89 protein-coding genes, 2 tRNA genes and 1 pseudogene (1 of these 92 running past the window's edge) are annotated in these 115,343 nt (G+C 48.8%); 49 read left to right on the top strand and 43 right to left on the bottom strand.

Features of this window, described 5'->3' with window-relative positions; all coding sequences use genetic code 11:
• The first annotated feature begins 224 nt into the window (after nt 1-224).
• The 22 genes from ACW6QF_RS06905 (at nt 225) to ACW6QF_RS07010 (ending at nt 31,276) form a co-directional block, all read left to right on the top strand.
• Nucleotides 225-941, top strand: a complete 717-nt coding sequence (locus ACW6QF_RS06905) for a hypothetical protein (RefSeq protein WP_456087271.1) — start codon at nt 225-227, stop codon at nt 939-941.
• Nucleotides 938-3,688 (top strand): TonB-dependent receptor, encoded by a 2,751-nt coding sequence (locus ACW6QF_RS06910; RefSeq protein WP_456087272.1) that lies wholly within the window; start codon nt 938-940, stop codon nt 3,686-3,688. The genes ACW6QF_RS06905 and ACW6QF_RS06910 overlap by 4 nt, the downstream gene beginning before the upstream one ends.
• Before the next feature lie 3 nt (nt 3,689-3,691).
• A complete protein-coding gene (locus ACW6QF_RS06915; RefSeq protein ID WP_456087273.1) occupies nt 3,692-4,855 on the top strand; it encodes a DUF4249 domain-containing protein in 1,164 nt (387 codons plus the stop codon).
• A gap of 12 nt (nt 4,856-4,867) precedes the next feature.
• Complete coding sequence (locus tag ACW6QF_RS06920) at nt 4,868-6,553, top strand: hypothetical protein (protein ID WP_456087274.1); 1,686 nt, start codon at nt 4,868-4,870, stop codon at nt 6,551-6,553.
• A gap of 85 nt (nt 6,554-6,638) precedes the next feature.
• Nucleotides 6,639-7,805 (top strand): Gfo/Idh/MocA family protein, encoded by a 1,167-nt coding sequence (locus tag ACW6QF_RS06925; RefSeq protein ID WP_456087275.1) that lies wholly within the window; start codon nt 6,639-6,641, stop codon nt 7,803-7,805.
• A gap of 31 nt (nt 7,806-7,836) precedes the next feature.
• Nucleotides 7,837-10,935, top strand: coding sequence for a glycoside hydrolase family 2 TIM barrel-domain containing protein (locus ACW6QF_RS06930; protein WP_456087276.1), 3,099 nt, complete (start codon nt 7,837-7,839; stop codon nt 10,933-10,935).
• 214 nt (nt 10,936-11,149) lie between these two features.
• Complete coding sequence (locus ACW6QF_RS06935) at nt 11,150-12,733, top strand: SUMF1/EgtB/PvdO family nonheme iron enzyme (RefSeq protein WP_456087277.1); 1,584 nt, start codon at nt 11,150-11,152, stop codon at nt 12,731-12,733.
• 34 nt (nt 12,734-12,767) lie between these two features.
• Nucleotides 12,768-14,159: a Gfo/Idh/MocA family oxidoreductase gene (locus ACW6QF_RS06940; protein WP_298552966.1), complete on the top strand. Its 1,392-nt coding sequence runs from the start codon at nt 12,768-12,770 to the stop codon at nt 14,157-14,159.
• 3 nt (nt 14,160-14,162) lie between these two features.
• On the top strand, nt 14,163-15,104 hold the full coding sequence (locus ACW6QF_RS06945) for a sugar phosphate isomerase/epimerase family protein (RefSeq protein ID WP_298552965.1): 942 nt from the start codon (nt 14,163-14,165) through the stop codon (nt 15,102-15,104).
• Nucleotides 15,105-15,128: 24 nt separating this feature from the next.
• Complete coding sequence (locus ACW6QF_RS06950; RefSeq protein ID WP_456087330.1) at nt 15,129-15,818, top strand: helix-turn-helix transcriptional regulator; 690 nt, start codon at nt 15,129-15,131, stop codon at nt 15,816-15,818.
• Nucleotides 15,819-15,829: 11 nt separating this feature from the next.
• Nucleotides 15,830-16,408 carry a response regulator transcription factor gene (locus tag ACW6QF_RS06955; protein WP_456087278.1) on the top strand — a complete coding sequence of 193 codons (579 nt, stop codon included), beginning with the start codon at nt 15,830-15,832 and terminating at the stop codon, nt 16,406-16,408.
• Nucleotides 16,409-16,492: 84 nt separating this feature from the next.
• A complete protein-coding gene (locus tag ACW6QF_RS06960) occupies nt 16,493-18,817 on the top strand; it encodes a TonB-dependent receptor (RefSeq protein WP_456087279.1) in 2,325 nt (774 codons plus the stop codon).
• 3 nt (nt 18,818-18,820) lie between these two features.
• Nucleotides 18,821-20,902: a TonB-dependent receptor gene (locus ACW6QF_RS06965; RefSeq protein ID WP_298552962.1), complete on the top strand. Its 2,082-nt coding sequence runs from the start codon at nt 18,821-18,823 to the stop codon at nt 20,900-20,902.
• Between the two features lie 246 nt (nt 20,903-21,148).
• Nucleotides 21,149-22,354 carry an MFS transporter gene (locus ACW6QF_RS06970; protein ID WP_456087280.1) on the top strand — a complete coding sequence of 402 codons (1,206 nt, stop codon included), beginning with the start codon at nt 21,149-21,151 and terminating at the stop codon, nt 22,352-22,354.
• Nucleotides 22,351-23,718 (top strand): oxygen-independent coproporphyrinogen III oxidase, encoded by a 1,368-nt coding sequence (hemN, locus tag ACW6QF_RS06975; protein WP_298552959.1) that lies wholly within the window; start codon nt 22,351-22,353, stop codon nt 23,716-23,718. The genes ACW6QF_RS06970 and hemN overlap by 4 nt, the downstream gene beginning before the upstream one ends.
• Before the next feature lie 4 nt (nt 23,719-23,722).
• Nucleotides 23,723-25,099 carry a protoporphyrinogen oxidase gene (hemG, locus tag ACW6QF_RS06980; protein ID WP_298552958.1) on the top strand — a complete coding sequence of 459 codons (1,377 nt, stop codon included), beginning with the start codon at nt 23,723-23,725 and terminating at the stop codon, nt 25,097-25,099.
• A 29-nt stretch (nt 25,100-25,128) separates the two neighbouring features.
• A complete protein-coding gene (locus ACW6QF_RS06985; protein WP_298552957.1) occupies nt 25,129-25,518 on the top strand; it encodes a putative signal transducing protein in 390 nt (129 codons plus the stop codon).
• 13 nt (nt 25,519-25,531) lie between these two features.
• On the top strand, nt 25,532-25,714 hold the full coding sequence (locus ACW6QF_RS06990) for a hypothetical protein (protein ID WP_456087281.1): 183 nt from the start codon (nt 25,532-25,534) through the stop codon (nt 25,712-25,714).
• Nucleotides 25,715-25,887: 173 nt separating this feature from the next.
• Nucleotides 25,888-27,222: an NADP-specific glutamate dehydrogenase gene (locus ACW6QF_RS06995; protein ID WP_298552956.1), complete on the top strand. Its 1,335-nt coding sequence runs from the start codon at nt 25,888-25,890 to the stop codon at nt 27,220-27,222.
• Nucleotides 27,223-27,456: 234 nt separating this feature from the next.
• The gene (locus tag ACW6QF_RS07000) at nt 27,457-28,887 is read left to right on the top strand and encodes a RapZ C-terminal domain-containing protein (protein WP_456087282.1); all 1,431 of its coding nucleotides are present in this window, start codon (nt 27,457-27,459) and stop codon (nt 28,885-28,887) included.
• Nucleotides 28,884-29,624 (top strand): nucleotidyltransferase family protein, encoded by a 741-nt coding sequence (locus ACW6QF_RS07005; RefSeq protein ID WP_456087283.1) that lies wholly within the window; start codon nt 28,884-28,886, stop codon nt 29,622-29,624. Before ACW6QF_RS07000 ends, ACW6QF_RS07005 begins: the two co-directional genes overlap by 4 nt.
• A 656-nt stretch (nt 29,625-30,280) precedes the next feature.
• Nucleotides 30,281-31,276 (top strand): metallophosphoesterase family protein, encoded by a 996-nt coding sequence (locus ACW6QF_RS07010; RefSeq protein WP_456087284.1) that lies wholly within the window; start codon nt 30,281-30,283, stop codon nt 31,274-31,276.
• Nucleotides 31,277-31,469: 193 nt separating this feature from the next.
• Here the strand turns inward: ACW6QF_RS07010 and ACW6QF_RS07015 are convergent, their stop codons facing one another.
• Complete coding sequence (locus tag ACW6QF_RS07015; protein ID WP_456087285.1) at nt 31,470-34,451, bottom strand: PEP/pyruvate-binding domain-containing protein; 2,982 nt, start codon at nt 34,449-34,451, stop codon at nt 31,470-31,472.
• Between the two features lie 372 nt (nt 34,452-34,823).
• Here ACW6QF_RS07015 and gdhA point away from each other — a divergent pair, with 372 nt between their 5' ends.
• Entirely contained in the window at nt 34,824-36,158 is a 1,335-nt protein-coding gene (gdhA, locus tag ACW6QF_RS07020) for an NADP-specific glutamate dehydrogenase (RefSeq protein WP_298552950.1), read from the top strand.
• Between the two features lie 81 nt (nt 36,159-36,239).
• Here gdhA and ruvC read toward each other — a convergent pair whose 3' ends face one another.
• Both ruvC and ACW6QF_RS07030 read right to left on the bottom strand, forming a co-directional pair.
• Nucleotides 36,240-36,797 carry a crossover junction endodeoxyribonuclease RuvC gene (gene ruvC, locus ACW6QF_RS07025; protein ID WP_298552949.1) on the bottom strand — a complete coding sequence of 186 codons (558 nt, stop codon included), beginning with the start codon at nt 36,795-36,797 and terminating at the stop codon, nt 36,240-36,242.
• Nucleotides 36,794-37,108 carry a DUF4286 family protein gene (locus ACW6QF_RS07030; RefSeq protein WP_298552948.1) on the bottom strand — a complete coding sequence of 105 codons (315 nt, stop codon included), beginning with the start codon at nt 37,106-37,108 and terminating at the stop codon, nt 36,794-36,796. Before ACW6QF_RS07030 ends, ruvC begins: the two co-directional genes overlap by 4 nt.
• 84 nt (nt 37,109-37,192) lie before the next feature.
• Between ACW6QF_RS07030 and ACW6QF_RS07035 the strand changes: the two genes are divergently transcribed.
• Nucleotides 37,193-37,266: transfer RNA gene (locus tag ACW6QF_RS07035), tRNA-Ala, on the top strand.
• Nucleotides 37,267-37,332: 66 nt separating this feature from the next.
• Here ACW6QF_RS07035 and ACW6QF_RS07040 read toward each other — a convergent pair.
• The 4 genes from ACW6QF_RS07040 to ACW6QF_RS07055 form a co-directional block, all read right to left on the bottom strand.
• Entirely contained in the window at nt 37,333-38,907 is a 1,575-nt protein-coding gene (locus ACW6QF_RS07040; RefSeq protein WP_456087286.1) for a sulfatase family protein, read from the bottom strand.
• A gap of 257 nt (nt 38,908-39,164) precedes the next feature.
• A complete protein-coding gene (locus tag ACW6QF_RS07045; RefSeq protein WP_298552946.1) occupies nt 39,165-40,517 on the bottom strand; it encodes a Gfo/Idh/MocA family protein in 1,353 nt (450 codons plus the stop codon).
• Between the two features lie 170 nt (nt 40,518-40,687).
• Nucleotides 40,688-41,479: a porin family protein gene (locus ACW6QF_RS07050; protein WP_456087287.1), complete on the bottom strand. Its 792-nt coding sequence runs from the start codon at nt 41,477-41,479 to the stop codon at nt 40,688-40,690.
• A gap of 13 nt (nt 41,480-41,492) precedes the next feature.
• Entirely contained in the window at nt 41,493-42,605 is a 1,113-nt protein-coding gene (locus ACW6QF_RS07055; RefSeq protein WP_456087288.1) for a PCMD domain-containing protein, read from the bottom strand.
• A 175-nt stretch (nt 42,606-42,780) separates the two neighbouring features.
• Here ACW6QF_RS07055 and ACW6QF_RS07060 point away from each other — a divergent pair, with 175 nt between their 5' ends.
• Together ACW6QF_RS07060 and ACW6QF_RS07065 are read left to right on the top strand one after the other, a co-directional pair.
• Nucleotides 42,781-44,094, top strand: coding sequence for a Gfo/Idh/MocA family protein (locus ACW6QF_RS07060; RefSeq protein ID WP_298552942.1), 1,314 nt, complete (start codon nt 42,781-42,783; stop codon nt 44,092-44,094).
• A gap of 317 nt (nt 44,095-44,411) precedes the next feature.
• On the top strand, nt 44,412-45,248 hold the full coding sequence (locus tag ACW6QF_RS07065; RefSeq protein ID WP_298552941.1) for an aldo/keto reductase: 837 nt from the start codon (nt 44,412-44,414) through the stop codon (nt 45,246-45,248).
• A gap of 57 nt (nt 45,249-45,305) precedes the next feature.
• Here the strand turns inward: ACW6QF_RS07065 and ACW6QF_RS07070 are convergent, their stop codons facing one another.
• Nucleotides 45,306-46,826, bottom strand: a complete 1,521-nt coding sequence (locus ACW6QF_RS07070; protein WP_456087289.1) for a DUF4301 family protein — start codon at nt 46,824-46,826, stop codon at nt 45,306-45,308.
• A 174-nt stretch (nt 46,827-47,000) separates the two neighbouring features.
• Here ACW6QF_RS07070 and ACW6QF_RS07075 point away from each other — a divergent pair, with 174 nt between their 5' ends.
• The 3 genes and pseudogenes from ACW6QF_RS07075 (at nt 47,001) to ACW6QF_RS07085 (ending at nt 50,869) form a co-directional block, all read left to right on the top strand.
• Nucleotides 47,001-49,217 (top strand): RelA/SpoT family protein, encoded by a 2,217-nt coding sequence (locus ACW6QF_RS07075; RefSeq protein WP_298552939.1) that lies wholly within the window; start codon nt 47,001-47,003, stop codon nt 49,215-49,217.
• Between the two features lie 4 nt (nt 49,218-49,221).
• Nucleotides 49,222-49,344, top strand: a pseudogene (locus ACW6QF_RS07080) (AraC family transcriptional regulator); the annotation flags it as partial.
• 181 nt (nt 49,345-49,525) lie between these two features.
• A complete protein-coding gene (locus ACW6QF_RS07085; RefSeq protein WP_456087290.1) occupies nt 49,526-50,869 on the top strand; it encodes an ATP-binding protein in 1,344 nt (447 codons plus the stop codon).
• A gap of 231 nt (nt 50,870-51,100) precedes the next feature.
• Here the strand turns inward: ACW6QF_RS07085 and ACW6QF_RS07090 are convergent, their stop codons facing one another.
• Both ACW6QF_RS07090 and ACW6QF_RS07095 read right to left on the bottom strand, forming a co-directional pair.
• Nucleotides 51,101-51,538 (bottom strand): DUF6078 family protein, encoded by a 438-nt coding sequence (locus ACW6QF_RS07090; protein WP_456087291.1) that lies wholly within the window; start codon nt 51,536-51,538, stop codon nt 51,101-51,103.
• A 61-nt stretch (nt 51,539-51,599) separates the two neighbouring features.
• A complete protein-coding gene (locus tag ACW6QF_RS07095; protein ID WP_298552936.1) occupies nt 51,600-53,030 on the bottom strand; it encodes a CCA tRNA nucleotidyltransferase in 1,431 nt (476 codons plus the stop codon).
• Nucleotides 53,031-53,471: 441 nt separating this feature from the next.
• Between ACW6QF_RS07095 and ACW6QF_RS07100 the strand changes: the two genes are divergently transcribed.
• Nucleotides 53,472-54,302, top strand: coding sequence for a hypothetical protein (locus ACW6QF_RS07100; protein ID WP_456087292.1), 831 nt, complete (start codon nt 53,472-53,474; stop codon nt 54,300-54,302).
• A gap of 160 nt (nt 54,303-54,462) precedes the next feature.
• On the opposite strand, the gene ACW6QF_RS07105 is transcribed toward ACW6QF_RS07100, so the two are convergent.
• Nucleotides 54,463-56,970: a DUF6383 domain-containing protein gene (locus ACW6QF_RS07105; protein WP_456087293.1), complete on the bottom strand. Its 2,508-nt coding sequence runs from the start codon at nt 56,968-56,970 to the stop codon at nt 54,463-54,465.
• Between the two features lie 366 nt (nt 56,971-57,336).
• Nucleotides 57,337-58,119, bottom strand: coding sequence for a mechanosensitive ion channel family protein (locus ACW6QF_RS07110; RefSeq protein ID WP_456087331.1), 783 nt, complete (start codon nt 58,117-58,119; stop codon nt 57,337-57,339).
• A gap of 220 nt (nt 58,120-58,339) precedes the next feature.
• On the opposite strand from ACW6QF_RS07110, the gene ACW6QF_RS07115 reads away from it, so the two are divergent.
• Nucleotides 58,340-59,164, top strand: coding sequence for a tetratricopeptide repeat protein (locus tag ACW6QF_RS07115; protein ID WP_298549869.1), 825 nt, complete (start codon nt 58,340-58,342; stop codon nt 59,162-59,164).
• A 43-nt stretch (nt 59,165-59,207) separates the two neighbouring features.
• Nucleotides 59,208-60,281 (top strand): acyltransferase, encoded by a 1,074-nt coding sequence (locus ACW6QF_RS07120; protein ID WP_456087294.1) that lies wholly within the window; start codon nt 59,208-59,210, stop codon nt 60,279-60,281.
• 87 nt (nt 60,282-60,368) lie between these two features.
• Here ACW6QF_RS07120 and leuB read toward each other — a convergent pair whose 3' ends face one another.
• From leuB to ilvD, 11 genes are all read right to left on the bottom strand, one after another.
• A complete protein-coding gene (leuB, locus tag ACW6QF_RS07125; protein WP_456087295.1) occupies nt 60,369-61,430 on the bottom strand; it encodes a 3-isopropylmalate dehydrogenase in 1,062 nt (353 codons plus the stop codon).
• 66 nt (nt 61,431-61,496) lie between these two features.
• A complete protein-coding gene (locus ACW6QF_RS07130) occupies nt 61,497-63,005 on the bottom strand; it encodes an alpha-isopropylmalate synthase regulatory domain-containing protein (protein ID WP_456087296.1) in 1,509 nt (502 codons plus the stop codon).
• Nucleotides 63,006-63,108: 103 nt separating this feature from the next.
• Complete coding sequence (leuD, locus tag ACW6QF_RS07135; RefSeq protein ID WP_298549865.1) at nt 63,109-63,705, bottom strand: 3-isopropylmalate dehydratase small subunit; 597 nt, start codon at nt 63,703-63,705, stop codon at nt 63,109-63,111.
• Between the two features lie 73 nt (nt 63,706-63,778).
• A complete protein-coding gene (gene leuC, locus ACW6QF_RS07140; protein ID WP_456087297.1) occupies nt 63,779-65,173 on the bottom strand; it encodes a 3-isopropylmalate dehydratase large subunit in 1,395 nt (464 codons plus the stop codon).
• A gap of 21 nt (nt 65,174-65,194) precedes the next feature.
• Nucleotides 65,195-66,694 (bottom strand): 2-isopropylmalate synthase, encoded by a 1,500-nt coding sequence (locus ACW6QF_RS07145; protein WP_298549863.1) that lies wholly within the window; start codon nt 66,692-66,694, stop codon nt 65,195-65,197.
• Between the two features lie 344 nt (nt 66,695-67,038).
• Nucleotides 67,039-68,223, bottom strand: coding sequence for a metallophosphoesterase (locus ACW6QF_RS07150; RefSeq protein WP_456087298.1), 1,185 nt, complete (start codon nt 68,221-68,223; stop codon nt 67,039-67,041).
• A gap of 210 nt (nt 68,224-68,433) precedes the next feature.
• Nucleotides 68,434-69,477, bottom strand: a complete 1,044-nt coding sequence (ilvC, locus tag ACW6QF_RS07155) for a ketol-acid reductoisomerase (RefSeq protein WP_008149840.1) — start codon at nt 69,475-69,477, stop codon at nt 68,434-68,436.
• 52 nt (nt 69,478-69,529) lie between these two features.
• Nucleotides 69,530-70,261 (bottom strand): acyl-[acyl-carrier-protein] thioesterase, encoded by a 732-nt coding sequence (locus tag ACW6QF_RS07160; protein ID WP_456087299.1) that lies wholly within the window; start codon nt 70,259-70,261, stop codon nt 69,530-69,532.
• A gap of 43 nt (nt 70,262-70,304) precedes the next feature.
• On the bottom strand, nt 70,305-70,868 hold the full coding sequence (ilvN, locus tag ACW6QF_RS07165) for an acetolactate synthase small subunit (RefSeq protein WP_298549860.1): 564 nt from the start codon (nt 70,866-70,868) through the stop codon (nt 70,305-70,307).
• 12 nt (nt 70,869-70,880) lie between these two features.
• The gene (gene ilvB / locus ACW6QF_RS07170) at nt 70,881-72,581 is read right to left on the bottom strand and encodes a biosynthetic-type acetolactate synthase large subunit (protein ID WP_298549859.1); all 1,701 of its coding nucleotides are present in this window, start codon (nt 72,579-72,581) and stop codon (nt 70,881-70,883) included.
• Between the two features lie 23 nt (nt 72,582-72,604).
• Nucleotides 72,605-74,440, bottom strand: coding sequence for a dihydroxy-acid dehydratase (gene ilvD, locus ACW6QF_RS07175; RefSeq protein ID WP_456087332.1), 1,836 nt, complete (start codon nt 74,438-74,440; stop codon nt 72,605-72,607).
• Nucleotides 74,441-75,065: 625 nt separating this feature from the next.
• Here ilvD and ACW6QF_RS07180 point away from each other — a divergent pair.
• The 3 genes from ACW6QF_RS07180 (at nt 75,066) to aroC (ending at nt 77,961) form a co-directional block, all read left to right on the top strand.
• Nucleotides 75,066-76,241 carry a MalY/PatB family protein gene (locus ACW6QF_RS07180; RefSeq protein WP_456087300.1) on the top strand — a complete coding sequence of 392 codons (1,176 nt, stop codon included), beginning with the start codon at nt 75,066-75,068 and terminating at the stop codon, nt 76,239-76,241.
• A gap of 74 nt (nt 76,242-76,315) precedes the next feature.
• Nucleotides 76,316-76,894, top strand: coding sequence for an FKBP-type peptidyl-prolyl cis-trans isomerase (locus tag ACW6QF_RS07185; protein ID WP_298549857.1), 579 nt, complete (start codon nt 76,316-76,318; stop codon nt 76,892-76,894).
• Nucleotides 76,891-77,961 carry a chorismate synthase gene (aroC, locus tag ACW6QF_RS07190; RefSeq protein ID WP_456087333.1) on the top strand — a complete coding sequence of 357 codons (1,071 nt, stop codon included), beginning with the start codon at nt 76,891-76,893 and terminating at the stop codon, nt 77,959-77,961. Before ACW6QF_RS07185 ends, aroC begins: the two co-directional genes overlap by 4 nt.
• Before the next feature lie 47 nt (nt 77,962-78,008).
• Here aroC and rlmH read toward each other — a convergent pair whose 3' ends face one another.
• On the bottom strand, nt 78,009-78,482 hold the full coding sequence (rlmH, locus tag ACW6QF_RS07195) for a 23S rRNA (pseudouridine(1915)-N(3))-methyltransferase RlmH (protein ID WP_456087301.1): 474 nt from the start codon (nt 78,480-78,482) through the stop codon (nt 78,009-78,011).
• A gap of 90 nt (nt 78,483-78,572) precedes the next feature.
• On the opposite strand from rlmH, the gene ACW6QF_RS07200 reads away from it, so the two are divergent.
• From ACW6QF_RS07200 to ACW6QF_RS07210, 3 genes are all read left to right on the top strand, one after another.
• Nucleotides 78,573-78,944 carry a DUF4783 domain-containing protein gene (locus ACW6QF_RS07200; protein ID WP_298549855.1) on the top strand — a complete coding sequence of 124 codons (372 nt, stop codon included), beginning with the start codon at nt 78,573-78,575 and terminating at the stop codon, nt 78,942-78,944.
• An 86-nt stretch (nt 78,945-79,030) separates the two neighbouring features.
• Nucleotides 79,031-79,888 carry a carboxylating nicotinate-nucleotide diphosphorylase gene (gene nadC / locus ACW6QF_RS07205; protein ID WP_005634846.1) on the top strand — a complete coding sequence of 286 codons (858 nt, stop codon included), beginning with the start codon at nt 79,031-79,033 and terminating at the stop codon, nt 79,886-79,888.
• Between the two features lie 81 nt (nt 79,889-79,969).
• Entirely contained in the window at nt 79,970-80,227 is a 258-nt protein-coding gene (locus ACW6QF_RS07210) for a DUF6722 family protein (protein ID WP_456087302.1), read from the top strand.
• Between the two features lie 159 nt (nt 80,228-80,386).
• On the opposite strand, the gene ACW6QF_RS07215 is transcribed toward ACW6QF_RS07210, so the two are convergent.
• Together ACW6QF_RS07215 and ACW6QF_RS07220 are read right to left on the bottom strand one after the other, a co-directional pair.
• The gene (locus tag ACW6QF_RS07215) at nt 80,387-80,962 is read right to left on the bottom strand and encodes an acyltransferase (RefSeq protein ID WP_298549851.1); all 576 of its coding nucleotides are present in this window, start codon (nt 80,960-80,962) and stop codon (nt 80,387-80,389) included.
• A complete protein-coding gene (locus tag ACW6QF_RS07220) occupies nt 80,963-81,664 on the bottom strand; it encodes an SAM-dependent methyltransferase (protein ID WP_456087303.1) in 702 nt (233 codons plus the stop codon).
• 134 nt (nt 81,665-81,798) lie between these two features.
• Here ACW6QF_RS07220 and ACW6QF_RS07225 point away from each other — a divergent pair, with 134 nt between their 5' ends.
• Nucleotides 81,799-83,205, top strand: a complete 1,407-nt coding sequence (locus ACW6QF_RS07225; RefSeq protein WP_456087304.1) for a methyltransferase RsmF C-terminal domain-like protein — start codon at nt 81,799-81,801, stop codon at nt 83,203-83,205.
• A gap of 31 nt (nt 83,206-83,236) precedes the next feature.
• Here ACW6QF_RS07225 and ACW6QF_RS07230 read toward each other — a convergent pair whose 3' ends face one another.
• Nucleotides 83,237-85,606, bottom strand: a complete 2,370-nt coding sequence (locus ACW6QF_RS07230; RefSeq protein WP_456087305.1) for an ABC transporter permease — start codon at nt 85,604-85,606, stop codon at nt 83,237-83,239.
• 324 nt (nt 85,607-85,930) lie between these two features.
• Between ACW6QF_RS07230 and ACW6QF_RS07235 the strand changes: the two genes are divergently transcribed.
• Nucleotides 85,931-86,722 (top strand): DUF4469 domain-containing protein, encoded by a 792-nt coding sequence (locus tag ACW6QF_RS07235; RefSeq protein WP_456087306.1) that lies wholly within the window; start codon nt 85,931-85,933, stop codon nt 86,720-86,722.
• A 153-nt stretch (nt 86,723-86,875) separates the two neighbouring features.
• Nucleotides 86,876-87,313, top strand: coding sequence for an META domain-containing protein (locus tag ACW6QF_RS07240; RefSeq protein WP_456087307.1), 438 nt, complete (start codon nt 86,876-86,878; stop codon nt 87,311-87,313).
• 11 nt (nt 87,314-87,324) lie between these two features.
• Here ACW6QF_RS07240 and ACW6QF_RS07245 read toward each other — a convergent pair whose 3' ends face one another.
• From ACW6QF_RS07245 to ACW6QF_RS07260, 4 genes are all read right to left on the bottom strand, one after another.
• Nucleotides 87,325-89,691, bottom strand: coding sequence for an ABC transporter permease (locus ACW6QF_RS07245; protein ID WP_456087308.1), 2,367 nt, complete (start codon nt 89,689-89,691; stop codon nt 87,325-87,327).
• A gap of 29 nt (nt 89,692-89,720) precedes the next feature.
• Entirely contained in the window at nt 89,721-90,725 is a 1,005-nt protein-coding gene (locus tag ACW6QF_RS07250) for a DUF4837 family protein (RefSeq protein WP_456087309.1), read from the bottom strand.
• 189 nt (nt 90,726-90,914) lie between these two features.
• Nucleotides 90,915-91,586 (bottom strand): hypothetical protein, encoded by a 672-nt coding sequence (locus ACW6QF_RS07255; RefSeq protein ID WP_456087310.1) that lies wholly within the window; start codon nt 91,584-91,586, stop codon nt 90,915-90,917.
• Nucleotides 91,587-91,591: 5 nt separating this feature from the next.
• Nucleotides 91,592-93,661, bottom strand: a complete 2,070-nt coding sequence (locus ACW6QF_RS07260; RefSeq protein ID WP_456087311.1) for an RNA degradosome polyphosphate kinase — start codon at nt 93,659-93,661, stop codon at nt 91,592-91,594.
• 58 nt (nt 93,662-93,719) lie between these two features.
• On the opposite strand from ACW6QF_RS07260, the gene ACW6QF_RS07265 reads away from it, so the two are divergent.
• Nucleotides 93,720-94,214, top strand: coding sequence for a metallophosphoesterase family protein (locus ACW6QF_RS07265; protein WP_456087312.1), 495 nt, complete (start codon nt 93,720-93,722; stop codon nt 94,212-94,214).
• A gap of 30 nt (nt 94,215-94,244) precedes the next feature.
• Here the strand turns inward: ACW6QF_RS07265 and ACW6QF_RS07270 are convergent, their stop codons facing one another.
• The 3 genes from ACW6QF_RS07270 to ACW6QF_RS07280 all read right to left on the bottom strand — a co-directional run bounded on the left by ACW6QF_RS07270 (nt 94,245) and on the right by ACW6QF_RS07280 (nt 98,454).
• Nucleotides 94,245-95,366: a hypothetical protein gene (locus ACW6QF_RS07270; protein ID WP_456087313.1), complete on the bottom strand. Its 1,122-nt coding sequence runs from the start codon at nt 95,364-95,366 to the stop codon at nt 94,245-94,247.
• A 61-nt stretch (nt 95,367-95,427) separates the two neighbouring features.
• Nucleotides 95,428-96,273 (bottom strand): lipoyl synthase, encoded by an 846-nt coding sequence (gene lipA / locus ACW6QF_RS07275; RefSeq protein ID WP_298549830.1) that lies wholly within the window; start codon nt 96,271-96,273, stop codon nt 95,428-95,430.
• Nucleotides 96,274-96,279: 6 nt separating this feature from the next.
• Nucleotides 96,280-98,454, bottom strand: coding sequence for a S9 family peptidase (locus ACW6QF_RS07280; protein WP_456087314.1), 2,175 nt, complete (start codon nt 98,452-98,454; stop codon nt 96,280-96,282).
• 192 nt (nt 98,455-98,646) lie between these two features.
• Here ACW6QF_RS07280 and ACW6QF_RS07285 point away from each other — a divergent pair, with 192 nt between their 5' ends.
• Complete coding sequence (locus ACW6QF_RS07285; protein WP_456087315.1) at nt 98,647-99,603, top strand: TIGR01212 family radical SAM protein; 957 nt, start codon at nt 98,647-98,649, stop codon at nt 99,601-99,603.
• Here the strand turns inward: ACW6QF_RS07285 and ACW6QF_RS07290 are convergent.
• Complete coding sequence (locus ACW6QF_RS07290; RefSeq protein ID WP_456087316.1) at nt 99,563-100,060, bottom strand: DUF4251 domain-containing protein; 498 nt, start codon at nt 100,058-100,060, stop codon at nt 99,563-99,565. The two genes, ACW6QF_RS07285 and ACW6QF_RS07290, sit on opposite strands and share 41 nt — an antisense overlap.
• A 385-nt stretch (nt 100,061-100,445) precedes the next feature.
• On the opposite strand from ACW6QF_RS07290, the gene ACW6QF_RS07295 reads away from it, so the two are divergent.
• The gene (locus tag ACW6QF_RS07295; protein WP_456087317.1) at nt 100,446-103,127 is read left to right on the top strand and encodes a calcium-translocating P-type ATPase, PMCA-type; all 2,682 of its coding nucleotides are present in this window, start codon (nt 100,446-100,448) and stop codon (nt 103,125-103,127) included.
• A gap of 225 nt (nt 103,128-103,352) precedes the next feature.
• On the opposite strand, the gene ACW6QF_RS07300 is transcribed toward ACW6QF_RS07295, so the two are convergent.
• Nucleotides 103,353-103,541 carry a hypothetical protein gene (locus tag ACW6QF_RS07300; RefSeq protein ID WP_456087318.1) on the bottom strand — a complete coding sequence of 63 codons (189 nt, stop codon included), beginning with the start codon at nt 103,539-103,541 and terminating at the stop codon, nt 103,353-103,355.
• 53 nt (nt 103,542-103,594) lie between these two features.
• On the opposite strand from ACW6QF_RS07300, the gene ACW6QF_RS07305 reads away from it, so the two are divergent.
• Genes ACW6QF_RS07305 through ACW6QF_RS07325 form a run of 5 tightly spaced genes read left to right on the top strand, consistent with a single transcriptional unit; the run spans nt 103,595 to nt 107,459 of the window.
• Nucleotides 103,595-103,894 carry an STAS domain-containing protein gene (locus ACW6QF_RS07305; protein ID WP_456087319.1) on the top strand — a complete coding sequence of 100 codons (300 nt, stop codon included), beginning with the start codon at nt 103,595-103,597 and terminating at the stop codon, nt 103,892-103,894.
• A gap of 21 nt (nt 103,895-103,915) precedes the next feature.
• Nucleotides 103,916-104,326, top strand: a complete 411-nt coding sequence (locus tag ACW6QF_RS07310) for an ATP-binding protein (RefSeq protein ID WP_298547184.1) — start codon at nt 103,916-103,918, stop codon at nt 104,324-104,326.
• A gap of 1 nt (nt 104,327) precedes the next feature.
• Nucleotides 104,328-105,449, top strand: a complete 1,122-nt coding sequence (locus tag ACW6QF_RS07315; protein WP_298547181.1) for a sensor histidine kinase — start codon at nt 104,328-104,330, stop codon at nt 105,447-105,449.
• Entirely contained in the window at nt 105,442-106,275 is an 834-nt protein-coding gene (locus ACW6QF_RS07320) for a sensor histidine kinase (RefSeq protein WP_456087320.1), read from the top strand. Before ACW6QF_RS07315 ends, ACW6QF_RS07320 begins: the two co-directional genes overlap by 8 nt.
• Before the next feature lie 20 nt (nt 106,276-106,295).
• Nucleotides 106,296-107,459 carry a PP2C family protein-serine/threonine phosphatase gene (locus ACW6QF_RS07325; RefSeq protein WP_298547176.1) on the top strand — a complete coding sequence of 388 codons (1,164 nt, stop codon included), beginning with the start codon at nt 106,296-106,298 and terminating at the stop codon, nt 107,457-107,459.
• Between the two features lie 102 nt (nt 107,460-107,561).
• Here the strand turns inward: ACW6QF_RS07325 and ACW6QF_RS07330 are convergent, their stop codons facing one another.
• The 7 genes from ACW6QF_RS07330 to ACW6QF_RS07360 form a co-directional block, all read right to left on the bottom strand.
• Nucleotides 107,562-108,392 carry a hypothetical protein gene (locus ACW6QF_RS07330; RefSeq protein WP_456087321.1) on the bottom strand — a complete coding sequence of 277 codons (831 nt, stop codon included), beginning with the start codon at nt 108,390-108,392 and terminating at the stop codon, nt 107,562-107,564.
• Nucleotides 108,393-108,425: 33 nt separating this feature from the next.
• Nucleotides 108,426-111,338: an ATP-binding cassette domain-containing protein gene (locus ACW6QF_RS07335; protein ID WP_456087322.1), complete on the bottom strand. Its 2,913-nt coding sequence runs from the start codon at nt 111,336-111,338 to the stop codon at nt 108,426-108,428.
• 317 nt (nt 111,339-111,655) lie between these two features.
• A tRNA-Thr gene (locus ACW6QF_RS07340) sits at nt 111,656-111,728 on the bottom strand.
• Between the two features lie 39 nt (nt 111,729-111,767).
• The gene (locus tag ACW6QF_RS07345) at nt 111,768-112,229 is read right to left on the bottom strand and encodes a hypothetical protein (RefSeq protein ID WP_456087323.1); all 462 of its coding nucleotides are present in this window, start codon (nt 112,227-112,229) and stop codon (nt 111,768-111,770) included.
• A gap of 68 nt (nt 112,230-112,297) precedes the next feature.
• Complete coding sequence (locus ACW6QF_RS07350) at nt 112,298-113,329, bottom strand: DUF6340 family protein (protein WP_298547169.1); 1,032 nt, start codon at nt 113,327-113,329, stop codon at nt 112,298-112,300.
• Between the two features lie 90 nt (nt 113,330-113,419).
• The gene (locus ACW6QF_RS07355; protein WP_298547167.1) at nt 113,420-114,271 is read right to left on the bottom strand and encodes a sugar phosphate isomerase/epimerase family protein; all 852 of its coding nucleotides are present in this window, start codon (nt 114,269-114,271) and stop codon (nt 113,420-113,422) included.
• A gap of 97 nt (nt 114,272-114,368) precedes the next feature.
• Nucleotides 114,369-115,343 carry the 3' portion of a tetratricopeptide repeat-containing sensor histidine kinase gene (locus tag ACW6QF_RS07360; RefSeq protein WP_456087324.1) on the bottom strand. 1,005 nt of this gene lie beyond the right edge of the window, so 975 of the gene's 1,980 nt are visible here — the last part of the coding sequence; its start codon lies beyond the right edge, outside the window — the gene reads right to left on this strand; it ends in the stop codon at nt 114,369-114,371.

Consider the following 115,343-nt stretch of genomic DNA (forward strand, 5'->3'; position numbering starts at 1 on the left):
CATGCACATCTACATCTTTTTTAACTCCATTTTATGACAATGAATATTTATTCCCTCAAATAAGCTGGCATAGTCCATAGATAAAGGCGGTTAGCATATTTTGCTGCCCCGAAAATGACGAAGAACCAATTCTTTAATCCTTTAATTCTTTAATTCATTTATTACATTATGTAATATTATTCGTATCTTTGGTGCTGTTATCCTTTATCAAATATAATCTATTTATGAAAACAGGAACTTCAATCATTCTACTATTATACCTATCCATCGGAATGCTGCACGGACAACAAACCGATACCAACAAGGGATTGCCTGGCAAGTTAGTGCAGGATTACTTTTCCGTAGTACAGGAATATGCCCTCGTTTATAACGGGAAGGAATATTCACGCTATGAAAAACAGACAACTAATCATCCGTACCTGGTAAACGCCGGATTCGAGGAAGGGACAATAAGCTTTGGGGGCACCGTCTATCCACGGCTTCTCATGAAGTTGGACTTATTCCGGGACGAACTCGTTTTGCAATCGCCGAACAAGCTCTATCCCGTTGTTGCCGAAAAAGAGCGAATCGATTACATCCTACTAAACGGTTACCGCGTCATCAACCCGTCGACAAGAGGATGGCAAGACTTGATCGGCAACGAATATATAGTGTTACTGTCCGATAATATCTATCCGGTCATCAAAAAATATGTTGTCACCTACGAGGAAAAAGTAAACGGGCTTTCCATCGAAGCCTCTTTCCGGATAAAAGAACGGTTCTATGTCGTCAAGGAAAACAGATTTTACCCGGTTAAAAACAAACGGGCGCTACTCAACCTTTTCCCTGACAAGAAGAAGGAGTTAAGCCGATACGCACGGGAACAGAAGCTGAACTTCAAGAAGCAGCCGGAACAGGCTTTCGTTACGATTGTCAAACAATATGAAGCATTAAACAGATGAGGACAAGACAAATAGGATATATTATAATCATGTTGATCATCTGCCATTCTCCGTTGTTTTCCCAACAGAATGTCAGTATCCATGCCGAAAAACAACCGGCGGCAGAAGTGTTCCGCCAGATAGCCGCCCAAAGCGGATTGACAGTCTACTACAATCCGGCGGATGTCGATTCGTTGATCGTCACGCTCGCCTGTACGGATCTGCTACCGGCCGAAGCCATGCAGCAAGCATTGGAAGGCAGCCATTTGCAAGTATTCGCGTTTGCCGACAAATATTTATTTGTCCTGAAAGACAAAAAGCTGATAACCTCCCTTCCCGATAATTTTTTTGGAAGTGACAGGAAAGGAGAAGAACAATCTAATTTTGCCGCTGTCCTGAATAAACAAAAAGAACAGAAAGCGACTTCGGAAAACAAAGTCTATACCATCGGCGACGCTTCTGCTCCCGGTTCCGGTAAAATCAAGCTAAGCGGCCACATGACCGACTTCCGTACCGGTGAACCGGTCGTCGGCGCTGTCGTCTATATCGAGAACCCGACCATCGCGGCGACAACTGACGCATTCGGTTTTTACACGCTGCTTTTACCGGCCGGACGCCATAATTTGCAAATCAAAGGGATAGGGCTGAAAGACACCCAACGGCAAGTGATACTCAATTCAGACGGGCTGCTCGACATTGAATTGGAAGAGCAGGTCTATTCGCTGAAAGAGGTGACCATCACTTCCGACAGGATAGCGAATGTCCGCAGCAACACTTTAGGAGTAGAGCGAGTCAATCTCAAGGATATAAAGAACGTGCCGACTGTATTCGGTGAAAAAGACGTGATACGGATCGTCATGATGCTGCCGGGCGTCAAAGCGGTAGGCGAAGCCTCCAGCGGATTCAATGTACGGGGAGGATCGACCGACCAGAACCTGATCCTGTTCAACGACGGCACGATCTACAATCCGACACATTTGTTCGGACTGTTCTCCGCCTTCAATGCCGACTTGGTCAAAGACATCGAACTGTATAAAAGCAGCATTCCGGCTAAATACGGAGGCCGTATCTCATCCGTCCTCGATATCAACGGAAGGGAAGGCAATAAAAAGAAATTCACGGGATCGGCAAGTCTCGGACTTCTGACCAGCAGTGTCACGCTGGAAGGGCCGATCGGAAAGAAAACCTCTTTCATCGCCGGAGGCAGGACGACCTATTCGGACTGGCTGCTCAACCTGTTGCCGGAGAAAAGCGGTTACAAAGACGGGAAGGCCGGGTTTTACGATTTAAACCTGATAGTGGATCATAAGTTTTCCGACAAAGACAACTTGTATGCCAGCGGATATTACAGTCACGATCATTTCCACTTCGATTCAAACGAACGATATGGCTATACCAATGCCAACGGCTCCTTAAAGTGGCGGCATGTCTTCCCGAACCGGATGACCGGGACTTTCACGGGTGGGTACGACCATTATGATTATCTGACAAAAACGGAAGAGAACCCGGCAGAGGCCTACAGGCTGCGTTTCGGTATCAACCAAATTTTCGGGAAGTTGGATTTCACCCATTACCTGAATGAAAAGCACACGATTGATTTCGGAGGCGGAACGACTTACTATCGGTTGAATCCGGGAGAGAACGTACCCAACCATCCGGAATCACTGGTCGCGCCGGATAAATTGCAGAAAGAGCAGGCGATGGAGACCTATCTTTATCTGGCAGACAGATGGGAGATAAACGACCGGTTGTCGGTTAGCGCCGGCTTGCGCTACATGATGTTCAATTCGATGGGACCGCGCACCTATTCCCTCTACGATCCCACTCTCCTGCCCGGCGAAGGGACAGAGACGGAGACTAAGACCGTCAACGGTTTTCGTGCCTTCAAGACCTATCACGCACCGGAAATCAGATTGTCCGCCCGCTATGCTTTCGGTAGCGACTTTTCCGTCAAAGCCGGATTCAACACATTGCAACAAAATATACACAAGCTGTCGAACACCACCATCATGTCGCCTACCGACACTTGGAAACTGAGCGACGCGAACATCAAACCGCAAAAAGGGATGCAGGTGGCAGCCGGATTATATAAGAACTTTATGGGAAACAGCATCGAGACTTCGATCGAGGCGTATTACAAAACCATGAAGGACTATCTGGACTACCGGAGTGGTGCGCAACTGACCATGAACCACCATATCGAAACCGATGTGATCAGTACGCAAGGCAAAGCCTACGGCGTGGAGTTGATGGTGAAAAAGACACAGGGCAAACTGAACGGCTGGGTCAGTTATTCATATTCGCGAACCCAGTTGAGGCAACATGATGCCCGCATATCCGATCCGATCAACGACGGGAACTGGTATCCGGCAGATTACGACAAGCCGCACGAAGTGAAACTTGCCGGTAATTACAAATTCACGCAACGGTACAGTTTCTCTTTAAACTGCGACTACAGCACGGGACGTCCGGTGACATTGCCGGTTTCCAAATTCAATTATGCGGGAGGAGAATTTGTTTACTACTCCGGGCGCAACCAATACAGGATACCGGATTTCTTCAGGATGGATGTCGCGTTCAATATCGAACCGAGCCATAAGTTGACCCTGCTTACACACAGTACGTTCTCCATCGGAGTTTACAACGTAACCGGAAGAAAAAATGCTTACTCCGTTTACTATATATCCGAAGACGGGAAATTACAAGGTTACAAGATGGCGATATTCGGTGCTCCCATTCCTTATTTGTCTTACAACATAAAATTCTGAATCATGAAAAAGTTATCTATAAAACTGCATCTTGTTTTCTACTGCACGATGATCGGCCTGGCGACGGGTTGCATCACCCCCTACGAACCCGACGTGGAATGGATCAACGACCTTTTGGTTGTGGAAGGCGCCATTATCGCTCCTTACGGAACCACGATCCACATCAACCGGACAGACGAAGGGAGCAGTAGTTTCTATGACCCGAGCCTAACCGGCAAAAAAGCAATAGTCACCCTTATTTCCGATAAAGGCACGACAATTGCAACCGCAAAAAATACAACCGGAGGGACCTACACGATAACAGACTCTATTTCGTTCAAACCAGGAGAAAAATATGCCATTCACTTCCTGTTGGACGGCAAAGAATATCAGTCCGATTTTGTGGAACCGCAGATCACACCGGAAATCGATGAAGTCAATTTCCAATATAAAGAACAGGAAGAAGTCAACATCAGGGTTTCGACCCACAACGACAATCCGAATGCTTCACGCTATTACCGCTGGACGTATAAAGAAGACTGGGAAATCGTTTCCGACTATTTCGCCCAATATACTTGGAGCGAAGAAACCGGAGTTGTGAAATTAAACCAATTCACGTCCAACAATACACATTATTGCTGGGGCAGCAACTCCTCCAACCGGATCATACTGGGAAAGTCGGACAACATGACCGAAAACAGGTTAAGAAATCATTCCATTCTGAAGTTGGGACCGGGAGATAACCGTTTTTCCTACCTATACAGCATCTTGGTCACCCAACAAACACTCGACAAAAAAGCATACGAATATTTTGACAACCTCCGGAAAAATGTGGAACAGACCGGAGGACTATTTGCGCCCCAACCCACTGAAATCAGAGGGAACATCTCTTGCTTGGACGATCCGGAAGAAATCATCATCGGGCATATATACGCAACGACGGAAACCTCTTACCGCTGCTACATAAAGGCAGAAGAGATTCCCGGCATGAGCGACATATACGATTGCAGGGATCAGCCTGTTTTTTGGGAAGAAATGTTAAGTATGGCATATCACCAAGGACTCGCGATTCTTAAATTAGGAGAAGATCCCGGAACCTACGTTTGTATAAATCGGCGATGCGTAGACTGTACCGCCCGCGGAGGGAGCAAGAACAAACCGGATTTCTGGCCGAAAAACCATCAATAAACACAGTATCTTATGAAAACAATGATATCCACCAAACAAATACTGCTGCTGGTCCTGCTCTTGCTGATCGGGACAGGCAACGGATATGCTTCGTATCAAGAACGGGCCTATCTTCAAACCGATAAACAATTTTACATTGCCGGTGAATTACTTTGGCTAAAATTATATACGACTAATATCGAGGGGGAATTAAGTTCTTTCAGCAAAGTCGGGTATGTCGAACTGTTGAATGACTCCATCCCCGAAGTACAGGTCCGTTTGGATCTGACAGACGGGACGGGAAGTGGCTGGATGGAACTGCCCGTCACCCTACCCACCGGCTACTACCGGCTGGTCGCTTACACCCGGTACATGCAAAACGAAGGAGAAGATATATTCTTTGAAAAAAAGATTTCTGTCGTAAATCCTTATCAGCCTCAAGAAACACGGGCCGGAGCTGAAAAGCATTCTTTCAAGCAGCCTAACCGGATAAAATCGAACCCTATCATAACGGTATCGACAGACAAGGCTTCATATCAGGCAAGGGATAAAGGGGTTATCCGTATCCAAGGATTACCCGCCGACTCCATCTCCCTTTCTGTTTCTGTTGCCGGCACAGACCCGATACAGATAACGGCTCCATCGATCCGGGAATGGAAAGAAAGCCTTTTTTCTAAAGGCACGGCAAGTTTCACCGCAAAAATTATTCCGGAACATGAAGGTCCCATCTACGAAGGACAGCTCATAGACCGGAGTAATAATCAGCCGGCTACGGAATACGGTATCGTCGGACTGCTTTCTTTTCCGGGAGAAAATATCCAAGTATTCAACGGGAAAACCGATAAAAACGGACATATCACTTTTTATACGGGCTTGACACATGGGAAAAAGGAGATCGCTACGGTTGCGTTGAATACATCCGGGAAGTCATACCGGATCGATTTGCAATCGCCATTCGCCCGGCACCGGCCCAAAACATTCCCGCCTGTCTATCTCGATTCCACTTGGCATCAATATCTTTTGCAAAGAAGTATGGGAGTGCAAGTCATGCAGGTCTACACCGGCGATTCCATCAACCGGATAGAAAGTGCCAGTCCCTACATGTTCTCCAAGCCCTACAAATCTTACATCCTGGATGAATATACCCGTTTCCCTTTTATTGAAGAGATACTGACGGAATTCATTCCCATTGCCAGAGTCAGTAAAAAGAATGGCAAGCGGACCTTCTCCGTCCTAACGGAAAAAATGGATAAGTTCTCCACACAAACGCTTGTTTTGTTCGACAACATACCCGTCAAGGACCAAGAACAGATATACAGCTATAACCCGTTATTGCTGAAAAAAATAGATGTCTATTTGGGACACTATATTTTCGGCGGGCAACGATTTGACGGTATCCTATCTTTTTCGACATACAAAGGAGACTACCAGGGGATAAAGTTAGACCCCGCCACTCAATTGTTCGATAAAGGAGGCACGCAGGCCACTCGCTATTTTTATACACCCGTATATGAAGAAGAGAAGGACAAAACATCGGGCAAACCGGATTTCCGGCATACCCTGCTCTGGATTCCCACTTTGCAAAGTGACGGACAGAAGGAAATGACAATCCCATTTTACACTTCCGATCTACCGGGTGAATATACGATTACAGTCGAAGGAATCGGAAGAAGCGGAACACTTGTAAATGCGGCTTATACGATAAATGTTACAAATTAATCTTACAAAACATATTGTACATATTACAACATTTTGTAACTTTGGGCAATATCTCAATTCATTGAATTGCTAATTTAATAATATCATGAAGAACAGAAAATTAAGAATGGGTATGGTTGGCGGAGGCAGTGACGCCTTTATCGGGGCGATCCACCGCCGCGCAGCTTTTATGGACAACCAGATTGAATTAGTTTGCGGATGTTTCAGCATAGACCCTGAGATATCCAAAAGTTCCGGTTTATCTTACTTTTTGCCGGAAGACCGGATTTACAGCACTTACCAGGAAATGTTCGAACACGAAATGACCTTGCCGGAAGGAGAACGGATGGATTTCGTCACGATCGTGACTCCCAACCGCTGGCATTTCGAACCGGCCATGATGGCGCTCGAAAGAGGGTTCCATGTGGTAGTGGATAAACCGATGACATTCTCATTGGAAGAAGCTAAGCTTTTACAGAAAAAAGTGGAAGAGACCGGACTCGTACTGGCACTGACACATGTATATTCGGCCTATCCGGCTGTGAAAGAGGCAAAAGCCCGCATCGCAAAAGGCGAACTCGGAAAACTGCGCCGCGTTTATGTGGAATATACACAAGGATGGCTCTCCGAGCGAATCGAACTGTTAGGCGGCAACAACGCCGGATGGCGCACGGACCCGAAACGTTCCGGCAAAGCCGGCTGCATAGGTGATATCGGAACGCATGCCTGGCATCTGAGCGAATATATCACCGGACTGAAGGTGAAAGAACTTTGTGCAGATCTGAAGGCTTTCGTTCCCGGACGTCCGATCGATGACGACGGGGCGGCATTCCTCCGCTACGAAAACGATGTGACAGGCGTCTTGACCGCAACACAGATCGGAACAGGCGAAGCCAATAATATCCGCATCCGTATTTATGGCGAAAAAGGAGGACTGGAATGGCGCCAGATGGAGCCGAACACGCTGACCTTGAAATGGAGGGACCGACCGACTGAAGTATTGAATATTGGCAACAACGGCTACCTGACTCCCGAAGCCCTGTGGAATACCCGAACTCCGGCAGGACACCCGGAAGGTTTTATCGAAGCCTTTGCCAATATCTACCGCAATTTCTCGCTCACCGTCAGAGCGATCAAAAACGGCGAGACACCCAGCGGAGATTGCTTGGATTTCCCGACCGTACACGATGGTGTAAGAGGCATGCAATTCATTGAAACAATGGTGGAAGCCGGATACAATGATAACGTAAAGTGGCAAAAATGGATCGATTAGAATCCTGAAAAACCGTAATAAATAACATCTTATGAAACTAAACGTACTTGCTTGCTGCCTGTCCCTGCTCGGGACAGCAGCTTTCGCTCAAAAAAACGAATGGAGAGACCCTAACGTAAATGAAATCAACAGGGCTCCCATGCACACGCACTATTTTGCGTATAAAAACGAAAATAGTGCGCTGAAAGGATGCAAGGAATCATCCGAGAACTTCATGACCTTGAACGGTAATTGGAAATTCTTCTGGGTAAAAGACGCAGATATGCGTCCGACCGATTTTTACCAGGTGAATTTCAATGACAAAGGATGGGATAATTTGAAAGTGCCCGGCCTATGGGAGCTAAACGGTTATGGCGACCCGATCTACGTAAACGTAGGATATCCCTGGAGAAGCCAGTTCAAGAACAACCCGCCTGAAGTTCCTACGGAAAACAACCACGTAGGTTCCTATCGCAAAGAAATCACAGTCCCGGCAGACTGGAAAGGGAAAGAGATCTTCGCTCATTTCGGCTCTGTCACATCGAACATGTATCTTTGGGTGAACGGGCAATTCGTCGGCTACAGTGAAGACAGCAAACTCGAAGCCGAATTCAATCTGACCAAGTATCTGAAACCCGGAAAGAACCTGATCGCATTCCAGGTATTCCGCTGGTGCGACGGCACTTATCTGGAAGACCAGGATTTCCTCCGCCTCTCCGGTGTCGGCCGCGATTGCTACCTCTATGCCCGCACTCCCAAATACATCCAGGATATCCGTGTAACTCCGGATTTGGATGCACAATATAAAGACGGTACTTTGAATGTTTCCCTGAGCCTGAAAGGCAACGGAACAGTGGATCTGAAGCTTTTGGACAAAGCAGGCAAGGAAGTCGCCACTTCGTCAGTCAAAGGTTCCGGAAAAATCACTACCGACATGGCTGTAAGCAACCCGGAAAAATGGTCGGCCGAAACACCGGTTCTCTATACGTTGATCGCGACATTGAAAGACGGAAACAGCACTGCCGAAGTCATTCCGGTAAAAGTCGGTTTCCGCAAGATCGAATTGAAAAATTCCCAGATATTGGTGAACGGACAGCCTGTCTTGTTCAAGGGAGCCGACCGTCATGAACTGGACCCGGACGGCGGTTATGTCGTATCGCGGGAACGCATGATCCAAGATATCAAGGTCATGAAAGAATTCAACATCAATGCCGTGCGCACTTGCCACTATCCGGACAACAACTTATGGTATGACTTGTGTGACGAATATGGCATCTATATGGTCGCCGAAGCGAATATCGAATCGCACGGGATGGGCTACGGAGACAAGACGCTTGCCAAAAACCCGCTGTTCGCCAAAGCGCATCTGGAACGCAACCAACGCAACGTACAACGCGGCTACAACCACCCGGCCATCATTTTCTGGTCATTAGGAAACGAAGCCGGCATGGGGCCTAACTTCGAGGCTTGTTATACCTGGATCAAAAATGAAGACAAATCACGCGCCGTGCAATACGAGCAAGCGCGTACAAGCGAATTTACCGATATCTATTGCCCGATGTACTTAGGCTATGACAGAGGGGATGAATATTGCAAGGGGAACATCGACAAACCGCTGATCCAGTGTGAATATGCACATGCGATGGGGAACTCGCAAGGGGGATTCAAGGAGTATTGGGATCAAATCCGCAAATACCCGAAATACCAGGGCGGTTTCATCTGGGACTTCGTGGACCAGTCCTTGCATTGGAAAACAAAAGACGGCGTTCCTTTCTATGCCTATGGCGGCGACTGGAACAAATATGACGCTTCCGACAACAACTTTATGGACAACGGCTTGATAAGCCCGGACCGCAAACCGAATCCGCATATGCACGAAGTCGGACATATCTACCAGTCCATCTGGGTGACTCCATCCGACTTGGCGAACGGTGTCGTAAACGTGTACAACGAAAACTTCTTCCGCAACCTGGACGGTTACTATGCAGAATGGGAATTGTTGGCAAACGGCGAAGTGGTTCAGACAGGTATGATCAAAGACCTGGAAGTAGCTCCGCAACAGACCAAGTCCATGAAACTGAATTATAGCACAGACGGCATTTGCAAATGCAAAGAGCTGTTGCTGAATGTGGCCTTTAAACTGAAAAAAGCGGAAACATTACTGCCCGCCGGTTATACGGTAGCCAAAAACCAGTTGACGATCCGCCCGTACAATGCTCCGAAACTGGATTTGCAGAATGTACAGCAAGTGAACATTGCGACCGTTATTCCGACCATCAAAGATAATGATATCAATTATCTGATCGTGGAAGGCGAAAACTTCCGCATGGACTTCGACAAACATGACGGATTCCTGTGCAGATATGACGTCAACGGCACGACGATGCTGAAAGAAGACGGCAAACTGACTCCGAACTTCTGGCGTGCTCCGACCGATAACGATATGGGTGCCAACTTGCAGAATAAATATGCAGCCTGGAAAGAACCGGGATTGAAACTGGTCTCTTTGACAAACAAAATCGAAAACGACATGGCAACCGTCAATGCCGAATATACGATGGATGCAGTAAAGGCCAAATTGTATCTGACCTATACGATTAATAATGAAGGAGCTGTAAAAGTTACGCAGAAAATGGCAGCCGACAAATCGGCTGAAGTCTCCGACATGTTCCGCTTCGGTATGCAGATGCAGATGCCTAAATGCCTGGATCAGGTCAACTACTACGGTAGAGGTCCGGTCGAGAACTATTCCGACCGTAACAACGTTACCGACCTGGGCAATTACAAACAGACTGTAGACGAACAGTTCTACTCTTATATCCGTCCGCAGGAAACAGGGACTAAAACGGATATCCGGTGGTGGAAACAGACTAACAAGGGCGGCAACGGACTTATGTTCATCTCGGAAGCTCCGTTCTCGGCTTCAGCCCTGAATTATTCGATCGAATCTTTGGACGATGGCACTCACAAAGACCAGAGACATTCCGAACTTGTACCTCAGGCAGGCTACACAAACATGTGTATCGATAAAGTACAAATGGGATTGGGTTGCGTCAACAGTTGGGGAGCGCTTCCGTTGGAACAATATCGTATCCATTACGGAGACCATGAATTCTCTTTCATCATGAAACCGGTTCAATCCAATTTATAAACAGCAACAAAGAGGAACCTGTCCCCGCATTTCGATCCGGGAAGCGGGGACAAGCCTCTCTTTTTACAAAAATTGGTAAAAAAGCATAATCACTATGCATATTTCGTTAAATAGCGGGTGTAAACTTTTATTTTATGTAGAAAAAGACTACTTTTATTGCCGATTTTTAAATCTAATTCAGGACTAATTGTAAAATCGTTTACCATAGAAACAAATGGCTACTAACAACAATTCTAATCGCTATCCTTCCGAAAAAAAAGGGAGATTTTTCAAAGGAAAAACTTTCATTCTTTTGGTCGGGTTACTTCTTGGGGCAGGCATCATGGTTGCCGTATACAAAACATCCGTTTATTTTTCTTCCGATGAATCCTGTATGATGTGCCATGTTCATCCTCATGCGGAAGACAGTTGGAAGCTCTCCAAACACGTAAACAACGGAAGCGGCGTTAAAACACATTGCGTGGCTTGCCACCTTCCGCCTCAAAGCGACACATGGAACCATTACACGGCTAAAGCCAAATTAGGATTGAAAGACGTATGGTCTTTCATGACAAAAGACAGTGCGGATTTCGACTGGAACACCAAATCGGAGTTGGAACATGCCGTTAAATATATTCCGAACGAATCCTGCAAAGAATGTCATCAGAACCTGTTCCCGGAAGGGATTAACCAGGATGGCATCACAGCTCACCTTTATTATGACGAAAACGAAAAGAAACTGGATTTGCAGTGTATCAGTTGTCACCTCGACGCCGGACACTATAATCCGGATTATAAACACGGTAAATTAACCGGTATTCCCGGCGGTGCCACAGCTACGGTCGACACCAGCCTTTATTTTAAGACGGCGACTCCTGTCACATCTTTTACCGACTATACGGAACAAATTCCGGGTACGGCCGTTGCATTCAATATGGTCGCCATTCCGGGCGGCACATTCAAAATGGGTAGTACCGGTAAAGAGCCGTTCCATAAGGAAGATGAAGCTCCGGTCCGGAACGTTACGGTCAGTCCGTTCTTTATGGCTGAAGTAGAAGTTACGTGGGATCAATATTGGGCATTCTACGCACAAACCATGAGCGAAGGACGTACTCCGCCCGAAACCGTATATGCAAATAACAGCAACCCGGATGTCGATGCCATTTCCGGTCCGACTCCTCCGTTCGGATTCCCCGACCAGGGATGGGGTGCGGGTGACCGTCCGGCTATCACGATGACACATTATGCAGCAGAAACCTTCTGCCAGTGGTTGTCTAAACAAACAGGAAAAAAATACCGTCTGCCGACCGAAGCAGAATGGGAATATGCAGCCCGTGGAGGAACGGAAACTCCTTACTTCTTCACAGGAAACCCGAAAGATTTCTCAGACCAAGGATTCTGGCGCAAGTTCTTCGATGCAAAAACAGACAGCATCAGTTCATTCGTGATTTACGCGAAGAACAGCAAGAACAGGACTCAGGAGCCGAGCGAAGTGAAAGCGAACCCGTTCGGTTTGAAGAACATGCTGGGTAACGTAATGGAATATTGTGCCGACAAATATGATCCGCAGGCTTACAGCAAAGGTGGTGAAAACGTGACGAACCCGTTAATCACAGAAGGAGAAGAATGGGTTGTACGCGGTGGTAACTACACTTCCGATGCAGCAGATGTCCGCTCTGCCGCCCGCGATTATACCAAGCATGATGCCTGGCTGAAGACAGACCCGCAGCAACCGAAGAGTATCTGGTGGTACTCGGATATCCGAGGCATCGGTTTCCGTGTGGTTTGCGAACCGGACCCGGCAATTGGAGCGAAATAACAGATGTCTAATTGATACCTAAAATTACTATATCATGAAGAAAGAAAACAGTATTAGCAGAAGATCGTTTTTAAAAAGTACAGCTATGGCCGGAGCACTGGGTGCAATCGGTACTGGCAGTGCAAGTGTATTAACCTCATGTGCAGGCGGCGGTGAAACAGCAGCAGCTAACAAGCCCCTGAAAGAACCCGGAACTTATTATATCCCGGAATTGCCCGACAAGGCCACTGACGGAAAAGAACTGAAAGCCGGTGTGATCGGTTGCGGCGGACGCGGTTCCGGTGCAGCAGAAAACTTCCTGGACGCAGCAAACGGCGTAACGATTGTTGCTGTTGCCGATACATTCAAGGAAAAAGTTGACGCATTGGCCGACAAACTGAAAGAAAAAGGATGTAATATTCCCGAAGACAAACGTTTCGTAGGTCTGGATGCATACAAACAATTGATCGATAGTGGTGTCGATGTTGTCATTGTTGCAACTCCTCCCGTATTCCGTCCGATACATTTCCAATATGCAGTTGAAAAAGGCAAACATTGTTTCCTGGAAAAACCGATCTGTGTCGACCCGGTAGGCTATCGTACGATTATGGCTACTGCCAAACAGGCTCAGGCAAAGAATCTGTGTGTCGTTACAGGTACACAGCGTCACCACCAGCGTAACTATGTCGAATCTTACAAGAAGATCATGGAAGGCGCCATCGGTGAAATTACAGGCGGTACTGTTTACTGGAATCAGAGCATGTTGTGGTTCCGCGAACGTCAGAAAGACTGGAACGATTGCGAATACATGATCAAGGACTGGGTAAACTGGAAATGGTTATCCGGAGACCATATCGTAGAACAGCATGTACACAACATCGACGTATTTACATGGTTCAGCGGCTTGAAACCGGCTAAGGCTGTAGGTTTCGGCTCTCGCCAGCGCCGTATCACAGGTGATCAGTATGACAACTTCAGCATCGATTTCACAATGGACAACGGTATCCACATGCATAGTATGTGCCGCCAGATTGACGGTTGCGTCAGCAATGTAAGCGAATTCATTCAAGGGACAAAAGGTTCATGGTCTACCGCCAACGGTGAAACCGTAATCAAGGACAATGCCGGTAATGTGGTTTGGAAATATGATTCAGAAGCAGAAAAAGCCCAATACAAACAGACCAATCCGTATGTATTGGAACATGTAAACTGGATCAACTGCATCCGTGGCGGCAAACAGATCGAACAGGCTTCCGAAACAGCTGTCGCCAACATGGCTGCCATCATGGGACGTGAATCCGCATACACCGGTGCGGAAACGACATGGGATGCCATGACCGCTTCTCCTCTGGACTACACTCCGAAAGACCTGAACTTAGGCAAGATGGATATGAGTGGATTTACAGTTCCGGTTCCGGGAAAACCTCGTGACGAAAAGAAAAAATAATATATGGCACTGAACAGAAGAAACTTTTTAAGAACAACTCTGGCAGGTGCGGCTGTTGCAGCCGGTAGTTCAGCCTTTGCCGCCTGTGGCGGCAAGGCTGCTTCTGCAGAAGGTTGCCCGGCAGAAAAGGGATCATGTCCCAACAGCAAAGCCGAGTTGAAGATATCTTTCCAGGAAGGAATCGCACCGGGAGCTAATCTCAACGAGAAATTCGACTTGATGGAAAAGTTGGGCGTCGTTGGTTTCGAACCGGGTGGACGCGGCCTGAAAGATCGTGTGAAAGAGATCAAGGAAGCACTGAACGGACGCAACATCAAAGTGAGCGCCATCTGTGCAGGTTTCCAGGGTTTCATCCTCTCGACAGATCCGGCAATCCGCAAGCAGTGCATGGATACGATGAAAGAGATCATGGCTGCCGCAGGCGAACTGGGTTCTACGGGTGTGATCATCGTTCCGGCTTTCAACGGTCAAAAACCGGCTATGGCCCATACACAGGAAACACGGGATTTCTTGTGCGAACAATTCAATGAAATGGGTAACTTCGCAAAAGAACACGGAACCACCGTCATCTTTGAACCGCTCAACAGGAAAGAGGCTTTCTATCTCCGCCAGGTAGCGGATGCAGCTTCTATCTGCCGCGACATCAACAACCCGGGCGTACGCTGTATGGGTGACTTCTGGCACATGACTTGGGAAGAGACTTCCGACATGGGAGCTTTCCTTTCTGCAGGCGAATATCTGCAACATGTGCACGTTGCCAGCCGCAAACGCCGCAGTATGCCGGGTGAAGACGGAGAAGCAGATAACTATGTCAACGGTTTCAAGGGCCTGAAGATGTTGGATTACGACAAATATGTAAGTTTCGAATGCGGATGCCAGGGAGACCGGAACGTTTTGGTTCCTGCCGCAGTGGAACTCTTACGCAAACAATGGGAAGAAGCATAAAATATGCCATTAGTATATCCTAATATGCAAATGAGTGAGGTGGTGGAAGAACACCCCTCACTCATTCCTGTTATTAACCGTTTTGGAATCCGCCTGGGCTTAGGCGATAAATCGGTAAAGGCGATTTGTGAAGAATACCGGCTGGATGCCGACTTCCTCTTGACGGTAATCAACACGTTCCTCAATGAGGAATACTTCCCGGAAAAGAAATTACAAACGTTCCATACTTCACAAATCATCGATTATCTGACTAAAACCAACCTGTATTACCAACGCTATCAAATCCCGAATATAGAAAGGCATCTCGGTTCATTCATATCGATGAGTACGCCGGGAAACAACACGCTCAACCTGATCGGCAAGTTTTTCTCCTCCTTCAAAGAAGAGCTGACCTCACGGATCGAAAAAGACGACCGGGTCTGGTTCCCCTATTGCCTGTCATTAAGCGAAAAACTGAAAGATTATCCATCTTCCGGGCAGGTCGAAGCATTGCACCTCGGAACGGAACAGCGATTGGAAGATCCGATAGAAGCCCTGTTGGCGGACCTGAAAAGCATTATGGTCAAGCATCTTTCCGGCGACTATAACGAGAACTTATGTTACGCCGTCATATTTGCCATCAGCAGCCTGGAAAAAGATATCAAACAACACAACCGCATCCGCTACCGGATATTGACACCGATGGTTTCGGCAATGGAAAAGTTGTGTATTTAACAAACAGCCGGATGCATCGCAACAAGCAAATAGCAATCATATTATCCGACACGCTACAAAGCATCGGCCTGCAAAGCATGTTGACCGACTATTTTCCCCCGGTAGAGATCAGCCACTACCCTACGTTCGAGGCATTTTCGACTTCCGGCAACGATACATTCGATTACTATTTTACAAATGCCGCTTTATTTGTCCTCTATGCAGACTTTTTCCTTCCCCGCCGGAGCAAGACGATGGTCCTGATCGACGGGACCGAAGGCGAAGGGGGACTATCGGCAACCAGCCATATCACGATCAAGGCCTCGCAGGAAATCATCATCGAGCAGTTGGAACAACTCTTTACCGGAGACAACAACGGCATTTCCAATGAAAACAACAAGGAACTGTCCACCCGCGAAACGGATGTCCTCCAATTAATCGTCAAAGGCAGCACCAACAAAGAAATTGCAGACAAGCTGAACATCAGCCTGAACACAGTCCTCAGCCACCGCAAGAACATCACCACCAAGCTCGGCATCAAAACCGTATCGGGACTCACCTTCTATGCCATCATGAACGGCATTATTTCAGGCGACGATATCGAACTTTAAAATCACTACATGTAGTGATTGATTGCCTTTCATCTTTACCGTTCCTTTGCAATCGTAAAATACTAATAGTTTACAATTAATACGATGAATCAACGCTATCTGTATGTCCTTGTTGCAGGCGTGCTTACATGTTTGCAACCGATGAAAGCCGAACGGGTGAACGAACAGGTGAACGACACGATCAAGACCTATAATATAGGTGAGGTGATCGTCACTTCTTCCACAAAGGAGACGAACGACCTCCGCACGCTTCCGGGAGCCGTTTCCATCCTATCGCCCCAAGCGATAGCAGCCAGGCAGATAGACGCCCTCAAGGATATCAGCGCTTTCGTCCCCAACCTGTATATGCCGGATTACGGTTCGAAAATGACTTCAGCCATTTATATACGCGGAATCGGAGCGCGGAGCAGCGGGCAATCCATCGGATTATATGTCGACAACGTCCCCTACCTGGATAAAAGCGCTTTCGATTTCGAACTGAACGATATCCAACGCATCGAAGTTTTACGGGGACCGCAGGGAACCCTCTACGGGCGTAACGCAATGGGAGGCATCGTCAACATCTACACCCTCTCCCCTTTCGATTACCAGGGGACAAAAGTCACGATGTCGATGGGCAATTACGGGGCGGCCAAAGCCAAAGTCGCCCAATACAGCAAGATCGGTGAAAACGTCGGGATCTCGCTAAACGGGTATTACGACCGCAACGACGGCTTTTTCATCAACGAATACGACGGCACAAAGGCAGACAAAGAGGAATCGGCAGGCGGCCGTTTCAAGTTGGAAATGCATATTACGGATCATTTGAAAGCGCAATATGCACTCAACTATGACTATGTAACACAAAAAGCCTTCCCTTACGGGCAGTACGACCCGCAGACCGGAACCGTGCAGCCGATCCGCATCAACGATCCGAGTTCCTATTGGCGCCGCACGCTGAACAACAGCTTGTACCTGGAATGGAAAACGGACCGTTTCATCCTCGCCTCCACCACGGCCTACCAATATCTGAAAGACGACATGAAGATGGACCAGGACTATACGGAACAGTCTGTCTTCACCCTCCACCAAAGACAGAAACAATATGCCTGGAGCGAAGAACTGGCGATCAAATCCAATACAAAAAGCAATTACCAATGGAGCTTCGGCGCCTACGGATTTTATAACAGCCTGAACACCGACGGTCCGGTCGTCTTCAAGAAAGACGGGCTGACAGGCATTCTGCAAAAAGCATTCGACGACATACTGGCGAATAACCCGAAAGCGCCGAAACTGACCGTCCAGGGAGACGAACTGGACCAGATCTATTTCCCCGGAAAGTTCGACACACCGACTCACGGCTTCGCCGCTTTCCACCAATCGACCTACGATCACCTCTTCGTCGAAGGGCTTTCTATCACCGCCGGTATCCGCCTGGACTACGAAAAGACGGGTCTGGACTATCATTCGGCAGTGGACAGCATGAAGATCGGCGTGCAAATGGGACCGATGAAGATGACGCTCCCGGTCACGACGACTATGGACGGCAACATCTCGCAGGATTTCCTGCAAGTATTGCCGAAGGTTTCGCTCCGTTACCAATGCACGCCCGGAACATTCACGTATCTCTCGGTCGCCAAAGGGTACAAGACAGGAGGATATAACGTGCAGATGTTCGGCGACCTGGTCCAGGCGCAGGCCAAATACGACCTGATGTCCAAGTTCGCTCCCGACAAAGTCGAACAACCGGGTGAAGTGAAGGATGTCGCTTCCTACAAACCGGAACACAGCTGGAACTACGAAGCCGGCATCCGTAGCGAGCTGCTCCGGGACAGGCTGAGTGCGGAACTGACCCTCTTCTACATGGACATCCGCGACCTCCAACTGACCAGCTTTGCCGAGAACGGCAGCGGACGCATGATCACCAACGGAGGAAAGGCGAACAGCTACGGCGTGGAGTTGAGCCTGCGGGGCCGTATCATGGACGGACTGACCGCCGACCTCAACTACGGTTTTACCCGCGCCACTTTCCGCGATTACATCTTCACGGACAAGGACGAGAACAGCCAGATCGTGAAAACGGACTGCAAGGATAATTTCATTCCTTACACGCCGCGCCACACCGTCAGCCTGGGACTGCAATACACGAAGTTGCTCCACCGGAAGATGATCGACCAGTTCATCGCATCCGCCCAGTTCACCGGAGCCGGCAAGATCTTCTGGACGGAGAAGAACGACATCAGCCAGCCGTTCTACGGCCTCGTCAATGCCAAAGTGGGCGTCCGCAAGGGCATCGTCAACCTGAACCTGTGGAGCCGCAACATCACGAACACGGACTACCAGGCGTTCTATTTCGAATCGTTCAACCAGTCGTTCATCCAGAAAGGCAAACCCTTCCAGATCGGCGGCGAGATCACCGTTACATTTTAAGACATGAAACCATTCTACTACCTCCCGATACTGCTCTGCCTCGCCTATACGGCAAGAGGAGAAGAAATTGAAAAAGACACGGCGAAGATCCGCAATGTCGAACTGAACGAAGTGGTCGTGCAGTCGTTCAAGCAACAGCGCGACCTCCGGCTGGAACCCCTGTCGGCATCAGCCGTGACGGGAACGGCCATCCAGAACCGGAATATCACGGGGATCAAAGAGTTCAGTTCCTTTATCCCGAACCTCTTTATGCCGGACTACGGATCGAAACTGACCTCGCCGGTCTATATCCGCGGGATCGGATCGAAAATCAACGCCCCCTCGGTCGGGCTGTATGTGGACGGCATCCCCTATTTCGAAAAATCGGCTTTCGATTTCGATTTCAACGAGGTGGACAGGATCGAAGTGCTGCGCGGTCCGCAAGGGACGCTCTACGGCCGTAACACGATGGGCGGCATCATCAACGTCTATACGAAATCGCCTCTGAAATATGAAGGGACGAACATCTGGCTTTCCAACGGCAGCTACGGCCACCGCGACTATGCCCTCTCCCATTATAAAAAGATCGGTGAAAAGTTCGGATATGCCCTCTCCGGCGATTACCGGAACAGCGACGGCTATTTCACCAACCTTTTTACCGGCAAGAAAGCAGACGATATGAAATCCGGATCGGCCCGTATCCGCCTGGATTGGAAGCCCCGGGAGAACTTGGCACTCGGGCTGATGAGTTCGTTCGACCGTTCGGTCCAGGGCGGCTATCCCTACGCCGTCTGCGATTCGGTCACGCATAAACCGGGCGAAGTCGACTACAACGACTACAGTTTCTACAAACGGACGCTTTCGACGACCGGCTTCTCGGCGGATTACCAGGGGACGGGCTACAGCATCAACAGCCGGACCGCCTTCCAATATATCTCGGACCATCAGGGCATCGACCAGGATTTCTCTCCCCGAAGCATCTATTTCGCGCGTCAGGATATGAAGCAGAAAATGTTTTCCGAAGAACTGAACATCAAATCGACGACTCCCGGACGTTACAAATGGCTGTTCGGCGCCTTCGGTTTCTGGCAGGGGATCGACAACACCGTGACACTCGATTATTTCACCAAAGACTATGCGACGCGCAAGCTGTACGACACGCCGGCCTACGGCGTCGCTTTCTACCACCAGTCCACCGTTGACAACCTGCTGACACGCGGCCTGTCACTGACTTTCGGCATCCGCTACGATTATGAGCATACCTCCAACGATTTCCTTTTCTATAAAGAAACGGACGGAGGCAGCGAACAGATGGACGCCTTCGACAGCCGGCTCAAGTTCAGCCAGGTCACACCGAAGATCGCCCTGCAATATATGTTCCCCTCTACCGGCATGCTCTACGCCACCGTGACGAAAGGATATAAGACAGGCGGCTTCAACACCTCTTTCGACCGCGAGGAAGACCGCACGTTCCGCCCCGAAACCAGTTGGAACTACGAGTTGGGAGCCAAACACCCGTTCCTCGACAACCGCCTGAACGCCGAGTTCTGCTTTTTCTGGATCGACTGGAAGAACCAGCAGATTTACCAGATGCTCGCCACCCAGAACGGGCAGTTCCTGCGCAACGCCGGGCGCAGCGAGAGCAAAGGCGTCGAGGTCAGCCTGCAAGGAAATCCGGTCAACGGGCTGATGGTGCAGGTGAACTACGGCTTTACGCATGCCACTTTCAAAGATTACAAGGATGAACGGCGAGGCATCGACTACAGCGGCAATTTCCTGCCGATGGTCCCGCGCCACACCTTTGCCGTCGGAGCCGATTATACGATCCCGAACCCTTGCCGCCACATCGACCGCTTCACGATCAGCACGAACTACACCGGGACGGGACGCATCCAGTGGAAAGAAGACAACAAAGTTTCGCAACCTTACTACGGACTGTTGAATGCAAAAGTATCTGCAACAAAAGAATTTATTACCTTTGCGATCTGGGCGAAAAATATGACCGGTGCGGACTATTCGGCTTTCTATTTCGAGACAGGCGGAAAGGGCCTGGCACAAAAAGGACGGCCGTTCACGATCGGCGGGAATATCCAGCTGAATTTTTAACGGCGTCGGAAAGTTCCGGAAAGCCGGAAAACCATTTTTGAAGGTGTCGGAACTTTCCGAAAGCCCCAAAAATCATTTTTGAAGGCAGCGGGACCTCCGGAAAGCCAAAAAAATCATTTTTGAAGGTGTCCGGACTTCCCGAAAGCCCCAAAAAACATTTTTGAAGGTGTCGGAACTTTCCGAAAGCCCCAAAAACCATTTTTGAGCATTTCGGGAACTTCCGGAAACAGATAAACAAGATATTTGATGATACAGAAAGACAAAACATACAACCTCGCGACCTTCTTCTGCCTCTACATTGCGCAGACGATCCCGATGAGTTTCTTTTCCACCGTCATCCCCGTCATGATGCGGCAGGAGGACTTTTCACTCTCGGCCATCGGGCTTCTCCAGCTGATCAAGCTGCCCTGGATCCTGAAATTCCTCTGGTCGCCGATGGTAGACCGCCATGCCGTGACGACGGGCGACTATAAACGGTGGATTTTTTCTTCCGAACTGATCTACGCCGGCTTGATCTTCTCCGTCGCTTTCCTCGATTTCCATACGGACTTCTATACGATCGTCGCCCTGATTATCGTTTCCTTCATCGCCTCCGCCACACAAGATATCGCGACCGACGCGCTGGCGGTACTCGCCTTTAGCCGGAAAGATAAAAGCATGGTCAACAGCATGCAGTCGATGGGAAGTTTCGGCGGCTCGATGATCGGGGGCGGAGTCTTGCTCCTGCTCTTCAAGCAGATCGGATGGAACGGCCTGCTGCCTTGCGTCGCGCTGTTCGTCATCGCCGCCCTTCTGCCGCTCTTCTTCAACAAAGGCATCCGCATCCAGCCGAAGGACACGCATGAACGGGCCAAAAAGGCCGACGTGATCTATTTCTTCGCCCGCCGGAGCATCTGGAAACAGATCGGTTTCCTCTTCCTCTACTATTCCGGACTGATCGGTACGCTCGCCATGTTGAAGCCTTGGTTGGTCGACCTGGGCTACGACATGAAAGAGATCGGGGTGATGAGCGGAGTGGCGGGGACATTCGTCGGGTTCCTCTCCTCGTTTGCCGGAGGGATGATCGTACGCCGTATCGGCCGTTTCAGGGCACGCATCCTGTTTGCGGTATTCGTCTTGATGGCGACACTCTATTTCCTCGGACTTTCGTACGTGCATCCCACGACCCCCTTGCTCTATGGCGGGATTTTCCTTCTGTGGGGCAGCTACGGGATGGCGACGATCGTGGTCTATACGACCGCCATGGACTGTGTACGCCCCGGACGCGAAGGGACGGATTTCACGATCCAGACGGTCATCACGCATCTCAGCGGCATGTTGATGGCCATCCTGAGCGGGAGAATTGCAGATCATACGGGCTATCACGGGCTCTTCTTCTTCGAGGCAAGCATCGCCCTGATATCCCTCATTTATATAATAACGGTTTTCAGAAAAAAGACAAGTACGATATGAAACAGGAACTCTTAGAAAAATACAATGTGCCGGTTCCCCGATACACCAGTTATCCGCCTGCCAACTATTTCCATGACGGATTCACAAGCCGGAATTATGCGGATGCCATCCGTAAATCCAACCGCCAGCAGCCGGAGTTGATTTCTTTCTATTTTCATATTCCCTTCTGCCGGCGCCTCTGCCATTATTGCGGGTGCAATTCCTATGCTTTTCCGAAGCTGGAAACCATAGACCGGTATATAGCGGCATTGCACAAGGAGATCGACCTGGTGCTTCCTTTGCTCGACAAGAAACGCAAGATCTCGCAGGTTCATTACGGCGGAGGTACTCCGACCTCTCTCCCTGCGCTCGAACTGGAAGAGTTGAACGCACATGTTTTAAACGAGTTCCGCCATATCTGCGACCCGGAGATAGCAATCGAATGCCACCCTGGCTGGATGACGGAACGTGATTGGGTCAAACTGACAAAAATCGGATTCAACCGGTTCAGTATCGGTATGCAGGATTTCAACGAACAAGTCCTGAAAACCGTGCACCGGAAAGCCTCTCTGCTGCGACCGGAAGAGATCGTGGCAGCCCTGCGCTCATGCGAAGTACGCATCAATATGGATTTCCTCTACGGCCTGCCCCACCAGACGGAAGCGAGTTTTGCCGAAACGATCGAAAAGGCAGTTTCCCTGAAACCGGACCGGCTCGTCACCTTTTCTTATGCCCATGTGCCCTGGGCTTTCCCCCGGCAGAAGGTGCTGGAACAAACCGGACTGCCATCCGGTGACGAGAAGAGCCGGATGTTCGAAGCGGCCCGCAAAATCCTCTGCGAAGCGGACTACCAGCCGATCGGGCTGGATCATTTCGTCCGCCAAGACGACGAGTTGTACACGGCTTTGCAGAACGGACAGCTGCATCGTAATTTCCAGGGATATTGCACACGCCGCACTACCGGCCAGGTCTATGCTTTCGGCGTGACCGGGATCAGCCAGCTCGGAACGGCTTACGCCCAGAACACAAAAGACATCATGGAGTATATCGAGAAAGTCGAAGCCGGCATCTTGCCTGTCGCCAAAGGATATCTCCTGAGCCGGGAGGAACAGATTACGCGGGAAGTGATCGAAATGCTGATGTGCAACTACCGGATCGACTGGAACGAATTGTCGGAACTGCTTTCCGTCCCCGCCCGCTCCATCAAGCAAGCGACCGCCTACGACGAAGCGCGTCTCCGCGAATTTGCAGAAGACGGATTGATCGAATTCGACGAAAACCAAATCAGGATGACGCCCGAAGGCAGGCTTTTCGTCCGAAACATAGCCGCTTCGCTGGACAAGCTGATGCTCGGAACAAATAAATCATTTTCTAAACCGGTATAACGCAATGGAACCCCAACAGACAGATATTTTGATTATCGGTGCCGGATTGACCGGATTGACAACCGGCTTCTGGTTGGCCCGCGCCGGAAAAGACATTCATATCCTCGAAAAGGCTGATCGCGTCGGAGGACAAATCCATACGTTCCGCGAAAAGGATTTTGTCTACGAAAGCGGCCCCAACACAGGTGTAGTCTCCTATCCCGAAGTCGCCGAACTATTCGAAGCCCTCTCCCCTGCCTGTGCACTGGAGACTGCCCGCGAAGAATCCAAACGCCGGCTGATCTGGAAAGGGGAGCGGTTCCGGGCTCTCCCGTCCGGACTGTTCAGCGCGGTCACGACTCCTTTGTTTACGCTTGGCGACAAGTTCCGTATCCTCGGAGAGCCGTTTCGGGCAAAAGGGAATAACCCGGATGAGTCTGTCGGGGAATTAGCTGCCCGCCGCCTGGGTAAATCGTTCCTGCACTATGCGGTAGACCCGTTCCTATCCGGTGTCTATGCCGGCGATCCGATGAAACTCGTCACTCGTTATGCGCTCCCGAAGCTCTACAACCTGGAACAGCAATACGGGAGCTTCATCCGCGGAACCATCGCGAAAGCCAAGCAACCGAAAACAGATCGCGACCGCCTCGCCAGCAAGAAAGTATTTTCCGCCGACGGAGGATTGGACAAGCTGACCGATGCGATGGCCGGGGCGATCGGTCCGGCCCGTATCACCCTTTCAGCCGCCGACGTCACGATCCGGCCTTGTACAAACAAATGGATGGTCACCTATTCGACAGCCGACGGCGAACAGGCTATTCTTGCGGAGCGGATCGTCACGACTACCGGCGCTTATACATTGCCAGACCTGCTGCCTTTCGTCCCGAAAGAAAAGATGGAGCGGATCAGTAACCTGCATTATGCACCGGTCGTACAAGCCAGCGTCGGATTCCACGACACTGGCGGATTACGTTTCGATGCCTTCGGAGGCCTGGTCCCTTCCTGCGAGAAAAAAGACGTGCTCGGCATTCTTTTCCCCTCCGCGTGTTTTGCCGGACGGGCTCCGGAAGAGGGTGCTCTCTTCTCGTTCTTTATCGGAGGCGTGAAGCATGCCGACCTGACGACCTGGCCGGAAGAGGAACTAAAAGCGCTCATCAGGCACGAGCTCCATGCCATGCTCAAATTCCCGGAGGAGACAGAGCCCGATATGATCCGTATCTTCCGCCACGAACATGCCATTCCGCAATACGAACAGAGTAGCGGCGCCCGCTTCGAAACGATCGACGAACTGCAAGCGGCCTACCCCGGCCTCACGCTGGCCGGAAACATCAAAGGCGGTATCGGCATGGCCGACCGTATCCGCCAGGCAACAGAAATCGCGAACAAATTAATAAACGGGTAAATCAGTATTTACATTAACAACATATTAATATGGAAGATAAAATAGTCGAAATAGCCCGTTTCTATGAACCGGAAGAGGCACAGATACTCGAGTCCCTCCTGAAATCGGAAGGAATCAAATGTTATCTGAGAAACGAATATACGAGCCAGATCATGTACCCGGCCGACATGGGCGGCATCCGCATCGAGCTGCTTGAAAGCGAAGTCCCCCGTGCAATGGAGATCTTGGAAGCAAACGGTTACGAATTTCCGAAAGAAGATGAAGAAGACGAACAGATCCAAGCCGTTTCAGGTTGGACGCGTCACATTCCGTTCCTCCGCCATCTTTCCCTCGAAAAGCAAATCATCGTCCTTTTCATCCTTGTAGCCGTATTCCTGGCTTTGGTCATTTACTTCGGCTCGCTTGTTTCATCCAACTAAACAAATGTAAACTATGGCACGCAGAAAGATTACAAATAGTCAAGCCGTATGTATCACTCTTTTGTGGGGAATCTTGTGCTACATGATGCTTGCATACAACGAAAAGATAACCTTCGACATCGTTTTCACCTTGATAGCGTCAGCTATCATTGTGTTCGTCCCCATTTATAAGAGCAGAAGACGAAGAGATGAGTAACATTTGATTGCTTTTACCCGATTAAAATACCGAAATGATATTTTTATCGCATTTTTTCTTTCAAAAATTTGTTTGCATAAAATTTTAGCTTACCTTTGCGAGGTCGTTGAAAAAACGACGGTCGATTAACAAATTGATATTATAAATATAACATTCTAAATAAAATCAGTCTTATGAAGGCAAGTGAAGTTTTAGACAACTTAAAAAGAAGATTTCCGAATGAACCGGAATATCATCAGGCAGTTTCAGAAGTATTAGGAACAATCGAAGAGGCTTACAATGAACATCCCGAATTCGAAAAGAGCAATCTGATCGAACGTCTTTGTATCCCCGATCGTATTTTCTCTTTCCGTGTAACTTGGACGGATGATAAAGGACAGATCCAAACCAACATGGGATACCGTATCCAGCATAACAATGCAATCGGCCCGTACAAAGGCGGTATCCGTTTCCACGCTTCCGTAAACCAGTCGATCCTTAAATTCCTGGCTTTCGAACAGACTTTCAAGAACTCGCTGACAACCCTGCCGATGGGCGGTGGCAAAGGGGGTTCCGACTTCAGCCCGCGTGGTAAGTCAAACGCTGAAATCATGCGTTTCTGCCAGGCTTTCGTATTGGAATTGTGGCGTCATATCGGCCCGGACACGGATGTCCCCGCAGGCGACATAGGCGTTGGCGGACGTGAAGTCGGCTATATGTACGGAATGTACAAAAAACTGGCTCAGGAGAACACGGGAACATTCACCGGCAAAGGACGCGAATTCGGCGGTTCACTGATCCGTCCCGAAGCTACCGGTTACGGAAATGTTTACTTCCTGCTGGAAATGCTGAAAACAAAGGGAATCGACATCAAAGGAAAGACCGTTTGCGTTTCAGGTTCAGGTAACGTAGCCCAATATACCGTAGAAAAGCTGATCAGCCTCGGCGCCAAAGTCGTGACAATGTCCGACTCGGACGGTTACATCTACGATCCGGACGGTATCGACCGTGCAAAACTGGATTACATCATGGAACTGAAAAACCTCTATCGCGGCCGTATCCGTGAATATGCGGAACAATACGGTTGCAAGTATGTGGCAGGCGCCCGTCCCTGGGGAGAAAAATGCGATATCGCAATGCCGAGTGCAACCCAGAACGAACTGAACGGCGAAGATGCCAAGACATTGCTTGCCAACGGGTGTATCGCCGTATCGGAAGGCGCGAACATGCCCTCTACTCCTGAAGCTATCGACGCCTTCCTCGAAGCCAAGATCCTGTATGCTCCGGGTAAGGCAGCCAATGCCGGCGGTGTATCTGTTTCCGGTCTGGAAATGACCCAGAACGCCCAGAAACTGAGCTGGAGCAGCGAAGAGGTAGATGCCAAACTGAAAAGCATCATGCAGAATATCCACGAACAATGTGTAAAATACGGCAAGCAAGCCGACGGTTACACAAACTACGTGAAAGGAGCAAACGTTGCGGGCTTCATGAAGGTAGCCAAAGCAATGATGGCACAAGGCATCCTTTAATCAATTGGCAATTGATAACTAAAGAGAGAGAGACTATTCGAGATTAATGGTTATGAAGAAAGCGGGCGTTCCGGTGCAACGGTTACGCCCGCTTTTTTATTTTCAGACGAAAATAAAAAAGCGGGCGTTCCGGTGCAACGGTTACGCCCGCTTTTTTATTTTCAGACGAAAATTATCCATTGTCAATTGCCAATTGTCAATTGTTTGTTACTTTAGTGCCGAAAATAAAAAGACATGATAACTGAAGAATTAAAACAACTTTACCAGACACATACCGGTTCGCCTGCAACTGATATAACCGAACTATCCTCTTCCGGCTCTAACCGCCGGTATTTCAGATTGTCAGGTCCCGTTCCCCTGATCGGGGTAAGCGGAACTTCCATAGAGGAAAACAATGCCTTTATTTATATGGCCGCACATTTCCGGGAAAAAGGATTGCCCGTTCCCCGGGTTTATTGCTGGTCGGATGACAAATCATTCTATCTCCAGGAAGACCTGGGCGACGCCTTGCTCTTCCAAGCAATCGAGAAAGGACGGAAAAGTTGTTTCTTCGACGAGACGGAAAAGTCTTTGCTGCACAAGACGATCACGCTTCTGCCGGCCCTTCAGTTTAAAGGTGCGGAGGGGTTCGACTTCAACCAATGTTACCCCCAACCCGAATTCAACCAACGTTCGATCCTCTGGGATCTGAACTATTTCAAATACTGTTTCCTGAAAGCTACCGGAATGGAATTCCAGGAAAACCTTTTGGAAGACGATTTCCAGAAAATGAGCGATGTCCTGTTGCAGGATTGCACTCCGACATTCATGTACCGGGATTTCCAGTCGCGTAACGTGATGGTAAAAGACGGTGAACCCTGGTTCATCGACTTCCAGGGAGGACGCAAAGGCCCGATCTACTATGATGTCGCTTCTTTCCTCTGGCAGGCGAAAGCCAAATATCCGGCTGAATTGAGACAGGAATTGATCGGCGATTATCTGCAAGCGCTACGCGGATATACGGAAATAGACGAAAAACATTTTTTCCGGCAATTACGCCATTTCGTTCTTTTCAGGACTTTACAGGTCTTGGGAGCCTACGGTTTCCGGGGATATTTCGAGAAGAAACCGCATTTCATCCAAAGTGTCCCCTTCGCCATCGATAACCTCCGGCAGCTTTTGAAAGAAGATTATCCGGAGTATCCCTATTTATGCACCGTACTACGGGATCTGACGAATCTGTCCCAATTCTATGACGACATTCAAAAGCATACGCTCAAAGTCAAGATTGTCAGCTTTGCCTATAAAAAAGGAATCCCCAACGACCCGAGCGGCAATGGCGGCGGGTTTGTCTTTGACTGCCGCGCCATCAATAACCCCGGTAAATACGAACGTTACAACCATTTTACCGGATTGGACGAACCGGTGATCCGTTTCCTCGAAGAAGATGGAGAGATCACCCGCTTCCTGGATCATGCTTACGAGATTGTGGATGCTTCTGTCAAACGTTACATGGACCGGGGATTCACCAATCTGATGGTTTGCTTCGGTTGCACGGGAGGCCAACACCGTTCGGTCTACTCCGCCCAGCATATGGCGGAACATATTCATTCCAAGTTCGGTGTCCGGGTAGACCTCGTGCACAGGGAACAAAACATTGAACAACTCTTTAACGCAATATTATGAAAGCTATGATTTTCGCAGCCGGTTTGGGAACACGACTCAAACCGCTGACCGACAGTACTCCAAAAGCATTACTTCCTATCAGTGGAAAACCTATGCTCGAACATGTAATCCTTAAATTGAAAGATGCCGGTTTTCACCAGATCGCCATCAACATCCATCATTTGGGAGACCAGATCATCGATTTCCTGACGGCCAATAACAACTTCGGCATCGAAATACATATATCCGACGAACGCGACTACCTGCTCGATACCGGAGGAGGTATCAAGCACGCCGCTGCATTCCTGCAAGGCAACGAGCCATTTCTGGTGCATAATGTCGATATCCTGTCCAACATCGATTTGCGTGCACTTTACAATCATCATCTGGAAACGAATCCTTTGGCTACATTATTGGTCAGCAAGCGCAACACCTCCCGCTATTTGCTATTCAATAAAGAAAATAAATTATGTGGTTGGCATAATCATGAGACAGGAGAAGTCAAATCGTTTTATCCGGATTTTGATCCGAAACAATACAACGAGTATGCATTCAGCGGCATCCATGTATTGTCTCCCCAAATATTCGACTATATGGAAGAGTGGACCGGCAAATTCTCCATTATCAACTTCTATCTGTCCATCTGTGCAAAAACCAATATCCACGCTTATGCAGATGAAAATCTTCATCTGATAGATGTCGGAAAACCGGAGACATTGGCGATGGCAGAAAAGTGGGTACAGACACTTATTGTATAATTTCGTTTCCTTAACAAGGAGACACATCCTTTATGAATAGCCATAAATTCCGGATTTTTACCCTTCAAAAAGACTATTCTGCCGTGAAGTGCGCAGTTTTTTGCAACGAAGACGGTCTTCATCCCCTTGACGACCGTCTTCATATACGATGATTTCGGCACCTCACGTCAACAACGACCGTCTTCATTCCAATGACGACCGTCTTCATGCCCATAAAGCCCATGATTTCTTTTTAAATATTCAAAGCCGCCGCCCATCTTTTTTACTACAGCCCATTCTCAAGAGGTTAAGCTTTTCCAAAATGCAATCGTTTTCCCCCTTTTCCATCTCTCTCAAACAACATTTCTTCATTTCCTGCCGATATCATATTTCCGTTTATCAGCAAAAAAGAAAAAACAGTATCAAAATATCAAACTAAAATGATCCGAGAGTTTGATCGAAATAGAAAAAGCAGGAAACAGGGGTTATTGTTCGTTAAATTAAAAGGTATCGAATTAGAATCAATCATGATAATTCGATATCTTTGCTACGAAGAACGTCAAAGGGGTTTTATGTACCGGAGCTTTGGTGGAACAGAATGAAATACGGATATGAGAAAACAGATCAGTTTGACATCACAATCGAATAAACAATTCATAAATAAAAACCATTTAAAGATGAAACAACTTCTTATTATCCTTTCACTTGTGATCGGATGCCTGCAACCAGGCCACGCACAGAAGCCCGCCTTGAAGTTCAATAAAGACGGCAAATTCAAAATCGTACAGTTCACGGACGTACACTACATTCACGGGAATCCCAAGTCTGCCGTTTCCCTCGAACGCATCAACGAAGTGCTGGATGCGGAAAAGCCGGACTTAGTGCTATTCACAGGCGACGTCATCTACGGTCAGCCGGCAGAGGAAGGAATGCGCACGATCCTGAACTTAGCTGCCAACCGCAAGATACCGTTCGGTGTGACATTCGGCAACCACGACAACGAACAGGGACTTACCCGTACCCAGCTATTCGATATCATACAGACGATACCTTATAACCTGACCGATTCCGTGGCAGGAGTCGTAGGGGCGACCAACTTTATTCTTCCCCTGAAATCGTCCGATGGGAAGAAAGACGCAGCCATCCTGTATTGTCTGGACTCGCATTCATACTCACAGATCAAAGGGATAGGCGGCTACGATTACATCAAGTTCGACCAGATCCAATGGTATCGCGAAAACAGCGCGAAATACACGAAACAAAACGGTGGCACTCCCCTGCCCTCGCTGGCATTCTTCCACATCGCCCTGCCGGAATACAACCAGGCTGCATCGGACGAAACGGCTATTTTGGTCGGCACACGAAAGGAAAAGGCGTGCGCTCCGCAACTCAACTCCGGCATGTTCGCTTCGATGAAAGAAATGGGAGATATCTTAGGTGTATTTGTCGGGCACGACCATGACGACGACTATGCCGTTTTCTGGAAAGGCATCCTGCTGGCCTACGGTCGTTACACCGGTGGCGACACGGTGTACAACAACCTGAGCAACGGCGCCCGCGTGATCGAAATGGCCGAAGGCTCCACCAACTTCAAAACTTGGATTCGCCTGAAAGGCGGGGAAGTGATCAACACGGTAAACTATCCTTCGGATTTCATCAAAAAGAAAGACTAAATCAGAACATAGCCCGGCCGTTTTCGGGGGTGTGTCATTAATCTGTATATTAGAGCACAGATAACACAGATGAGACTGATTCACACAGATTGATTATTGCAAATCAATAAAATAAAAATCTGTGGTTATCTGTTGAATCTGTGTCATCTGCGCTCTATTTTATATTTTGACACACCTTCCTTTATTTATCATTTTACTTTTCCGGTTTCAACACCACTCCCAAACTCTTCTTTCCGTCCATCTTGATCACGATCGGCTTGTCGAAACGGACATGGCGGAGATATTCGGTTTCCTCCACGGCAGGCAAGGAGTTCAGATATCCTTCATCGAACCAGCCATCTCCCTTAAACGGATTGATCGTAAAATAGCCGACACCGAACGAAGTCAGATTCTGGAAGAAATGCGTCCCCTGGCTCGGATCGACGCGATAGTTTTCCAATCCGCATTCCACGATGACGCGAGCATTGCTGATATGCGGCCATTTCACCGGAATGCCCAGCCAGGAATCGCTGCTGCCCCAACGGCCGGGACCGACCAACACATAATTCTTTTCCTCTGCAGTGAACCCGCGGTTCATCTTCTCGATGTCGTAGGCGATCAACTGGTTGTTGGAAGAGCTGAAAGCTCCGGTCTTCACATATATAATGTCTTGCACATCCGTCACAATGCCATGCCCCAGGACACTGGTCGACGAGAGTATCGTATCCTCCTGACCGACGAGTGTCAAGTCTTCTTCCATCACCTCCTTGTTGTCCACGATCGGGCGGATCTGAAGCAGATAGAAAGTGGCGGTAGGGGCGCCGTCCTTACCAGTGGCAAGGTTCTGCGGATCGATATTAACCGCAAATTCAATCTCGACGGGACGTCCCATCTCATCCTGCCCGACATGCAGAATCTGGTCAAGCGTATCGGCAAGCGGGAACACGTCATGCTGAAGGATATTGACGAAAGACAATATCTTGCGGCCGCCGGGATAGTAACCGTCACGAATGATCTGGTCATAAGGATCGTAGGTCGAGACAATGAACTTCAACGAACCGTCAGCATCGGCATCTTTCAGGTTCAGGCAAAGCAGGTTAAACGAATCGTCAACGGAGAATTGCTCTGTCAGGTTCTTCAGATCGAGTGCGTAATAACGCGTCTGCGTCTCACGCAGCGCAAAGTCCATCGTGCTCATCTGCAAAATATTGTGCGGATGGCGGGGAGAAAAACGCAGCGTCTGCCCCCCGTCCACGATATACTTGCCAAGCCCTAAAGCAATATTAGCAATCCCGTCTTCCGCCTTTTCGTTTCCAATCGGGTAGAAATTCAATGAACGCGCGACGCCGGAAATAGTCGGATAGAAACGATCGTTGTATCGGTTCCCCACCACTTCCTGTAAAACGATCGCCATCTTTTCCTGGTCGATAAGGTTCGATGTTGCCGTCATATATGCTTTACTGTCACGATAAAAGACAGAAGCGTAGACCGCTTTTATGGCATCGCTTAACGTACGGAGCATCTCATATTTATCTTCCAGTTTGGGTACCATATAGGTAGAATAAATCCCTGCGAACGGTTGATAATGGGAATCTTCCAAAAGGCTGGACGAACGGACGGCAATCGGGCTTTTGACAACATCGAAAAACGCCATCAGGTCTTCAATCAGACGGGCGGGAAGGCTGGCACGCAGGAAATATTTCAAGATCGTCTCATCATCCACATCACTCAAAGCGACCGGATACAGTTCGTTCGTCTCCATAAACTCGTCGAAGATATCCGTACAGATCACGACCGTCTTCGGAATGGTCACCGCAAAATGATCGTGTTCCAACTTGGGATAACGCTTCACCATCGCCCCGATGAACGCCAGGCCTCTGCCCTTTCCTCCTAACGAACCGTCGCCTATACGGGCAAAGTTGCTGTATTCGTCGAAACGCTCCTTCTGGTAGACCGCAACGACACCGGAGTTCTTCATTCGGCGGTACTGTACGATCAGGTCGAAAATCAACTTACGCGCCTCATCCATATCCTTATAGTCGCTCACATCCACACGTTTCAGCACCTCTGCCGGCGGAAACATGGCACGGGAATAGAAAAAGCGGGAGAAATGGTTACGGCTCAGGTGGTAAACCAGCGAATCGTCCGGTATCTGAAAGACCTTCTTTTGCAAATCCTTCAAATCCTTAATGCGCATGATCTCTTCCTTCGTCTGCGGATTCAGGATGACGAAGTCGCCGAAACCGAAACGCTGCATGATCTTCTTCCTCAGATCCTGCGGGTAACTCTTGGAATTCTTGTCGATAAAAGAAGCTCCCAACTCCTTTGCATATACTTTATTGCCCGCCTCCGACGATTCGAGCACGAAAGGAATGATCAGGCCCGTCTTCCGCACATACTGTCCGAACTTGTACCCGGCGTAGGGATCTTTCACGCCATCGTGCATGAAGCTCATGTCCGAGATGATCCCCAACATATTATCGCGGTACTGGTTAAAAATGCGGACAGCCTCCTCATAAGTACGCGCCAGCTTGATCTTGGGACGCCCGCGCATACGGAGCGTACGCTGGTGGTCGTTCAGCGCCTCCTTCGCAAACATCTGGCTCTGTTCCAGCACGAACTTATACAGGTGCGGCAAAGCCGAAGAGTAGAAACGGACGGAATCTTCCACCAACAGGATAATCTGGACACCGACGCTCGCCGTATCATCCGGCGCATTCATCTTGTCCTCGATCAGCTTGATGATGGCAAGCAGCAGCTCCGCATTTCCCAACCAGCTGAACACATAGTCGATCGCGCTCAAATCTTCATTGGCAATCCGTTTGGACACCTCTTTCGAGAAAGGGGTGAGGACTACGATCGGTATATTGGGGTAATGAATCTTGATCTCCGTCGCCGCCGCGAAAATATCACGGTTATCCATATTCGGCATGCAGATGATCAGTTCGAAATTACGGTTTTTCAACTCGGCAAGCGCCTCCTCCTCTGTCGTCACTTGTGTAAAACGCGGCGGGTAACGAAGGCTGAGTGACGTATATTCATTGAATATCTGCTCGTCCACCCGCCCATCGTCCTCCAGCATGAAGGCGTCATATTTAGTAGCGATAAGCAATACATTATATATACGCTTATTCATCAGATTGGCGAATGATGTGTCCTTAAACACAAGGTTCTTAAAGTCCGGTATTCCGCTCATAATGATTTGATAGAATTAACAGCCCCAAATGTAAGGAAAAAAACAATCAACCGAAAGCCTGTGACAAGATTTGAGCAAGTGCCGAATCAGTTCCACAAGCATGAAACAAAAGTTCCATAGGCATGAAACTAATGTTTCACAGGCAGGGAACTAATGTTTCATGGCAGGGAAACGGCTGTGCCAACGGTATCGCACATTTCCCGGCACAAAGGGAAGCCGGGATCCCATCGAGGGAAAGCCGGAATTTCACTTAAAGAACATTGTTCAATAACATACGGGACGATTATCAAAAAGTAAGCAAAACATTTGGTCAACCCAGGTTATTCCCTACATTTGCAAACATAATGTTATCTTAAAAAGAAATTATATACTATGAAGACAGAAGCAATCTTATCAGCACTGGAAGCAAAGCATCCGGGCGAAAAGGAGTATTTGCAAGCAGTAAAAGAAGTTCTTCTTTCAATTGAAGAAGTGTACAACCAGCATCCCGAATTCGAGAAAGCTAAAATCATCGAACGATTGGTTGAACCGGAACGTATTTTCACCTTCCGTGTGCCTTGGGTAGACGACAAAGGGGAAATACAAGTCAACTTGGGATATCGTGTGCAATTCAACAACGCGATCGGCCCGTACAAGGGCGGCATCCGCTTCCATCCTTCTGTCAACCTGTCCATCCTGAAGTTCCTGGGATTCGAACAGACTTTCAAAAACGCTTTGACGACGTTGCCGATGGGCGGTGGCAAAGGGGGTTCCGACTTTGCTCCTCGCGGAAAAAGCGATGCAGAGATCATGCGTTTCTGCCAGGCGTTCATCCTCGAATTATGGCGTAACCTCGGCCCGGACCGCGATGTTCCGGCAGGCGATATCGGAGTAGGCGGACGTGAAGTCGGTTACATGTACGGTATGTATAAGAAACTGGCCCGCGAAAACACCGGCACGTTCACAGGTAAAGGTATGGAATTCGGCGGCTCTATCCTCCGTCCCGAAGCAACCGGTTTCGGTGCCCTTTACTTCGTCCACCAGATGTTGGAAACTCACGGTATAGATATTAAAGGCAAGACGGTCGCTATCTCCGGTTTCGGAAACGTCGCTTGGGGAGCTGCCACAAAAGCGACCGAACTGGGGGCAAAGGTCGTCACGATCTCCGGCCCGGACGGCTATATCTATGATCCGGACGGCATTTCCGGCAAAAAGATCGATTATATGCTGGAACTGCGTAACTCCGGTAATGACATCGTAGCTCCTTACGCCGAAGAATTCCCCGGCGCGACCTTCTATCCAGGTAAGAAACCTTGGGAACAGAAAGTGGACATCGCACTGCCTTGTGCCACCCAGAACGAACTGGACGCAGACGATGCACGCAAGCTGATCGAGAACAAGACATTATGCGTAGCCGAAGTGTCCAACATGGGATGTACGGCCGAAGCTGTCGACCTGTTCATCGAACACAAACAACTCTTTGCTCCGGGCAAGGCTGTCAATGCCGGCGGTGTCGCCACTTCCGGCCTGGAAATGACTCAGAACGCCATGCATATTTCCTGGACGGCTGCCGAAGTCGATGCCAAACTGCATCAGATCATGAGCGCCATCCACCAGCAATGCGTCGAACACGGAAAAGAAGATCAATATATCAACTATGTGAAAGGCGCAAACATTGCGGGCTTCATGAAAGTTGCCAAAGCGATGATGGCACAGGGTATCGTATAGATCTCCGTGTATGTTAAATACACAGAGAAGTGTGTCTATGAGAAGGGGGATGTCTGTAATTACAGGCATCCTTTTTTTATTTCAACGGACTTTGCCCGGATTCTTCGCGATAAAGTCCTTCCATCCGGTATATTTCTTTTCCTGTATCGGATTATTCGTCTGGAAATAATGACAGACGGCAGCCGCCAATCCGTCTGTCGCATCCAATTGCGGTAACATGGATGCATCCGGAATATGCAGGTAGCGCTGTAGCATCCCGGCCACTTGTTCTTTTGCCGCATTCCCGTTTCCGGTAATGGACATCTTGATCTTTAGCGGGGCATATTCAAATATCGGGATATCCCGTTCGAGCGCGGCAGCCATAGCGACTCCCTGTGCACGGCCCAGTTTCAACATACTCTGTACGTTCTTCCCGAAAAACGGAGCTTCGATGGCCAGTTCGTCCGGATGATACTGGTCGATGAGTCCCAAAACCCGCTCAAAAATCTTACGGAGCCGCAAATAATGATCCTCGTATTTATTCAATTGGAGTATGCCCATAGCTTCCAGTTTAGGTTTATTACCTTCAATCTTCAGCACTCCGTAACCCATCACGATCGTTCCGGGGTCAATGCCCAATATGACACGGTCTTTCGTCATTTCTCCCAGTCTATCTCTTCCAGTAAAGTGCTAAAGCCGGTAATCTTGTGACCGAAACGGGCCACCAGCGCCCGGTGAAGGCTGTTTCCTTCGTTCTGCAACCAGAAATTCAACGTATCGACATTCTTAACATGAAACTGGACGGAGAAACTGCCGCCTTCTCCCTCCTCCGCCTGCATCACGCGTCGCAGGCATGGCCGCTGCAGAAACCCGCTGTCCACGGCTTTCGGGATATACTGTTTCTTTAGATAATCCAAGCTTTCATCCAGAATATCTTTTTCTATATGGAACGTCGTATTATAAACAATCATCTTATTTTTTATAAAAATTCTATGGCAAAGATAGTGGTTATATCAAGAAAAGCCCTATATTTGCACCTGAAAAATAAGTCACGCGGGGCATTAGCTCATCTGGCTAGAGCGTCAGACTGGCAGTCTGAAGGTGATCGGTTCGAGTCCGATATGCTCCACAATCTTACGGCAAGTAATAAAAAAAGGCATTCATTTCTGAATGCCTTTTTTTATTACCATCTATCTTATTTCTTCGCCGTTGCCAATTCCGTCTCGATCGGATCGTCGTACTGTTTCTGCAATTTATGCAGTTCCGTTTTCAGACTGTAGATCAAGGCTTCATTGCCCGGTTCGTTATAGATGTCATGCATTTCCATCGGATCGTTTTGCAGATCATAAAGTTCCCACACATCGATATCATTATAGAAATGGATTAATTTATAGCGGTCGGTACGGACACCATAATGGCGTTTCACAGCGTGTTCCGCCGGGTATTCATAATAATGGTAATACAAGGAAGTCCGCCAGTCTTTCGGCTTTTCACCTTTCAACAAAGGCAAATAAGAATCTCCCTGGATATCTTCGGGAACAGGAACGCCTGCCAATTGCAGGAAAGTTGCCGCATGGTCGATATTCTGGACCATTTCGGGGATGTCGCCTTTAACACCGCCAGGAAAACGGACCAGCATCGGCGTACGGAAAGATTCTTCATACATGAAACGTTTATCGAACCAGCCATGTTCACCCATATAGAAACCCTGATCGGAAGTATAGACGATCAGAGTGTTCTCCAATAAACCGCTCTTCTTCATATAATCCAATACACGCCCCACATTACGGTCTACGGAATGGATCACACGCAGATAATCGTGCATGTACTGCTGGTATTTCCATTCGGCCAAAGCCTTGCCCGTCAACTTCTGCTCCTTGAACTTCTTGATGATCGGGTCATAATGCCTGTCCCAGGCTGCTTTCTGAGCCGGAGTCATCCGGTTATACAAGCTACGGCCGTTTTCTTCAAGACCGGTCGCCGTATGGATTTCATTTTCCTTATCCGCCATCTTCAAGTCATAGACAAGGTCCATATCCTTGATGATACTCATCTCCTGTTCGGATGCGGCAATGCGTCCTTCGTATTTGTCATAGAACGTTTCGGGAACCGGGTAAACGATATCTTCATACAAATCCAAATCGCAGGTATCCGGCATCCAGGTACGATGAGGAGCTTTGTGGTGGAGCAAGAGGCAGAAAGGTTTGTTCTTATCACGCTTGTTGTCCAACCAATCCAGCGCCAAGTCAGTCGTAATGTTCGTGGCATATCCTTCGATCTGCTTCTTTTCTCCGTTATCGATAAAATACGGATTATAATAATCTCCTTGTCCGGTCAGGATATTCCAATAATCGAAACCGGTAGGATCGGAAGTCAGATGCCACTTCCCGACAACGGCGGTCTGATAGCCGGCTTGCTGCAACAACTTCGGGAATGTCTGCTGGCTGCCGTCAAAACGTTTCGTATTGTCGGTAAAGCCATTCTTGTGGCTGTGCTTGCCCGTCAGCAAACAAGCACGGCTGGGACCGCTCAGGGAGTTGGCGACGAAACTGTTCGTAAACCGTAGGCCTTCATTGGCAATCCGGTCGATATTCGGGGTTTCGATAAAACGATGATCATAAGCACTGATTGTCTGGTAAGAATGATCGTCACACATGATGTAGAGAATATTCATAGGTTTCTCCGGCACCTCTTTTTTGTCTTTCCGAACACAGGCAGGAAGAGCTACGGCAGCCAATCCTGTCAGAAGAAATAGTTGATTAGTTTTCATGATACATTATGTTTTTTGTCTGGATCAGGCAAAATTAAACAGAGCGAACGGAATAATCACTATCCGAACTAAAAAATATACAAAAAAGAAGGTGTGTCAAAAGAAAATCCTGCTTACAACAGACATAATTTTGGCACGGATTTCACGGATTTACACGGATAAATTTATTATCTTTCCGTGTAATCCGCGTAATCCGTGCCTTAAAGATCGTGATAAAGGAGTTTTGACACACCTCCTTCCTTTACCTCTTATATTTCTTATTTGTTACAATACGGCAGCTTGTATGGGTTCCTGTATTCGTACCAATACAAACGATGCGATTCGGCTTCTTTATCACCATTGAAACTCAAGGTGGCCGGATCCCAATGAACAGGGCGTCCCAGTTCGCGGGCAATGTTCTGCAAGCAGCAAAGCGTATTCGTACTGCAACCCACTTCAACCGGAGCAATCGGATTTTTACGCGAACGGACGCAGTCGATAAAGTTCTGCATATGCGGAGAGCTTACTTCATATTCTCCCTTCCCGACCTTCTTTTCCTCTTTCGGCAACAAGGAAGGATCGGAGCATTCGATATAGCCGCGAGCCACTTTCAACCAGCCCTTATCGCCGATAAACTTGATGCCTTGCGCATTGGCATTGTCCTCACGGTAAGGTTGTTCGGTCATCACGATGCCATTGGCATATTTCATCGTCGCATACTCTGTGCCTTCATATCCTTTCGGGATAAACTCTACCGGTCCGGAGCCATCCATACCGATAGCAGCCTGTGCAATATCAAACATATGAGCCCCCCAATCGGCCGTATATCCGTTGCCGGTTTCCTGGTACCAGCGCCATGCTCCCCACAACTTCTCGTTCTGTTCGGGTTCAAGAGAGATAGGAGGACAAAGATCGGGATGATAATGAATCTTCGGATCGTTCAACGGTCCCATCCACTGATTGAAATTCAGGTTACCGGGGACATCCATTTCCGGCAAGTCCAATGGTTTGGGCGGTTCGCCGACACGGGCATATATCTTTTCGATATGGCCGATCTTACCGGCACGGACCAATGCGATTGCATCCTGGAACTCCTTGCTCGAACGCTGCTGGCTACCGATCTGGAAAACACGATTATTATCGCGTACGGCACGAGCGACAGCCAAACCTTCGGTAATCGTATAAGCCAACGGCTTCTGGCAGTACACATCCTTACCACTCTGGCAAGCATGGATAGCAACCAAAGCGTGCCAGTGGTCAGGTGTTGCCACTTCAATCACGTCGATATCCTTACGGTCCAGCAAATCTTCATAGAATTCATACATATCGCAGCGGGGAGCCACATTCAGAGACTTCTGCCAGGCTTCGGCACGACGTTTGAAACGTTCCCGTTTCAAGGAATCCACGTCACAACAGGCAGCAACCTGCACACCGGGACATGTAGAGAAACTCTTGAAGTCGGACAAGCCTTGCTGTCCTAATCCGACAAAGCCTAAAACGACACGATCACTCGGTGCGATACGCACACCATTTACAGCCCAACTGGGCAAGATAGTCAAACTTGCCAATCCAAGAGCGGAAAGGCCAAGAAACTCTCGACGGGTTACACCCTTCTTAGTGTTTTCTTTCATGGTAATTCAAAAATATATTGGACTAAAAAATTATTCGGACAAATATATTAATAAATATCGAAATAACGAATTGTTGTGGAAAAGATGTCGTTTAATAACAAAATTATGGCTTTCCCGTTTCATAATTATGAATCAGGAAAGCCATAACGATATATCAGAATACGTTTGTCTTAGAAAGCGTAACCGAAACCTACGTTCAGGTAGATCGGATACATGGCGAAAGTAATCGTATCGAAATCTTTCCGGAAGATATCATTCAATCCCCAAGTCAGGTCTGCATAGACATTCAAGTGCTTAAAGGCACGCCATTCGGCACCTAACTGCGCTCCCCATTGGAAACGGCGAAGGTTCTTAGAAAAATCATACGGAGCACTCTTCCCGTCTTCAAAAATGACTTTGCTTCCTGTCGGATCTCCTTCACGTAAATAGCCGTCATAGACATTTCCAGAGAAATCACCTTCCAACATATAAGCAAAATACGGACCGAGGTTCATACTGAAACGGCGATTAAACTGATGAGTAGCCAGAACAGGAAAAGACAGGTATGTATTATTGACATCGGTCTTTACATATCCGGTCCAGTTTCCCTTTACGATCTCCCCGCCATCACCAATAATCTCCATGCCGTAGTTCTTAACACGGGCATCTGTTTTCATACTTTTATTATCAAGGCGGATCCCGATCCGCATTCCCCATTTGCGTTCCTGATCGAACCATTTCGTCACGTTTCCTTCGATCGCCAGCGCCAAAGTCGGATTATATCCGGTAATTGCCCGAATTTCGACCGGCAAAGGCAAAGGAGCCGTTCCACCGATATTAAAACCGGCTTTCACTTCATACTCCAGTCCGAGCAGAGCAGACTTGATGATCCCCTGATTCCGGTCCATCTGTCCGAAGGCAGGAAGCGCTATCAAAGATAGGGCCAACATACATATATAAGCAGATATACTCTTTTTCTCCATTTCTTTTTTCGTTTTAATTGTCGGCTGCATAAATCAGTTCCACCTCATCGATCAGCAAGGTGCTTCCCGGTGCACCCCGGAAATAATTACCTTCTTTACTGGAAGAGAAGACGATAGAGACATTATAACCTCCTGATTTTAATTTCTCACGGTCGATTACCTTACCGGGTTTCATGACAAAGGGAATATAGAATTCGGTCCACTCGTCTGTTTCTTTCCTGTCTTTATCATCCAGCAAAGCAACGGAGACGAGATTCGGATGCGTATAGTTACCTTCCACGATAGTCCCGTCCAAATAAGGAACCTTATCTGTTACTTCATAAAAGATCGCATAAACATCCCATGTATCCTTCTTGTTCTCTACCGGTTTGCCATTTGCTTGAAACACATCTCCTGCTTTATATTTATAATAGCCTTTTATATAAGTCGGAACATGCTCGAACGGCATTCCCAGACGAGTTGCTTTCAACGCGTTTGTCAAAGCACTCAAGACATCAAATGTCCCCATAAACAGATTTCCTGCCGCAATGGGCATTTTCACCTTCTCTCCAAAATCACCCGTGGATTTTGTTTCAAGTTTCACAGCTTTTCCCACCTTTCCGTCTTCAAGTGAAGAAGTCGGAAAACTGGCAGGATCTTTTGTTCCAACTCCTGTTATAGCAAAACCAGAGTTGCCGCTCGCCCAATCGATGCGTTCATTGGTAGCCAAATCATAGAATACGTCATATGTATAATTCGGTTTCACTACTGAATCCACATCTTCAAAATGATATTCCGTACTGATTCCGGCGATAAGATAAGCCACCTGGTATTCTTTCTTCCAGTTTCCATCCTGTGAAGTCACCGTGTAGTACTGTGGAGTCGTGAAGTCCCGTTCCGTACCGCCGGCAGGGCAAATAGTCGCACCGGGAGTCAACGTAAACTCCGGAGCCTGATGCGTCAGGTCAATATCCGCCTTTACCATCAACGTCACCTTATTATTCTCTATAACCGGATCTCTTTTCAATATATCTGCGGGAACTATACAAGTCAATATATCCGCTTCCGCATTAGGCGCTTCATCCTGTATACACGACGTGAGCGTGATACTTAACAAAAGCCATGTGATCAAATAAGCTATTCTCATCTTTTGTTTGTTTTATTTATAACAAGTTTCCCTTGAAAGCAAACCGGATACAAAAATACGCTCCTTTTCGGAAAAAGCCGCCGTATTTATATTTTTATCACAGTTTTTATTGTACCGCTCACCTTTTATTCATACATTTGGCTCAATAACTTATTAATATCTAATTTACAAGACCATGACAACACGCAGAGATTTTATCCGGCAAGCGACCTTATTAGGCGCCGGACTTTCCATGAGTCCTTTCTTCATCAACGCTACACCAGGAAATGTAGGGGCGAACGACAAAATACGTGTCGGCCTTATCGGTTGCAACGGTATGGGATTTTCCGATTTGCAGGCATTCTTGCGAAATCCGGAAGTAGAATGTATCGCACTGTCGGATATCGACGAAGGCGTACTGAACAAACGGGCTGCCGAAACGGAAAAGATTACGGGCAAAAAAGTTAAAAACCTTTACAAAGACTGGCGGAAACTGATCGACAACAAAGATATCGACGTTGTCATCGTCGGCACGCCCGACCACTGGCACTGCCTGCAAATGGTAGCCGCCTGCCAGGCTGGTAAAGATGTTTACTGCGAAAAACCGTTAGGCAACAGCATTGAAGAATGTAATATTATGGTTCGTGCCGCCGAAAAGTACAACCGGGTAGTACAGGTAGGACAATGGCAACGCAGCGATCCGCACTGGCAGGATGCCATGGCATTCGTGCACAGCGGGCAGTTAGGCAAGATCCGCACCGTCCGCGTCTTCTCATACCAAGGTTGGTGTCCATCCATTCCGGTCAAGCCGGACGAAGCCGTTCCTGCAGGAGTCGACTATGACATGTGGCTGGGCCCGGCTCCCCAACGTCCGTTCAACCGTAACCGTTTCCATTTCACCTTCCGCTGGTTCTGGGATTATGCCGGCGGGCTGATGACAGACTGGGGTGTGCATCTGCTCGACTATGCCCTCTATGGAATGAACGTAACGGCCCCCAACTCCATCATGGCTTCGGGTGGCAAATTCGGATATCCGGACGACGCCTGCGAAACGCCGGACCTGTTGCAGACGATTTATACATTCGACGACTTCACGGTCATGTGGGACCATGCGATCGGTATCGACGACGGAGCTTACGGGCGCAATCACGGCCTTGGATTTGTCGGAGAAAACGGGACATTGGTTGTCGACCGCGGCGGCTGGGAAGTAATCCCCGAAAAGGTGAACGGCAAAGCCCGCATGGAAGCCGTTCCTTTGAAGAAAGCCTACGGAGAAGGCGGATTGAACCTGCACGTGAAGAACCATCTGGAATGCATCAAGTCGCGCAACCGCAACTGTAATGCCAGCATCGAGATCGGCGCCCATATCGCCAAATTCTCCCAATTGGGTAACATTGCCTACCGGACAGGCAAAAAACTGACTTGGGACGGTAAGAGCTTCAACGACGCGGAAGCCGACAAATACTTATGCAAGGAATACCGGGCTCCCTGGGAACTTCCGAAAATCTAAACGGAAGTTCAACCAAACGATATGGAAGGTGTGCCAAAACACCTTTAACATGATCTTTCAGGCACGGATTTACACGGATAAACAATCCGTGCCTAAATTATGGCTATTCGTGAGCAGGATTTTGTTTTGACATACCTCCTTTTTTGAACCATTTTGACCAGCCAAACAGTAATTCGGGTAGGATAATCCGTAATTTGTATGAATGCATAACACTTCTGACTCCCTACCTTTGCAATATCCGACAAAACTGAAAACAAAAGGGCATACGCTCCCTGTTTATAAGTCAGGATCAAAGAAAACATATAAAAAAGACGAGTATGGAAACAGTAAAATTAAACAACGGCGTTGAAATGCCGATTTTAGGTTACGGAGTTTATCAGGTGACGCCTGAAGAGTGTGAACGCTGCGTGTCGGATGCCATCCGTGCAGGTTATCGGTCCATCGATACGGCACAAGCCTATTACAATGAGGAAGGCGTCGGCCATGCCATCCGGAAATGTGGTGTGCCACGTGAAGAGTTGTTCATCACGACAAAAGTCTGGATCTCGAACGCCGGGGAGAAAAGAGCAAAAGCATCGATCGACGAGTCGTTGCGCAAACTACAAAGCGATTATGTCGACCTATTGCTCATTCATCAACCTTTCAATGATTACTACGGGACTTACCGCGCTATGGAAGAAGCCTATAAAGCAGGAAAAGCCCGCGCCATCGGTGTCAGCAACTTCTATGCCGACCGTTTTGTAGACCTGGCTAAGTTCTGCGAGATCAAGCCGGCTGTCAATCAGATGGAGACACACGTCTTCAACCAGCAAGTCAAACTACAGGAAATCATGAGGAAAGAAGGCACACGACTCATGTCGTGGGGACCGTTTGCCGAAGGAAGAAATAATTTCTTCACTAATGAAGTATTGAAAGCGATCGGCGAACAGCACAACAAATCCGTAGCTCAGGTAGCATTGCGCTTTCTCATCCAGCGAGGAGTGATTGTCATTCCTAAATCGACCCATAAAGAACGGATGATAGAGAATATCAACGTGTTCGACTTCACTTTGTCTGCAAAAGAAATGGAAGAAATTGCCCAACTCGACAAAGCAGAAAGCCTGTTCTTCTCACACTACGATCCGGAATTTGTCAATTTCCTGATCAATTTATAAACAAAAAGAGGTGTCAAACGCGGGAACAGGGCAGTTTGACACCTCTTTTTTACTGTTTTATTGATGTTCCTGGCGCAGCAAATCGTTCACCGTCTTAACCGGATTGAAGGTTTCGATAGGCACCTCGACAAAGATCGTATTCCAGTCACTCATCGCACCGTTCCACAAACCGGGCAATTCCAACGCTTTCAGTTCGCGGCCGTCCTTGCTCTTATAGGAGATAAAGCCGGTGTTCTTGTCCACATAGTCCGGCAAATCGAACTTCTCGCCTTTATAGTTCTTCAACGCGCAAACCAGATCCACAGGATTGAAGTGCGTGCCCTTTTCGAACATCGCCTTCTTTTCGGGATCCTTCAAATCGATCTGCGAGCTTTCGAGAATCTGCAAAGAGACAGTTTCGTCCGGGTTGACAGCGAGGAACGGCCCACCGCCCGGTTCGCCGACATTCTTCACCATACCGCAGACACGCAACGGGCGGTTCAACTTACTCTTAATATAAAGAATCAACTCGGCATCTTCCAACAACTTCATTTCCGGGTTCTTCACACACAGGTCTTCCTGCAGGAAATGAATCATCTCTTCCACCTGGTCGTGCGAATACTTGCCGCTGTCGATCAGTTCCAGATACTTGAAGATACGTTCCTGCAAAGAGACCAGCACGCCGGCGATCACCTTCTTGAAGATAACGGTCGAACACTTGAAACTGTCCGGAACCACATTATCGATGTTCTTGACAAACACCACATCGGCATCCACATCGTTCAGGTTCTCGATCAAAGCGCCGTGGCCGCCCGGACGGAACAAGAGATTGCCGTTCTTGTCGCGGAACGGATTGTTTTCCATATCGGCAGCAATCGTATCGGTACTCGGTTTCTGGACGCTGAAAGAAATATCGTATTTGACAGAGAATTTCTCTTCATAGACTCCCGCCTTTGCGGCAACCAGCTGTTCGAACAACGCCTTATGTTCGGGCGACACCGTGAAATGTATATTCACTTCACCGGCATTGTTCTTCGCATACATCGCACCTTCGGCCAGATGTTCTTCCATCGCCGTGCGGGCAGTCTTCGGATAAGAATGGAAAAGCAACAGACCTTTCGGAAGCTGTCCGTAGTTCAGCCCTTTCGGTTCCAGCAGGTTGGCGACAACCGCCTTATACTGTCCGAGAGCAACCAACGCCGGAATATCTTTCGCTTCATTCTCGACGCAAGCCCGGTTCAAGGCATCATAGAAGGCAAACTTCGCAATGTCGTCGAAGAACTTCTTCTCAAACGCATTCTGAGGTTCGTCATAACCGGCAGACAGGAACTCATACAGGTTCTTGAACATACGGCTTGCCGCACCCGAAGCCGGCACGAACTTCACAATCTTCTTATTCTTTGCCAGGTAAGCATCCCAGGCATCCATATAAATAGCCTGTTTTTCCTGCGGGATCACCATAACCCCTCTCTCAACCGAGGCCGAAGCCGTAATTTCCAGAAAAGGAAACCCTTTCACGAAACAAGCCAACTGTTCTTCAATCTGCTTTTCGCTGATCCCTTTAGCCGCCAGTAACTCTAAGTCTTTTGCGTTTAGCATAGTATATCTTTTTAATAAGTTAATAATCAGACACGCAACAAGGGCCTGCCAGCCTATGTATATCGCAAATGTATAAAAATACCATTAGAAATGCACTGATATTCGCAGAAAAACTTACTTTTACGGTATGTTTTACGGACAGCCCACAAAGAGGCAGTAAAAAAACAGACGACTATGGATATACAACCGTTCTTTACCGAAGAGGAGAAAAAACAGTTTTTCTCCAAGTACAAGCAATTATTACGCCATCTGTACTCTTTCCTGAAGAAGGAAGATCTGGGTAAGATGAAGGAACTGATGAAGCGGGTGGTGGCTTTGGATTGTTACGGACGAGACAGAAACGGCATCAACGGCCTGCTCCGCAATATCGACACGGCATTGATCGCCACTACGGAAATCGGATTGAAGCGCACGTCGGTCATCGCTCTCCTGCTCTACCGCCCGGTCATGAAAAAGATCATCACGCTGGATGAAGTGAAAGACACATTCGATGCGGATGTCACCCTGATCATCAGCCGCCTGCTGAAGACTTCGGACCTTTACGCCCGCAATACGGCTGTCGACTCCGAGAACTTCCATAAGCTGCTATTCTCGTTTGCCGAAGATGTGCGCGTGATCCTGATCATGATCGCCGACCGCCTTTGCCTGATGCGCCTCGGCAAACACCTGAAGAACGACGAAGACCGGAAACGGCTGGCGACGGAAGTTTCCTACCTGTACGCCCCGCTTGCCCACCGCCTCGGATTGTACACGATCAAGAGCGAGCTGGAAGACTTGTCGCTGAAATATACCGACCGCAGGCAGTACGACTTCATCAAACGGAAACTGAACGAGACGAAACGTTCGCGCGACGCCTACATCGCCGAGTTCATCGCACCCATCAAAAGCAAGCTGGAAGACGCCGGACTCCGCTTCGACATCAAGGGGCGCACGAAGTCCATCCACTCCATCAACAACAAGCTGAAGAAGCAGAACATCCCGTTCGAAGACATATACGACTTGTTTGCCATCCGCATCATCCTCGACACGCCGTATGAGAAGGAACGTTCGGACTGCTGGCAGGTCTACTCGATCATCACGGACATGTACCAGCCGAACCCGAAGCGCATGAAAGACTGGATCTCCATCCCGAAAACAAACGGTTACGAAAGCCTGCATATCACCGTGATGGGACCGCAGAACAAATGGGTGGAAGTGCAGATCCGCACCCGCCGCATGGACGAGATCGCCGAACGGGGACTCGCCGCCCACTGGAAATATAAAGGGGGAAAAGCGGAAAGCGGGCTGGACGAATTCCTGAACACCGTACGCGCCGCCCTGGAAACGAAAGAGAACAACCCGCTCGACCTGATGCAGGACTTCAAGATGGACTTGTACAAAGACGAGATCTATGTCTTCACCCCGACAGGCGAACTGATCAAGCTGGCCAAAGGGGCGACCGTGCTCGACTTTGCTTTCGCGATCCATACCAAGTTAGGATGCAAATGCGTCTCGGCAAAGGTGAACGAGAAGAATGTACCTATTAAATATACCCTGAACAACGGTGACACGGTTTCGATCGTCACCGCTCCCACCCAGACGCCCAAGCGCGACTGGCTGAACATCGTCGTCACCTCCAAAGCGCGGGTCAAGATCAAGCAGGCGCTCCGCGAAGAGACGGCCAAGGCGGTGGACTTTGCCAAAGAGATGTTGCAACGCCGCTTCAAGAACCGGAAGATCGAGATGGAGGAACCGATCCTGATGCGTTACATCAAGAAGAAAGGGTTCAAGACCGTCACCGACTTCTACGTCGAGATCGCCGAGGAACGCCTCGACCCGAACCAGGTGATCGACGAATACCTGGAGCAGGTACGCCGGGAAACGGAAACAAACGAACACACCGAAGTCCGCAGCGCCGAGGAATATATCACGACAACCGAGGCGGAAGAGATCGCGACGAACAAAGATGTGCTGGTGATCGACAAGAACCTGACGGGCATCGAATATAAGTTGGCGAAGTGCTGCAACCCGATCTACGGGGACGAGGTGTTCGGTTTCGTCTCCACGCAAGGCATCAAGATCCACCGTATGGACTGCCCGAACGCGCAGGAGATGTTCAGCCGTTTCGGCTACCGCATCATCCAGGCCAAATGGAGCGGCAAGGGGGACAACGGGTATATCGTCACGCTCCGGGTCATCGGCCGTGACGACATCGCGATCGTCACCAATATCACCTCCGTCATCAGCAAGGAAACGGGCGTCACGCTCCGCTCCCTGAACATCGACTCGGTAGACGGGATCTTCCAGGGAAACTTCACGGTGATGGTGCGCGACACGACGGCCTTGAACATGCTGACCAAGAAGATCAATGCGGTGAAAGGGGTAAAGACGGTCGAAAGGCTGAACTCCTGATAACAAGTTGCCGTCCAACCGCCCCGATATCGTGAGCCTGTCCGAATCCATGATTCCCTACTTCGACTCGAACATCCAGCCGACAGAGGAGTTGCTGCAACTGAAGGTACTGCCGCCGCTCTACATCGACTACGGCCAGCCTGTCACGATCGGGAAGGGATGCTACAAGCATGTAAACAACTAAAAAGAAAAACGGCAGATTCGCGGGCATCAATCTTGGAAAAGCGGCAAAAACGCCTTATTTTTATAATGGAAAAGCGGCGTATTAATTCCGTCGCCTCTTATAATCGAATCAACAAGAGAAAATTATGCTAAAGAGAAAGATAGACAATTATATCAAGCATTATTACGAGACCACTCGTAATGCGTTGCTTATCACCGGCGCACGACAAATCGGTAAGACCTATTCGATTCGTGAGTTTGGCAAGACGTTCAAGAGTTTTGTCGAAATCAATTTTATAGAGTCCCTCGAAGCGGTGGAGTTGTTCAAGGGGGCGAAAAGCAGCAATGACATTCTGCTCCGTCTTTCGACAATCACCTCCGTGCCGCTCATCAAAGGTGAAACGCTCATCTTCTTCGATGAGGTACAACAATGTCCCGATATCGTTACGGCAATCAAGTTTCTGGTGGACGATGGGTCGTATCGCTACATCTTGAGCGGCTCGCTTCTTGGGGTAGAATTAAAAGACCTACGATCGGAACCGGTCGGCTATATGGGTGTTAAGGATATGTACCCGCTCGATTTCGAAGAGTTCATTTCCGGTGTGGGTATCAATGACACAGTAATCGGATCATTGCGCGAAGCTTGGCGGAATCGTATCGTCGTTGACACGTTCATACACGACAAAATCATGGAGTTATTTCGGCTTTATCTCATTGTGGGCGGTATGCCTGCTGCTGTGAGCAAATATCTTGAGAGTAACAACCTGCAGGAGGTAATGGCCGTGCAACAGGATATCATCCGCCTCTACAAACGCGATATCGCCCAATACGACCCGAACAACAAGCTCTATATTGAGGAGATTTTCAATCTCATTCCGCCTGAACTAAACGCCAAGAACAAACGTTTCATCCTGAAACGTTTGAACGAACATGCGAAGTTCGATCGGGTCGAAAACAGTTTTCTGTGGCTGACGAACGCAGGCGTAGCATTGCCCGTCTATAACGTGGAGGAGCCGAAAATGCCGCTCCTGCTCGCCCGTTCGCGCAATCTGTTCAAGCTCTTCCAGAACGACATCGGACTGTTGGCCAGCCAATATGCCGAAGGTATCCAAATGAGGATTATCAAAGGAGACAAGGACATCAACTTCGGTTCGATCTATGAGAACGCCGTAGCACAGGAACTGGTGGCGCACGGTATTGCTCCCTACTATTACAACAACAAGAAGCGGGGCGAGTTGGATTTCGTTATCGAATTAGAAGGCAAAGTCTTGCCCATCGAAGTGAAGTCGGGCAAAGACTACGAAACGCACCGCGCCTTGTCCAATATCATGGATTGCAATGAATACGATTTGTCAGAGGCTGTGGTATTCAATAATGACAATTTACGGGTAGCCGGTAAAATCATTTATGCTCCCGTCTATATGGCGATGTTTCTCGAAAAGAACAATACGGCTCCGACCCGCTACAAAGTAGATTTGTCGGGATTGTAATTATTTCAATCCTTTATAACTGATAGTTCGTGTTATTATTGATACGTGTTGCCATGAAAACACTCACGACGCCCCTGCCATTCTACGAAAAGATCGTTGCTTTTTCTCACCCTTCTCCACATCAGTGAGAAAAGTTTCTCATGGCGGTGAGAATTTATTCTCATGCGCGTGAGAAAGTTTTCTCATAGGCAGGAGAATAGTTTCTCACAGGCAGGAGAATATCACGATATGCTATTCCCAGTCATAATCGTCCCTATAGGCGTCAAACACAGGTTCGGATGTAATCCCATACGTCCGGAATATGTTTTTAATAAACACCTGTTCTTCCGGGGTAATGGACCGTTCGCCGTTCCGCATCCGATAATACGTACTCCGTCCGAAGTGGCTATAAATCGGACGTTTGACGGCAGTTGCATCCCGGTAAGTCAGATTATCATACAAATGCGACATGCCGACAGCGAAACGCATCAATCTCTTTTCCCGGAAAAAAGGACAGGACTTCCCATCCGAACCCACCTTATTCGGATTCACGACAGCAACATAATTCCGATCCGCCGGAATCAGGGCGGCCAACATATGGCGAAGACATTTGCCGGCACACGCACATTGCCCGTTAAAACAATGAGCATAATCATAAGGCGCTGACTGGTAATTAAATTCAGGTTCCATTTATTTTTTCTTTTTACGATTATAAAGGTTCAAACGACTATCAAAGCTTGGACAGGCAGAATCAGACAACCGGTTTCAGCCCCATCTTCTCCGCCCGTTGCAACATAAAGGCGCGGGCGGCCTCATGTTCGTTCGGGATCACGCCGTCGAGGATGGCGTTCTTGATGGCATCTTTCAGGACACCGACCGGCTGGGAAGGGGGAAGCCCGAATGTTTCCATGATCTCCTCTCCCGTCACAGGCGGCTGGAAGTTGCGCACGCGGTCTTTCTCTTCTATATCGGCGAGCTTGCTGCGGACTTTCCGGAAGTTATTCAGGAAGCGGCGCACCTTTTCGGGGTTCTTGCTCGTGATATCCGCCTCGCAAAGCTTCATCAGGTCGTCTATATCGTCGCCCGCATCAAACAGCAGACGGCGGATGGCCGAATCCGTCACCTCATCGTCCGACAAGGCGATCGGGCGCATGTGCAGGCTGACCATCTTCTGGACATATTTCATCTTCTCGTTCATCGGCAGCTTCATCTTGCGGAAGATACCGGGAATCATCTTCTCGCCGATGAAATTATGATTGTGGAACGTCCAGCCCAGGCGCGGGTCGAAACGTTTCGTCGCCGGCTTGGCTATATCATGGAAAAGGGCGCTCCAGCGCAGCCACAGGTTGTCAGTGGTCTTGCTCAGGCGGTCGAGCACCATCAAGGTATGGGCGAAGTTATCCTTATGCCCGATCCCTTCCTTCGTCTCCACACCTTTCAGGGCGCAAAGTTCGGGGAAGATCAGAGGCAACAGGCCGCAACGGTCCAGCAGGTCGAAGCCGACAGAGGGTTTCGGCGAGAGAACGATCTTATTCAACTCATCCACGATACGTTCTTTTGAGATGATCGAGATGCGCTCCTTGTTCCGTTCGATCGCATCGAAAGTGTCGGGATCGATAAAGAACCCCAACTGGCTGGCAAAGCGGACGGCACGCATCATGCGCAACGGATCGTCGCTAAACGTAATATCCGGATCGAGCGGCGTACGGATCAGCAAGTTGTCCATATCGGTCAAGCCGTCGAAGGGATCGACCAGTTCACCGTACCGGTCCTTATTCAGGCAAAGCGCCAGGGCGTTGATCGTAAAGTCGCGGCGGTTCTGGTCGTCTTCGAGTGTCCCGTCTTCGACAACCGGCTTGCGGCTGTCATGCGTGTAGGATTCCTTGCGGGCGCCGACAAACTCCAGTTCCAGGTCACCGGCCTTCACCTGCGCCGTACCGAAGTTCTTGAAGACGGACAGGCAAGCTCTCCGGCCCAACCTCCGGGCAACGGCTTTCGCCAGTTCGATGCCGCTCCCGACGGCAACGACATCGATATCTTTGGAAGGACGATGCAGAAAGATATCCCGCACATAACCGCCTATCACGTATGCCTCCACTCCCAACTCATCCGCTGCTTCGGAAATCAAATGGAACGGCTTCGCCGAAATATGTTTTAATATGTCTTCTTGTTCTATATACATATATATATATATTGTTTATCAACAAATTTATCTGTTACTTTTGGCTTGATCCAAAAGTAACCAAAAGATCAAGGCTGAACCGTCCAGGCTACTCCGGGCAAAGGCTACGCTGCCGCCTGTTATATAGGTGGCTGTATCGGCCATCCCCAAAGAGCCGTCAGGCTCTATCTCCGGCCTAAGCTGGTGAGCGTTAAGCGCAGAGACCGCAGTGAGCGTCCGGAGCGTCTGCTGTCTGAGCGAAGCGAGTTTCAGACGCGACAGCGAACGAAGGGAACGGAGTAGCGAAGCAGGTTCGGCCTTGATCTTTTGGTTACTTTTGGATCAAGCCAAAAGTAACAGACACGCAAAGATAATTAAATTCTTGCGGGGATGCTAATTCTCTCTTTTTCCAATATCTTTGCAAGCGGATAATAAGGAATAGACAATTAAACAAGTATCATAATGAAAAAGTCAGCAATCTGTATAGCACTTGCAGCCGTGGCACTGGCCGGTTGCAACAATGACGAGAAGAATGCACAGGCAAGGCTGGACAATGCCCGGAACATGTTTGAACGGAATGAGTTCTTTGCCGCCAAAAGTGAGATAGACAGCATCCGCATCCTGTACCCGAAAGAGTTCAAGGTGATCCGGAAAGGCCTGACACTGATGCGCCAGGTGGAACAAAAGGAAGCGGAACGCAATTTGGCCTTCTGCGACAGCCTGATCCCTGTCAAGCAGCAGGAACTGGAAGGGTTGAAGAAAGGTTTTAATTTCGAAAAAGATTCCGCCTATAACGAAATCGGCAATTATGTCTCCAAGCAGCAGACTATCGAACGCAACATCCAGCGTTGCTACATCCGTTCCGGCGTAAACGAGAAAGGCGAGATGTACCTGGCAAGTGTTTATTTCGGAGGCAAGCCGATCAACCATACCGGTATCAAGCTGAGCACCCAGGACGGCCTTTTCGCCGAAACGCCCGCCATCCCTTACGACGGTGGCCTGAACTACCATTTCAAGGACTTGGGGAATACAACCGAAGTCGTGACCTACCAAGGAGAGAAATGCGAAGATGCCGTCAAGTTCATTTTTGACAATAAAGGGGAGCGCATCAAGGTCGAATATACGGGCGGCAAGCCTTATATCCTCTACATTGCCGATGCGGACAAGAAAGCGATCGCCTCGACCTATGAACTGGCTGTCGTATTAAGCGACATCGAGAAACTGACGAAAGAGAAGGAAAAAGCCATTAAGAAGCTGGCTTATTTGGAAAAGAAACTTTCAGGCGAGAAGTAAGTCTTCTGCTACCTTTACTCAATAAAAAGAACCAGGTTCGCGGATAACGCGGATTGAGCGGATGATCGCGGATCTTTATTCAATCAATAAAATAATCCGCGATTATCCGTCTTATCCGCGTCATCCGCGAACCTGGTTCTTTTTCACGAGTTATAAACTCTTATTTCACAATCACTTTGTAGGTAGTATCACCTTCGACTGTTACCAATACGATGCCGGATGTAGCAGGCATTGAGAAGTATTCAGAGCTTGCCCGGCGAACACCGATTGTCTGTCCTAAGATATTAGACAATGTAATCATTCTGCCGGAGGCATTCGTCACGATCACCTGTCCGTCATTGCTGATCACCTTGATCTCAGAAACATTCATTTCCTCGTTGGCTGTCGGAGCGGAAGCGGTCTGTACTTCGAATGCGGCACTCGGAGTAGCCTGCATTACGGCGAAGCCGTTCACAACACCGACATAAGGCTTGCCATCCGTAACCTTCAACTGACTCTGATTTTCCAGATAATAACCGCCTTCTTCCGCAGTCTTGAATGCGAAGAGAGCAGGACTGTTCTTCATTGTCTTGATTGAATCATGAGAGATGAACATTGCATAAGTAGTAGCATCAATACCTGTTCTTGTTGTATCTTTAGCTGCTAAGTAATAGCGAATGTTTGCTTCTGCTTTACCACCATTCACAACGCCAGAAGAAATAAAATACAATTGTTTACCAGCGATGACTGTGTCTTGTTCAACCCACAAGCTAAAGTTATCAGCTTCGTAATTTGCCTTTGTAATCGGATTGCCTTCATCTTTCATTTCAGCAAAGAAGTTCAGCGGATTCATCACTAAAGCATTGTTGTTATAGGCCAAACGCTTGTGAGCACTTGCAAATGAAGCATATTCGGGTGCGTCAACCGCTTCAAGGTTTACATAAGCTGCTTTATCAGACAACTGTACACAAGAGGTATTGACATTCATACCTACATAATGATTATCAGCAGTCAACATAGCATACTTTTCAGCAGTAGCGTCAGAAATAAATCTAAAAGATTCAGCAGTTCCAACATCAGAGAACTTCAGACTATCCGTTTGTTTAGCGAGCATATCTTTGTTAAACATGGCTCTTAACTTATATGAAGTAACAAACAAGGTGTCCAACAAACTCTTCGCACCACCAACTGGCTCTACCTTATCCGCCACCAACTTAAAGATTGCTGCGTCTTTGGCATCACCGGCTTTACCTTTCAAGATAGAATCGGTAGTATAAGCATAAATGTTACTTACTCCTGTTGTCCCAGAAACCAAGTTCAGTACATAACCGTTAGCATTCAATTCGTCTTCTGTGAAGTAGAGAGAACCTAAATATTTGTCGTCCAAATTGACAGCCTGCCAAGAAACTTTCACAGAATCAGCACCAAACAAATATGTGTTTTCTTTTCCTTGCACAGCAAATACTTCCTGATTTAAGATCATCTCAGAATTTGATTGACGGTCGACAACAGAATATTTACCGTTATTTTCTTTAATATACCATTGACCTCTTGCCAAATTAACAGAAGGAACACTGTCGCCTCCCATAAAGGTATTTTTAGTCACGTAATATTTGCCATTATCAGCACCTTCACTTACCTTCTGCAAGAAGTAAACGCCTGTACCGGTCGGGATTGTAACGGGAGTTCCCTTTGAAACTTTAATTAAAGGCAGTTTACCTTGCAAAGGCTGAGCATCCGCATTAAATTCAGAAACCGTTAAGACCTTAGTACTACCTGTTTGAGCATAAACCACGCGAACCGTATCGTCCACAAGTTCCAAATCTCCATTTACGTCAGGAGCTCCAGCAACAAACATTGCCAAAGAATCATTCTGTAAATTGACAACAAACTTAAATTGTTGACAACGTTCATTCGGACGCAAAACTTTACGTGTTGAATCCAAAGCAAATCCTGCACCAAATACGTTCTCTTGATTATTAATTGTTGTTTTAAGTGTATCAACACCTAAAAACTTCTTAACTCCATTCGGATATGCTTCATTTCCTTTTACTTGTAAAGTCATAAAACCTTTATCTCCAACAGAATTAGCAATCAAGTCTTCACCTGTAAAGATATTTCCTTCATATTGATCTCCGAATGTCAACTGAAAAGTACTGAAACCATCACCAAGATCCTGCGGGGTCATTGTCATTGTGTCAGGCTTAGTTACAGTCAACTTCAGTTCTGTTCCTCCAGTAAAAACAATACCGTCAGCTCCTAAAGCCAATGTCATTGTTTTACCACCGTCTATAGAGGCACTTAAACTTCCTCCATCAGTAAACTTCCATTTATTGATACCTGAAGCTAAAACAGGTTTAGCTTCTTGAGATGCAGCAAAAGATAAAACAGCATTTGTCTTTTTATTCTTAAATTGATAAACCGTTCCAGCTGTTTCTGTTATTCCCGTAATTTCCCAAAGAGCGGAATCACGAGCAGCTTTATCTACTTTCTCAAACGAAGTGATTTCTTTCACTACTACCGAATCAGCTTTATTTCCGTCCAAAGACAGATAATTATCTCCATTGACTAAGTAATAATAATTACCGGCAGTCCAATCTTCACTCGGAACACCATCTGCCGCACTTGCCGCAGTAAAAGTTCCTACCGTCATCAAGGCCGCAGCCAAAAGTGTAAATTTTTTATTCATATGCAAAATGTTTAATTATTCAATCCTTTAACAAGGGCAAAGATAGAAAAGTTCAGTTTCACAAAATTATAATCAACTATAAAAGATACTTACATCCGGGCATAATGTACAAAAACGCCATTATCCGTGCCATAATAAAAAAGGCCCGCCACCGAAGTGACGAGCCGGGAATCATTTTCTCTTATAATCAAATAATAATACTAAAGTAATGAAATAAAGTTCTTAATATCTTATACTTATATCTTTCTTGTCAATTGTTATAATGATTGACAAAGATAAATCTTTTTGCTCAAAGTTCTATCCTTCAAAAGGACTCCTTACAAAACCTGCCGATTATTGAACGAACCCTTTTCTTTTCAGGACAAATCAGTTATCAGCCCGATGTACAGTGAGTTGCGGGAACGGGAAGTTGATGCCTTTTTCATTGAATGTTGCATAAACCGCCTGATTGATGCCGAAATAAACATCCCAATAATTCGGACTTTCCACCCATACACGGACAACAATATTCACACTGCTGTCGGCCAACGCATGCAAGGCGATGAAAGGAGCCGGATCAACCAGAATGCGGGAGTCACGGGCAAGGATCGTTTCGATCACCGCCTTTACCTTATCATAATCCTCGCCATAATCGACACCGAACGTCCAATCCACGCGGCGGGTAGCCTGCCGGCTGAAGTTCGTAACCGCTCCGCTGCTGAGCGAGCCGTTCGGGATATACACCATCTTATTGTCGGGCGTCGCCAGGATCGTGTGGAAAATCTGGATTTCCTTCACCGTACCGCCTGTGCCCTGCGCCTCTACATAGTCACCGACTTTGAAAGGCTTGAACAAAAGAATGATCAATCCGCCCGCAAAGTTCGCCAAGTTCCCACTCAACGCCATACCGACAGCGACACCGGCGGAAGCAAGAAGAGCGGCAAACGAAGTTGTTTGTACACCCAGCGCACCCACAACCGAGATAATCAATAAAATAGTCAGGACAACATTTACCAAACTTCCGACAAATGTCTTTACCGAAGGCTCGATGTCACGTTTCAGCAGAACCCGTTTTATCAGTTTATTCACCAAGTTAATCAGGAGACGCCCGACTATAAAAACCAAAAACGCCTTGATAAGCGTCCATCCCAATGCCGCCCCTTGCGTCATCAGGGAATTCAAAATACCTTCCAACCCATGTGAAAAGTCAATTGCTGCTACTATCATAATTATTCATATTTATGGAAATTCATATTAATTACATAACAAGCATTCCTTCTAAAAGTATTAGAAATTGTAGCAAAGGTATAAAGTTTTTTTATTCGAATAAAGAACCGATTTTATTATGTAGTTTTGCAAACGGTCAAATAACAGATATAAACGATAGAGAATGAGGACTTTCTTGATTATTATAGGTTTGTTCCTGTTTATAGGAAACAGCTTTGCACAATCATACGAAGAATTAATAGAGAAAAGCTACGACTTCGTAGATAAAGGCGACTTGGCATCCGCAGAGGAGAGCCTGAAAGCGGCCATGCGCAAAGAATCGGCTAACCCGCTGAACTATGCCCTGCTCACGAACCTCGGAACGATACAACGCCGGCAAGGGAAACTGCAAGACGCACTCATCTCCTACACTTCCGCGCTAAGCGGCCACACCAAGAATATCACCATTCTCGAAAACCGGGCTTCCCTTTACACCGAACTGGGAGAAACCGAGAAAGCATTGAACGATTATAACACGCTCTTGATAGAAGATCCGGAACATCAGGAAGCGCTTTATTGCCGCGGACTGCTCTATATACAACTACAAAATTATATGTGGGCGGAACAGGACTTCGACAAGATCCTGGAAGTAAACGAGAAATCCGTACGTGGGCGCCTCGGCCATGCCATCCTGGAAAAGATGCGCGGGAACTATGACGAAAGCGAGCGGATATTCAACTACCTGATCAGCGAAATGCCCCGCGACTGGGTCCTCTACGAAGGACGGGCAGACTTGTATTTCATGATGGGAAAGAATGCACGGGCAATGGCGGATATAGAAAAGGTCTTTACCGAAAGCGAACCGACCGCCAACCTCTATGTGCTGAGAGGCAAGATCAAGCTGGCACAATACGAAAAAGAACGAGCCGCCCTCGATTTCAAGAAAGCCGAATCGATGGGATATAATAAGGAGGTAATCAAGGAATTGATGAAACTCGCCCAACAGTAAACAAACAAATATTTTCTAACATACTTAAATCATCTTACTCATTATGCAGAAAGACACTAAACGCAATTTTGCGCTCGATGTACTGCGGGTACTGGCCTGCTACATGGTAATCCAGGTACACACCGGAGAGTTTTATTATATCGGCCCGATCGGGGACGTGATAAAAGGGGAGAATGCTTTTTGGGTAGACCTTTACAACTCGGTCTGCCGCTCAGCTGTTCCTCTGTTCGTGATGCTGACCGGATATTTCCTTCTCCCGGTAAAAGACGAGCCGGCACAATTCTTCCGCAAACGCTTCACGCGTGTAGTCATACCTTTTATATTCTGGTGCATCGCTTACTCTTTCTATCAGTTCTTCCGGGGGCAGGCGGACTTTGCTACCGCTTGCATGAATATCCTCAAAATCCCGGTAAACTTCGGGACACAAGTGGGACATCTCTGGTACGTCTATATGCTGATGGGACTGTATCTCTTCGCTCCTATCATTTCGCCCTGGTTAAAAACAGCTTCACGAAAGAGCATCGAGCTATATCTTGGGATATGGGCCTTTACTCTGTGCGTGCCTTATATCCATCTGGTATTTCCGGATATATTAGGGGAATGTTTCTGGAACGGGACTCCGATGTTATACTATTTCTCCGGGTTGCTGGGATATATGGTATTGGCTTATTACCTGCGGACATATGCTTCGGAACCGAAAAGCTGGAACCTGCCGGTCGGCATCGCTTTATTGGCAGTGGGCTATTTCATCACCTGGTACGGCTTCCATGAACGGTTATCGACAGCCGAATATGTCCCGCAGCTGGAAATCACGTGGGGATACGAAACTATCAACGTAGCAATGGTGGCAACGGGTATTTTCCTGTTGGTCAAGAATATCCGGATCAAGAACCCGGATTCTTCCTGTGGAAAGCTGGTTACGGATATATCGATCAAGAGTTACGGGATTTACCTTGTACATATCATGTTGCTGAATCTGTTTTATGACCTGTTGAACAATCTGTCCGACAGCGCCATGATCAAAATTCCGGTAATCGCAATCTGTACTTTCATTACTTCTTATTTAGTAATCAAAGCCCTCTCCTATCTGCCGAAGAGCAAATACATAATCGGATAACCGACAATGGAGAATTGACAATTGACAATTACTTTCAGCCGATTCGAGCAGCGAGAAGCTAAATTGTCAATTGTCAATTGTTAATTATCAATTGTTCTCTATATAATCGACAATCCATGCACCGACCTCTTTCGTGCCATATTTCGCACCGCCTTCCACCTGGATTTCAGGGGTACGGACATTAGCGTCCAGAGAAGCATTCACTGCCTCGCGGATCAAAGCGCCTTCCGCCTTGCAACCAAAATACTCGAACAGCATGGCAACCGAAAGGATCTGTGCCAACGGGTTGGCGATATTCAATCCTTTAGCCTGTGGCCATGAGCCATGAATCGGTTCGAATACAGGAGTGCTTTCGCCCGTCGAAGCGGAAGGGAGCAAGCCCATCGAACCGCTGATGCAAGAGCCTTCATCCGTAAGGATATCACCAAACGTATTCTCCGTCACCATGACATCAAAGAATTTGGGTTCCTGGATCATACGCATGGCCGCATTGTCGACATACATGTAGTCGGTCTGAACTTCCGGATAAGAAGGAGCCATCTCTTGAGCGATCTGGCGCCACAGACGCGAAGAAGCCAGGACATTCGCCTTGTCGACCACCGTCAGATGTTTCTTCCGTTTCATGGCGTATTCGAAACCGACTTTCAAGATGCGCTCGATCTCAGGACGTGTGTACATATTGGTATCGTACGCCTTATCGTTATCCTGATATTTTTCCCCGAAATACATGCCTCCCGTCAGTTCACGGATGCACAGGAAATCCGCACCGTCCACCAAGTCGGCACGAAGCGGTGATTTATGCAGCAGGCACTTAAAGGTTTGTACGGGCCGGATATTCGCAAACAGCCCCAGTTTCTTACGCATAGCCAGCAATCCCTGTTCAGGGCGCACCTTGGCTGTCGGATCATTGTCGAACTTCGGATCGCCTACGGCAGAGAAGAGGACGGCATCCGCTTCTTTACAAATCCGGTACGTTTCTTCGGGGAAAGGGTCTCCCACCTTGTCGATAGCATCGGCCCCGCAAAGAGCATACTCATAACGGACTTCATGTCCGAATTTCTTACAAACGGCACTCATCACATCCACACCTTGTGCAGAGATTTCAGGACCGATCCCGTCACCGGGAAGTACAGCAATTCTAAAATTCATGATTTATGATTTATAATTTATGATTTATGATTTATGATTTATGCGTCGATGATAAATCATAAATCTTCACGCTTCTATCTTGTTCAACATCTTCAGTGTCGCCTTGATGGCAGCTTCTGTCTGGTCAGCATCGAGACCGCGGGTTTTAAAGTCCACTCCCGCATAATTCCAGCTGATGATGGTCTGTACAAAGGCATCGGTCCGTCCGCCGGGCGGTATGGAAACGGAGTAGTTGGTCAGCATCGGGAAAGGACGTCCCAGATCGGTATAGATCTTTCGCAGGGCACGTACGAAAGCATCGTATTGTCCGTCGCCGGAAGCCGACTCCTGGTAGGCTTCGCCGTTGATCTCTATCTTCAGGGTGGCGACCGGTTTCAGTCCCTGCGCCAAAGACAGGGAATAATTCAGGATGCGGATGCGCTGGTCGGCCATCGTATCGTGATGAAGCACATCGCTGATGATATACGGGAGATCTTCCGTCGTAACCATTTCTTTCTTATCACCCAGTTCGATAATCCGCTCGGTAACCTTGCGCATGGAATTTTCGTCGATATCGATTCCCAACGATTCGAGGTTCTTGCGGATATTCGCCTTGCCGGAAGTCTTGCCGAGGGCATATTCGCGGACACGGCCGAAACGTTCGGGTAGCAAGTCATTACAATACAGATTGTTTTTGCTGTCGCCGTCCGCATGGACGCCGGCGCATTGCGTAAAGACATGTTCCCCGATAATCGGTTTGTTGGGCGGGATATGAACGCCGGAGAAGGTTTCCACCAGACGGCTGGCGTAATTGATCCGCTCCTCCCTGAGCGTCGTCTCCACTCCCAACTGGTCTTTCAGCACGGCAAGCACACTGCTTAGCGGGGCATTCCCGGCACGCTCCCCCAATCCGTTCAACGTGGTATGAAGCCCTTCTATGCCGGCACGGACAGCGGAGTAGACATTGGCTACCGCCAGGTCGTAGTCGTTATGGGCATGGAAATCGAACTTCAGATCCGGATAGCGCGTAACCATTTCCTTACAATACTCGTAGGTATTGCCGGGGTTCAGGATGCCGAGCGTATCGGGCAGCATGAAACGCCGGATCGGCAGGTCGCGGAGCGAATCGACTGCTTGAAAGACATATTCAGGCGAGTTCTTGATACCGTTCGACCAATCTTCCAGATAGACGTTCACGGCGATCCCCCGTTCGGTCGCCAGGTTGATGACGGAACGTATATCGGCAAAATGCTGTTCGGGAGTCTTACGAAGCTGTTCCGTCACATGCTTGTAAGAACCTTTGCAGAGCAGGTTTACCACACGGCATCCGGCTGCTTCGATCCAGTCGAGCGAGACGTTGCCATCTACAAAGCCGAGCACTTCGAGCTTTTGCAGGTTTCCGGTACGTTCCGCCCAGGAAGCCACACGCTTCACGGCCTCAAACTCGCCGTCCGAGACACGCGCTGAAGCTATCTCCAGACGGTTCACACCCAAGTCGAGCAATGCCTGTGCAATACTCAGCTTCTCATGCGCCGCAAAAGAAACCCCCGATGTCTGTTCCCCGTCGCGCAGGGTGGTATCCATTATTTCGAGCATAATTATAAATTCTTGTTTCTATTAGTATGGGACACAGATGACACAGATTGGACAGATGAACGCAGATTTACTTTCGCCTAATCTGTGTCATCTGTGCCCCTTGTTAATACTTATCTCTCAATGTTTCGAACGCTTCGATCTTTGCCTTATTCGACAGCAAGTAGTCGATGTCATCGAGACCGTTTACCAGACAGTCTTTTTTGTAGGCGTTGATGTCGAAGTGCTCGCTCTTACCCGTGGCCTTGTTGGTTATGGTTTGGGCGGGCAGGTTGACTTCGACTTCTGTTGCAGGATCGGCATAGATAGAGTCGAAAAGCTCGGCCAAGAACGGTTCGCTTACGACAACCGGAAGGACGAAGTTATTCAGCTCGTTGTTTTTGTGGATGTCGGCAAAGAAGCTGCTGACAACCACACGGAATCCGTAATCGGCAATCGCCCAAGCTGCATGCTCGCGGCTGGAACCCGAACCGAAGTTCTTTCCTGCCACCAGTATCTGACCGCTATAGGTCGGGTCGTTCAAGACAAACGATTCGATTTTGTTGCCCTGCTTGTCGTACCGCCAATCCCGGAAGAGGTTTTCGCCGAAACCTTTCTTGTCGGTTGCTTTCAGGAAGCGAGCCGGGATGATCTGGTCCGTATCCACATTCTCCAAAGGAAGGGGGACGCAAGTAGATGTTATGATGTTGAATTTCTGTTTCATCTCTTTATTTGATTTTATCGTTTAAATATTTGATTTCACACTGACACCGTGTGTAACGTTACACACCCTTTCTTCATAAGAATGTCCGCGGATCGGTAATCTCGCCCGTTACGGCGGCAGCGGCGGCAACCAACGGTCCGGCGAGGATCGTGCGTGCGCCCGGTCCCTGGCGTCCTTCGAAGTTACGGTTGCTTGTCGAAACGGCATATTTCCCTGCCGGGATCTTGTCATCGTTCATTGCCAGACAAGCCGAACATCCCGGTTGACGCAACCGGAAACCGGCTTCTTCAAATATCTTGTCCAACCCTTCTTCGCGGATCTGCGCATCTACCATCCAGGAACCGGGAACCAGCCAGGCAATCACATGACCGGCTTTCTTCCGTCCCTTTACAATGGAAGCGAAAGCACGGAAGTCCTCGATACGGCCATTGGTACAAGAGCCCAAGAAAACATAGTCGATCTTCTTACCCAGCAATGATTCACCCGGTTCGAAGCCCATATACCCCATTGATTTCATAAAAGAGGCTTTCTCCACTTCGTTCATGCCCTCGGCAGTCGGGATATGTCCGGTGACCCCCATTCCCATACCCGGATTGGTTCCATACGTTACCATCGGTTCGATATCGGCAGCATCAAACAAAATCTCTTTGTCAAACACGGCATCGTCACCGCTCTTCAGCGTTTTCCAATAGGCAACCGCCTTTTCCCATTCTTCACCCACCGGAGCGTTTTCACGTCCCTTGAGATAAGCAAAGGTTGTTTCGTCGGGAGCGATCATCCCTCCGCGTGCCCCCATTTCGATAGAGAGGTTGCACAAGGTCAGGCGGCCTTCCATCGTCAGGCTGCGGATCGCCGAACCTCCATATTCGATGAAATAGCCGGTGGCGCCGCTGGTCGTCACTTTCGACATGATATAGAGAGCGACATCCTTTGCCGTCACTCCTTTTCCCAAATTACCTTCCACACGGATGCGCATGGTTTTCGGTTTTGCCTGCAAGATGCACTGCGAAGCCATCACCATCTCCACTTCACTGGTTCCGATACCGAAGGCAACGGCCCCGACCGCTCCGTGCGTGGAAGTGTGCGAGTCGCCACAAACGATAGTCATTCCCGGCAAGGTCAGACCGCGTTCGGGTCCTACCACATGGATGATGCCGTTCCGTTCATCCATCATCCCATAATGAGTCAGACCGAAATCGGCAGCATTCTTTGCTAACGTATCGACTTGGTTCTTCGAAACAGGATCTTCGATCGGTTTATCCTGATCGTGTGTCGGCGTGTTATGGTCCGGCATGCAATAGATACGTTCCGGACGGAGCGGTTTCAAACCACGTCGGCGCATACCGGCAAAAGCCTGCGGACTGGTCACCTCATGACAGTACAATCTGTCGATGTAAAGCTGTGTGGGTCCCTCTTCGATTTTCGCTACCACGTGGGAATCCCAGATTTTATCGAATAATGTATTCATATTTGATTTATGATTTCAGATTTATGATTTCACAAATTTATTAATTGCATCGATAAATGCCTCTACAGAAGCTGCAATAATATCGGTATTAGCTGCAAAACCGTAATAACGGTTTCCTTCGTATTCGACCTGCATATGCACTTTACCCATGTCGTCACTGCCTTTGTTGATCGCCTGGATCAGGAATTCCTGGATCGTCATCGTACGGTGGATTATGGATTTCACCGCTTTGATAGCCGCATCGACAGGGCCGTTGCCTGAAGCGGCAGCTTCGAACTTCTCGCCTGCGATATTCAAGCAAACGCTGGCCACGGACTGCAACCCGACACCGGAGGTCACCTGCAAATATTCCAACTTGATGCGGTGCATAGCCGTGCGGTCCTTTCCGGCAAGCATCAGTACATCGTCGTCGTTGATATCTTTCTTGCGATCGGCCAGTTTCAAGAATTCTTCATAAACCTTGTCCAGCTTTTCCTGCGACAGTTCGACACCTAACACCTGTAAGCGATGTTTCAATGCCGCACGTCCGCTACGGGCGGTCAGTACGATTGCGTTATCGTCGATTCCCACATCTTTGGGGTCGATGATTTCATAACTTTCACGGTTCTTCAAGACGCCGTCCTGATGGATGCCGGAAGAATGGGCGAACGCGTTACGTCCGACAATCGCCTTATTAGGCTGGATCGGCATATTCATCAGGCTGGATACCATACGGCTGACACCGTAAATCTTCGTCGTATTGATATTGGTGATAATGTCGCGTTCTTTGTGACTTTTGAAGATCATTGCTATTTCTTCCAAAGACGTATTTCCGGCACGTTCACCGATACCGTTCATCGTGACCTCCACCTGACGGGCTCCGTTCAGCACGCCCTGTACGGTGTTGGCAGTCGCCATCCCCAGGTCATTATGGCAATGGGTCGAAAGGATCGCGTTTTCGATACCGTCCACATGTTCCATCAGATACTTGATTTTCGCGCCATATTCGTCCGGCAGGCAATAACCGGTCGTATCGGGGATATTCACCACCGTAGCCCCTGCCTTGATGACAGCTTCTACAACACGTGCCAGATATTCGTTGTCCGTACGTCCGGCATCCTCGCAATAGAACTCGATGTCTTCCACATATTTCTTAGCATATTTGGTAGCGGCAATGGCGCGTTCCAGAATTTCCTCGCGATTGGAATTGAATTTGTATTTGATATGGGAATCAGAAGTTCCGATACCGGTATGGATACGTCCGCGCTTGGCAAATTTCAGGGCTTCGGCCGCCACATCGATATCTTTTTCCACCGCACGGGTAAGCGCACAGATCGTAGGCCAGGTCACGGCTTTTGATATTTCAACAACACTATTGAAATCTCCCGGACTCGATACGGGGAAACCGGCTTCTATCACATCGACCCCCAGTTCTTCCAGTGCTTTGGCGACCTGGATCTTTTCAATACTGTTTAACTGGCAACCCGGCACCTGTTCACCGTCGCGTAATGTCGTGTCGAAAATAAATAATCTGTCTGACATAGTTCTTATCGTCTTAAATTAATACCTATTCTTAATTCTTAAAATGAAAAAAGCCTCTCTCACAAGGAAGTGAGAAAGGCTTTTTCATATCTTAATGCCCAGCAAAGCATACACAGTCTCACTTCCTATCCCGTTCCCAGAGTAGAATAATATTTAGAGAAATAATGAGACTGTTTAGCATTTCCTGTTTCATCTTGTCCTTTAACTTGTTTTTGTTTGAACGCTGCAAAGATACGGCCTTTTTCCAAACCGCCAAATATAATTCGGAGTTTTTTATCGGCATTTCCTTATAAAACGTAAGACAAATACAGAAGATCGACTTCAATTCATAATCCGAGATCTACTTATCGAACTGCATCCGCTCTATTCCTTATGGAGAATTGATCCAGTACTTTCCCGTCCACATCCACGACCTGTATTTTCAGTTCTTTCGGATCGGCAGTCGCTTTCAGGACAGCCGTATTGGAATTGACGATAATCGGGAACGGTGTCCGGTCCGTTGCCTCCTGATGGATGAAACGGTGGAGGTGGCCGCACAGCATCACGTCCGGCTTGGCATCGCGCAGCAAAGGCATGAATTTATTCTCCACTTCCAGGTTTCCATGCCAGCCCCCGATCGGCGGGATATGGGCAACGACGATCTTGAACGGCGCTTCCTTATATTCTTTACTATCCAATACCTGACGCAACCATTCCGCCTGTTCCGTCCGGTATTCGTCATAAACCGTTATGCCGGCATACTCGATATCGGAATCCGGTTTATCCTCCCCCGTATCGAGGATCACGAAACAGATCGGGCCTTGCCGGAACATATAGTAGATATTCCCTTCTTTCGGAGAAAAGTAACGCTGGAATTCGGTTGCAAAAGCACCGCGCGTTTCATGGTTGCCTCTCGTATAATACATCGGGATCTCGGAGGCGAACAGCTTGGCCGCCGTATCCATAAAACCGTCGAAGATATGATTCTCCTCATTGAAGACCGACACCATATCGCCGTTGAAAAGGAAGAAATCCGTCTTTTCCAGATCGCATTTTGAAACCAGGTTCGTCAGAACGTCATTCCTGCCATGTATATCGTTCACCATCGCAAATGAGACGGCATTATCCGCCGGATCGCTCGTCTTGAACACCAACGGCTTTTTGGAGTAAACGTCAGTGGAGGCATAGTTCCCATAGATAACCTTATGTCCGACATGGCTCAATACTTCTTGTACGAAGACGCGATAGCGATAGTTCGTGCCCGGCTTAAGCCCTTTAATCTTCACGGTATGGATCGTAGATGTGTTCTTTACTCCGTTACGGGCATCGTAATGCTTGGGACGTTCGGCGGCATAAAAGTTCGTATCATCATCCGGCGCCAGCTCCACCCAACCGACAGACGGCTTATCCGACAGCCATACGATCGTCACTTCATCAGCCCCCAGATTCTGCAAATAAGGACCATGCACCAACCGGATATTCGACTCTACCGCTCCTGCAAAGCTAACCGACAGCCAAAGAAACGCTATTAAAACTTGAAATCTTTTCATGATATAAAACTATTTAAGTTATTCAGGCTACGAAAATACCGCTTCCAGCCTATAAACACTTGACTAAAATCAGTGTTTATAGATGTAACCCGTCCAAAAGTAGTAAAAAAACAAACACGGATATACAAGGCAAGAATGGTTTTCATCCCTATAGCCTTATATATCCGTGTCTAAAATTATCCAGAAAGCGCTACTTTCCTTTTTTACCTATCAATTATTTTCCGGGCGCAATTTGCGGACAACCGCACCCGCACGCCACATTTCGCTTTCGCGCAATGCTGCCAGTTCTTTTTCCAAGCCTTCGCGATAATCCGGTTTGCTGTTCGTATCGATAGAACGCTGCGCTTCGTTGCCACAGGCGACCTCACGATATAATTTCTCAAATACAGGCTTGACGGCATCGTGGAACGGGCCCATCCAGTCCAAAGCGCCACGCTGTGCAGTCGTAGAGCAGTTTGCATACATCCAGTCCATTCCATTTTCTGCAAACAGCGGCATCAAAGACTGCGTCAGTTCTTCGACCGTTTCATTAAAAGCTTCAGATGGTTCGTGGCCATTTTCACGCAGTGTCTCGTATTGGGCCAACAGCAAGCCCTGGATAGCTCCCATCAAAGTGCCACGTTCGCCGGTCAGGTCGGAATAAACTTCCTTCTTGAATGTCGTTTCGAACAGATAACCGGAACCCACGCCGATACCTAAAGCGATCACACGGTCCCAAGCTTTGCCTGTCGCATCCTGGAAGATTGCATAGCTGGAGTTCAGGCCACGTCCTTGCAGGAACATGCGGCGCAAAGAAGTACCGGAACCCTTCGGTGCGATCAGGATCACGTCGACATCAGCTGGAGGGATGATATTGGTACGTTCCTTGTAGGTGATAGCAAAGCCGTGAGAGAAATACAACGCCTTGCCCGGAGTCAGGTATTTCTTGATACGCGGCCAGCATTCGATCTGGGCGGCGTCGGAAAGCAGGACCTGTATGATGGTTGCTTTTTCGCAAGCTTCTTCGATACCGAACAATGTTTCACCCGGAACCCAACCGTCGGCTACGGCCTTGTCATACGTCTTGCCGGGACGCTGTCCTACGATAACGTTGAAACCGTTGTCACGCAAGTTCAAGCTCTGTCCAGGACCCTGAACGCCGTAACCGATAACTGCGATCACTTCATCTTTCAATACTTCTCTTGCCTTTTCCAACGGAAATTCTTCGCGGGTTACTACGTTCTCGTCAACACCGCCAAAATTCATTACTGCCATTTTCTTTTACTATTAAATGTAATGTGTGTTAATAAAATAATTCTTTGTTTGTTCAACGCCATGTAACGGCGGCACGACAGATCGCTTTGCCTTCGTTACAGATCGCCATATCGTATTTTCCGGCATCCGCCTCCTTCTTGTGCAACATGAGCTCCATCCCATATTTGCCCTCGGACTGGTAGGCGATTTCGAAACGTTTGATATCTTTCGTCTTGAACAGGTCCAGATCGAACAGATCCAAGAGATGTTCCATATACTTGATGCTATTCAGGTGGCCGTTGATGTCGAGATCGCTGTACTTAATGACATAAGGGATTCCTTCCGTATCATTCTCCACTGCCGCAATCTTTCCCGGCTTCTCGATCGGGCAGGGACGATCCGTGACATAAGCGCTCAGCCCGGCGACATCCAGCAGGGTCGGCCGGCGTGTTTCCACATCGATGGCCGCCCAGATAGAGCGGGCATAGCCGAATGTCTTACCGCCAGCATCCACCAGCTCGAAACAACGGCTGGTAAAGAGTCGGCCGACTTCGTCCACCCAGGTATACAGAGTTATGGGCTCGGACATGGCAGGATATTCGATCATTTCGATTGCCAGGCGGGAAAGCACCCAGGCAGTATGCCGTTCCGACATATCGTTGAAGCCGAACCCGCGTTCGGCGGCATGGGAGGATGCGACATGTATCAGGTAGTTCCCGATCATCGGGATCGTCACGCGTCCACGGAAATCCAACAGGTACGGTTCCGTGACGAAATGAAATTCTCCTACTTTGTTTTTGTCCATAATTCTATGCTTTTGCCGGGGCGGTTCGCGAACCGCCCGCACGTTATTGTTGTCTGTTTTGTTTTTCCTGCAATTTGCGTTCCATTTCGGCCAGCATGTCGCTCAGACGTTCGACACGGCTTTTTGTGATCGCAACGCGACCGGAACGAATGAACTGCAAGACACCGATCGTCTCGCTCAACTCTTTGAAGAGGGCTTGCGTTTCATCATAATGCCCGCTCTTTTCGAGAACGACACACGTTTCGTTCATTTCGAGAATACGGGCGTTATATTTACGGATCAGATCCTCGACCGTCCCCATCTTGATGAACAGTTCGGTACTCAACTTATAAAGGGCGATCTCCTGGAAAACCAGATCTTCATCCGTATTGTAATAAGCCTTCAGGATATCCACCCGCTTGTCGATCTGCTTCACGACCTTGTCAATCATATCCTCATCGGCAAATGTCGTGATCGTGAACTTGTGTATGCCTTGTATGGCGGAAGGTGAAACGGAAAGCGTCTCGATGTTCAACTGCCGGCGCGTAAAGATAATCGTAATCTGGTTCAGAAGACCTACTGTATTCTCCGAAAAGATAATAACGGTATATAATTTTTTTGTTGTCATAGCATCACCTCCTTACTTATCACCTAATATCATGTTTGTCACGCTTCCTCCGGCAGGAACCATCGGATATACCATGCCGCACGCTTCCACGTTGGCAACCAGCACATACGCCCCGTCATGGTTCAACATCTCGGCGATCGCCTCATCCAGTTCCTCCCGTTTTTCCACAGCGCGGCTGGCAATACCGTATGCTTTCGCAATCGCAACGAAATCGGGGTTCTCCATGATCGTATTCGAATAGCGCTCGTGGAAGAACAGCTCCTGCCACTGGCGTACCATCCCCAAGAAATTATTATTGAGGATAATGATTTTCACGTCCAGTTTTTCCTGCATGATGGTTCCCAACTCTTGGATCGTCATCTGCATCCCGCCGTCGCCGGTAAAGAAGCAGACCGTACGGTCGGGCGCACCGAACTTGGCCCCCATAGCGGCCGGAAGGCCAAAGCCCATCGTCCCCAGACCGCCCGAAGTAACCACGCTGCGAGTGCGTTTATATTTGAAATAGCGGACTCCCATCATCTGGTTCTGTCCGACATCCGTCACCAGGACGGCATCGTTGCCGGTCGCCTCGGACACTTTCCGGACGACTTCGCCCATTTTCAGCGGCCCGCTTGCCGGACACAATTCCTTGTCGATCACCTTTTCATATTCTTCCTGCGCATCCGGCTCGAACTCGGCATTCCACTCCGGACGCTTCCGTTCATCCAGCAAGGCGGTTATCATCGGGATGGTATGCTTGGCGTTTCCGAGCACCTTCACGTCGACCGGTACATTTTTCCCGATCTCCGAATTATCGATATCGAGATGGATCACTTTCGCCTGCTTGGCGTATGTCTTCAAGTCGCCTGTGACACGGTCGTCGAAACGCATACCGATAGCGATCAGCACGTCGCATTCGTTAGTCTTCCTGTTTGGCCCGACATTACCATGCATACCCAGCATACCTTTATTCAAAGGGAAATCGGAAGGCAACGCCGACAAGCCGAGAACGGTCGAACCGGCAGGAATGTCATTCTTCATCAGAAACGCCTTCAACTCTTCTTCGGCACCTCCCAGCAGGACACCTTGTCCGACCAGACAGAAAGGTTTCTCCGCTTTATTGATCAATGCGGCGGCTGTCCTGATCCGGTCCTGGTTAATATCCGGTTCCGGTTGGTAGCTGCGGACAAAATCCACTTTCTTATATTCATAATCCACCCATCCGACTTGGGCATCCTTTGCCAAATCGAGCACGACAGGTCCCGGACGTCCGGTAGAAGCGATATAGAAAGCACGTGAAACAGCCCACGCAATCTCTTCCGGTTTACGGATCTGGTAGGCCCATTTAGTGATCGGTTGCGTAATGCCGATCACATCGACTTCCTGGAAAGCGTCGGTTCCGAGCAATGGAGAAGGAACCTGTCCGGCGATGACCACCATCGGCGTACTGTCCATCAGCGCATCAGCGATGCCGGTAATGGTATTCGTCGCGCCGGGTCCTGAAGTAACCAACGTCACCCCTACTTTGCCGGATACACGGGCATACCCCTGTGCAGCATGCGTCGCCCCTTGTTCGTGACGCACCAAAACATGTTTCAATTTATCCCTGTAATCGTACAAACTATCGTAAATAGGGATCGCCTGTCCGCCGGGATAACCGAAGATCGTATCTACCCCTTCAGCTATCAGTGACTTCAGCAAAGCCTCCGAACCGGTTATCTTATGTTTCTCCATATCTCTTTATTTTAGTCTTGTGTTTAATCTTCTACTACTCTCACTCCTCCCTTATCGGCCGAGCTAACCATCTTGCCATAAGCTCTCAAAGCTTTCGAAACGACCCGTTCACGGTGAGGAGGCGTAAAGGCTTTCGTGCCGCGGGCTTCTTCCGCTTTACGGCGCTCTGCCAGTTCAGCATCGCTGACCTTCACATTTATCGTACGTTCGGGGATATCGATCTCGATTATATCGCCGTCTTTCACCAAACCGATCGCTCCACCTGCCGCCGCTTCGGGAGAGATATGTCCGATGGAAAGGCCGGAAGTACCGCCGCTGAAACGACCGTCCGTAATCAGCGCACACTCCTTGCCTAAATGGCGGCTCTTTATATAGGAAGTGGGATAAAGCATTTCCTGCATGCCCGGACCGCCTTTCGGTCCTTCGTGTGTGATCACAACCACATCACCCGAAACCACTTTTCCGCCGAGGATGCCTTCGCAAGCCGCATCCTGTGAATCGAATACTTTTGCAGGGCCGGCAAACTTCCAGATACTTTCATCCACACCGGCCGTCTTGACCACGCATCCGTCCAGTGCGATATTCCCTTTCAGGACGGCCAAGCCGCCGTCTTTGGAATAAGCATGTTCGATGTCACGGATACATCCGGCGGCACGGTCGGCATCCAGTTCCTTATAGTAGGTTTCCTGCGATCCCATCCGGATACTGAAACGACGGGCGGGAGCGCTCTTGTATTTCCTGACAGCCTCGTCCGTCACATTCGGGGAGGTGATTGCAAATTTATCAACGGCTTCGGCAAGCGTCATACCGTCCACACGCCTTACACTTCCGTCTACCAGGCCGCCTTTCAGCAATTCGTTCATAATCCCCATGATGCCGCCGGCACGGTTTACATCCTGGACATGATAGGTGTGCGTGTTGGGAGCTACCTTGCAAAGGCAAGGAGTCTTGCGGGAAAGCATATCGATATCGTCCATCGTGAAGTCCGCTTCCGCTTCCTGAGCAATAGCCAACAGATGGAGGACTGTGTTCGTAGAACCGCCCATCGCGATATCCAATGACATGGCATTCAGGAAAGCCTGGCGGGTGGCGATACTACGGGGAAGAACCGACTCATCACCGTCGCGATAGTATTTATAGGCATTTTCTACAATCTGCCGGGCAGCATCGCGGAACAGTTGCGTACGATTTGCGTGCGTAGCGACGATCGTCCCGTTGCCCGGAAGAGCCAGCCCGATCGCTTCGTTCAGGCAGTTCATCGAGTTGGCCGTGAACATACCGGAACAGCAACCGCATCCCGGACAGGCATTCCGTTCCACCTGTGCGATCCGTTCATCGCTGACTGAAGTGTCGGCCGATTCGATCATGGCATCGATCAAATCCAAGTGACGGTTATCCAGTTCACCGGCTTCCATCGGGCCGCCGGAAACAAAGATCGTCGGGATATTGAGCCGCATGGACGCCATCAGCATCCCCGGCGTGATCTTGTCGCAATTGCTGATGCAGACCATCGCATCGGCTTTGTGGGCATTTACCATATACTCGACACTGTCCGCAATAATATCACGTGAAGGGAGCGAATAGAGCATTCCGTCATGTCCCATCGCGATACCGTCGTCGATCGCAATCGTATTGAACTCGGCGGCAAAACAACCTAACTTTTCGATCTCCGCCTTTACCTGTTGTCCGATCTCATGCAAATGGACATGACCGGGCACAAACTGGGTAAACGAATTCACAATCGCTATAATCGGTTTGCCGAACTGCTCTTCTTTCAGGCCGTTGGCACGCCACAAAGCACGGGCTCCGGCCATGCGCCTGCCCTCTGTACTGTATGAACTTCTTAACGGATTCTTCATCATATCATTTGTTATTTTCGGACGGCCCACAAACCGCCCCTCTGTTTATTTTCTTACATTATCATATATTAAAAAAGCCCTTCTCTATATGGAGAAAGGCTTAAGAAATATCTTTATACGACTTCACAACTTCTTACACACCTTTCTCCTTACCTGCTAATGACTAGAAGGACCACCACGAGAATAATATGCAATACGTTGTTCATCATCTTTTCTTACGTCTTTATTTTTGTTTGACGCTGCAAATGTAGAACAATAATTCATACCGTCAAAGAAATTAAAAGAAAAATATCAATTTATCTTACATTTCTCAAGCAAAGAAACAAGATGGGCTTGCAGTTTAACACTTTCAGCAAGCGACACCAGCCTTGTTTTCACCATACAGCTTAAATGGAAAATCGCACATCTTATTATAATAGCATATATCATCTCCCGAATCCCGAAAACAGGTACACTTATTGTCATATGCCTACTTATTGTACGGTTTCCTTAATTACCCGCTGGTCCAAATCGAAACAGTAGCGCATGAATTTTAGTTTTCCAGCCCATTTATTTCAAATTTCCCGCAAGGGTAATATTTTTTAATAGTATCTTTGACCCCTGTCAATTCAGAACTTATATACAAATGAAACAATACAACTTTGACGAAATCATCGAGCGTAGGGGGACGAACTGTGTCAAGTTCGATAACCTGAAAGAACGTTTCGGGAATGAGAACCTTACCCCCCTTTGGGTAGCCGACATGGATTTCCGGACACCGGACTTTATTGTCAACGCGATCAAGAAGCGCCTGGAGCATGAGATTTTCGGGTACACATTCGATTCGGATTCCTATTATAACAGCATCATCGAATGGGTACATTATAAACATAACTGGAAAATCCGCCGCGAATGGCTTAGTTACATCCCAGGCATCGTAAAGGGAATCGGTTTCGTTTTGCAATGCTTCACACAACCGGGCGACAAAGTCATTATCCAGCCACCGGTTTACCACCCTTTCCGTATTGTCCCGGAAAGCATGCACCGTGAGGTTGTTTACAATCCGCTTAAAATGGTAGACGGCGCTTATGAGATGGATTTCGAGAATCTTGAATCGGTTATCGATGAGCATTGTAAAGTTCTGATCCTTTGCAATCCTCATAATCCTGGGGGAATCGTCTGGGGAAAAGACACGCTGGCCAAACTGGCAGAGGTTTGCGCCAGACACGATATACTCGTTATCTCCGATGAAATCCATGCGGAGATGGCTTATCCGCAATATACGCATCATCCGTTTGCGACTGTTTCAGAAACAGCGGCCGATTGCAGTATTACTTTCATGGCTCCGAGCAAGACCTTCAATATTGCCGGAATCGTCACCTCCTATTCGATCATTCCTAATGCGGAAACACGCGAAAAATTCTATTCCTTCATGGAAGCGGGAGAATTCAATGCCGGAACGATCTTTGCCTATACGGCAACAGAAGCAGCTTACACATACGGAGCCGAATGGTTGCAACAGATGCGGATGTATATCACGGAAAATGTGCGTTTCGTAGATGAATATTGCAAATCCAAACTCCCTAAGATCAAAGTCTATCCACCACAGGCCTCTTTCCTCATATGGCTGGATTGCCGTGACTTGAAACTAAGCCAGCCTGAACTGGTGAGCTTGTTCCAGGATAAAGCCGGCTTATTGCTGAATGACGGAAGCATGTTCGGCCCCGGAGGTGAAGGATATATGCGTTTGAACATCGGTTGTCCGCGTTCCGTCCTGTCTTCGGCTTTAGACACTTTAAAGAAAGTTATAGACAAGAAATAACGGTTTCCAAGCAGACAAGTCGGAAATTATGCGTAGATTTGTCATCGTTTTATTTATCACAAATACAATTACAAATGAAAATTACAGCAAATAAGTTCGTTGCAGTTACTTACGATCTGAACGTAGGCGAAGGCGAAGAACGCGAATTGATGGAAAGAGCAACAGCCGAAACACCTCTGAAATTCATCTTTGGTACAGGCGCTATGCTCCCCGCTTTTGAAGACGCTCTGAAAGGACTGGAAGTAGGCGACAAATTTAACTTCTCTATAGCTCCGGCTGATGCATACGGCGAGTATGTGGAGGAACACGTACTGGATCTTCCGAAGAATATTTTCGAGGTAGACGGCAAGTTCGACTCGGAAATGGTCAAAGAAGACAACACGATCCCGATGATGGACTCGAACGGTAACCGCATGAACGGTACTGTAGTAGAAGTAAAAGAAGATGTAGTCGTTATGGACTTCAACCATCCGTTGGCAGGCGAAACACTGCATTTCAACGGTGAAGTCATCGATGTACACGAACCGACAGCTGAAGAAATCGCAGCCCTTTCTGCTCCGGCAGGTGGATGTGATTGCGGATGCGAAGATTGCGGAAGCGATTGCGGCGACCACAAACACGAAGGTGGATGCGGATGCGGAGGATGCAAGTGAATACATTCGGAAACATTTACAGACTGACCTCTTTCGGTGAATCGCATGGTCCCGGCATCGGGGGCGTAATAGACGGATGCCCTGCCGGTATCGAATTGGATACGGCTTTTATCCAGAGTGAACTGAACCGCCGTAAACCGGGACAATCCAAAATCACGACTCCCCGCAAGGAGGACGACGAAGTACAGTTCCTTTCCGGTATTTACGAAGGAAAAACGACAGGGACTCCGATCGGTTTCATCATCTGGAACAAGAACCAGCACTCGGCCGACTACGACAATATGAAGAGCGTCTATCGTCCTTCCCATGCCGACTACACCTACCAGACCAAATACGGAATCCGCGACCCGCGCGGCGGCGGACGTTCATCGGCACGTGAAACGATCGCCCGTTGCGTAGCCGGAGCAATTGCCAAACTGGCTCTTCGCCAGAAAGGTATCCGGATCCAGGCATTTACTTCGCAGGTCGGAAACATCCGACTAAGCGGCTCGTATATGGACTACGACCTAAGCAAGGCGGAAGACACGGCCGTACGTTGTCCGGACCCGGCGACCGCCGCAGAAATGGAGGCTTTGATCGCCGAGGTGAAATCCAAAGGAGATACGATCGGCGGCGTAATCACTTGCGTGGCACAGGGAGTTCCCGTCGGTTTGGGCGAACCGGTATTCGGAAAGCTACATGCGGTATTGGGACATGCTATGTTGACAATCAATGCCGTAAAAGGTTTCGAGTATGGCGACGGCTTCGAAGCGGCCTTATATCGCGGATCGGAACGGAACGACCGTTTCTTCAATGACAACGGACACATCAACACGCACACGAATCATTCCGGAGGCATACAGGGCGGCATCTCGAACGGACAGGATATTTATTTCCGTGTCGCCTTCAAATCGGTTGCTACCATCCTGATGGAACAGGAAACCGTCAATATGGAAGGCGAGGACACGATCCTGAAAGCTCGCGGACGCCATGATCCGTGCGTTTTACCCCGAGCTGTCCCCATTGTCGAATCAATGACGGCAATGACACTGCTCGATTACTTGCTAATACAGAAAACAAGGGAATAAATAATGTGCCAATGAAGATAGCAACAGTTTGCATTTTCATTGGCACACTACTCGTGGTGATAGGGTTCGTTATTCAGAATTGTCATCGCCCGATAGATCTGCTCGATAAAGATCAGGCGGATCATCTGGTGGGAAAAAGTCATTTTGCTTAAAGATATTTTCTCAACGGCGGACTTATAAACGGCATCGCTGAAGCCATACGGGCCACCGACAACAAAAACCAGGCGCTTCGGGACCGTATGCGTCTTTCTTTCTATATAGGCGGAAAACTGCATCGAGGTGAACTCTTTTCCTTTCTCATCCAACAAAACCAAATAGTCGCCCGGTTGTAATGTTTTCAGAATCAACTCGCCTTCCTTCTCTTTCTGTTGGGATTCGGAAAGATTCTTGGCGTTCTTGATATCAGGGATCACTTCCATTTCAAAAGGAATATAATGAACCAAGCGGTTCTTGTACTCATTGATCGCTTCCACAAAATAGCCGGCATCCGTCTTGCCGATCACAATCAGTGCAATTTTCATTCGTTTACATTTTAGAGATTGAGGACGCTAAATTACAGGAAAAAATACATACCTTTGCACGATAATACTCACAAAAAGAGGAGAAAGTTTATGAAACGATTATTTCTGACGTTGGCATTGGTTCTCTCGGTTCTGAGTGTAATGGCCGCCGATATCCTTCCGATATCGAACGCTTTTAAAGGAGGCAACGCCTCGTCGCTCAGCGGATCAATGGACAAGGAAGTCGACATGGCCCTACCGGGTTCATCCAAAAAGTGCAACGCAAACGACGCTGTTTCAATGCTGAATGCCTTCTTCGGAGGGAACAAGCCGACAGGATTCACAGTCGTCCATCATGCTGATAAAAAAGAGAATGGTTTCTTTGTCGGCAAACTGCCTACTTCATCCGGTGAATATCGTGTAAACGTGACATACCGTGCAGAAGGGAACAAAGCGATTATACAGTCTATCAGAATTGAATAAAAAGATCTTATGATTTATAATTTATGATTTATGCCTTGTCGCATATAATTCGAATTATAAATCATAAATCATAAATCAACAGTAACATGAACGTACAAGAGACAAAAGAACAACTGATTGCGGAACTGATCCGCCTGGCATTTGCAGAAGATATAGGTGATGGCGACCATACGACTTTATGTTGCATTCCGGCAACGGAAATGGGGAAGAGCCAGCTGATCGTGAAGGAAGACGGCGTATTGGCCGGTGTCGAAATGGCTGAACGTATTTTCCATACATTCGATCCGGATCTGAAAATGACGACATTCATCCACGACGGAGCCGAAGTGAAGAAAGGCGATATCGCTTTTGTAGTCGAAGGCAAGGTACAGTCTTTGTTGCAAACCGAACGCCTGATGCTCAACGTCATGCAGCGCATGAGCGGTATTGCGACCACGACACGCAAATATGTCAAGGCATTGGAAGGGACGAAAACACGCGTGCTGGATACGCGTAAAACGACTCCGGGCCTGCGCATGGTCGAGAAAGAAGCGGTTAAAATCGGTGGCGGCGTCAACCATCGTATCGGGTTGTTCGATATGATTTTGCTGAAGGACAACCATGTGGACTTTGCCGGCGGTATCGAAGCGGCCATCACACGTTGCCACCAGTATCTGAAAGAGAAAAACAAGGATTTGAAGATCGAAATCGAGGTTCGTAACTTCGACGAGTTGCAGGAAGCAATGCGTGTCGGCGGTATCGACCGTATCATGCTGGACAACTTCAATATCGAGAATACGAAGAAAGCCGTCGAAATGGTTGCCGGACGTTATGAGCTGGAATCTTCGGGTGGCATCACATTCGCCACACTTCGCGATTATGCCGAATGCGGTGTGGATTATATCTCGGTCGGAGCCCTGACACACTCTGTCAAGGGGCTGGATATGAGCTTCAAGGCTTGCTAAAGATATTTACTCCGATAAAATAGATGGCGTAAGGATTTTTACTTATCTTTACGCCATCATTCATATCTAATCAGAACAACTATGAAACAAATCCCCAAAAATCCCTCTTCCCACAAGAAGAAACAGCCAAAAGGAATCTCTCCCAAAGTATTAAAAGCAATCTATATAGAAGCCGGACAATACACATTGGACCTCTCCAAATTAGTTTTCGGCGGTATAATATTAACGATGATCATAAATGCAGAAATGAACAAAATCGCTATTTTTGCAGGTGGATGCATAACAGTCATAGCATTAACAACTGTAGGATTCATCCTATACAAAAAAGGAAAGGAGTAATCATGTTAGAAACCATATTATTATCAATTCTGTTTGGGACAATCTCATTAGCTTGTCTTATTTTCCTTATCTTCATCCGGACTCCGAAAGGAAAGAGATGGTTCAACGGCGAATATTGAACCTCCATCATACCTATTCCGGGGGCGAACGACCTCGCCCCTACGAAATACGCGTTACGACGCCCTCCTCTAACAGGTATTGCTGGTTGCTCTCCGGGCATGTGGCGATACCTTTTTCATTGAAGGAGAGGCGATGCCCGTACTCGCTTACCCAACCGATCCGACGGGAAGGGTTGCCGACCACCAAAGCATAAGGCGGAATATCTTTGGTGACCACGGCCCCTGCGCCGATCATGGCATATTCGCCGATCGTATGCCCGCAAACGATCGTTGCATTCGCACCGATAGAAGCTCCTTTGCCGACATGTGTCTTCAAATATCGGTCTTTACGGGAAACGGCACTGCGGGGATTGACCACATTTGTAAAAACGCAGCTGGGTCCTAAAAAGACGTCATCCCCGCAAGTCACGCCGGTATAGACGGAAACATTGTTCTGCACCTTCACATTACTTCCTAAGACGACCTGCGGAGAAATCACGACATTCTGTCCGATATTGCAATTCCGACCGATTGTACACCCCGGCATAATATGGGAAAAATGCCAGATGCGCGTGCCGTCGCCGATCGTGCATCCGGGATCGATAACGGCTGTTTCGTGTGCCTGATAAGCTGCCATTTATTTATAGATTAAGAAGATTGTCGGTTTCTTGCTCAGATCGGGGACCTTTCCGGCCCATTCTTTGACGGGACGCGTATGGATATATTCGTCTTCGCAAGTGATATTCGAAGCAATGCACAATTTGGTCGAAGGACGGCACGTGCGGATCAACTCCTCCGCCAATTTATTATTGCGGTAAGGCGTTTCGATGAACAGCTGCGTCTGGTTCTCCGAATAGATGCGCCCTTCCAGCTTCTTGATCGCATTCGTACGCTGCGAAGCGTCGATCGGCAGATAGCCGTGAAAGGCAAAGCTCTGCCCGTTAAAGCCGGAGCCCATCACCGACATCAGGATCGAAGAAGGGCCGACCAGCGGAACCACCTTGTAATTTTTACGCTGTGCGATCGCCACCACATCCGCCCCCGGATCGGCAATCGCCGGGCAGCCGGCCTCCGAGATCACGCCGACCGACTCGCCCTTCGCCAAAGGAGCCAGATAAGCGGCAACGGCTTCGGCCGACGTATGCTTGTTCAATTCATAAAAGACAAGATCGTCAATCACGATCGAAGGCTCCGTCTTTTTCAGGAAACGGCGTGCCGTACGTACATTTTCGACAATGAAATGACGGATGGAAAGGATGACCTCCCGGTTGTATTCGGGAAGGACCCGGCGATGTTCGACGTCGCCAAGCGTGACAGGGATGAGATAGAGAGCGGACATGAATTTATGATTTATGATTTATGATTTATGATCCGTGATCATGATAAAAAGGGCGGCATTGCCATAAATCATAAATCATAAATCATAAATCTTAATGCAAAAGTAGTATTTTTGCCGAAAACAAGCGAAAAGAGATGGCACTTCCGATAGATTTTATCACACGTACCCGTGCATTGCTGGGAAATGAGTTCGACAGTTTCGAAGCGGCGTTGCAGGCCGATGTCCCCGTCAGTATCCGTATCAACGAGAAGAAAGGCACTCCTGCTCCGTCGACGGCCGGTGCGCCGTGCGAACGGGTGGCCTGGTGCGAGACAGGCTATTACCTGCCCGAAAGGCTTTCGTTCACCTTCGACCCGCTCTTCCACGCCGGCGCCTACTACGTGCAGGAAGCCTCCTCCATGTTTCTCGGACAGGCGATCCGCAGCCATGTGAAAACGCCTGTCCGGTGTCTCGACCTATGCGCTGCTCCCGGAGGCAAATCGACCCATCTGGCGGCTTGCCTGCCGGAAGGCAGCCTGCTGGTCAGCAACGAGGTGATCCGCAGCCGGAGCCATATACTGGCGGAAAATATCGCCAAGTGGGGAAATCCGAATTGCATCGTGACCGGCAACGACCCGGAAGAGATCGGGCGCCTTACGCATTTCTTTGATGTGATCGTCGCCGACGTGCCCTGTTCCGGCGAAGGCATGTTCCGCAAAGATACCGACAGCACAGGCGAATGGAGCGTCGCGAACGTCGCGCTCTGTGCCGGACGCGGGCGCCGCATCATCCACGACATCTGGAACGCGTTGAAACCCGGCGGTCTGCTGATCTACAGCACCTGTACCTACAACACGGAGGAGGATGAAGAGAACGTCCATCATATAACGGAAGAATTGGGAGCCGAAGCACTGCCCATCCCCGTGAAGGACGAATGGCAGATCACCGGCCCGCTCAAATACGACCATCCGGTCTACCGCTTTTTCCCGCACAAGACCAGGGGCGAAGGTTTCTTCCTCGCCGCCCTGCGCAAAGCGGACGGCGAGACGGAGGAGATCCGGTTCAAAAACAAGAATAAAAAAGAAAAGGGAAAAACAGTTCCTGCCGTCCCGGAAGCAGCCAGAACCTATCTGTCGGACACCACCTCCTTCGCACCCGAATGGAGCGGAAGTTACCTCCGGATGCTCCCCGAACCCGTCCGAGACGTATATCCCCTGCTTTGCGAGCACCTGCGCATTCTTTCGGCCGGGATCTGCATGGGCGAAGCCAAAGGAAAGGACTTCATCCCCGCCGAAGAGCTGGCACTCAGCACGGCCCTGCGCCGGGAGGCTTTTCCTACGGTCGACCTCGATTGGGAGGACGCCATCCGGTATCTGAAAAAAGAAGCCCTTCTCCTCCCCGACAGCACCGAAAAAGGCTATGTTCTGGTCTGTCACAAAGGTTTCCCGCTCGGCTTCGCCAAACATCTCGGCAACCGTGCCAACAACCTCTACCCGCAGGAATGGCGCATCCGCACAGGGTATGTGCCGGAGAAGGTGAAGACATTCGAAATGAAGGTTTAGGGACGTGACGGCGCGGCGCTTGTGATAGACGCTATTCGCTTTTCACCACCTCCGCCGGATTACTGTTGGCCGCCCTCAACACTTGCCCCAGCACGGTAAGGAGCACCACCGCGACCACTCCCGTTATCACGCCGGCCAACAACCACCAAGGGATGTCCGTACGGTAGGCATACCCTTGCAGCCAACGGCTCATGGCGATGTAAGCCAACGGGAGCGCGACCGCTCCGGCAAGCATCACCTGCACCGTATATTCACGGAAGAACATGCGGATGATATCGCCCACCCTGGCCCCCACCACCTTACGGACAGCTACCTCCTTGCGCCGGCGCTGCGTGGCGGCTGAGGCTACGGCGTAAATGCCGAACAACGAGATCAGCAGGCAAACGACCGCCAGGACGGAAAACATCTTCAAGCCGGCTTGCTCCGAATAATTCAGACGGTCATACATCTCGCTTAACCGTACCGGACGAACATCTACAAAAGAGGCATCTATCGCGGGCAACACTGCGTTTATCCGCCGGATCGCCTCCTGCTCCTGCCCCGGCACAGCACGGACATACAGACTGTTTGTCGGATAAACCGATGGGAAGAAGATCGTTGGAAGAATGCGGCTACGAAGCGAAAAGAGATGGAAATCCTTCACGACACCGACCACCCGGTATTCTTCCGGCTCGTTCAATGTCATGCGGATAACGGTGCCCACCGGCTCCTCAAGCCCCATCGCCCGGACAGCTTCCTCGTTGAGCACGACGTTACGCTCTCCGCCTTCACCCAACCATTCGCCTTGAAGCATGCTGACCTTGAAGGTTTCGGCAAACCGGCTGTCGGTCGGCACGACACAGAATGCCGATTTTTCGGATTGCGCCTTCCCCGGCCATTCGATATCCGTTTTTATGTCGGAAGGAGTCGCGCTGTGCTTCGGCGTAAAATAGGTATCCGTCACATTCCCGACTTGCGGGATCGAAGCCAGCTCCTTCAATAAGGCCGCCCGCACATCCTCATTAATAAAAAGCTGTATGCCGGACAAATAGACAATCCCATTGCGATCGAACCCCAGATCCTTGTGATTGACGAAACGCATTTGCAACATCACCACCCACGCAGCGACAATAAACAGGATACTGACAGCCAGTTGCAAGGTAACGGCTACGCGCTGCAAGCCCAATTGCCCGGTCGTCTTCCTTTCCGCCCGCGGCCGGACGGCCAACCGGCTTAACCGCCAAAAAAGGACAGAACCGACAAGGAGCACCAATAGCATCACTCCTACTCCGCAGAGGGCAAAAAGCCCTAATACCCGCGGCATCTCCATCGAAATCCCCAGCAATCCGGAAAAGACCGGATTGACAGCCACCACCAAATAGCAGGCCGGAAGCAAAGCCAAAAAGATAGCACAAGTCAACTCAAACAACATTTGCCCGATAAGCTGGCCGCCCGACGCTCCATTCACAGCCCTCAGACGCAACTCGCGCATGCGTTGACGAAAAAGATCAAGATGCAGATTCAGGAAGTTAAACAAGGCGCTGAAAAGCAACAACATTCCGGCGACAACGAACAAACGTATGAAATTCAGTGTAAACGGAGACTCATCCTTCAGCCGGTAGCGTACGTCCCCTATCGGCAACATCCGTATTTCGACATTCTCGTTCGCCAGTGACCGCGAAGGATAATCACGCAATTGACCGGCAAGGCGACCGACATCCGTATAAGGAGGCAATTTCGCATACATCTGTAAAGAGGCAAAATTCCATATCGCCTTCCCGGATTCATCCACAAAGGTCTTGTGCATCTTTATCTGCTCATGCGAAAGAATAGCCTCGAACGACAAATTAGTGTTGGCTGGAGGATCCTTAATGACTGCCGTAACGGTATAAGGCGGATCATATTGAGTTAGGCCTGTACTTTTTACGGACTGTCCGACAGCCTTTTCCACGTCCCCGAACAAACGTACGGCAACCGTCTCCGTCAGGATCATATTATTGGCGACCTGCAACGGATGCCAGGCGTCGCCACTCACGATCGTCTGCGGAAAAACATCTAAAAAAGCGCTGTCCGTAAAAAGCGTAAGCAATCGGACATAGGGCGTCCCTTCGGTCTTGCAGTCATTTTGATCGATAAAAAAGACGGTAGAGGTCTGCATGGCAGGAAACCGGTCATGCAGTTTCCGGTCCAGAATGCCCGAAACCATATCGTTTGTCTTGCCGGCCTGTTTGTCAAACGAGTAAACACGATAAATGCGGTCAGCATCAGGATAGAAACTATCATACGACGTCTCGTAACGCAACCAATAGAGCGCCGGGACGAAACAGGCAAGTCCGAAGGCCAACCCGAAAATACCGGTCAGCGACTGCGTCTTGAATTTCCACATATTGCGGAAAGCGATTTTCAGATAAAGTGCAAGCATAATGCCATCTAATTAAAGTTACGACTCTTGAAACAAGAGCAAAAAACATGCCAATACGCATAATCATATAATATACAACACATTGCAACAACGCAAGGCCATCAGAAGTGTCTAATTATTTGACAGCGGTGTAAATATATTAGACACTTTCCAGAGGATTCCGGCCGGACGGAACAGTCCCGCCTCTCCGCCCTACCACATGTCACGCCCATCAACCGCCTCCCACTCCGCTTACGTGTTGAACAACATAATAAATATATTGATATTCAAAGCCATAATCCAATATAAAAAGGTAAGTTTGCCTTCAACATAAATACAAACGATATGGCAACAAAAAGCTACAAATGGTTCTTCGACCTCGCCGAAAACCTTCTGACAAAAGATGTGACGAACGACTACACCGCCACAGTGAAAACCCTCCTCCCGAAGACGGTCGACAACCTCGCCGACGACATCGTAAAGGAAACGGCCTACAACCGCGAGACGGTCATCGGCGTCATCACCCTGTATGACAAGAAAATCATCGAATCGGTTTGCCAAGGCAACACCGTCAACACCGGATCCACGCTCTACGCACCGGCCCTGCCCGGCTCGTTCGTCGGGACGGACGGCGTGGTAGATCCCTCCAAACAGAAACCGTATGTGAACATCAACCCCTCATCGGCATTCCGCAAGGAACTGGAAACGGTAGTACCCGTATTCTCCGGCAACGTGCTCGACTCGGGCGGCGCACGCATCGGCCTGGTGACCGACTCGGCCACCGGACGCACGGACGGGTTCATGACACCGGGCAACACGATCGACATCACGGGCAAGAAGATCCGCAGCCTCAACGCCGACGGGTCGGACATCGGAAGCATCAAGTTCGTCAATGCCGAAACGGACGCGGTGGCGGCAACGGTCGCTTCGACTTCGATCAACGAACCGAAACGCATCATACTGGTCGTTCCGGCCAGCTTGCCCGAAGGAACGTACCGGCTGGAGATCGAGACGTATTACAGCAACAACAACACACTCCTGAAATCTCCCCGCACATTGATATACACTCCCCTTTACATCGGTGAAGTACCAAGTAGCGGTGGCGGTGGCGAAGAAGAAAGACCGGGAGAACTCTAACCGGCATTTTCCTACTCGTCGAGTAGGTGGGCGTCTTTCAGTCGAGTAGGCGGGCATCTTTCAGTCGAGTAGGTGGGCATCTATCGATCGAGTAGATGGACACCTACTCGATCGATAACTACAAACTTATTATTCACATAAATCTCAAATCGTATGAAAACGACTGTTTTACAATCATTATTCAAAATCGCCCTGCTGCTGTTCGGCATGGCGGTCGGGTTCGGGTGCGACGATTCGGACGAGTGGAACGAAGAAGGGATGGAAATCTCTTGCACGCTGGCCAAGACCGTAGAAAACGGCACGGAAGTCGAATATCCGACGAAGATAGCACCCTCATTGATCCTCAAAAAAGACCTGACATTCGAAGGCAATGCCGTGTGCAACAGCATCCAGGGGAACTACAGGTATAATGCCGACAATGGCCGGTTCATCATCGAAGACCTGATAATGACCGAACTTGCCTGTATCTCCCCGTATAGCGAAGCAGAATCGATGTATCTCGGTTATCTCAAAAAAATATCTTCTTTCAAGCAAGAAGGGGAAAGCATCAGGCTATATTTCGGGAAAGACAGTTATTTGGAGTATCGATAAACATCTCTTCTTCACTCGCTCTTCACCACCTCCGCCGGATTACCGTTGGCCGCCCTCAACACCTGCCCCAATACGGTAAGCAGCACCACCGCCACCACTCCCGTGAGTACCCCCGCCAGCAGCCATCCGGGGATATCCGTGCGATAGGCATATCCTTGCAGCCAGTTGTTCATGGCAAAGTAGGACAGCGGGAGTGCAAAGACAGCGGCCATGAACACTTGCAGCGTATATTCGCGGAAGAACATGCGGACGATCGTTCCGGCTTCGGCGCCGACCACCTTGCGGATGGCAATCTCTTTACGGCGACGCTGCGTGGCGGCAGAAGCCACGGCATAAATGCCGAACAACGAGATCAGCAGGCAAACGACCGCCAGGACGGAAAACATCTTCAGGCCGACCTGCTCCGAGCGGTTAAGGCGGTCATACAAATCACCTATCGGTGTCAAACGGGCATCAGCCAACGTGACGTCGACTTCGGGAAGGATCTCCATCACCCGGCGGATCGCCTCCATCTCCTGTCCGGGAACAACACGCAGGTACAAGAGATTGAACAACCGTGTCGAAGGAAAGAAAAGTGCAGGTTGGATGCGGTTGCGAAGCGACAACAAATGGAAGTCTTTCACCACGCCCGCCACTTCATAATCGGCAACGGAATCCTCTTCGAACACAGGCATGCGGATGATCGTCCCCACCGGATCGCGAAGCCCCATCACGCGGACCGCCTCCTCGTTGAGGACCACCTTTCGCATCTGCCCTTCCTCCCACCACTTCCCATGAAGCAGTTTCAAGCGGAACGTCGAGGCAAAACGCTCGTCTGCGGGAATCAGATAAAAAGAGCTGTTCGCAGACGATTGCTCCCCCGGCCATTCCACCCGGTTCGACAGGCAATAGGGCAATACCTCATGGCGAGGTTCGAAATAAGCATCGGTCAGGGTTTCGACCTGGGGGACCGCCTTCAACTTGTCTATCAAGGCAGCTTCCACTTTTCCCGAATAATCCTGGAACCCGGACAACTGCACGACTCCGTTACGGTCAAACCCCAAATCTTTGTGACTGACAAAACGCATCTGCATCATCACGACGGATGCGGCAAGGATAAACACGACACTGACCGCAAGCTGCAAGGTGACAGCCATCCGCCTCAACACCGGTTGCCGCGTATTCTCCCTTTCCGACGCAGGCAGCATGGCTAAACGGCTTAACCGCCAAAAAGCGACAACACCGACAAGCAGTATCAAGGCCAGCAATACGGCACTGCAAGCCAGGAAGAACAGAACCAATCGCGACACCCCTATTTCAATGTCCAACAATCCTGAAAAGGCGGGACGGACAAGCAGTATCAGGAAACAAGCCAGCAAGAAAGCGATCAGGATCGAACAAGCCAGTTCGAAAACCATCTGTCGGATCAGCTGGCCTCCCGTAGCTCCGTTCACGATGCGCAAATGCAACTCCCGGAGGCGTTGGCGGAAAAAGTCGAGATGCAAGTTCAAGAAATTGAATATCGTAGATAACAGCAGCAAGATCCCGGAGGCGACAAACAGACCAATAAAGTTCAGCGTAAAAGGCGCATCCGAGTTCAGGTGGTGACGGATATCGCCGATGGGCAACATCCGCAACTCGACATTGGGGTTAGTCCCCGACCGGGAAGCCAACTCACGCACCTGTCCTGCCAACGCCCCGGCATCCGCATGAGGATTCAGCTTCACATACAAATCAAAGATGAAAAAGCCCCACTGTTGTTTTTCATCTATTTCGGCAAAGTGCTTGACCATATTGCTGTAAATAATCGCGTCGAACGAGAAATTCGAGTTGGCCGGCGGGTCTTTCACCACCGCCGTGACCGTATAGGGCGGCCAATCCGCCCGGATCGTATTCTGCACCTGTTGCCCGACCGCTTTTTCCGGATCGCCGAACAAGCGTGCAGCCATCGTTTCCGTAAGCACGATATTATCTATGACCTGTAGCGGACGTTCGGCATCGCCGCAAACAAACTTCTGCGGGAAGACATCGAAGAAAGCGTTCTCGGCATAAAGCATGCGCAACCGGACATACGGGACATGATCGGTACGGCAGTTCTCCTCCTGCCCGGTTATACAAACGGCGGAGGCTTCTACAGCCGGGAACTGCTCGTGCAATGCCTTCTCATACACTTTCGAAAGGCTTTTGTTCACATTGCCGGACTGTTTATCTACGGCATAAACACGATAGATATGCTCCGCTTCCGGGTAAAAACCGTCGTAAGACGTCTCGTAACGCATCCAATAAAGGACCGGTACGAAGCAGGCAAGTCCGAATGCCAATCCGAAAATACCGGTCAGCGACTGCGTCTTGTATTTCCACATATTGCGGAAAGCGATTTTCAGATAGAGTTTGAACATAATCATCTTAAATTTAAAGTATCCACCTGTCAATTCAAACAAAACGTATAAAGCGACGCTTCCGCCCGCCGGATCAGTTTCGCCTTTTCCGTATTCGGGGCATAGACGAAGGTTTCCGCCACGACAACCCGCTGGTTCTTCGGGTCGAGACGGGCATGGCTGACAAACGGTCCGCCCATCATGTCGCCTTCCATCTCCCACAAGCCTCTCACCACGCCGCAATATTCGCCATTCCGGGAGATCGCTTCATAAGAAGGAGAAAAACGCTTCACGGTCGTCATGTAAGAACCGGGGAACGCGCCCTGTATATGTTCTCCCAAAACGGAATCGCGCATGGCAACCAGATAATCCAACGTGAAAGTGCGGTCGCTGACATACGGGAAACTATACACGACCATATCGATCCGTCCCCGCACGCCATGATCGGTCGCCCAAAAGAAGTCCGTCGTATCCTTATAAGAACACATCTCTTCGGGTGCATACAACTGCGCATGGAAACGCGCCCTCACTTTGTCATTCACCCAGACGCTATGCGAACTTTCCAGATAACCGGCGGCACGTTCCCGCTCCTTCTCTCCCAACCAGGCAACCAGCAGTGGGCCCTGCTCCGCCAGGTATTCAGCCAAAAGCCGGGAGGAAGGCGCATTTATCGTCACCACCTCCTGTCCGTCAGCCCACCGGTCCTTTTCCTTATGCACGGATACCTTTGTGTAAAGGGATTCGTCGATCCGGACACGGATGATGTTACGGACGTACTGCAACAGGCCGTCAAACTGCGACGGCTCGGCATACGTCACCCGCATAGCCGGCTCATTCTGGGGCAGCCCCGGTATAGGCGCCGTCAACTGGTCGTACAGAAGCTGTCCGGCTTCCCCTTTCCACGTATTCTTGTCCATTACAACCAGCACTTCATATGCAAAACCGGTCGCCCGTTTCATAAAGATGGACTGTTTAGCCGGTTTGGATGGCCGGTTGCAAGCCGTGACGCCCGCCAGGGCGATCAGGATCAAAAGTAATAAAGATCGTGTTCTCATGTCATTCACTCATTAGGTTTACTTAAAAATCAAATTCACACAACGCAAAGGTAGAGAAAAAGGGAAGGAAGGAAAAGAAAGGATGCCGGACAAACGCCCGGCTTATTAACCGACTAAACAACAAGCACATAAACAAGACAAACAGCCTCTATCCTCCCTTTTGACGGACAATCCGCCTCCTTCCGGTCCTTAATAAAGACGGATAAATTGATCCAAATCGGCCTTCTCGTCCAGCCGGAGCTTCTTCTTCAACCGGTTTTTCGACTTCGTCAGGGCTTCGGATGTATTATTGAAGACGGCGAGTTGCTCCTTCCGCGAGAAGTTCCACTTGACCAGGCAACAGATTTCCTGCTCGTGGCGGGTGATCCCTTGCTTCTCCTTCATATCGGTCAGGATATGGTTGAAAAGGAGATCTGTCAGATGAAACAGATCGTTCCATTCCTCGCGGGTGAGATTCGTATGGAGCGGGTCTTCCTTTAACTGGACCAGCAGGGGCAAGACACTCGTATCGGGCAGGTCGGCGGTTTCAGACGACAAAGAGGAAATGATCCGCTCGCTATCGCGCAATTTCTGCCGGTAGAACTCCAGGTCGGACATCTGTTCCTTGTATTGTTCCGATTCGGTCGTCAAATGCAACAGGTCTTCTTCCAGGCGTTTCACCTGCCTGGCATATTCGTACCGCTCCTTCTGCCAGCGGCAGACAGCTTCTTTATTCCGTTTCAGTTTTTCCTTTGCCAGGCGGAAACGCTCCCGCCTGCCTCCCGTCCTGTACCCGATAACGAATCCGAGCAACGCTCCGGCGATCAGGGCGACAAATGCCAAACTGAATAAAACGAATGTCCAGGAAGAAGATAGTTCCATATTGCCTACATCTTATTTTTCAGATACTCATAAATAGCCAATTGCGCCCGGACTTTCACCGGGTTGTCGTCCCGCTTGAAGTGGTTATGCAGATGTTCGTCGATCAGACAGGCTTTCACGTTATCTTGCAACTGGATATTCAGGATCTCGATGATATTCCGCTTGATTTCCGGATTCAGGATCGGGAAAGCGGTTTCTATACGGCGATTCAGGTTCCGGCGCATCCAATCGGCGGAAGTCAGGAACAAATCCTCCTTACCGTCATTATGGAAATACCAGATGCGGGAATGCTCCAGAAACATATCCACAATACGGGTCACCCGGATATTCGCACTGAACGGACGGTTCGGGACCAGGCAGCAAATGCCCCGGACGATCAGGTCGATTTCCACTCCGTTCTCACTCGCATTATACAATTCATCAATCATATTCTGGTCATGCAGACCGTTCATCTTCAGAATAATCCGGCCTTTACGCCCGGCCTTCACATGCTCGATCTCCCGATGGATCATACGTGTTAGTTCGGGAACCATGTTGAAACGGGCAACCAGCAGATGGCGGAACGTCGGTCCGGTCAGCTTCCCTTCCAGCACCGCAAACACTTTGTTTATGTCGGTTATCAATTCCGCATTCGAAGTCAGCAACGCCATATCGGAATAGATACGCGCCGTTTTTTCATTGAAATTGCCAGTGCTCAGATAGGCAAAATCCCGCCGCTTGCTACCGTCCTCCGTATCTTTCCGCAAGATAACCGCCACTTTTGCATGCACTTTCAAGCCGGGAATGCTATAGATGATACGGATGCCGGCCTGCTCCATCCGCTCGGCCGTACTCATATTGTTCTCTTCGTCGAAACGGGCTTTCAGCTCCACAAAGACCGTCACCTTCTTGCCGTTCTGCGCCGCGCTGATCAGCGTATTGATCACGGCCGAATTCTCCGCCACCCGGTATTGCGTGATCTTGATTTCATCTACTTTCGGATCGAAAGCCGCCTCCATCAGGAAACGGATCAGATAGTCGAAAGACTGGTAGGGGAAATGCAACAGGATATCCCGCTTCTTCACCGCCCGGAAGACGGAACCCATCTCGTCCAGGAAAGGCACGCGCATAGGCGACGGGACCTGCTGTTCCAACTCTTTCCCCTTCGGATTCGGCAGTTTGATCAGATCCTGCAGGTTGTTATACCGTCCCCCCTGCACCAGGTCGTCGGTGGTGATGCCAAAGGCATTGCATATAAACGCCAAGAAATCATCGGGCATATTGCTGTCGTACATAAACCGGCTCAAGGCGCCGATCTTGCGTTTTTTCACTTTCTTGCGAATGTTCTCCACGATATTCCCGCCCTTCTCGTCATCCAGGTAGATATCGGCATCCCGTGAAATCTTGATGCTGTAGCAACTCTCCACCACATAGCCGGGGAAGATACTGGACAAATTGGCCCGGATAATATCGTCGATAAACATGATATAGTGTTTCCCTTCATGCGTAGGCAATTCGATAAAACGGGGCACTTTCGCATACGGGATTTTCATCAGGGCATAATAATAGTCCGGCACATAATCGGGTTCGCCCATCCGCTTGCTCTTTTTCATCATCCGGATCACCAGATAGAGACGGCGGTCGCGTATGAACGTGCGGATATCCCCTGCCTGTATCATGACCGGTGAGAGGAAAGGGAATACCTCTTCATTGAAAAAGTTATGCACGAACTCCTCATGAAACGGTTCCGGCCGGCTGTCCTGATACAAGTAGATATCCTGCCGGTTCAACTCCTGCAACACTTTGGAGAATATGCGATAGTATTCGCGCTGCTGCCGGTTCACTTCCTCCGTGATTTCGGCAAGCGTCTCTTCCGCTTCCGCCCCGCTTTCTTCGGTGAAATTCTTTTTCATGATCACCCCCCGGTGCTCGGCAACCCTTATTTCGTAAAACTCTTCGAGATTGGACGAATAGATCGAAAGAAACTTGATACGTTCATAGATAGGGAGCGTTTCATCTTCCGCTTCCAGCAAAACGCGATAGTTGAAGGACAACCAGCTAATATCACGTTTAAAGTATTTATGTGAATTCTCCATCGTATTATTATCTTCGGTCGGTAAATATAAATACTTTTGCGGGATAAAAGAAATTGTTATGCTTAAAATAGGACTTCTTTCAGATACCCATGCCTGGTGGGATGATAAATATGCGGAATATTTCTCGGAATGTGACGAAATCTGGCATGCAGGAGATATCGGTTCGGACGGATTGGCTGCACAGTTGGCCGCCTTGAAACCTTTTCGTGCCGTACACGGCAATATAGACGGGCAATCGCTCCGGCTGCAATACCCGCAAGTCGCCCACTTCAAAGCCGAGGAAGTGAACGTCATGATGACGCATATCGGGGGCTATCCGGGACGTTACAATCCGCTTATCAGGGAAGAACTGTATGACACCCGGCCCGATCTTTTCATTGCCGGACATTCGCATATCCTGAAAGTCGCGTTCGACAGGAGCTTAAATTGCTTGTATATGAATCCGGGCGCCGCCGGTAAGAGCGGGTTTCATCAGGTAAGAACGTTGGTACGTTTCGTTATAGACGGGAATAAGATTAAAGACTTGGAAGTTATTGAATTAGGGAATCGGTAAGAGCGCACACGTTTGCACCCTTACCGATTCTCAGCAGTCATTACAGCAGAAATTTTCCGCCAGCAGGACCGTATTTTGCAAATAAGCAAATTCCTGTTCAAAGTACTCGCTGAAGACGCCTGAATTCAGATTTTCTTCGATCTGTTTGGAAGTCCAGAGCTTTCCATTCGGTTGTTTGATCTGATTCATGACTTCTTCTGAGCGTACACACATCACATACAGGTTCACCAAATGTTTCACCTTTTCGTTTTCAAATGTGTAACGGATCAGGAAGCGGGGCGTCACATCCTCTTTTTCCCCCAGATCACCCATTGTTTCACGTACCGTACTTTCTATACTATGGCGGAACAAAACATAACCGTAAAACGGGTAATCGATCGCATCAGGAGATACAAAAGATTTTTTACCTCTGCTTACCAGATAAAGCATTCCCTGGTAAATAACAGCCACACGTACGATCGGATGATAATACTTCTTGGGTAAAGAACGGCTTACGGAACGAGCTATGCACCCGATCACTTTCCCTCCGTCATCCAATACAGGCAACCACATTTCCTTTCGGAGGCTGCCTTGCATCATCGAGATCCTTATCTGTTCGTATAGAATCAGGAATACCCCGATAACGATCCCAAGCTCCCTGTATAAGAAACGCTCCATACGGACGCTCTGCATTGTTTCCGGCAGAATACTGTACACCAAAATGATAAACAGGTGCAACGTATAGAGATTCTGGATGAGCTGGGCAACAAAAAAGAATTCATTCAACGTCGTACGCATCAGTGTCCGCTTGTAAGTCGGATGCTGAGAAGTCCGGATTCGCCGCAATATTGTTCGTTTGGCAAACCCCAAAAACGCCAATACCACTACCAGCAAAACTTCTGTTATTAACGGAGAATAAATAAACAACACCGGCTCAAGCCGAAGGCAAAGAAAAATCGAATAAAGAACCAATGTTGTTGCAGCCGGTAATAACAAAAATTGATAGACCTTGTCCTTACTCAGTATCTGATACAAAAAAACACAAACGAAACAAAAAGTGACGCCGATTACGAAGGATAACAAATACGAAAAATAATTATCCAAAAACATAAACAGCAACAACGGCACTAAGCCAATGGCCTGGTTATCCAAGCCTCTCTTTACTTTGTTCATATCCTTTCCCCCTTTTTTCCCTTTATAACATAACAAATTGAACAGAGAAATGTTCTTGCCTTCATACGTGTTTTTCAGCGTGATAAGAGGAACGGACCAAGGGAGCGCTCTCCACCTTTTTGAACCCTTTTTGTAAAGCAATTGATTTATAAGACTCGAACTGTTCAGGCGTAACGTATTCTTTTACCGGAATATTTTTCCGGCTTGGCTGCAAATATTGTCCGATAGTCAGGACGGAAACGCCTGCAGCCCGCACGTCATCCATCAATTCGCAAACTTCCCCGACCGTTTCGCCCAAGCCCACCATTATACCGGTCTTGGCCACCACCCCTTGTGCGGCTATGCGTGCAAGCACGGAGAGGCTTACCTCATACTTCGCGGCACTGCGCACTTCGGGACTGATACGGCGAACCGTTTCCATATTATGGGAGATTATTTCGGGAGCGGCTGCCACCACTTTATCCACCAGTTCCAACCGTCCTTGAAAGTCGGGGATCAAGACCTCTACCGTCGTCTCCGGATTGACCGCTTTTATCGTGCGGATCGTATCGACCCAATGCTGCGCACCCAAATCAGGCAAATCATCCCGGTCGACAGAAGTAATGACCGCATGTTTCAAATTCATCAACCGGATGCTTTCCGCCACATTCGCAGGTTCCTTCGGGTCCAGCGGGAGCGGCTTGCCGGTCAACGTATTGCAGAAACGGCAAGAACGCGTACAGATATCTCCGGCAATCATAAAGGTGGCCGTCCCCCTGCTCCAGCACTCTCCCATATTCGGACATTTCCCGCTGGTGCAGATCGTATGCAGGCAGTGGGACTCGACAATACTTTTTGTTCGTGTGAACTGTTCGTTCCCACCCAGCCGGATCTTTAGCCAATCCGGCTTTCTCAAATGTTCTGACATTATAAGTTACAAATTATCAAATAAAAAGTTAGACATTCTGGTATACAGGTGATAGCGGGTGTTTCCACCGTAGATACTATGGTTACGGTCTTTGTACACCTGCATTTCAAACTGTTTACCGGCTTGTACCAAGCTTTCGGCATAATCCATCGTCTGCTGGAAGTGCACATTATCGTCGGCTGTGCCGTGGATCAGCAACAGCTTTCCCTGCAAATCCTTCGCCAGACGGATCGGTGAAGTAGCGGCATAGCCTTCAAAATTTTCTTTCGGCGTACGCATGAAACGTTCCGTATAGACCGAATCGTAATATTTCCAATCGGTAGGAGGCGCCACAGCGATACCGGCTTTGAAAGTCCCGTTGCCGACACTCATGGACATCAGCGTATTGTAGCCGCCGAAACTCCATCCCCAGATAGCCATGCGGCTCTTGTCGACAAACGGCAATTTGCCTAAAGCCTGCGCAGCCTCCACCTGGTCCCTGGATTCCAGTTCACCCATCCGCAGGTAGGTACATTTACGGAAGGCTTCTCCGCGGGCACCTGTACCGCGTCCGTCCACACAGACCGTAATGATCCCGTTAGCCGCCAGATATTGTTCCCAGTCAAAGCCATATTTATCCAATACCTGCTGGGAGTTCGGGCCGCTGTACTGGAACATCAGAACCGGATATTTCTTCGATTCGTCGAAGTCGGCCGGTTTCACGATCCAAGCATTCAACTCATAATCGGAAGCTGTACGCACTTTGATAAACTCCTTCTTGGCGTAGGAATAGCCTGCCAGTTTATCGACCAGACGGGCATTGTCCTGCAGGACACGCAGCACCTTATTCGACTTCGTCTCGTTTACGGTAATTTTGACCGGCGTGTTCGCATTCGAATAATGGTTTACATAATACGCGAAGTTATCACTGAATGTTGCATTATTCGTTCCTTCCTGTGTCGAAAGTTTCGTCTTTACTCCTTTCGCATCGATTTTATATATAGCACGCCGGATCGGACTTTCTTCGGCCGATTCATAATAGACCGTCTTTGTCGCTTCATCATAGCCCAGGAACGCCGTCACGTCCCAATTGCCCTTCGTCACCTGGCGCTGCATCACACCCGTAGGAGAATACAGATAAACATGCGCATAGCCATCCTGTTCGTTTACATAAGAGAAACTGTTCGCATAAAAATGGATGGAGTTCAACCACTCCGAATCGACATAGGCCTTATTTTCATCACGCAGGATCAGGCGGAAAACGCCGCTTTTCGGATTCGCATAGTACATGTTGAAGACATTCTGATGACGGTTCAAGGTCATCACAGCCAACTGATCGTCATTTTTTGTAAAAACGATCCGCGGGATATAGCTGTCCGCTTCGACCGGAACTTTCAGCTCCTTCGTATCTTTCGTCGCCACGTCATAAGAGTGCAACGTCACTTTCGAATTCTTCTCGCCGGCCTTCGGATATTTATAGTTATAATAGCCGGGATATAACCCCTCTCCGAACATCTGCATCGAATATTCGGGGACTTCCGATTCGTCGAAACGCACAAAAGCCAGCTGTTCGCTGTTCGGCGACCAGGCCATCAGGTTCGTTACGGCAAACTCTTCTTCATAGACCCAATCGGTAATGCCGTTCAGGATTTTGTTCAGCTCCCCGTCTTTCGTCACCTGGACTTCCGTATCGTAATCGAATTTACGAATCCATATATTATTGTCGCTCACATAGGCGACCATCCTCCCGTCCGGCGAGAATGTCGGAATCATCTGCTTGTTTTTCGAATCGGAAATCGGTTTCACATAATTACGGCGCACATCGTAGTCGTACACATTCGCCTTGAACGAACGGCGATAGATCGGTTCCGTATCGCGCCATACGAGAATATGGTGTCCGGTGCTGCTGATCGTATATCCGTCGAACTTGTCAAACGTACACTCACGCGCTTTCCCTGTATTGAATAGAGTATCGACCGGATTTCCGGTGCGATAGGAATATTTTACAATCATGTTGCGGGCATCGTTCATCGCCGTATAGTGCTCGCCGTCAGGCATAGAACGCATTTCCCCTATATTTGTCACTTGGCGGAACTTGCCGTCTGTAATTTCTTTTAAATCGACACGTTTGCTCCCATTCCGGGCTGCCAGGCTCCCAACCAGCAGGAACGAAAGTAAAACGCCAAACCCTAATCGTTTCATGTATGATTCTATTTTTATCTTTATATTTCAGTTAGAACGGATTGCAAAGTTACTACATTCTTGTCGTATTTGACAGTAAATCTTCAATGATTAAAGGATATTTGTGTAGAACAAAGGCTTCCGGATATCATTTTATCAAATTATTAACCACCGGACATTGCCCTTTAACCATTATAAATTACCTTTGCCTGCATGGAAAACAGTAAACCATATCGTGATTTCGGAGATTTCCTGCGGGAAGTTTTCCCTTATAAAGTGCAAAAGATTTCGATCAATGCCGGCTTCACCTGCCCGAACCGCGACGGGACGAAAGGTTTCGGCGGTTGTACCTACTGCAACAACCAGACGTTCAGCCCGGAATACTGCCATACCGAAAAAAGCGTAACGGAACAATTGGAAGAGGGCGTCCGCTTTTTCTCCCGCAAATATCCGGAGATGAAATATCTGGCCTATTTCCAAGCCTATACAAACACGTATGACGAACTCAACTCGTTGATCGCAAAATATGAGGAAGCGCTCGCTTGTCCGGATGTCGTCGGACTGATCGTCGGTACACGGCCGGATTGCATGCCGGAAGAATTGCTGGACTATTTCTCCGCTTTATCCCGAAAGAAGTTCGTGATGATCGAATACGGCCTGGAGAGCACGCTGGACCGCACCTTAGACCGTATCAACCGGGGACATACACACGCCGAATCGGAAGAGGCCATCCGTCGCACGGCGGCCCGGAACATCCATACGGGAGCCCACTTGATCTTAGGCCTTCCGGGAGAAAGCCGGGAAGAGATTTTGCACCATGCCGACATCCTGTCCACCCTTCCGCTCACGACACTGAAGCTCCACCAGTTGCAACTGATCCGAGGTACGCGCATGGCCCGAGAACAGGCGGAACATCCCGAACGGTTCCACCTCTATACCGCCGATGAATACATCGAGTTGGTCATAGACTTCATAGAACGATTGAACCCCTCTATTGCCGTAGAGAGGTTCGTATCGCAATCCCCCAAAGAGCTGCTGATTGCACCCGATTGGGGACTTAAGAATTTTGAATTTACAGCCAAGGTAAATAAACGTATTTCAGAACGAAATGCGCGGCAAGGACGTCTGCTCAATCCTCCTTCTTCGGAGCCAGTTCTCCCTGGTATGTGATATTCTGCCTGTTGGCCGGCGTTACGCTTATGATCGCGGAACCATTTGAAAATACTTGCACATCGAAGCGGAAAGTATCTTCCTTGGTACGGGCTACGAACTTAATTCGAGCGGTCCCCTTCTTATCGAAGGTGGATTGATAATCGGTAATTGATTCTTCAAAACGCATCCCGTCGCCACCACCGTACGGCAAAGAATATGCCCTGCCGAAATAAGGCAGATAAGAAATCGCCGAGTCACCGCGCATCTCAAGAGAATAAGGAGTCGTCAGATGAACCGTGCGTCCTCCCATTGGCAACGCCCGGTCCACATCTATCGTAAACCGGCCGCTTTCTATCATTTCTTTTATGTCTTTAGCTTTTTGTTCTTTCCTTTCCTTCTTGTTTTGAGAATAAAGGGATTGTCCTCCGATCATAAGGACAATCCCTATCAAAAATAATAACCTAACATTCTTCATAAGCCTTAAATAACCAAACACTATTATTTGCCTTATATATATAAGACAGTCCAATGCCTCAAAAGGTTTATTCCAATGATATTAAAATACATTAAAAAGGAAAAGAATAAAACGATTCAGGCGATGCAGGTTCTCATCCGCATGAGAAACCTTTCCCAACAGCATGAGAATTATTTCTCACATCGGTGAGAATCTTTTCTCACCAGCATGAGAATCTTTTCTCACCGTCTGAAAAAACCGTGAGAAAAGCAAACGAATTATTCGTAAAACGGTTCCGGGCGCAGGACCTCCCTTCTTATTTCAAACATTAACACCTTGTATTTGTATATGTCCTATAACTTTGCGTAATTTGCTCCTTCAATTTTCTGAAACAGATTAATAATTTATGGAGAAAAAACATCAGTATCAAGGATTAACCAAACAAGAAGTAGAAGAAAGCAGGCGCCTTCACGGCGAAAACATCCTCACACCTCCGGAGAAAGCTTCTCTATGGAGCCAATTTCTTGAAAAATTCAACGATCCGATTATCAAGATCCTATTGGTAGCATGGTTCTTATCCATGATTATCGCCGGCGTACATTGTTGGGGACCGGAGGGCAAAGGCTTCACCGCCTTCCTCGAACCGATCGGCATATTCTTCGCAATCATGCTGGCATCGTGTGTCGGCTTCTTTTTCGAGGTCAAGGCAAACCGTGCCTTCGATGTTCTGAATACGGTCAATGATGATATTTTCGTGAAGGTGATCCGCGAAGGGAATATCTGCCAGGTTCCGCGAAAAGAGGTGGTTGTCGGCGATATTGTCGTACTGGAAACGGGAGAAGAAGTCCCGGCCGACGGACATTTGCTGGAAGCGATCTCCCTACAGATCAACGAATCGACACTGACCGGCGAACCGATCATCAGCAAGACGACAAATGAGGCGGATTTCGATGAAGAAGCGACCTACCCGTCCAATGTCGTCATGCGCGGAACGACTGTTGTCGACGGACATGGCGTAATGGCTGTGGAAAAAGTCGGCGATGAAACCGGATACGGAAAGGTGTATGAAGGCTCGCAGATAGAAAACAACATCGACACGCCGTTGCAGATGCAGCTGGCAGGACTGGCAAAAGTGATCAGTAAAGCCGGCTATGCGATTGCCGCCATCACTTTCATCGCACTGCTGACAAAAGTCCTGCTGTCCTCATCCGGGATGCCGGTCATGGACCTGATCTCCCACATCCTGAATATCTTTATGGTAGCCGTCACGCTGATCGTCGTATCCGTACCGGAAGGCTTGCCGATGAGCGTGACCCTCAGCCTTGCACTCAGCATGAACCGTATGCTGAAAACAAACAATCTGGTCCGTAAAATGCACGCCTGCGAAACGATGGGGGCTACCACCGTTATCTGTACCGACAAGACCGGGACGCTTACACAGAACCAGATGCAGGTGTACCAGACGAACTTTTACAACCTGAAAGACCAGAAATTAGGGGACGACGAACTGAGCGACCTGATAAAAGAAGGCATATCGGTCAATTCGACCGCCTACCTCGATTTCTCCGAGGAAAAGATCAAAACATTGGGAAACCCGACGGAAGCAGCCTTGCTGCTATGGCTGAACGGCCAACACCAGAATTATCTGGAAATACGGGAAAACGACCGGATCCTGGACCAGCTGACTTTCTCCACCGAACGGAAATATATGGCGACGGTCGTACAGTCGTCCCTGCTGGGAAAACGCGTGCTGTATGTCAAAGGTGCTCCGGAAATCGTACTGGCCAACTGCAACCGGGTGGCAATCGACGGGACCTATAAACCGGTAGAGGAGTGCAAAGCCGGCATCGAAAAACAATTGCTGGACTATCAGAACCAGGCTATGCGTACGTTGGGATTTGCCTATCAGATATTGGAAGACGGACAGGAGGCCGCGTTCTTTGCAAACGGACGGCTGCACAAGACGGACCTTACCTATTTAGGTATCGTCGCCATCTCCGACCCTGTGCGTGCCGATGTTCCGGCAGCCGTTCAAAGTTGCCTTGATGCCGGTATCGACATCAAGATCGTGACCGGCGACACTCCGGGCACGGCCAAAGAGATCGGACGGCAGATCGGAACATGGAAAGCCCAAGACACCGAACGCAACATCATCACCGGACCGGGCTTCGAAGCCTTGACCGACGAAGAAGCGCTGGACCGCGTGCTCGACCTGAAGATCATGTGCCGCGCCCGCCCAACCGACAAACAACGCCTGGTACAATTGTTGCAACAAAAAGGAGCCGTAGTTGCCGTAACCGGCGACGGGACCAACGACGCCCCGGCCCTGAAAGCAGCACAAGTCGGCCTGTCCATGGGAGACGGGACCTCCGTGGCGAAAGAGGCAAGCGACATCACGATTATAGACAACTCGTTCAGCAGCATTACCCGTGCGGTGATGTGGGGACGTTCCCTGTACCGGAACATTCAGAAATTCCTGTTGTTCCAGTTGACGATCAATGTGGCGGCCTGCCTGATCGTGTTGTTAGGTTCCCTCTTGGGAACGGAATCTCCGCTCACGATCACCCAGATGCTTTGGGTCAACCTGATCATGGATACATTTGCCGCCGGGGCGCTGGCTTCGTTGCCGCCTAACGAACGGGTGATGGAAGACAAACCGCGCCGGAGCGGCAAGGACGGCGACTTCATCATTACCCGCCCGATGGCTTACAACATTTTCGGTGTCGGCCTCGCATTCGTAATCGTCTTGATGGGATTGTTGCTCCACTTCCATGCACAGGACGGACTGACGCCGCACGACCTGTCCTGGTTCTTCAGTTTCTTCGTAATGCTCCAGTTCTGGAACATGTTCAACGCAAAAGCGTTCATGGAAGGACGTTCGGCATTCGCCAACCTCAAAGAGAGCAAGAGTTTCCTGATGGTGGCCTTGCTTATCATCGTCGGACAATACCTGATCGTCACGTTCGGCGGCGAGATGTTCAGTGTCGTTCCGCTATCCTGGAAAGACTGGGGAATCATTATCGGCTCGACTTCACTGGTTCTCTGGATCGGAGAGGTTGGACGGCTGATCGGAAGGTTGAGAAAATAATTAAAAAGAAAGGAGCTGTCGATTTTGACAGCTCCTTTCTTTTTAATTATTTTTTCTTCCTTTTATAATTCCGAATCAAAAGTACAATAGCAAGGCCAGAGTTTCATCATACTTTTTCATCTTCTTTATGTTCAATCCGATACTTATAGATAAGAAGTGCAATCAAGCCAATCGTACTACCTATAGCCAAACTTCCAAATAAAACTACTGCTGGTTCCATATTCTTTACTTTTTATGTTTTAAATCATAAATAACAAATCCAGTGGCTACAAACATAACAGTAGACCAAACTCCTACAAACAATACAAATCCTTTACTTTCCGCCATATCCAACAGCGTACTTAGCACTACACCCGCAAAGATAAATGAAATATTCGTACCGATAACACAAATCGTTACAAATAACTTGCTCACGTAAAGGATAATCTATACTTTTGCTCGAACGTAAATCAGAATAGGAACAAATCATGAAGATAACAATAGAAAACGGAAAAGAGACTGTCATCAGCCTTTCCGGACAATTAGATACGTTAACTTCCGTCGATCTTGAAAAAGAGATCGCTCCCATCCTGCAGGGGGAAGCGCAAACGGTAGTGCTCGACGGTGCGGAACTGACCTACATCAGCAGTGCCGGACTCCGCCTGCTCCTTACGCTGCAAAAAGGGATGAAGAGCAAAGGAGGAGCCTTCCGGTTGAAGAACATCCGGAATGAGATCATGGAAATCCTGAACATCACCGGGTTCTCCCATATCCTCACGATCGAATAACAAGCGTCCTTATTCCGGCAGATGGCAAATACGCTACATATCAAGAACGAACTGGAACAGTTAACCCGCCTCTACGAGTTTCTGGACCGGCAAGCCGGCATTTACGGACTGGAAGAACTACAGTCGATGCAGATCAAACTGGCACTTGAAGAAGCCGTGACCAATGTCATCCTGTACGCCTATCCGGACAAGAAAGACCAGGACATCCGTATCGACATGAGCTGCGAGAACAAACGGCTGACAATCGTCATAACCGACACCGGCATCGCTTTCAACCCGCTTGAAAGGCAGGAGCCGGATCTGACGCTTTCGCTGGAAGAGCGCCCTATCGGCGGACTTGGGATCTATCTGGTCAAACAACTGATGACGGGAGTCACCTACAGTCATTCAGACGGAAAAAATATACTCACCATGACAAAAGACATTCATTGATATGGCAGACTTCGACATCAAGGATATTGCAGCGCTCAAAATAAAGCGTCAGGTTATAGAGAAGATCATATTAGCCGACTGGATCCTGATCATCCTGTCGATGTATTACGACTGGGGAGGATGGATCGCCTCCTTGATCGTCGCCCAATGCGTCCTCTATATTTACAAAGGGAGGTTACACAAACAGCTGAAACAAAAAGAATACCTGGCAAAGGTTGTGGAGGAGCGGACAATCGAACTCCGCATCCAGCGCGACCAGGTGCTGACCGAATCCAAGAAACTCTCGGAAGCCCTCGACGCCCTGGCCAAAGCGCAGGACGAACTGGTCCGCAAGGAGAAGCTGGCGACAGTCGGACAATTGACGCAGGGGCTGGTCGACCGCATCCTGAACCCGATCAACTACATCAACAACTTCGCCGGCCTTTCCGTCAACCTGATCAATGACCTGAAGGAGAACATCACCGATGAACAGGCGATCATGTCAAAAGAGAACTACGCCGACAGCATCGAGATCCTCGATATGATCAACAGCAACCTGCAGAAGATAAACGAACACGGCTGCAACACCGTCCGGATCGTCAAAGCAATGGAAGAACTGTTGAAAGACCGTCACGGCGACGTCACTCCGACGGACATCGGCAACCTCTGCAAGGTGAACGTGGACGTGATCCGCAAGCAGTTCAAAGAAGATATCGAGAACAAGCAAATACAGATCGAACTCGACTGCCCGGAAGAGCCCGCAACCGCAGAGATCAACATCGAGCAGATGAACAAAGTGATGCTCAGCCTGCTCAAGAACAGCGTCTACGCATTGCTGAAGAAACTGCAGAAAGAGGACTTCACGCCGGTCATCAACATACACGTGGAAAAGAGGCTGAACGGGACGATCTTCCTCAGCATCCGCGACAACGGCATCGGCATCGAGGACAACATCAAAGCCAAGATATTCGAACCGTTCTTCACCACGAAGCCCACTGCCGAGGCAGCGGGTGTCGGCTTGTACCTCTGCCGCGAGGTGATCCTGAACCACCAAGGCTCCATCATCGTGAAGAGCGAGAAGGACCACTTTACCGAGTTTATGATTACGATTCCTATTTATCAAAAAAGCAACAACAATGAATGAAGACAGTATGAAAGAGTTAGAACGTCTGAGAAAACAGATCGGCCAGCAGGAAAAGATGGCTTCACTCGGACTGTTGAGCGCCGGTATCGCACATGAGATACAGAACCCGCTCAACTTCGTAATCAACTTCAGCAAACTATCATGCAAGTTGCTGCAAGATATGGAAGACGTACTGGACGAACTGGAAAGCAAGCTCCCAGCCGATGCGGACGAGGAGATCCGGGAAATTATGGAAGACCTGAAAGGCAACATGAGCAAGATAGAAGAAAACGGGAACCGCGCGTCGAGCATCGTCCGGGGCATCCTGCTCTATTCCCGCGGCAAGGACGACGAATACATACCGACCGACCTCTGCCGGCTGACAAAAGAATATGTATGGCTTTCCTACCATGCCGTCCGCGCCAATAACAAAAGCTTCAATGTTACGATACAGGAAGAATACGACGAGACGCTCCCGCAGGTCAAAGTGATCCCGCAGGACTTCAGCCGTGCCGTCCTCAACCTGATGAATAATGCCTGCTATGCCGTCTTCAGCAAGTCCAAAGGCATTACCGAAAGTCCTTACCAACCGACGATCAAAGTCTGCTTGAAAAAGGACGGCGACCGGGTACGGCTGATTATCGAAGACAATGGCTCAGGGATCACGAAGGAGGTCAAAGAAAAACTTTATACGCCGTTCTTCACTACCAAGCCGGTCGGTGAAGGGACCGGTCTCGGCCTCTCTATCACCAAATCGATTATCGAACAAAAACATAACGGAACGATCGAGATGGAATCCGAACCGAACGAGTTCACCCGGTTCACCATCACCATTCCGATTCAATAAATAAGAGAAACAACGCTACTATGGCTATAAAAATATTAAGTGTAGACGACGAACTGGACCTGGAAATACTGTTGACCCAATATTTCCGGCGCAAGATAAAGAAAGGCGAATACGAATTCCATTTCGCCCACAACGGGCTGGAAGCGCTCCAGATGATGCTTGCCATGCCGGACTTCGATGTGATCCTGAGCGACATCAACATGCCGGAGATGGACGGTCTCACGCTGCTCACGAAGATCAACGAGATGCGTAACCCGGCACTGAAATGCATCATGGTATCGGCCTACGGCGATATGGAGAATATCCGCAGCGCCATGAACCAGGGGGCTTTCGACTTCACGACCAAGCCGATCAACCTCGAAGATCTCGAACGTACCATCGAAAAGGCGGCCGAGCAGATCGCCTTCATCAAGCAGGCGCAAAAGGAACACACGCAGTTGGAATCCATCCAGAACGACCTGCACGTCGCCCAGGAAATCCAGCAGACGATCCTGCCCAAGACATTCCCTCCGTTTCCGGAGCTGAAATCGTTCGACCTGTACGCCTATATGAGTGCAGCCAAATATGTAGGAGGAGATTTTTATGATTTCTTCCGCATCGACCAGGACCGCCTGGGCTTCGTCATTGCCGACGTGTCGGGCAAGGGGGTTCCCGCCGCCATCTTCATGGCGATCAGCCGGACTGTGATACGTGCCATCGCGCTGACCGAGAATTCGGCATCCATGTGCATGCAACGTTCCAATAACATTCTCTGCCAGGAAAGCGTAAACGATATGTTCGTAACCGTGTTCTATGGCATCCTGAATATCCATACGGGCGTCGTCACCTATTGCAATGCAGGCCACAACCCGCCTATCCTGATGAAAAAAGACGGTTCCGTTTCCAAAGTCCCGCCCACAGGCGATTTAATATTGGGAGCAATCAACGATGCCGGCTACCACGAAAAGGAATTGAAGCTGTCGCCGGGCGATAACCTTTTCCTCTATACCGACGGGGTAACAGAGGCGATGAACACGAAGCATGAACTGTACAGCGAACAACGGTTGCTCGAAAACTGCCGGACACTCGCCGGAAAGGACCCGAAAGAGGTGGTGGAAAAGATAACCGAAACGGTGGGCGAGTTTGTTGTCGGTGCAGTCCAATCAGACGATATTACGTTGCTTTCAATCTGCTATAAAGGGTGATAAAGGCGAGTTGTGCAATCGCAAGTTGATCATCCCCCTAAAATAAGTAGCCCGGCCTCCAATAGGAAGTCGGGCTACTTATTATATTAATGTATAGGAAACTTACTTCAACAAAGCATCGCGGATACCCATGATCTCGGCATTTGCAGCACGAGCGCCCTGGATAGAAGCAACTTTTTCTTTCAGCGGAGCAATCGTTTCGCCTAACTGTTTCAGGTCAGGATAGTAAGCAGCCAAATCGGCAACCACTTCTTCCAGCATGCTGACACGTTTTTCCATATTTGCAGAAAGTCCGGCAGAAGTAGCATCGCCCTCTACAACCAATGTAGGATTGGCAACCAGGCAAGCATATTCGGCAGAAGCAGCGCCTAACATTTCAACTTCGGCATCTATTTTGTTTTCGGCAGCCATCTTTTCGATGATCTTGTCTTCCTGTGCGTTCAGGAAAGCTTGCAATTGTTCTTTAGTCGCATCTTTCGGAGCCTGTTCTTTCAGGATATCCAAAACAAACGACACATTCAGGTCTGTGGCCAACTTGGCAATTACGCCTTCCACTTCGGCTGTCGGCTTACCGATCGCCTTCAGGACGTTATAATCAGCCATGTACATACCCAATGCACGGGCCTTCTGCGTCGGAGTGCTCAATTCGGCAGCCTTACTAACCGGCACCATATACTTGATATCACCCACATTTACTTTCACTTCACCAGTCGAAAGACGGTAAGGAATATCAGAATCCGGCATGTCCTTCAACAATTGAATTGTCTCTTGTTTCAACTCCTCGGTCAACAGGTCTTTCGGAGCCTTACCTGCTATAACAGCGGCTTCTTCAGTCTTTTCGGCTTCTTCGCTTGTTTTCTTGGCTCCGTTGCAGGAAGTCATTCCAAACACTAATGCTGCTACGGCGAGCATGCTTAATACACTCTTTTTCATATTGTATAATTTAATAATTTATTATTTCGGACCTCAAAATTCGTCCCGTTTCAGGAAACGTCCCGGAAACTCTGCGAATATAGCGATAATCGCTAATAATGCAAAGAAACCTATAACCAATAAATTAAATTTATAAGTAGAAATATGATATCCGGCCCAATTTTTCTCATGACTGTAGAAAGCGGCACGTCCGAGACGGTTGTCGGGCTCCACATAGACCTGCCCGACCGCCGGGTAGATACGATGGTTTGCTTCTTTATACAGATGGCGTCCTCCGGTCCCCATAACCAGGTCTTCGATCGCCGTATTATGATGGGCTTTCTTCATCTTCGCCAGTTGTTCGGCTCCCTCTTTCCGGCCGCGTTCCTGCTGGATCTGGTCGAGATAGGCTGTGAAGTTGTGCGCCCGTTCGTGCAGGGCGGCATCCACCTTGTCCAGATATGCCAGGTAACCCTCTCCTTCCGTGCGGGGAGCGATACGGGCGGCACGGCTCAATACGGCCAGCTCGTTCTCGACCGTTTGCCGCTTATCGGGATCGTCTTTTACCGCAATCTGCTCTGCCAGGCTGCGCACTTCCGGCGAATGAACGTTCTCGTAATATTGCGCCAGATACTTTTCTTTCTCGATCGGAAAATAAGGACGATTGTAAGCGTTATCGCGGAACTGTTCCACCATCAACGCCTCGAAAGCCCAGCGCGAAGGGATCAGTTCGCCGATCAGCGGCACGATGTTCTCGTCCGAAGCCCGCGTATTGAGGTCGTCAAACTTGATGACCAGGCCGCAAAGCAATATCTGGGGAATCAGCAGAAGCGGGATCGTGATATAGATCGCGACAACCGAGCTCATCGTCTGCGAAAGGATCAGCCCGGTCAGGTTCGCCAGGAACGACGTAGCCCATAGGATGCTCCACCACGTGCCGAACATCTCGCTCCCCACCCCGATAATGGCATTCCCCACCCCGATGAACAGAAGCGATTGCAATCCCGACACAGCCAACAGATACACCATCTTGGACGTCAGGTAACTGCTCCGGCTCAACCGGAGAAAATGTTCGCGCTTCAGGATCGTCCGATCCTTTATAATCTCCTCGGCACTGATGCTCAAGCCCATGAAGGTGACAACGATGACCGACATGAAGATATAAGAGACAAAATTCTTGTTCGCAAGCAACGTATATTCATCCCCGTCCATATAGCGGGTCAGAAGGGCGACGATCAGCGCAAGCAAAGGGGCTTCCAGTAGCGTGATAGCCAAATATTGCTTGTTCGTCAGTTTCGTGCGTATATTTCTTTCCAGGAAGATCAGGAATTGTTTGAACCAGGAAGGTTTCTTCTGCAAGTTCTCCGGCAACACCACCTCCTCGGCCGGCGAAAAAGCGGGACGGGAAGCAAGGTACTCGGCATGCCATTCCTCCGGTGTGAACTTCCGGATATTCGTCTGGTTACCGGAGTCGTCGATCTTCTTGGAGTCGATGATATTCAAAATCAATTCGGGATTCACATTACCACAGACGCTGCACACGCTGATATCCGGATCGGTATATTTGGCCGCCTGCTTGAAATAGGTGATCGCCTCTATCGGGTTCCCGTCATAGATCGGATAGCCTCCCCGGTCAAGCAGCCACAGACGGTCGAACAACTTATAGATCTCGGACGAAGGCTGGTGTATGTTCACCACCACCAATTTCCCCCGATGAGTCTGTTCCTTCAGGAGCATGATTACCTTTTCGGAATCGGACGACGACAATCCCGACGTCGGTTCGTCGAGATACAGGATAGCCGGTTCGCGTATCAGTTCGAGAGCTATATTCAGTCGCTTCCGCTGGCCTCCGCTGATCGTCTTACGGATAGGGGAACCGACTTCGAGGTCTTTTATCTCTTCCAAGTCCAATTCCTTCAATACCTTTTCCACGCGCCGCCCGATCTCCTCGTCCGTCAGACACGCGAAACAGAGCCGTGCCGTGTACAAAAGGTTCTGGTAAACGGTCAACTCCTCGATCAGCAAATCATCCTGCGGGACAAAACCGATCAACTGGCGTGCCTCCGGAGAGTCGAGCAGATGACCGTTCACGGTGATCATCCCCTTGTCGGGACGGATATTGCCGTTCATGATTCCCAACAAAGTCGACTTCCCGACCCCGCTACCGCCCATAATGGCGACAAGCTGTCCGGATTCGAGGTTGAAAGAGAAGTTGTGCAGCCCGTTATGGCTGTTCTTAAACGTAAACTCAATATCACGTCCGGCCAGACGAATGACCTCCTTGTGTTCGTTCTTATTAAAAACGGCCAGCAGGTTGCTGTAGTAGACCGGCAGGAACAAAGGCCCTTTCAGCACACTGCTATGCTGCCAGGCATAAAACATATCCGCCGAAAGCGGAATATCGTTCATAAAGACCTGTCCGCTCCCGTGATAGGTGAAAATATGCTTGTCGAAGCGGCGGATGTAAAGCACACGGATGAACCCCTCCATCCCTTTCCGCGTGATATGGTTGGCCTCCGCCGCCTCCTCTCCGCTGATCGTCAGCAAAGACGAAGAAGGTTTTCCTGTGATAAAGGCAAGCGCATCGTCAAATTCTTCCTGGGGAATCGAAAAGATATCGGCCACCAGGCGGAACAGATCCAGATGTTGATCCGCCTCCCCGCTGTTCGTATAGGCAAACTCCACGAAACGAATCAGCAAAAGCAACTGTTCTTCGGCCCTCAACTTTACTTTCATCTGTTCGCAGATATTCCTGACAATCTGCTCTTTGTCGAGCACAAAGAGCGAATCGTCATACATATCGCGCAACGCATTGTAAAGTTCAATATATTCTTTATGGGAACGTACCCCGAAGTGGCTGGAGAGATAGGAATGAACGGCACGACTTGCCTGCTCCCTTTCAATCCGCACGGAGGAAGCGAAAATAGCAAATAGATTTAATAAACCGTTTAATATGGTCTCATTCATTTATTTTGTCAGTGTAAGATGAATTGCTTGCAAAGATAGTAAAGATTCGAAGGAATATTTCATTGTTTTGCATCTAAACTATTACTTTCTTGCGTCCGAAAGGTTAGGTCAACCAACATGTTTCATTAAAAAAGATGCTTTCCCGTCATAAAAAGAATCGTTATTCGTTTGGAAAAAGATAGGGACTCTTTCCGGAAAAAGTATGCACCTTTTCACCGATAGGTCGATAGTTTACATGAAGCATGTAAACCCGCGAGAAATACGGAAAAAGCCATAAAAAAAGCAGTTACCTAAAAAGATAACTGCCTAATTTTGTGAGCCGAAAGCCGGACTTGAACCGGCGACCTACGCATTACGAATGCGTTGCTCTACCAGCTGAGCTATTTCGGCAACATTTACTTCCTGAATGCGGGCGCAAATATAATATGTTTATTTGACATCTGAAAGAAGTTTTGCTAAAAAATCATCCAAATCTGCATCCAAATCTTTTAAAAGAGGATCATCCAAACGAAGATTTTCATCATCCAAGAACAGAAGTTCCTCAATAACAGAGAAATCCTCATCTGTCAGGCTTACCGAGAACGGTTTCAGGAAACAAGGGTTATCAAAAACTTTTTTCGTCACCAGAACGGCAAGCACGGCTTTCAAAGTTGCAGCAACCTGCTGGGTGAACTGATCGTCATCACATGTCGTATTCACCCAATCGAAAATGATAGTCTTTTCAACCAGCGCATCCGCTTCATCATAAATAAGCAGCTCTCCGCTTTCGGCATCGACCTGCACGTATAAATCGCTGTAACAGTTGCCAGCCTCGTTCGCTGCAAGTTTATTGATGGCCGAATTGAAAGTCGTTTCTATGACAGCCTGAACCTTTGCATTATTTGCACTCATATCTTATTATTTATTCTTTATTCGAAACGTCTGCCAAAAGTAATAATAATTCAGAGAATATAAGATTATTATTCTCCAAATTGCTTATTTAGTTTTTGATCAGAACGGATACGCTTGCCAAGAGCCTCTACATACAACTGTTGCATTTTCGTGTAGTTGTAATCTACTCCCTTTTTACTATTAAAAATCTCGTAAGATTTGGCGGCCCAGTTGTAGGCTTCCTTCAACTGAGTTTTCATTTCATGATACAAAGCCAAGTTGGATGCCGCCTTTGCCCGCTCTTTCCAGCGCGAAGAATTTTCATACACATGCTTCCAGCGCGAGGCCGCTTCTTCCCATTTGTCGGACAAGGCGTAGGCGGTCGCCTCTTTCCATCGCGCCCCCTCGCCTTTGTAGAACCAGCGGCTTTCATTATCCCAATGAGGAACAAAGTTCGGAGTAACCTTCGTACCGATATACTGCCCGGCAGCCCGTAAAGCCTCCTCCGGTGACGGCAGATAAAGTTTCAATTGCTCCATATTGTCCGCACTTTCAGACCAGAAAACGCTATCCTGCACGTAGACGGTAGCCAACGGATTGTCGCGTCCGGGAAGATAACCGCGGACGACTCCCGTAATCTCGACATCGACTCCTCCTACGACAAAGCCTTCGGCAAAAGCGACAACATTCTTTTCCATCCTGAACAGCAGGCGGTCGAGCGAAATAACAGCGTCCGTCCCTGTCTCCCGGCACAATTCTTTCACCGCTTCGGGCGTCAACTTTTCATCCACCAAATATTTTGTATCCTGACGGGTGCCATCATGATAGAGAAGGACATCATTGAAGAAAGAAACATCCACTATCGATTTGCCCAAGGAACGGCAGGCATCATACAAAGCGCTATCCGCACGGGCGCGGGCCGTGTCCTGCACGGTTCCATATAAATTATAGGTATAGCCGACATCATCGGGCTGGGGAACGGCGTTATTCACAATCAAAACCTTGTCGACATTCTTCGGGAAAGTAATCTCGGCGGGGTTATAAGTCTCTATTCCGATATATTCAATGGTGCTGCACGCCGAAAACAGGCAGGCCATCAACAGATACAACGTTGTTCTCATCTTTACATTTATGATTTATAATTTATGAATTATGCTTCACAACTTGTGCTTCATAAATCATAAATCACAAATCATAAATCATAATTCTTATCATGCCATATCACTAACGGCCTTGAAATAGCCGATAGACTCTGCGATACCGAGGAAAGGATCTTTCATGTCCTTTTCGAACTCAAGACTGCACATTCCTGTATAGTTCACTTCGCGCATCATACGAACCAATGCAGGGAAGTCGATCTTTCCGCGCCCGATCTCAATGCCGCGTCCGGCTTTGGAAGAATCCGTCACATCCTTAATGTGCATATCGAACACACGGGTATGATATTTCTTCAAGTCGGCAACAGGATCGCAACCGTTACGCAGGTCGTGGCCGACATCCAGACACATGCCGATACGCGGGTCCAGGTCTTTCGTATGCTCCCAAACATCCGTCGCATCCGGATAAGTCTTGATATCAGGTCCGTGCAAATGGATCGCATAATTGAAGTCGTACTCTTTCACTTTCTTGTCCACATAGGGCAAAAGTTCGTAATTGGGCACGCCGACAATCGTTTTCACGCCTACCCGTTTTGCATATTCAAAACCACGATCGATTTCAGCCTCGCTCTTCATATAGATAGGACCGACTGCATATCCGGTCACGCCATAAGAAGCGCATTTGTCATGGAAAGCCTTGATTTGTTCGTCATTGCTATCCAACGGCAGGTGGAAATCCTTGATACAAAGATAATGAATATCCAGACGCTGCAAAGTTTTTAACGTAGTTTCCAAGTCAAAGTTCACAAATGTGTACCCGGCCACTCCCAAATGGAAAGGATTTACGGCCTTGGCAGCCTTAGGCTTCACGGGATCGGGCAAACCGGCCTTAGCCACGCTTGCCGTGCCCAGCAGAATAGCACCTGCCAGCCCTTTTTTGAAAAAGGATCTTCTTGATTTCTCCATGATATTAAATTAAAATGATGTGTTTGTATTATTATGACGGCAAATATAGTCTTTTTTTGGTGTGCACGATAACATTCAAAAAAGAAAATAGAAAGACTTAGCTGATTTTATTTATTTCTTCACGCGGCAACTTTACATAAAAGACAGAGCCTTCGCCTACTTTCGACGTCACGCTAATGGAACCGCCCATCTTTTCAAGCAAGCCCTTACAAATAGCCAAGCCAAGGCCGACTCCTTTGCTCCAATCGTCAAGCTGCACAAAGCGGCTGAATATTTGCTCCAACCGGTCTTCCGGAATTCCTTTTCCCGTATCTTGCACAAAAAAGCGTACTTCCGACTCAGTCACTTCATAACCGAAACGGATAAAACCGGCTTCCGTATGTTTAATCGCATTGGTCAATAAGTTCGTCAACACCTGCGTCAGACGGTTACGGTCTGTGTACAACAAGCAAGGAGGACAATCGGCCAATTGCAATTCGACTCCTTCTTGCATCCTTAGCAGGATGACTTTATAAATTTCATCCATCAATTGAGGCAGGTCATATTCGGCATAATGCAACGACATCGTATTCGATTCGATCTTCGAGATATCCAGCACATCCGAAATGAGCCGTTGCAACAAATCATTATTATTTTGGATAATACCGGCAAACTGCCTCCGGGCCTCCTGATCCTCTTCGTCGATCAGCACCTGAGAGAAACCGACAATCGCATTCAGAGGAGTACGGATTTCATGATTCATATTGGCAAGAAATGCCGACTTCAACCGATCCGACTCTTCCGCCTTTTCCTTCGCCCTTTTCAGTTGGAGACTATGACGCCGATGCTGATATACAAGGAAAACCAACAGGCAACATACCAGAACAAGCGCCACCACGCCGACCCAAAGATAAAGCAACTGGGTGCGATCCCGCAACGCCTCGTTCTCCATCTTCTTGTTTTCCAATTCGAGTTTATCCAAATTATGCTGCGTCCGCAATTCCGCCAGTTCCTTATAATAATTGGCAGAAGAGAGGGAATCTTTCAAAAAAGCATACTGCCTATAGGCCTGGGCAGCGTCCTTATACCGTTT

The sequence above is a fragment of the Parabacteroides sp. genome (assembly GCF_977054455.1).

What these genes read in the sequence shown, in the direction of transcription:
- ACW6QF_RS06905 (WP_456087271.1), top strand. Translation starts at nt 225, where the DNA reads ATGAAAACAGGAACTTCAATCATTCTACTATTATACCTATCCATCGGA.
- ACW6QF_RS06910 (WP_456087272.1), top strand. Translation starts at nt 938, where the DNA reads ATGAGGACAAGACAAATAGGATATATTATAATCATGTTGATCATCTGC.
- ACW6QF_RS06915 (WP_456087273.1), top strand. Translation starts at nt 3,692, where the DNA reads ATGAAAAAGTTATCTATAAAACTGCATCTTGTTTTCTACTGCACGATG.
- ACW6QF_RS06920 (WP_456087274.1), top strand. Translation starts at nt 4,868, where the DNA reads ATGAAAACAATGATATCCACCAAACAAATACTGCTGCTGGTCCTGCTC.
- ACW6QF_RS06925 (WP_456087275.1), top strand. Translation starts at nt 6,639, where the DNA reads ATGAAGAACAGAAAATTAAGAATGGGTATGGTTGGCGGAGGCAGTGAC.
- ACW6QF_RS06930 (WP_456087276.1), top strand. Translation starts at nt 7,837, where the DNA reads ATGAAACTAAACGTACTTGCTTGCTGCCTGTCCCTGCTCGGGACAGCA.
- ACW6QF_RS06935 (WP_456087277.1), top strand. Translation starts at nt 11,150, where the DNA reads ATGGCTACTAACAACAATTCTAATCGCTATCCTTCCGAAAAAAAAGGG.
- ACW6QF_RS06940 (WP_298552966.1), top strand. Translation starts at nt 12,768, where the DNA reads ATGAAGAAAGAAAACAGTATTAGCAGAAGATCGTTTTTAAAAAGTACA.
- ACW6QF_RS06945 (WP_298552965.1), top strand. Translation starts at nt 14,163, where the DNA reads ATGGCACTGAACAGAAGAAACTTTTTAAGAACAACTCTGGCAGGTGCG.
- ACW6QF_RS06950 (WP_456087330.1), top strand. Translation starts at nt 15,129, where the DNA reads ATGCAAATGAGTGAGGTGGTGGAAGAACACCCCTCACTCATTCCTGTT.
- ACW6QF_RS06955 (WP_456087278.1), top strand. Translation starts at nt 15,830, where the DNA reads ATGCATCGCAACAAGCAAATAGCAATCATATTATCCGACACGCTACAA.
- ACW6QF_RS06960 (WP_456087279.1), top strand. Translation starts at nt 16,493, where the DNA reads ATGAATCAACGCTATCTGTATGTCCTTGTTGCAGGCGTGCTTACATGT.
- ACW6QF_RS06965 (WP_298552962.1), top strand. Translation starts at nt 18,821, where the DNA reads ATGAAACCATTCTACTACCTCCCGATACTGCTCTGCCTCGCCTATACG.
- ACW6QF_RS06970 (WP_456087280.1), top strand. Translation starts at nt 21,149, where the DNA reads ATGATACAGAAAGACAAAACATACAACCTCGCGACCTTCTTCTGCCTC.
- hemN (WP_298552959.1), top strand. Translation starts at nt 22,351, where the DNA reads ATGAAACAGGAACTCTTAGAAAAATACAATGTGCCGGTTCCCCGATAC.
- hemG (WP_298552958.1), top strand. Translation starts at nt 23,723, where the DNA reads ATGGAACCCCAACAGACAGATATTTTGATTATCGGTGCCGGATTGACC.
- ACW6QF_RS06985 (WP_298552957.1), top strand. Translation starts at nt 25,129, where the DNA reads ATGGAAGATAAAATAGTCGAAATAGCCCGTTTCTATGAACCGGAAGAG.
- ACW6QF_RS06990 (WP_456087281.1), top strand. Translation starts at nt 25,532, where the DNA reads ATGGCACGCAGAAAGATTACAAATAGTCAAGCCGTATGTATCACTCTT.
- ACW6QF_RS06995 (WP_298552956.1), top strand. Translation starts at nt 25,888, where the DNA reads ATGAAGGCAAGTGAAGTTTTAGACAACTTAAAAAGAAGATTTCCGAAT.
- ACW6QF_RS07000 (WP_456087282.1), top strand. Translation starts at nt 27,457, where the DNA reads ATGATAACTGAAGAATTAAAACAACTTTACCAGACACATACCGGTTCG.
- ACW6QF_RS07005 (WP_456087283.1), top strand. Translation starts at nt 28,884, where the DNA reads ATGAAAGCTATGATTTTCGCAGCCGGTTTGGGAACACGACTCAAACCG.
- ACW6QF_RS07010 (WP_456087284.1), top strand. Translation starts at nt 30,281, where the DNA reads ATGAAACAACTTCTTATTATCCTTTCACTTGTGATCGGATGCCTGCAA.
- ACW6QF_RS07015 (WP_456087285.1), bottom strand. Translation starts at nt 34,451, where the DNA reads ATGAGCGGAATACCGGACTTTAAGAACCTTGTGTTTAAGGACACATCA.
- gdhA (WP_298552950.1), top strand. Translation starts at nt 34,824, where the DNA reads ATGAAGACAGAAGCAATCTTATCAGCACTGGAAGCAAAGCATCCGGGC.
- ruvC (WP_298552949.1), bottom strand. Translation starts at nt 36,797, where the DNA reads ATGACGAAAGACCGTGTCATATTGGGCATTGACCCCGGAACGATCGTG.
- ACW6QF_RS07030 (WP_298552948.1), bottom strand. Translation starts at nt 37,108, where the DNA reads ATGATTGTTTATAATACGACGTTCCATATAGAAAAAGATATTCTGGAT.
- ACW6QF_RS07040 (WP_456087286.1), bottom strand. Translation starts at nt 38,907, where the DNA reads ATGAAAACTAATCAACTATTTCTTCTGACAGGATTGGCTGCCGTAGCT.
- ACW6QF_RS07045 (WP_298552946.1), bottom strand. Translation starts at nt 40,517, where the DNA reads ATGAAAGAAAACACTAAGAAGGGTGTAACCCGTCGAGAGTTTCTTGGC.
- ACW6QF_RS07050 (WP_456087287.1), bottom strand. Translation starts at nt 41,479, where the DNA reads ATGGAGAAAAAGAGTATATCTGCTTATATATGTATGTTGGCCCTATCT.
- ACW6QF_RS07055 (WP_456087288.1), bottom strand. Translation starts at nt 42,605, where the DNA reads ATGAGAATAGCTTATTTGATCACATGGCTTTTGTTAAGTATCACGCTC.
- ACW6QF_RS07060 (WP_298552942.1), top strand. Translation starts at nt 42,781, where the DNA reads ATGACAACACGCAGAGATTTTATCCGGCAAGCGACCTTATTAGGCGCC.
- ACW6QF_RS07065 (WP_298552941.1), top strand. Translation starts at nt 44,412, where the DNA reads ATGGAAACAGTAAAATTAAACAACGGCGTTGAAATGCCGATTTTAGGT.
- ACW6QF_RS07070 (WP_456087289.1), bottom strand. Translation starts at nt 46,826, where the DNA reads ATGCTAAACGCAAAAGACTTAGAGTTACTGGCGGCTAAAGGGATCAGC.
- ACW6QF_RS07075 (WP_298552939.1), top strand. Translation starts at nt 47,001, where the DNA reads ATGGATATACAACCGTTCTTTACCGAAGAGGAGAAAAAACAGTTTTTC.
- ACW6QF_RS07085 (WP_456087290.1), top strand. Translation starts at nt 49,526, where the DNA reads ATGCTAAAGAGAAAGATAGACAATTATATCAAGCATTATTACGAGACC.
- ACW6QF_RS07090 (WP_456087291.1), bottom strand. Translation starts at nt 51,538, where the DNA reads ATGGAACCTGAATTTAATTACCAGTCAGCGCCTTATGATTATGCTCAT.
- ACW6QF_RS07095 (WP_298552936.1), bottom strand. Translation starts at nt 53,030, where the DNA reads ATGTATATAGAACAAGAAGACATATTAAAACATATTTCGGCGAAGCCG.
- ACW6QF_RS07100 (WP_456087292.1), top strand. Translation starts at nt 53,472, where the DNA reads ATGAAAAAGTCAGCAATCTGTATAGCACTTGCAGCCGTGGCACTGGCC.
- ACW6QF_RS07105 (WP_456087293.1), bottom strand. Translation starts at nt 56,970, where the DNA reads ATGAATAAAAAATTTACACTTTTGGCTGCGGCCTTGATGACGGTAGGA.
- ACW6QF_RS07110 (WP_456087331.1), bottom strand. Translation starts at nt 58,119, where the DNA reads ATGACGCAAGGGGCGGCATTGGGATGGACGCTTATCAAGGCGTTTTTG.
- ACW6QF_RS07115 (WP_298549869.1), top strand. Translation starts at nt 58,340, where the DNA reads ATGAGGACTTTCTTGATTATTATAGGTTTGTTCCTGTTTATAGGAAAC.
- ACW6QF_RS07120 (WP_456087294.1), top strand. Translation starts at nt 59,208, where the DNA reads ATGCAGAAAGACACTAAACGCAATTTTGCGCTCGATGTACTGCGGGTA.
- leuB (WP_456087295.1), bottom strand. Translation starts at nt 61,430, where the DNA reads ATGAATTTTAGAATTGCTGTACTTCCCGGTGACGGGATCGGTCCTGAA.
- ACW6QF_RS07130 (WP_456087296.1), bottom strand. Translation starts at nt 63,005, where the DNA reads ATGCTCGAAATAATGGATACCACCCTGCGCGACGGGGAACAGACATCG.
- leuD (WP_298549865.1), bottom strand. Translation starts at nt 63,705, where the DNA reads ATGAAACAGAAATTCAACATCATAACATCTACTTGCGTCCCCCTTCCT.
- leuC (WP_456087297.1), bottom strand. Translation starts at nt 65,173, where the DNA reads ATGAATACATTATTCGATAAAATCTGGGATTCCCACGTGGTAGCGAAA.
- ACW6QF_RS07145 (WP_298549863.1), bottom strand. Translation starts at nt 66,694, where the DNA reads ATGTCAGACAGATTATTTATTTTCGACACGACATTACGCGACGGTGAA.
- ACW6QF_RS07150 (WP_456087298.1), bottom strand. Translation starts at nt 68,223, where the DNA reads ATGAAAAGATTTCAAGTTTTAATAGCGTTTCTTTGGCTGTCGGTTAGC.
- ilvC (WP_008149840.1), bottom strand. Translation starts at nt 69,477, where the DNA reads ATGGCAGTAATGAATTTTGGCGGTGTTGACGAGAACGTAGTAACCCGC.
- ACW6QF_RS07160 (WP_456087299.1), bottom strand. Translation starts at nt 70,261, where the DNA reads ATGGACAAAAACAAAGTAGGAGAATTTCATTTCGTCACGGAACCGTAC.
- ilvN (WP_298549860.1), bottom strand. Translation starts at nt 70,868, where the DNA reads ATGACAACAAAAAAATTATATACCGTTATTATCTTTTCGGAGAATACA.
- ilvB (WP_298549859.1), bottom strand. Translation starts at nt 72,581, where the DNA reads ATGGAGAAACATAAGATAACCGGTTCGGAGGCTTTGCTGAAGTCACTG.
- ilvD (WP_456087332.1), bottom strand. Translation starts at nt 74,440, where the DNA reads ATGAAGAATCCGTTAAGAAGTTCATACAGTACAGAGGGCAGGCGCATG.
- ACW6QF_RS07180 (WP_456087300.1), top strand. Translation starts at nt 75,066, where the DNA reads ATGAAACAATACAACTTTGACGAAATCATCGAGCGTAGGGGGACGAAC.
- ACW6QF_RS07185 (WP_298549857.1), top strand. Translation starts at nt 76,316, where the DNA reads ATGAAAATTACAGCAAATAAGTTCGTTGCAGTTACTTACGATCTGAAC.
- rlmH (WP_456087301.1), bottom strand. Translation starts at nt 78,482, where the DNA reads ATGAAAATTGCACTGATTGTGATCGGCAAGACGGATGCCGGCTATTTT.
- ACW6QF_RS07200 (WP_298549855.1), top strand. Translation starts at nt 78,573, where the DNA reads ATGAAACGATTATTTCTGACGTTGGCATTGGTTCTCTCGGTTCTGAGT.
- nadC (WP_005634846.1), top strand. Translation starts at nt 79,031, where the DNA reads ATGAACGTACAAGAGACAAAAGAACAACTGATTGCGGAACTGATCCGC.
- ACW6QF_RS07210 (WP_456087302.1), top strand. Translation starts at nt 79,970, where the DNA reads ATGAAACAAATCCCCAAAAATCCCTCTTCCCACAAGAAGAAACAGCCA.
- ACW6QF_RS07215 (WP_298549851.1), bottom strand. Translation starts at nt 80,962, where the DNA reads ATGGCAGCTTATCAGGCACACGAAACAGCCGTTATCGATCCCGGATGC.
- ACW6QF_RS07220 (WP_456087303.1), bottom strand. Translation starts at nt 81,664, where the DNA reads ATGTCCGCTCTCTATCTCATCCCTGTCACGCTTGGCGACGTCGAACAT.
- ACW6QF_RS07225 (WP_456087304.1), top strand. Translation starts at nt 81,799, where the DNA reads ATGGCACTTCCGATAGATTTTATCACACGTACCCGTGCATTGCTGGGA.
- ACW6QF_RS07230 (WP_456087305.1), bottom strand. Translation starts at nt 85,606, where the DNA reads ATGCTTGCACTTTATCTGAAAATCGCTTTCCGCAATATGTGGAAATTC.
- ACW6QF_RS07235 (WP_456087306.1), top strand. Translation starts at nt 85,931, where the DNA reads ATGGCAACAAAAAGCTACAAATGGTTCTTCGACCTCGCCGAAAACCTT.
- ACW6QF_RS07240 (WP_456087307.1), top strand. Translation starts at nt 86,876, where the DNA reads ATGAAAACGACTGTTTTACAATCATTATTCAAAATCGCCCTGCTGCTG.
- ACW6QF_RS07245 (WP_456087308.1), bottom strand. Translation starts at nt 89,691, where the DNA reads ATGTTCAAACTCTATCTGAAAATCGCTTTCCGCAATATGTGGAAATAC.
- ACW6QF_RS07250 (WP_456087309.1), bottom strand. Translation starts at nt 90,725, where the DNA reads ATGAGAACACGATCTTTATTACTTTTGATCCTGATCGCCCTGGCGGGC.
- ACW6QF_RS07255 (WP_456087310.1), bottom strand. Translation starts at nt 91,586, where the DNA reads ATGGAACTATCTTCTTCCTGGACATTCGTTTTATTCAGTTTGGCATTT.
- ACW6QF_RS07260 (WP_456087311.1), bottom strand. Translation starts at nt 93,661, where the DNA reads ATGGAGAATTCACATAAATACTTTAAACGTGATATTAGCTGGTTGTCC.
- ACW6QF_RS07265 (WP_456087312.1), top strand. Translation starts at nt 93,720, where the DNA reads ATGCTTAAAATAGGACTTCTTTCAGATACCCATGCCTGGTGGGATGAT.
- ACW6QF_RS07270 (WP_456087313.1), bottom strand. Translation starts at nt 95,366, where the DNA reads ATGAACAAAGTAAAGAGAGGCTTGGATAACCAGGCCATTGGCTTAGTG.
- lipA (WP_298549830.1), bottom strand. Translation starts at nt 96,273, where the DNA reads ATGTCAGAACATTTGAGAAAGCCGGATTGGCTAAAGATCCGGCTGGGT.
- ACW6QF_RS07280 (WP_456087314.1), bottom strand. Translation starts at nt 98,454, where the DNA reads ATGAAACGATTAGGGTTTGGCGTTTTACTTTCGTTCCTGCTGGTTGGG.
- ACW6QF_RS07285 (WP_456087315.1), top strand. Translation starts at nt 98,647, where the DNA reads ATGGAAAACAGTAAACCATATCGTGATTTCGGAGATTTCCTGCGGGAA.
- ACW6QF_RS07290 (WP_456087316.1), bottom strand. Translation starts at nt 100,060, where the DNA reads ATGAAGAATGTTAGGTTATTATTTTTGATAGGGATTGTCCTTATGATC.
- ACW6QF_RS07295 (WP_456087317.1), top strand. Translation starts at nt 100,446, where the DNA reads ATGGAGAAAAAACATCAGTATCAAGGATTAACCAAACAAGAAGTAGAA.
- ACW6QF_RS07305 (WP_456087319.1), top strand. Translation starts at nt 103,595, where the DNA reads ATGAAGATAACAATAGAAAACGGAAAAGAGACTGTCATCAGCCTTTCC.
- ACW6QF_RS07310 (WP_298547184.1), top strand. Translation starts at nt 103,916, where the DNA reads ATGGCAAATACGCTACATATCAAGAACGAACTGGAACAGTTAACCCGC.
- ACW6QF_RS07315 (WP_298547181.1), top strand. Translation starts at nt 104,328, where the DNA reads ATGGCAGACTTCGACATCAAGGATATTGCAGCGCTCAAAATAAAGCGT.
- ACW6QF_RS07320 (WP_456087320.1), top strand. Translation starts at nt 105,442, where the DNA reads ATGAATGAAGACAGTATGAAAGAGTTAGAACGTCTGAGAAAACAGATC.
- ACW6QF_RS07325 (WP_298547176.1), top strand. Translation starts at nt 106,296, where the DNA reads ATGGCTATAAAAATATTAAGTGTAGACGACGAACTGGACCTGGAAATA.
- ACW6QF_RS07330 (WP_456087321.1), bottom strand. Translation starts at nt 108,392, where the DNA reads ATGAAAAAGAGTGTATTAAGCATGCTCGCCGTAGCAGCATTAGTGTTT.
- ACW6QF_RS07335 (WP_456087322.1), bottom strand. Translation starts at nt 111,338, where the DNA reads ATGAATGAGACCATATTAAACGGTTTATTAAATCTATTTGCTATTTTC.
- ACW6QF_RS07345 (WP_456087323.1), bottom strand. Translation starts at nt 112,229, where the DNA reads ATGAGTGCAAATAATGCAAAGGTTCAGGCTGTCATAGAAACGACTTTC.
- ACW6QF_RS07350 (WP_298547169.1), bottom strand. Translation starts at nt 113,329, where the DNA reads ATGAGAACAACGTTGTATCTGTTGATGGCCTGCCTGTTTTCGGCGTGC.
- ACW6QF_RS07355 (WP_298547167.1), bottom strand. Translation starts at nt 114,271, where the DNA reads ATGGAGAAATCAAGAAGATCCTTTTTCAAAAAAGGGCTGGCAGGTGCT.